This window comes from Anabaena sp. UHCC 0204 (assembly GCF_009711975.1).
Lineage (GTDB): Bacteria > Cyanobacteriota > Cyanobacteriia > Cyanobacteriales > Nostocaceae > Dolichospermum.
Genome location: NZ_VIKW01000021.1, coordinates 1 through 101,181, shown reverse-complemented (window position 1 = coordinate 101,181; position 101,181 = coordinate 1). Strand labels below are relative to the sequence as shown.

Here is a 101,181-nt window from a genome sequence, read left to right as displayed (position 1 = left end):
ATTAATCAACATCACCCTCTCATTTCATCATGAGGGGGTTTTGTTTTGGGTTTGTTATGTGAAAGTGGGCAACTTTAGCTTAAAATTGATCTCTTAAATAGTCAAATAGCATTTCAATTATTGCTTCACTGATTCTTTCCCAAAGCCATTCCATAGCAGTTTTAATCCATGATTCAAATGAGTTTTCACTCGCAAGAACAGCTTTTTTTTGTGCATGAGAAAGTTGACGATAACGGCTAATAATTTCTTGTTCTTCATCTGATAATTCCATCTTTTACTCCTGTTTAAAGTGTTTTCTTAAAGTTCTTAGAATAAACCTTTCAGCAAACTCCATAAATCGTTAGCATAGCCTTTAATTTTATCCCATACCCATGAAACCGAAGTTTTAATCCAATCAATAAAAGACTGCTTACTAGCGGTTACTGCTTTCTTTTGAGATTGAGAAAGTTGTCGAAAGCTTTTAATGATTTCTCTTTCTTCTGGATCTAAATCATCATAATCCATTGGTTAGCGTCTCCTAACGTAGTGAAAAAAATTAAACTGTTATTTTTAGTGTTTATATTCTCTAAGGGTTTTGATGAGTTTTTCTTCATCATCAGTTAAACTAGAACTGGTTAGTGTGAGAAGATAAGTTTCACTGTTGCCAACATCAATTTTCCTAACTCTTTAATTTCAAATGCGGCAGTTTTTACATAAAATGGTACACTTCCACTCCATTTCCCTGAATAGCCACTATTCCTGGCGTAGTAAGCATAATAGTAATAATATCTATTCAGAAGTTGTTTTGCGTATGGGGTAATAGTACAACCGGGTTGAATCGTCCACCATCCTTCAGATATCCAATCATCTTCGATTCTGTCCCAATAACCAAATGCTAGATAAATCTTCCCATTCGTCTCATTTGTGAACTGAAACACAAAAAGTATCTCTCCTAATCTTCTAATTGCTTTCTCAATAAATTCTGGACAGATGGATCTGCTAGTTCAATAGGATCAGCAGGATTAATACTAAATTTCCAGCCGACATTACCCGATGCTTTGATAATTGTTGCTAGAAGATGATAAAGTCTGTATCTTTTCTCCGCTGAGTAATATTCGACTTGTTCAACTTTAATTGAAAGGGCAGAACTTAACTTCTTCTGAATATCTTGACAACGACGATTGATATTGTCTTCCTGTTCAGGAGATGGATAATTAAACTTGGTATTCCATGTACCAGGACCTATTTTATCAACTTGATTTAATCCCACTACTAAACGACCTTTTAAGTTACCCATGACGTTTTCTACAATGTCTCTGAGTATTTTTTGATCTTCTGTTAATGCCTTTAAATTTCCCTGAATAACATAGAGAACAACATCCGCTTTTGGTAAAGTTCGCTCGTAAATTTTAGCGTATTCTTCATCTAGTTCGATGTCTTCTCCTAAACCAGGCATATCAATAACTTCTAATTTTCCTCCTTGGGGTAATTCAATTATTTGTGGCTCTTGCTTCTGTTGTTCCATGACCCGTGTGACTAACTTTTTCTTCTAAACCAAATAAGGAGTTAATGGTGGTACTTTTCCCAACGCCAGATTTACCAATAATAGCTACTTTGGGAGGATGTGCTAGTTCTTCTTGAACTAATCTTTCAAAAAGTTTAAAGTCTTTATCACCTAAAACTTTGCGTAAGTTATCTACAACTTTTTGTTGTTCTGGTGATACTTTCTTCTGAAAAAGTCCCATTTTTGTAACTCCTCTAATTCAAGTTATTAATTGGATTTGCAAGATAATTAAAGTTGTTAATTGTATTGACAAGATTGTCTAGCCCATAATTATTAACAACAGAACAAGGAATAATATGTTGTTTTTCAATGGGTATGTAGGGAGAGAAGCGTTGATAGACAATTTCTAATTTCTCTGGGATTAGAGATAATTGTTCTGGTGATGGTTGATTTTTCAAAGTATCCCAATTTTCAGGATGTACTCTATCAATTTGATTAAGAACAATTAGATAATGAGCATCAGGTACTTTTTGTTTGTTGTTGGTTAATTTCAAGATTGCTTTTTGATCTTCTGCAAATGCACGGGTATCAGCCTGAAGAACCAACAAAATTACATTTGCTTTGTGAAAAGTTTCATAAATATGTTCAAAATGCTGATCATCCGCATATTCACTCTCTCCAACACCAGGAGTATCACAAAGTCGCCAAGTAAAATCTTTACCCTGATGAATTTCAGGTAACATTTTACCTTCGTATTCGGTGACGGTTTGAGTACAAGCAACAGCATAATCTGTACGCCAATTTACCCCAAATAAAGCATTGGAAAGACTTGTTTTCCCTGTACCTGTTTGACCAAATTTAGCTATGGTTGGAGGACTAACCTCTATATTAACAGGGGGTTGCTGGGTTTTTCGTTCACTACTTAAGTAAGACATTGTGATTAATTTTTGAGTGACTCTATTTTTTGATCACGAATAAAATCAGATTCTCTGAAAAATATCAAACATTGCTTTGAGTAAGTTGTTTTTTTTACTTAATTATCATTGTTTCAAAAATCTGAGTCATCTGTCCATTGGAAAACATCGGATTTTATCGGGAGATTTATTACAAATTTTTACGTATAAAATCGGAAAATATGCGTAAAAATAGGATTATCTTTTGCTATAATTACCGAAACCCTTAACCTATATAGTTTTTATGACTGTAGATGAAGTTGTAAAATTTGTTGATCAAATGGTATTTGAAAAAACGGGAAAACATCTAGATGATATCCAAACTGCTGTAGTTGAAGGTACATGGAAAAGAGAAACTTATGATCAGATTGCTAGGGAATATAATCTTTCTAGTAGTCATGTAGGAGATGTAGGATCTGAGTTATGGCAACTTTTATCTAAAATATTACATGAAGATATAAAAAAAACTAATTTTTGTTCTACTTTGGAAAGAGTATATTATATTATATTAACTCATCTCAAAATTCCAATATTTATTGTAGTGGGAAGAATCCTTATTTTGATTTTAGTTCGCCAATATTAAATCAACCTAATAAAGAAGAGGAAAAAAGTAATATAAATACGGAATCTAAATTATCTAGTTATGATTTAACCTTAGCTCCTGAAATTATAAAATTTTATCAACGTGGAACACAGTTAGAACAACTCTCTGATTGGATCTTTAAGCAAAATACTTGTTTGATTTCAGTATCAGGATTATATGGAACTGGTAAAACTACTTTAGTTAAAAGATTTGTTGATTTAAACTTACATAAATTTGCAGTCGTTATTTGGAGAAGGTTAAAATATCCTCAATCTTTAAATTTACTTGTTAGCGATTTATTGAATGTTTGTCAACAAGAACCTCAATCAACTTTAGATAAGCAATTAAGGCAATTATTTGATATTCTTGCAAATCAGAAATGCTTAATTATCCTTGATGATTTACAAAATATATTTATCCCTGGTAAATTTGCTGGACAATACAAAGTTGAATATCAAGATTATCAAAACTTTTTTACTATGATTAGAGAGGTTAAACATCAAAGTCATGTAATTGTGATTAGTCAACAACAATCTCCAGAAATGGAATGTTTAGATGATGAATTATATCCGATTAAGTCTTTAGAACTATCAGGATTATATGATGTTGATATTCTCCAAAATAGAGGATTGAAAAATGAAGATTATTGGTTACAATTAATTGATTTATATGCAGGTAGTTTTATTGATTTAAAAAGTGTGAGTATCTTAATTAACAAGAATTATGATGGTCAAGTTGCTGATTTTTTAGCCGAGAATACTTTGCATATTACTAATCAAATGCAATCTCGACTTCAGGAAATATTTAACCATTTATCAACCCAAGAAAAAGAAATAGTATTGCATTTAAGCAAGTTTGAAATACCTGTTACTAGAGATTATTTAAAAGAGAGTTTAAGTTTATCTGTTATTGATTTTAATAATGGTTTACAATCTCTACAACAAAGGTATTTGGTAACGAAAATAAAAAATAATAAAATCTTGTTTCTATTGTCTTCAGTTTTTAGGGAATATGTGAGAAATTATTGTCAAAATTGATGATGATTTCATAAAAAATATAGGTCATATTTCTTTATATATGTTTAATCAATTACATAAGTCCTAATTTTACAGATAAAATTGTACTATATTTTTAACAAAACAAAAAAATGCAAATTATCCAAAGTCTTCATACTGCTATTCTAGTGACTGATTTAGAACGTGCTGAATATTTTTATGGTCAGGTATTAGGATTAAATAAAGTAGAACGTCCTTTAAAATATCCCGGTGTCTGGTATCAAATCGGTAATTATCAACTTCATCTGATAGCTGCGGCTACTGTACCAACCGATAAGCAACAGGAAAAATGGGGACAAAATCCTCATATTGCTTTTGCTGTGGTTGATTTGCAGGTTGTGAAAGAGGAGTTAATCGCTAAAAACTATCCTTTTCAGGCTAGTGCTTCTGGTCGGGCGGCGATTTTTATTAAAGATCCAGATCGCAATATTATTGAACTTAGTCAACAATGAGATTATTCTCCATGACAAAAGCTAAAATGGATGGATTGTGAAAAGATAAATAGCAAATGTTTTGGGCTGATAAAATCGCTGCTGATGCAGTAGGCTACCAGGTAGTTAATGATTCTAAGACTCCATCAGGAAGAGTACACGTTGGGTCATTGCGGGGTGTGGTTATCCATGATGTTATTTACCGTGCTTTGAAACACGCAGGTAAACCTGTCAAGTTCTTGTATGGTGTGGATGACTATGACGCATTGGATACGGTTCCAAAATACTTAGATCAGGAAAAGTTTTCTCCTTATTTGGGTTTTCCGCTGTGTAATGTGCCTTCTCCTGATGATGATGCTAGTGATTATGCTAAATATTTCATTGGTGAATTTTTTGAAGTTTTCGAGTATTTAGGAATTAAACCAGAAACTTATTTTCTCCGTGATTTATATCGTTCTGGAAAGCTTAATTCCTATATTGATACTTTCTTAAAAAATGCTCATTTGGTGAGAGAAGCATATAAAGAAGTAAGTAAGGCTGATCGTCCTAATAACTGGTATCCTTTTCAAGTTGTTTGTGAAAATTGCGGTAAGATTGCCACAACTGTCACTACAGATTATAACGGTTCAGAAGTATTTTACACCTGTAAACCAGATGCAACTGACTATGTAAAAGGTTGCGGACATTCTGGTTGGGTTTCTCCTTTTAATGGTAATGGTAAGTTACCCTGGAAAGTTGAATGGGTGGCTAAATGGGATGTGTTGGGTGTAACTATCGAAATGGCTGGGAAGGATCACTCGCAAAAAGGTGGTTCTAGAGATGTTGCTAATGCTATTAGTCGCAAGGTTTTACAAAAGCAACCTCCTTTCCATTCTCCCTATGAATTCATTCTTGTGAATGGGACAAAGATGAGTTCTTCTAAGGGAGTTGGTTCGAGTGCAGAAGAAATTGCGGCTTTACTTCCACCGGAATTGCTGCGCTTTTTAATGTTGCGGACTCAGCCAAGAACTGTAATTAATTTTGCGCCAAATTATGAAACTACTACTCGTTTATTTAGAGATTACGATACTTTAATTAATAAGTATTCTAAGTCTCCTGAATTAACTGAGGAATTAATGTCGTTATTTTACGCGCAGGTAGGGGATGAGATTAAAACTTTCCAACCTTTTGATTTTAGTACCTTGATTTCTCTGTTGCAAGTTCCGCGTTTAAATATTCAGGAAGAGGTTGTACAACGTAGTTCACAGTCTTTAACTGAGTATGATCAGCAAATTATTAATCAAAGAATTGCTGCTGCTCAAAAGTGGTTACAAGATTATGCAGATGAGGAAGAAAAGTTAGTTCTCTATTTGGAACAAGTTCCAGAAAAGGCTAATAATTTAAACTCCGAACAAGTTGCTTATTTGCAAAAGTTGATGGAGAATTTGCAGAATATTTCTAATTGGGAATCGGAAGAATTACAAACTTTGATTTTCTCGACTACTAAGGAGTTAGGGATTCAACAAGCCAATGCTTTTAAGGCTTTGTATCTATCTTTTTTAAATAAAGAAAAGGGTCCGAAAGCTGGCGGGTTGTTGTCTTATCTAGAAAAGTCTTTTGTAATTTCCCGGTTACAAGATGTTGTGGCTTTGAATGCAGATAAGGAAAAAGCGGAAGTTTCTTAATTACTTTTTTGATGGTGCGTTATGCTGTGGCTAACGCACCCTACAAGTTTCTTATCACGATATTTGGGATTTCGTATCTAGACTATTAACGTAAATTATCAAATTTCATAATTTAGCTAGTATTTCCTCATAATCTGTAACGACATTCTCCGATTCTGCATCTAGACTTTTATCACGCTGCTTAAACTCATCTAATAATCTAAAAAAACAGTTAAAAGCATCTTTTTCATCACGGGTAAATAGCAAGATAATATTAGACCAAGAATTGGAAGTTCTCACATTAAAATGTCTTTGTATCCAAGGCTGGAAATTATCATAAAAATCAGTATCTTCTTGTGTTAATTCTAACCCCATCTCACTCCGCGCAAATTGATATCCCACTAAAAAATGACGTAAAATAGTGATGGAAGATTTACCAATATACATTCCTGGTCTGTTTTTTATTTTTTGCAAAACTTCATAGATTCCTTCCATTTTAAACTCCTAGCTGTGGTGCTGCTTCTTTTACTATAGCGAATCTATCTCAGTGACGGTAAATTGATGACTAAGACAATCAAAATCATTCAGCCAATCTTCTCGCGTCATTCCCTCGACTGAGAGATTATCGAAAACTTTACCAAAAACTTCGACTCCATAATGAGTACCGTTATCTGTAATCGAATCAGTAATATCTTGTTTTTCTAAGCGCCAACTCAAAATATATTCATCGTTCCGAGTTGTTGTTTTTAATTTGATAATTTTTCCTTCAATATTATTTTGTTGTAACCATTGGTAGATAGCTCTGGCACAATCATCACATTGATAAAGGTCAAACTTTTGAATTATTTTACCAATTTCTCTAAAAATCTCATGATGAGATAATTGAATCACCAAGTCCTCCAGTTTTCATTATAAGGTTAAAGTTGTTAAGGTGCGTCAGATATCAAAAATCTATTTAGGGCTTGCTGAGTTATCGAGTCTGACGCACCCTAAGATATATTGGTTTTGATAATTTCACCGTTTGGCTAATTCTGGAGTTTTTCCCTTTAAGCCAATCATCAATTTCAGGGCGAATATTTTTACAATGGGAACTCGCTGCATTATCCATAAACCCAAACGACGAATTATTACCACTGGTAAAAAGTTGTTAGAAAAAACTCGATCTAATAAATCGGTGAAACCTAAAATTGCGAGGTTTTCTTTTTTTCTCCAGCGTTCATATTGCTTGAGTATGGAAATATTACCAATATCTTGGCGATTTTGATGGGCAGTTTGGATGATTTCAGCTAATGCGGCTGCGTCACGAATCCCTAAATTTAAACCTTGTCCACCGACGGGATGACAATTATGTGCAGCATCACCTATTAATGCTAATCTAGGGAGAACATAGCGATCGCTCTGCATTAACTGTACCTGAAAAATAAATCTGTCTCCTAATAATTCTAATTTACCCATTTGATCACCATAACGCTTTGTCAGTTCTGCTAAAAATTCCTGATCATTTAAAGCACATAAAGCTTTTGCTTCCTCATGGGGTGCAGTCCAAACAATGCGACAACGGTTTCCAGGTAAAGGTAAAATTGCAAATGGACCACTAGACCAAAACTTTTCGTAAGCGGTGTTATTGTGGGGATTTTCTGGTTTGACAAAAGCCACAATACATGATTGCCAATATTTCCAACCTTTTGTTTTAATACCTGCGGCTTGACGAATTGGAGATTTAGAACCATCGGCAGCTACTAACAATTTACTGCGAATTGTTTGGGTTGTTTCATTAATTTTGATGTTAATTTTAACTATATCTAACTGATTTTCCGTACTAATAACTGCCGCTGGACACAAAATAGTTACATTGGCACAACTTTGCACAAATTCCTGTAAAGGTTCTAACAGTGCAGAATGTTCCGCTACATAACCTAATTCTGATGTCCCTAAATCAGTAGTTTGGAATTTCACCACATCAGGATAATCAGCATCAGAGAGACGAACTTGGTTATATTTAGCGACATGGGGGAGAATTTTGTCCCATAAACCAATTCCTTGGAAAATTTTTGCTGACAACATATGTACAGCATAAGCTTGTCCTTTAGCGACTGCGGCGGATGCTACTCTAGCTTCAATGAGGAGAATACTTAAACCAGAATCTTTTAAAGCTGCGGCTAGGGTTAAGCCGACAATTCCACCACCAACTATGACTAAATCATAATCATATCCCCAGTAGTTGTCTGTGGGGATGTGGGGAGAGGAAAGGGTGGGAGTAAGTTGGGAGAGGGACATTGTAAAGATAAATGAAGGCGTTTTAATTATTATTTTGACGCGATCGCGGCTGATAAGCAAGCTAACGACAAAAAATACTAAGCCATACTTAAAACCATCAAATTATCAGCCATTTCAAAATTCGCTGTCACGTTTTGAACATCATCTAACCCTTCAAGGGTATCAATTAATTTCAAAAGAGATTTCGCCTGATCTGCATCAGTAACTTCTACTTGATTACCAGGAATCCAACGCAGTTCTGCTTCAATAACTTTAAAACCTTGGGCTTTCAATGTTTGGCTGAGTTTCTCTAAATTTGTCACTTCCGTAAATACCTCAGCGGTTTCATCTGCAATCATTTCATAAGACTCAGCATTTCCTTCTAAGGAAGCTTCTAAAAGCTGTTCTTCATCAACAACACCTTCAATCACACAAATACCTTTTTGGGAAAACATCCAACTTACACAACCGATTTCTCCCAAATTTCCGCCATTTTTACTAAAAGATACCCGCAAATCCGCAGCAGTGCGATTACGATTATCTGTAAGGGCTTGAATTAAAATTGCTACACCTCCAGGACCATAACCTTCATAGCGAATTTCTTCTAAACTGGAGTTATCACCACCAAGAGTACCTGCACCTTTAGCAATCGCCCTATCAATATTATCATTGGGAATGCCCGCTGCTTTGGCTTTATCAATCGCTGTCCGTAATTGGAAATTACCTGCTGGATCTGGTACACCATTTCTCGCAGCCACAATTATTGCCCGCGATAGTTGGGTAAAGATATTTCCCCTTTTGGCATCTACTACAGCTTTCTGGCGCTTAATATTCGCCCATTTACTATGTCCTGACATAATCAACAAAAATATTCATCATCTTTCAAATATAGAATACACCCAGCTTTTACTCAAATGTAAATGTTGGCTTGATGCACTATCTATATTTGTCGGTAAAATCCATCTTAAAATAATTGAACAAAGTTAAATCTGCAAAATCAAAAATGTTTTTAATTCCTCGTAATTACTGGAGACTAGCTAAAAAATACCTGAAACCCTTACTGCTAGTCCTATTTTTGGGTATAGTATCTTTACATGGATGTCAGGCTATTCGGTCTCATCAGGTTATTCATATTACCTTATGGCATGGGGTAAATCCACCACAAAATCGGGATGTTTTGCAAAAGCTGGTAGACAAATTTAACCAAAATCACCCCAATATTCAAGTTGAATCTCTTTATGTTGGGCAACAAGATCAGCAAATGCCTAAAATTTTAACGGCTGTAGTTGGAGATGCCCCGCCTGATTTATTATGGTTTAATCCCACAATTGCCGGTCAATTAGTGGAATTGGGGGCGCTTTTACCTTTGGATGAAAAGTTAGCGAAAACGACTGTTAAGGATGAAATTGATCCGGCTTTACTGACATCCATGAAATATAAAAATCAGATTTGGTCTGTACCATTTGCTACAAATAATGTTGGTGTTTATTACCGTCCTAGTTTATTTAAAGAAGCAGGAATCACGGAGTTACCACAGACTTGGGAAGAATTACGACAAGCCGCTAAACAATTAACTCGTGACACTAATAATGACGGCAGAATTAATCAATATGGAATCATGTTACCTGCGGGGAAGGGAGAATTTACAGTATTTACTTGGTTACCGTTTATGTGGAGTGCTAGTGGTAAATTGGTAGGTGATAATTCTCAGAGTGCAGCCGATGTAGTTTTAGAAAATAATCAAGGGGCGATCGCTGCTTTGGAATTATGGCAAAATTTAATTAAAGATGGTTCTGCTGTTTTATCGGGAATAGAACGGGGTTATGAAATAGAAAATATCGTCAATGGTAGAGTAGCAATGCAAGTAACAGGACCTTGGAGTTTAGGAGAATTTAAACAGAGTGGTGTTGATTTTGCGGTTTTTCCCATACCTATGAATAAAAAACCTGCAACTGTCATTGGTGGTGAAAATCTGTTTCTATTCAAAACTACACCGAAACGAGAACAAGCTGCTTTCAAATTTATTGAATATACGTTAAGTGCCGATTTTCAGACAGAATTAGCTTTAGGAACTGGCTATTTACCTATAAACATTAAATCTCGGCAAAGTCCAATTTATCAAGAGTTTCTCAAAAAACAACCACAAATTCAAGTATTTTTAGATCAAGCTAAAAATGGATTTTCTCGGCCAATTTTTCCCGGTTATACTCGCATTTCTGACAGTTTAGGAAGGGCAATTGAATCTGTAATTTTGGGTAAAAGTTCTCCAGCAGAAGCCTTGAAAGTAGCCCAGCAACGTTTAGATTTAATTTTTAAGTAATTAGTCGAGGAGTCAGGAAGAAGGAATCAGGAGTCAAGAGTTATGTGTCAATTGTTAACTATCAATACTACGCTATCAGCAAACGCTAATTATTGCTGAAATTGGCTTAACAACCAACTACAAACTTGGCTATGATCCATTTGTCGAGTTTTTCTTAATGCTTCATTCAGTAGGGAAATTTGTAATCCTGGTAATACTTGAGATTCAGTAATTCTTCTACTACCGCCATTTTCAATAACAAAGGGGATAACCTGGACATTCTGAACATCAAGTACCCAATATTCAGCTACACCTAAATCTTCATACATGAGGCGTTTTTCCCCTTTATCATCTGCGAGGGAACTATTAGCAACTTCAATTACTAAATCTGGTACTGGATAAACATCTAAATTAACAATAGAAGTTCCATAGGGAATAACATTTGCTTTTTCACCAATGTAATAAGAAACATCGGGTTGGACTTCTTGAAATCCAATTTTTCTATATGTACAATTATCTTTGCTATTAAAATTAATTCCCTGAATTGTTGCAAATAAGCTAACAGCAAATATAATAATACTATGGTCGCTGGCGTGATCATTCCCAATTGGTGACATTTCTACCCTCATTTTTCCATTGTGATAATAGCCTTTGGATTTTATATATTTAGGATTTTCAATTAATTGAATATATTCATCCCAAGTTGCTGTTACCCAAGTTTCAGTTAGTAATTGCATTTTGGTAATTGGTGATTTGTCAGTTGTCAGTTGTCAGTTGTTAAGAAGTTTTCCCTACTCCTCTGCTCCCCTACTCCCCTGCTCCTCTGCTTCCTTGCTCCCCTACTCCCCTGCTCCTCTGCTTCCTTGCTCCCCTACTCCCCTGCTCCTCTGCTTCCTTGCTCCCCTGCTCCCCTGCTCCTCTGCTTCCTTGCTCCCCTGCTCCCCTACTCCCCTACTCCCCTGCTCCCCTGCTCCCCTGCTCCCTTGCTCCCCTGCTTCCTTGCCATTAAGGCTTAACAACTAAGTGAAAAGAATTTAAATAGCCTGTAGTAGTTTTATTTAAAGTTTCATGCTGTTTTTCAGAAGTAATTGCCATAACCTTATATAATCTATTATGAGCAACAAACATCCTCGTTTTTGTAACTTTTCCGATTGCATTTACATATTCAATTTCTCTGCCAGGATGAAAGTTAGAACTACGAATATTGCGCTGATTTATTAATCTACTTTTGGTAGTTTTTAGTTCCATATACTGGGCTTCATCCATGAGTTTTTGAGGGCTATTCATCTGCACATAGCTATCAGGAAATTCATTGTATGTAACTATATATGCAGCTTCTTGTTCTGGTGGTTGGATTAAAAATATTTCTAATTTTATTTCCCCCATGTAAGTTTTTTGAACTTGGGTTTTTCGTGCGGGCATTCCTGGCATTAATACTGTAAAATGTCCGTCTGGGGCGGTAAATGTCCTCCATTTAGGCTGTACTATTTGAGGAACAATAGATTTCTGTTGGGAGATTGTTGGTTTGGATGAATGCACACTAGCGACAGCATAACCGCTAGATAAAAAAGTGGCAGCAATCAAAGATAGTAAAATTTTGCTATTCATAAGTTATAAAATTTGTAGATGCAGATTTCACTGTTGTTGCTAGTTATAACCTAGAGGCACACAAAGCTGCACCAATTAATCCGACTTGTTGGTTAAGAATTATGTGAATGGGTATTTCTTCGAGTAGAGAACGCATTCTCCCTTTTTGGGTAAAATTCAAGATAAAACTACCATTTTGCATTAAAGGTAGGATTTTGGGACCGATGCCACCAGCAATATATAATCCTCCATAGGGCAGGAGTTTTAGCGCCAGATTACCAGCTTCTGCACCGTAAGCTGCAATAAATAATTGCATGGTTTGTTCCGAAAGGCGATCGCTTTTTTCCAAAGCTGCACTACCAATAAATGCACCAGGATCAACTGTTTTTTCAGCTTGTCCGGCTTCTTGTTCCCATGTTCTTACAGCTTGGGCAATTTCTGGAGATTCAGTGGCTATTTTTTTATCGCGTAAAAATTGGTAAATAGAAGTAATTCCCAACCCGGAAACAACTCTTTCTACAGAAACTCGTTGAATATCATGTTTATCTAATAGATATTTCAACAATTGAAATTCTAACTCATTGCGCGGGGCAAAATCTGCGTGTCCACCTTCTGAAGGAAAGACTTGATATTGATTCTCCTGTTTAATCAAAAATCCCTGTCCTAAACCCGTTCCTGCACCGATTACAGCCATTGGTAATGCTGGTTGGTGTTTACCAACTTGCAAAGTTAGCAAATCCTGTTTTGTTAACCCGAAAATACCATAACCAACAGCCGCAAAGTCATTAATCAGAGAAATTGCTGGAATACCCAGTTGTTCAGATAAACGATCTGTATCGAGAAACCATGCTAAATTGGTCAACTGAGCGGTATTTTTGACTACAGGACCTGCGATCGCAAAACAAGCTTTGTCGGGTGTGCTAGAGTTAGCTGTAATCAAAAACTTTTGGACTATGGGGACTAAATCGGGAAAATCTCCACTGCGAAAACTCTCTTCATACAGAGTTTTTAAACCTAGTGTTTCTGAGAATTCCACCAAACGTAAAATAGTTTTTGTTCCACCTATGTCTCCTGCTAGTAGCAATGTCATAAAATTTATTAGCTAGTAAGTTATTTTTGCTTAGTTACTGTCAGTTGCGATTTATGGAAAACCACAATTCAAAGATTTACACAAATCGGACAATTTCCTCAATCTTCGTCAAATGAGAAGTATCTCCTTTTAGTTCTAGCAACCATTCTGAATCTTGACGCACAACTTTTACTAAAGAACATAAAGAAGCTTTAACTTCACTTTTGGCTATATCTCCTACTAATCCCATTGCTGCCCCCAATACAGAAGCGCCATGTGCCACCAATAGGATATCATGGGGGAAAAATTCAGTAGATAGACACCTAGCAGTTTGGGCTGAACGTTCCCGCACCTTTTCATGCGTTTCCGGGTATTTTGCAGCTATGCGCGATGTATAACTAGTATCAATTCTGGGAAATAATTTTACTAAAGCTGAAGTTGAGAGTTTTTCAGGTTCTTCAGTCATCCATGCTGGATTAAGCCATTCACTCAAACCTATTTCTAGTTTAATCGCTAAATCCAAAACTTCAGCGATCGCATTAGCAGTTTGGATGGTTCGCAAAAAGGGAGAAGCGAAAATATGGGCAATTTTTTTCCCTTTGAGTCGTTTTGCTAATTGCTGCGCCTGGATCATACCGTCATCAGATAACGGTGGATCATACCGTCTTTCGGCAGTCAGAAACCAATCGGGATATACGAAATCGAGGCGGTTAGCGTGTCTTGCTATCCAAACAATTTGACTCATGGATGAAATGATCTTAACGTGTATTAATTTTGGATCTGCGATTATGATACAATATATTACAGATATTTGAAATACAAAATCTAGGTATACTCTATGACAGAGTTGAAAGTCTATTTGTGTCTAATTAAAATTAGATAATTTCCAGACCTTTAACTAAATCTTTACCTGCTTGGGCTATATCTTGTTGTAATGCACCACAAGCAACACACAAATAGCAACCATCTTTTACCAAAGGTTGTTCCTGGAATTACATTTATTTTATATTCTGTGAATCAGTTTTTTCACTAATTCCCAATCATCTCTAGACATAAAACAGAAGGTTAAAATACGATTATTTATTTGTATCATTATTGATATATAAAAGAGAAATTTTCCAATGACTATTTACTTTTACAAAGTTTGGCAGCCCTATGGTTGTTTTTCTAACTTTTCTCCCCACGGTATTGAGATCGCTGGGACTTACTGGCCAACTGTTGAACATTATTATCAAGGGCAAAAGTTTGTCGGTAGTCCAGATGCCTCAATTATACCTTTAATCCATGGGGCTGCTACTCCGGAAATTGCCGCTGCTTTAGGGCGTTGTCACACTCGCCGTCTCCGTCTAGATTGGGAATTAGTCAAAACTCAAGTTATGCGGGTAGCTGTACTAAAAAAGTTTATCACTCATCCAGAAATTAAAGAAGTATTATTAATGACAGGTGATGAAATCTTGATGGAAGATTCACCTACAGACTATTTCTGGGGAGGTGGTGCAGATCATACAGGGGAAAATCACTTAGGTAAAATCCTCATGAGTGTGCGAACAGAGATCCGGACTTTATCAAACAAAAATTCCGTAGTCCAGAATTATAGAAATTCAGAATGAACTATAAAAAATGCAGTTGATAGGGGATAGATTACGTTTAGATATATCTCTATTCTAAGATTTTAACGTCAGGTAAGTTATACTTTTTTTATGGCAGGCTGACTGGGTGAATTCTGCTGTAGAGTTTAAATTTTGAATTAGTTTGTTCTCACTTCTGTCCCAGAATGATACAAAAATTAATCAAAAGAGCCGTATATGAAAATTTACTTTAGTATTATTACTGAGATTGGATAAAAGATGTAATCATATAATAAATATATTCACCCTAGTATAAAATTAAGTGCAGTTTTTATTGAAAATTAAAGATTGTAAATTTACAATTCTATAAGCTATAAACTTTTATTAGGGCATATTTTACAAAAATTTATATTTGCGATTAGGTGAAGATAAGCAATGACATTTACCGATAAACCAAACGGTTCGCAGCAAAATTTAGACCAACAAAGTTTACTGCACCGGATGATCAAACAAATTAGGCGATCGCTCGATCTTCAAGAAATATTAACAACGACTGTTAATGAAGTCCGTGCATTCTTGAATACAGATCGGGTGAAAGTATATAAGTTTGATCCTGATGGTAGTGGTGAAGTCATCGCTGAATCCATCCATGAACAACGGCTACCATCCTTATTAGGCTTACACTTTCCCGAAAGTGATATTCCCTTAGAAGCCAGGGAAATGTTCTTATCAGCACAACAGCGTTCAATTGTCGATGTAGCTGGCGGCACAATTGGATTATCACCACTTATATCTCAGGAGACTGGGAAAAGCTTACTATCCCAGAATATTTACTACCGCCAGGTTGATTCATGTCACATCCAATACCTACAGGCAATGGGTGTACAGTCGTCTTTAGTAGTGCCAATTTTAAACTATGACCTGACAGAAGAAACATCACAACCAAAATTATGGGGATTATTAGTATCACACCATAGTCAACCCAGAACAATTTTCCAGCGGGAACTTAAATTAGTCCAGCAAATTGCCGACCAAGTAGCGATCGCCATCTCTCAAAGTAACCTCCTCAGCGAAAGCCTTACCCAGCAAAAGCGAGAAGCCATCATTAACCGGATTAGCACTCTCCTGCATCAACTCCCCACCATGCAAATGCAAACAGCAGTAGAAGAAACCATAACTGCTTTTAACGGCATCGGTGGCAGACTTTATATCGAATCTACCCAAGAACTATACATATCAGGTCAACAACCCCAACTACCCTACAAATCAGAAAACACCATCATTGAACAGCATCCTGTTTGGAAACAGTGGATAGGAGAATCCAACCCAGGACAAATTTATGCAATTTCCGACCTTTATCAAGAACCATCATTGCGAGTATTAGCCCTAGCCTTTAAACCCACATCAATCCGGGGCATGATGGTAATACCCCTCCATTATCGGGAAAACTTTCTTGGTGTATTCAGCATTTTTCGTCCAGAATTTGACACCAAAATTCTTTGGGCTGGACAGCGTGAACAAAATCATTACCAAACATTCCCAAATCGTTCCTTTGAATTATGGCAAGAAACAAAAAAAGGACAAGCACCAGAATGGAAACGAGAAGATATATCACTAGCTACAGGTTTATGTCATAACTTCTCAATGGCCATTCAACAACAACAAACATACAAAGAATTATATATTCTCAATAACCAACTAGAACAAAGAGTTAAAGAAAAAACCGCTGAATTAGAAAAATCATTATCTCTGACCAAAGCACTTAAAGAAGTCACAGATCAGATGCGTGGCACATTAGACCTGAATATCACCCTACAAACTATCGTCAGGGAAGTACGTTCTCTTCTTAATACTGACCGAGTGCTGATTTATAAATTTCTGAATCAATTTGAAGGTAATGTAATTGTTGAAGATATCAACAGTAATTGGCCATCAATCCTGGGAACTCAGCAACCATCAGGATGCTTTCCCGAAGCATCTGCGAATCTTTACTTGCGGGGTAGAACCAGAACCATTAATAATGTATCCACAGAAATATTAACTCCTTGTCATCGAGAATTTTTACAAAGTTTACAAATCCAGGCTGATCTCATCGTCCCTATTACAATTGATACTCAACTTTGGGGATTACTCATAGCCCACCAGTGTGCAGCCCCTAGAACCTGGCAAGAAACAGAAATTGACTTATTACAACAGTTAGCAGACCAAGCCGCAGTTGCTATCCAACAAGCCCAACTCTATGAACAAAGCTGTGTTGCCGAAGCAAAAGCTACTGCCAAAGCCGCACAATTAGAACAAACTCTCCACCAACTCCAAGAAACCCAGACAAAATTAATTCATAGTGAAAAAATGTCTGGTTTAGGACAGTTAGTAGCAGGTATAGCCCATGAAATCAACAATCCCGTTAATTTTATCTACGGTAACTTAAGTCATGCCAATGACCACACCGAACAACTTCTAGAAATTCTCCAACTCTATCAGTCCCAATACCCTAAACCAGAAGGTAAAATCAAAGCTGCTTTAGAATCCATAGATTTTGATTTTGTGGTACAAGATTTACCTAAAATCATGTCATCTATGCAAGTAGGAACAAATCGAATTCGCTCAATAGTTTTATCATTACGCAACTTTTCGCGTTTAGATGAAGCAGAAAACAAAAGCGTTGATTTGCATGAAGGCATTGATAATACCTTACTAATTCTGCAACATCGTTTAAAGTCTCATGGTAGTTTTTCTGGTATTGAAATCATTAAAGATTATGGCAAATTACCAGAAATAGAATGCTATGCCGGACAAATGAATCAAGTATTCATGAATGTTATCAGTAATGCTATTGATGTCCTCACCTGTGAGTCAGAAACAAAAATTAAATTTTCACCAACTATCCGCATTTCTACTAGAGTCTCCACAAGCAATACTCATGTCCTAGTTAGTATTGCTGATAATGGCGCAGGAATGAGTCAACAAGTGAAACAACGAATCTTTGACCCATTTTTTACAACCAAACCAGTTGGTAAAGGTACAGGATTAGGACTAGCAATTAGCTATCAAATTGTGGTGGAAAAGCATGGTGGATTGATGGAGTGTATCTCAGAACCGGGTCAGGGAACAGAATTCTGGATTGAAATTCCCCTGAAATTCAGGACAGTTGAAGGGTAAGTTAAGTGACAAGGGCGAAGCATTCGGTGTAAGGGCGTATCCCTGACGGGACTGGAAGCATCAGCATTCGGTGTAAGGGCGAAGCATTCGGGCGACAAATTCTCGGTTTTTCCCCAAGTTTATTTTCCGAATGCTTCGCCCCTACTGGGAAAAATCTAAAGTTTTTGGGTTTTCCATAAATAACTAGATAGACAATTTGTGACAATGTGAGCAACTATTGGCAATAACAAGTTGCCGCTTAATAGGGCGCTATAACCTAAAATGATACCAATGATAGTTGCCCAAACTACATAAGGCCATTGTTCGGGTCCACTGAGGTGTAAGACTCCAAAACAAAGACTGGATACGATCACAGCCGTATGATCTGCGCCTAAAGCGGGTAGCATTACACCTCGAAATAATAATTCTTCGCTTAAACCTGGTAGTAATCCTAACCAGATTAAATCTGGTAAAGCTAGAGGTTTAAGAACTAGTTCTAGATAATAATCTGCACTTTTGCGATAAGGAGGAGAAAGACGATAAGCCAAACCACTTAAAAAAGTAATGATTAGTCCTAAGCCAATTCCTAATAATAAATCTTGTTCGTGCCAATGCCATCGGAAAAGGATGATATTGCCCCAACGTAACCATAATTTGGCAACTATCCAGAGAATAATTGCTGTCACACCCATTGCTACTAAGACTTGGGTGCGTGTTAGGTAAGGAATTTCTGGTTCTTGTTTTTGTTGTTCAACCACAGGATTTTAGATAAATAATTGCTAATTGGATAATGGGTAATTGTTAATTATCAATTGTTAATGATAAAGGATTAATACCTGCTTTATGAGCGACTAATACGCCTATTGCTTCCAAGTATGAGTTTACCTGTAAGGTTTGAATTCTTAACATGGGGGCAGAAACTTGGATCAAAGTTTTATTTTCTGATATTGTAATTATCTGACATTGTTTTTGGCTTAAATTCAATACAGCACTGCTTCCACAGGCGGTGGTAGGAATAACTAAAGCATCAACTTGATCTGCCCAAATATCAGTGGATAGAGAATTGTGGACTTCTGTGTTGATGATAAATTGCGGGGCGTTACTCAAGCCAACTAAAACACAAGGTAAGAATGTGTAGCCTAGTTCTTCAGCCGCTGTACGGGGTGATAAATTGGGGGCTGGAGGACTGGGAGAAAGGGCTGGAGCATGGGCGCAGGGGATTTTAAAGGTGCGGACTAATAAATGGCTAATGACGGCTTCTGCACCCGCTAGAGGGTCTACTCCTTGACCTTGGCGATAGTTTTGGACGGCTGTTTCGTCCATATCGTCGGGAAAACGGCTAACAACAGCGATCGCTTCGGCTTTTTCTTCTATAATTAATTTCTCAGCAGCCCGTAATAAACTATCAGGATTCCCGATTGTTCCCCAACTTGTACCTGATGGAGATATCCGTAATTCTACGTTTAATGCGGCATCTGTAATTACATGATTTGTGATATTTAATCCTAGTGTTGCTCTGGCTGCATCGGCTACTTGCAGGTGTCGCAGCATTAATTCTGGTTCGATTCCCTGGTCTAAAAGTAAACCGACTCTATTACTACGGACGGGACGTAAACCCCATTCTCCAGCCGCAAATTTATCTAAACCATAACCTTCGACATAGAAAGCGTTGGGAATATTCCAGTATAAACTCGCTGCATTCATGACGTTGGGGTGAGTAATCAAGCGATCGCACACCTGTGATATAATTTTAGCTACTGGTAAGGCATCACCAGCATAACCGCCAATCGCTGCTCCTATGCCTGTGGGGATAATTAAAAGTACGGTATATGGTTGGTGCATAGTTAAGACTAATTACTAATTTGCAGCAAAATTCAGGAGTTAGAGTATTCCAAGTAAAAAAATGCCCAATTGTCATTGCGAATGGAGCGGAGCGGAATGAAGCAATCTCTGGTTTTGGATCATTTATTGTTTGGAACACACTTATCAAGGTAGGTTTTGTATATAAAATGCTGCAATAATTACGTTAAATATCAAGATATTGAATATTTCAGGAAGATTACAAAAGCGAATTTCTACACAAAATATTGCCTGTGAAAATCTAGGTTGGGGGGGGGAAATGAAATTACAGTTAATAGATTTTAGTTAAAAAAATGTGCGATCGCTTGGTATGATTATAGGCGATCGCTGCCCATTAATTATTAACCAACACTTGCAGTCGTCACAACAGCTTCTACTGTAGCAGTTTGGGATTCTTCATCAACAGCAGTAATAGCCCAACGCAGGGGTTCACCTTGTTTTTGTAATTCGGCTGTAATAGCTTTCTCTAATTCAGTTGGAGTTTCTTGTAATTCGATTTCGGCTGTAATAAAGTGAGTTGTCATAAGTCTCAATCCTTTGTATTGTTGATTTTGAGAATACAGAAACTTAGTGGTAATTAGTAATTGTCAATTGTCAATTGTCAATTGTCAATTGTCCATTATTACCTAAGCTTTCCCAAATTGCGCTTGATAAACGATATCTTCTTTTTCTGTTTCAATTTTTAAATCAGAAAGGGGTTTAGCAACACAAAGTAGCGCATAGCCTTGTTTTTGCAATTCTGGACTTACACCCATACCATCTGCTTGATCTACAGTTCCTTCCGTAATCAAAGCAGCACAAGTTGTGCAAACACCAGCACCGCAAGAAGTCGGTAAGTCTAAACCAGTAGCTGAAGCGGCTGAGAGGATAGTTTCAGTTTCAGGAACTTGCAGAGTATATATTTTACCTTGGTGATTAATTTCTACGGTGTAAACGTTGGACATATATAACAGCAGTTTTTGACAATAGACAAATATTTTATTCTACTTGATAATATATAGCAATCTTGTCAGATTTGCGAAAGTTTATCTTTTTTAACATTGCTAAATTCTGATCGGATACTGCGGCATTAACCAATTTATTTATATCTATACAATCAATACGTATAATATCTTATACTAAATTAGTAATTCTTATATCAAAATAGGTTAATTGACCGATGACTGATAAACGAGAACTTTCAGAACAGGATATTTGTACAAAATATATTTTACCTGCCTTGGTGCGTTCAGGATGGGATATCACCAAGCAAATTCGAGAACAGGTCTATTTTACTGATGGTCGAATTTATGTAAAAGGGAATCAAACACGCCGGGGAAAGGCAAAAAAAGCCGATTATATTCTTTATTATAAACCGAATATTCCGATTGCTGTTATTGAAGCTAAAAAAAATATTTATCCTGTTGGTGCTGGTATGCAACAGGCTTTAAATTATGCAGAAATTTTAGATTTACCTGTGGCTTTTAGTTCTAATGGAGATGGTTTTTTAGAACATGATAAATCAGGTTTTTCTCATTTAATTGAACGAGAATTAAATCTTGATGATTTCCCCACTCCTGATCAACTTTGGCAGAAATATCAGAAATTTAAAGGAATAGAAACACCAGAAGCGGAAGCAATAGCGAGTTTTGATTACTTTTTTGATTCTCAAGGTCGTCAACCTCGCTATTATCAACAAATTGCGATTAATCGCACGGTGGAAGCGATCGCTAAAGGTCAAAATCGCTTACTTTTAGTTATGGCTACAGGTTCAGGGAAAACTTACACTGCCTTTCAAATTATTTATCGGTTGTGGAAAAATGGTATTAAGAAAAAGGTATTATTTTTAGCTGATAGAACTGCTTTAATTAGTCAAACAAAACGTGGTGATTTTAGGCATTTTAAAGACAAAATGACAGTGATTAAAAATAAAGTTATTGATACCGCTTTTGAAATATATTTAGCCTTATATCAAGGTTTAGTAAATTATGATGATGATTTGCTAGATGCCTATAAAGAATTTAACCCTGATTATTTTGATTTAATTATAGTTGATGAATGTCATCGCGGTAGTGCGGCTGATGATAGTAAATGGCGAGAAATTTTAGAATATTTTAGTTGTGCTACCCAAATCGGTTTAACTGCTACTCCCAAGGAAACCAAAGAAATTTCTAATACTGAATATTTCGGTGAACCAGTTTACACCTATTCTTTAAAACAAGGGATTGATGATGGGTTTCTTGCACCTTATAAAGTGATTCGGGTGGGTTTAAATGTAGATTTAGAAGGTTATCGTCCTGAAATGGGAAAACGAGATAAATCAGGTTATTTTGTGGACGATAGAATCTATAATCTCAAAGATTTTGATAGACATTTAGTAATTGATGAAAGAACCAAAACCGTCGCTAAAAGGGTAATGGAATATTTAAAAAAGACAGATGTTTATGCAAAGACAATTATTTTCTGTACAGATACAGAACACGCGGAAAGAATGCGTCAAGCAATTATCAATGAAGCGGGGAATTTAGCTTTAAAAAATCATAAATATGTGATGCGTATTACTGGAGAAGATAAGGAAGGAAAACGCGAACTTGATAATTTTATTAATCCTGAAGAACGTTATCCGGTAATTGCGACAACTTCTAAATTAATGACGACGGGGGTTGATGCACAAACTTGTAAATTAATTGTACTTGATTCTAATATTGAATCACCTACGGAGTTTAAACAAATTATTGGTAGAGGTACAAGAATTAATGAACAATTTGATAAGCAGTTTTTCACAATCATGGATTTTAGAAATGTTACCGATAAGTTTGCTGATCCTAATTTTAATCATCATCCCATTATGATTAAAGAACTCGCTCAAAATCAACCATTAACCATAGAAGATATTAATGGGAATTTAACGGAATCTATTATTGATCAAGATACTGGGGAAGTGATTAATTTTAACGAAAGGGCTGAGGATTTTACCTATAGTAAACCGAAAATTATTCAAGGCGGAAATATTGTTTCTGAAAAACGGGATAAGATTTATATTACAGGGGTTTCTATTGCGATTCTTAATGAAAGAGTGCAATATTTGAATGAAGCAGGAGATTTAGTTACTGCAAGTTTAAAGGATTATACTAAACAAAATTTATTGCAGGAATTTAGCAGTTTAGATGAGTTTCTAATACGCTGGAAGGAAGCAGATAAAAAAACGGCTTTAATTGCAGAATTACGAAACCATGATATTATTGTTGAGGAGTTAGAACAGGAAATTAAAAAAGATTTAGATTTGTTTGATTTAATTTGTTATGTTGCTTGGAATCGTCCACCTTTAACTCGTAAAGAAAGAGCAGAAAATGTCCGAAAACGAGATTATTTTACTAAATATGGTGAAAAAGCAAGGGCGGTTTTAAATGCACTTTTAGAAAAATATGCTAATGAGGGAATTGAAAATATTGAAGATTTGTCTGTACTGAAATTAGAACCGCTAAAACAATTTGGTTCTCCTCCAGAAATTGTGAAAATATTTGGTGGTAAATCTCAATATATTTCCGCTTTACGAGAATTAACCTGTGAGTTGTATAAAATAGCAGAATAATTAGTTATGAATAAAATTGGAACGCAGATAATACTAGGTGATTAATGAATACTAACAAATATGCTATAATGCCATCAACATAGTAGGTAAATAAATATTAATCCTATGACCATAACTGTCACAAAAACAAAACAATATATTGAACAAAGAAATGAGGGTTATTGGATTCAAGGAACAAGAGTTTCGCTAGATTCAATAGTATATAGTTTTCTCAATGGAGATGCTCCTGAAATTATAGCCCAAAACTTTCCTTTATTGTCATTAGAACAAGTTTATGGAGCGATCGCCTTTTATCTTGCTAACCGTGAAGCAATTGATACTTATTTAAAGCAAGGTGAAACGGAGTTTGAGAAATTACAACAATCAACTAGAGAAAAAAATCCTTTGCTATACCAGAAATTAAAAACCAGTCAAATCCAAAAATCAGAAAAAATATGATATTTAGCTATTTATGACAGTTATTAAATTTCAAGCAGATGCGGACCTAAAACAAGCGATTGTTACCGGGACTATTAGAAGACAACCCAATATTGATTTTCAATCAGCATATACAGCAAACCTAGAAGGTAAAAAAGATCCAGAGGTTTTAGAAATAGCAGCACAGCAAGATAGAATCTTAGTTACTCATGACAGAAAAACCATGCCTTTGGAATTTGGTGAATTTATTATATCAAAAACCAGTGCTGGAGTTTTAATTGTTTCCCAAAATTTATCAATTAGTGAAGCGATTGAAGCAATTATTCTTGTTTGGGAAGTTTCTCAATCAGAAGAGTGGATTAATCAAATTATGTCAATTCCATTTTAATTTTTCATCTATTCTCAAATCCTAAAAATCCTTAAATCCTCGATATTATCTCGACTTCGCGGTAGTTGAGCGGAGTCGAAACTCGATAACCACCTGATTCTGACAATCTGACAAAATGTAACTATTTTATGTTATTCTCTTACATTATACATTTTTATTTACCTTTTCCATAATTCACAATGAAAAATCTCGGCGGTAGTATTAAAAGTTTACGTAATTTCATGCGAAAAGATCCAGGAGTTTCTGGAGATGGACAAAGAATTGAACAGTTAGGTTGGTTATTATTTCTGAAAATTTTAGATGCAAGTGATCATGAATTAGAATTAATTAAAGATGATTTTATTTCCCCTATTCCTGAACATTTACGCTGGTGTAATTGGGCGGTTTCTGTACAGGGAATGACTAATGGTAAAAAGTCTTTAACAAGTGATGAGTTACGAGATTTTATTGATAAGGATTTGTTCCCTAAATTGAGGAATTTAGACACTAGCACGGGTAATAAACGGGCATTAATTATTAAAGAGATTTTTCAGGGTACTAATAATTATATGAAAAATGGGACTATTATCCGTCAGGTGTTAAATAGTCTCAATGAAATTGATTTTGAAAGTTCGGAAGATCGACATTTATTCGGCGATATTTACGAAACTATTTTGCGAGAACTTCAGACAGCGGGCGCTTATGGGGAATTTTACACACCCCGCGCTTTAACTGAGTTTATGACGGAAATGGTTAACCCCATGTTAGGAGAAACTGTACTTGATCCTGCTTGTGGTACGGGTGGTTTTTTAACCTGTGCGATTAATCATTTACGTCAGCAAGGTGTTGATAATGTCCGGGATTTACAAACTTTAGAAAAGACGATTAAGGGGATGGAATTTAAGCCTTTACCCTTTATGTTAGCGGTGACAAATTTATTTCTCCATGAAATCGAAGTTCCAAATATTGAATATACAGATAGTTTAAATCGTGAATATACTTCTATTGGTAATAAAGATCGGGTAGATATAATATTAGCAAATCCGCCTTTTGGGGCTTCGGTGACTGATGGTGTGGAAGAGAATTTTCCTATGAGTTATCGCACGACAGAAAGCGCAGATTTGTTTCTATTATTGATGGTGCGGTATTTACATGATGGCGGCCGGGCTGCTATTGTTTTACCTGATGGTTCATTAACAGGAGATGGGGTAAAGGCGCGAATTCGTCAGCATTTATTAGAGTCTTGTAATCTGCATACTATTGTCCGTTTACCTAATTCGGTGTTTCAACCTTATGCGTCTGTGGCGACTAATTTGTTATTTTTTACCAAGGGTGAACGGACAAAGGAAATCTGGTTTTGGGAACATCAATTACCGTCAGGTGTGAAGGCTTATTCTAAGACAAAACCGATAAATAAAAATGAGTTTCAGTCTTTAAAATAATGGTGGAATAAACGTGAGGAAGGTGAACAAGCATGGCGGATAAGTTTTGATGATTTAGAGAAAAATGGTTTTAATATAGATGTGAAAAATCCCCATGTTGCGGAAGTTGAAAGGGGTTATAGTTCGGTTGAGTTGTTGGATATGTTGCATGATTCTTTTAGAAAGAGTGATGAAATATTAGAGATTTTAAAAAAGGACATTTAAAATGAATGATTTGGATAATATTTTTAATGTTAATATCAGAACCTATGTTCAAATTATCTCTGATTGGCTTATTTCAGATATGAAATGGGAAGAAATAGATGTAGAAGAGTCATTAATAAAAAAGAATTTTATCATAAAAGAATCTGTATTACAGAAAGATTATAAAAAAGTAGGACTTTATCCTATTGTTTCCCAAAGCAAAGATTTAATTTCAGGATATAGTGATGAAAAAGAATTATTGATTGATCAAAACATTCCTACTATAATATTTGGTGATCACACACAAGTTGTTAAATATATTGATTTTCCATTTATTATTGGTGCTGATGGGGTAAAAATATTAAAACCAATAGATGAATATATCCCAAAGTTTTTTTACTATTTAATAAAGTCTATTGATCTAAATTCTTCTAAATACGCACGCCATTATAAAAATCTAAGATTACAAAAAATCCCTTATAAAGATAAATCTTTTATAATTCAAGAAAAAATAGTCTCTTTCTTAGATGATTTACAAAATAATTCTTTAAGAGAAGTAATATATTTTGATAATAAAATTGAATCTAAAATTCTACAATTACATCAATTTATTTTAAATAATAATTATGTAATTCATGAAAATGAAAAGCAATCAAATATAATTTCTCAACTCAAACAAGCGATTTTACAAGAAGCTATTTCTGGTCAATTAACAGCAGAATGGCGTAAACAAAACCCAATCCAAAAAGGTGATCCAGACACCGACGCAGCCGCACTCCTCGCCAAAATCAAAGCGGAAAAACAACAATTAATTGCTGACGGAAAACTCAAAAAAGAAAAACCTCTCTCTGAAATTTCACCCGATGAAATCCCCTTTTCTTTACCTGATAGTTGGGTTTGGTGTCGTTTGGTAGAAATTGCAGATGGATTTGAATATGGATCAAGTTCTAAATCACTTAAAGCTGGAAAAATCCCTGTTTTAAGAATGGGAAATATACAAAATGGATTAACTGATTTAACAAATTTAGTATATACAAATGAAGAAAAAGAAATAGATCAATATGCTTTATTTTATGGTGATTTACTATTTAATAGAACTAATAGCCGTGAATTAGTGGGAAAAACATCTTTATTTCTTTCTGATAAAAAAATGATTTATGCAGGTTATTTAGTCCGTTATAGAATGCTTGGAGAAATCAGTTTTTTCTATACTAATTATGTCATGAACTCTAAACTTCATAGAGAGTGGTGTAATACAGTTAAAAGTGATGCAATAGGACAATCTAATATTAATGCAACTAAATTACGAAGTTTTTGTTTTCCCCTTCCCCCCCATGCAGAACAAAAAGCAATAGTTGAAAAAGTAGATTATTTAATGAAAATAATAGACCAATTAGAAGCACAAATCAAACACCGAAAACAACTAGCAGAAGACCTGATGCAAACGGTTTTAAGAGAGGCTTTCGTCTAAATCAGGATATCCAGGATTAAAGGATTTACAGGATAGAATGTAGAATGATTTTGATAATCTCAATTCAGAAAATGATTAATATAATAGTATTATTCAACAATAGATAATTAGTAAATAACATCCTGTACATCCTCAAATTCTGGATATCCTGATTCAGACAAATAAATATCATTCAACAATGGACAATTGGTAAATAACATCCTGTACATCCTCAAATCCTGAAAATCCTGATTCTGACAAATAAAATTAATTAAACCTAGTTAAAAATTCATTAGCAGTAATAATTTCAATATTTCTAAAAGGATTTAATAGCAATAAATACGGTTATTCATCATCATCTAAAATCGCCTGTAATATCTCTGGTGTTAAACCTCTCTTTTCAGCTTTATCAGCAATTTCTTCCATCACTTGACTAAGACTTTTATTAGCTAAATCAGGTTGAAAAAACAACTTAATTATGACACTTAGTTTTTGTTGTTTGTTAACTTCTGCTTCTCGGTAAGCTTTCGCTACTTCATTATCAACATTAATAGTAATTGTTTCCATCTCAAACTCCTAGATTTGATCCAAAAGACAATTGCCTTTATATGCCTATTTTACCATTATCTTTCCAACACCGCGCAAACTGAATGAAAACCTCATATAGCTTGCTTTCTAAAAGATATTGCCCCTACAGCAGCATTAAAAATCAATATCCTGTACTATGGCTAACGCCACGCTCCGCGAACGACTTCGCGGTAGTTGAGCGGAGTCGAAACTCGATAACCAGATATCCTGATTCAGACAAATAATTAACTAACAGCTTTTTGTTGCTGATATAATTGCTTAAATAAAGCTTGCTGTTTTTGATGATCAACAATTGGAGTAGGATATCCGACTCCATGACATTCTAACGGGGGAATTTTCCCAGTTACTAAATATTCTGTATCTACAGAACGCAATTCTGGTATCCATTGACGAATATATTCAGCTTCTGCATCAAATTTTTGAGTTTGACTAGCTGGATTAAAAATGCGTAATGGTTTAGGGTCCATACCACTAGAAGCACTCCATTGCCAACCTCCATTATTAGCAGATAAATCACCATCAATGAGTTTCTGCATAAAATATTTTTCTCCCCATTGGGGATTAATCATCAAATCTTTAGTTAAAAAACTGGCAACTATCATTCTACATCTGTTGTGCATCCAGCCAGTTTCATTTAATTGACGCATAGCTGCATCAACTATAGGATAACCTGTTTTGCCCTCGCACCAAGCTTGAAAATATGTTTCATTATTTCGCCAAGGAAATGTTTTAAAAGTATCTCTATATGCACCATTAGCTAATTCTGGGAAATGATACATAGCGTGTTGATAAAATTCCCGCCATGCTAATTCTTTTTGCCATGTTTGGATACTGGCATTTACTTCTTCACTATTACTATTTGCTAATGCTTCTATTGTAATTTGCCAAACTGTTCTAATACCAATTACACCAAACTTCAAAGCCGCACTTAATTGAGATGTACCATCAACTGCGGGAAAATTCCGCTGTTCTTGATATTCATTAATAGCAGATTGGGCAAAATTATCTAATCTTTCTTGTGCTGCTAATTCACCAGGAGAAATTAGTAATTCTCCATCCCAAATAAAGCCTAAATCTTCAGCCAAGGGTAAATTAATTGTCCCTGCTTGTTGAGCAATTTCCTGTTCTTTAGCTGTTAAATTTTCTAGATTTTCTAGAATTTTTACTGGTTTAGCTTTAGATTTAGTAATCCAATTTTTCCAGAAAGGAGTATAAACTGTATAAGGAGTTTTCGCGCCACTAAAAATTTCTGTTGGTGAGTGAAGTAACTGATCCCAGTTATAGTTAAGAAATTCAATTCTTTCCGTTTTCAAAGCATCAATTACTGCTAAATCTCGTATTTGTGCATAAGGTTCAACATCCCAATTCCAAAATACTGCTTTTGCTTTTAATGCTGCTGCTAATTTGGGAATAGCAACAACAGGATCATTTTGTAAAATTAATAATTGACTACCTGCTTGCTGATATCTTTCCTGGAGTGCTTGCAAACAGCCAATCATATATTTTACCCTAGCGGGGGCAATATCATCACGTTGAAGAATATGGGGATCTAAACAAAATACACCCACAATTTTTGCACTTTTTTCTCTGGCCGCAGCTAGTCCTGTATGATCAGAAATGCGTAAGTCTCGACGATGCCAAAACAGAATGAGATCAGACATTGAATATTAACATAGTTCTTATGTACTAAATTAGATTTTAGCAATTAATTGTACCAAGTTTGCACAACACGACCTGTAATTTCTTGACCAAACCAAGGTGTATTATAAGAAAGAGTCTGGAGATTTGCTTTGTTTAGATTCCAGGTTTGCTGAGGATCAAATAACGTTAATTCAGCTTTTTCACCGGGTTGAATTGCTTTAATTTCCTGCTGCAAACAAGCTGCTGGTTGATGACTCAAAACGCGCCACAATTCTAAAGCTGTAAATTCCCCAGTGGTGACAAGATTTTGCCAAAGTAGGGGTAATGCTAATTCTAAACCAATTGCTCCCGGTGGAGATTCTGCAAAGGCTTGAACTTTCTCCTCATAAGTGTAGGGTGCGTGATCAATAGCGATCGCATCTATAACCCCAGTTCGCAAACCGTCCCGCAAAGATAGCATATCTTGATTATTTCCCAAAGGCGGATCTAAATGCAAGGATGTGTGATAACTCTTAATAGATGTTGTATCGAGTAAAAGGTGCATCCAAGTTGTACTAGCGGTAATGGGGACACCTTGAGCTTTAGCTTGGGCAATTAATTCTACACTGCGGGCAGTAGAAACACGCATAATATGGACTGGTGTGCCGATATCCGCGACTAATTCTAATAACGATGCAATAGCAGTTGTTTCCGCACTCACTGGAATGGGAGGTAAACCTATCCGCAAAGCTTCCGCACCTTCACGCATTGTACCATTAGCTGCTAAGTGGCGATCGCATGGCCAAAAAGCCACAGGTTTTCCGAAGGGTTGAAGATACTCCAAAACCCGTCTGACTACCCCCAGATTTTCCCAGGATTTCCCATCCGTAAAACCCACAACCCCCGCTGCGGCTAAATCTGCTACTTCTGTTAACTGTTTACCTGCTAAATCCAAGGTAATTGCTCCCCAGATGTGCAGATGAGGACAAGGTTTTTGTTGATCTCTGTGTTGTTGTAATTGTGTTACTAGGGCAGGTTTATCAATAACTGGCGATGTATCTGGTAAAACACTAACTCTAGTAAAACCACCAGCAGTAGCAGCTTGTAAAAAAGAACTTAGGGTTTCTCGTTCTTCAAATCCAGGTTCACCGGAATGACTATATAAATCAACTAATCCAGCACCGAGAATTAAACCTTGACAATCACGAATAGCGGTATCGGGACTAAAATCTGTAATTTGCGGAGCGATCGCTTGAATATAACCATCAACAATTAATACATCTGCTACTTCGTCAATTTCTCGGAGAGGATCAATTACTCTTACTTGTTTTAATAGTTCTTTTGTCATGAGAAATATTACTTATCAGTGCTTTAGCCGTTCTCTATTTTACAGGTTGACTATGCAAATTGGTGATTTTGGGTATAACTTTAGGATCAAAAAAATTAGAATAGGCATCTTCTAACACCTTGCTATGATGTAAATATCGTTTGCAAATATCAGCCATGACTACTTATAACATCGAATTTAAAGAGGGAATTTTACGGATTAAGTTTGGTGAACCTGCTCAAAATGACCAAATTGTTAGAGACGCAGCCGCACGGTTAGAGGAAATGGCGGAATCTGGAGAATTACCTGGAGGACAACTATTGAAAATAAATGGTCCGGTTTCCATTCCTGTAGCATTTGTATTAGCGCATAAATTGGCACATATTTACGGTGCAGTGAGTTTTTATGATCCAAAGCTCGGCAAATATGTGATTTGTATAACGCATAATCCTGCTTATAAACTGGGAGATTTGGTTGATTAATGTCAGAATCAAGTGAAGTACAACAAAAAATAATTAACCGCAGATGGAAGAAGATGGACGCAGATAAACGCAGATAAATTTGTACTTCATTAGACTAGGAAAGGTTATAATTTAGGTAAAACCGCTGGTAATAATTGTCCAGGCAGTTTAGACAAAGCTAAATTCTGTCCTTGAATACCTAACTCATTGTGGAAAGTCCGAATTGTGTTGATAATATGGCTGATTGTTGTTTGATAATTTTCTGTTTGCTGACTAAATCCACTTAATGCTTGTAAATGATTTTCTAAAGCAGATTCTAAATGTTGAGACAGCGTTTTTTTGTCCCCATGAAAAGAGACATCTGTAACTAAATGATAATGAGCTAATCCTAAATTATTGTGTGTCACCCATAAATCAAAACTTAAAGGTAAACCATTGAATGAGTGAGCAGTTTGCACCGCTTCTTGATAAGCATGAATACATAAATTAACAAGTTTTTGTTGTTCTGCTTTGGTTATTTGCGATTGATTTGCTAAATGCCAGTAAGCAATACCAAGATTATTTTGAGTAGCTGCATAGGCATGAGGAACATTTGTTGATGTTCGATATTTTAGTGCTTCACTATAGACATGAATTGCTAACTGGAGATTTTCTATGGGTTCTTCATATTGGGAAAGATTCCAATAAGCCGTACCAATGTTATTTTGAATCATCCCATATTTGAGAGGTTCATCGGCTGGTTGATAGTGAACAAGTGCTAATTTATAAGCAGCGATCGCTTTTTTGAGATGTTCTAGAGGTTGATTATACTGCCCTAAATGCCAGTAAGCTGTACCTAAGTTATTTTGACAAGCAGCATATTTTAACGGTTCTATTTCCTCTTGTCGGTAATGGAGTGCTTCATGGTAAGCAACAACTGCGGCTTTCCAGTTTTCTACTGGTTCAGAAAACCTCGACAAATCACCATAAGCTGTCCCCAGGTTATTTTGAATCCGTGCGTAAGTTTCTGGCTGAAGATCACCTGTAATTAGCTTTAGTGCTAACTTATAAAAATCTATGCCTTGCTGAATATAAATTTTTGCTTCTTCGACATTATCAGGAATGCGGTGCAACATCCAATAAAGAGTACCCAAATCATTCAAAATATCTGGAAGTTGTGGAGAACTCTCATCATGATTAACAGCTTCTTGGTAAGCCAGAATTGCTACCATTAAGTTCTCTATAGTTGACTGTCCTTGTTCAATTCGCAACCGATATAAATTACCAAGATTTTGATAAGCTAACGCTAATTCTTCACCCGCAGCTTGCTGAATATGTAATTGCTCAATTTCCCCTAATATTTCTGGGGTTTGTCCATGATCTTCCGTCTCTGATACCTTCAGTGCAGCTTTAATTAGCTCCTGTAACTCTTGGTTAATATGAGAAAAGGAAGAGATATTCTGGTTATTACTTGTTTGAGAAAATGGTATTTGTGTTAGTACATCTTCATTTTTATTTCCTGGAAAATCAGGTTTAGCTGTTTCTATAACTTCTGGAGGAATTTCCTCTTGCTCAAAAATCAACTGCTCAAAATTTTCCAGATCCAAACTGCGACGATTATCTACAGTTGGTGTTGGTTCTCCTGCAAATATAAAGACACCCGTTCGACAATGCCAAAATTTTGGTGCTGATTGCACAATAGCAGATAACCAAGGACGAGAAACCCAAAATAGTAAACAAGATTCTAAAAAGCAACTAGATTCCTGACTCGATAGATGTTGTTCACCTAAACGAAGATAATTTAAAAATAAACGTTGTACTGCTACAGGTTCTTTCGTGAGCATTTCCACACCCACAATCTGAAATCCTGGAATTGGTAACGGACGACCAGGAGTATCTTTTGATCCCCCTATAATGGGAGGTGGATAATTAACTAGCCATTGATTTATTTGCGATATAGGATTAGGGTCACTTACATTTAGTCGTAAAGTGACTAATCGTGGATAAGCAGGAGTGCTAAATTCTTCTACATTAGCTCTCTGGTATAATACCTTTCCTACCGGATAAGCTAAAGTAGAATGCAACCGCGCTGCTATTTGGTTTCTTAAATGTAAATCATCACATACAGCAAATAAGATTTGTCTACGGAGACCCAGACTAAGAGCAAGTTTTAGGCGATGATATACTTGCCGATTTAAACTAACGTTTTCTGTGTGTACAGTTTCATTCACGCTTGTATTTAGTTGAGCTTCAGCCCTTTTTTCTGTATACATCCTGACTGAATATATTCAAAATTAATATTACATCTCATGATTTTGATTTTCACAGAGATGTTCTCTTTTTCAGGATGAATCAAGTTTTCCCCGTTGGATTGTCAGAAAAAAGACTATAATTATACTGCTATTTTAGTATTTTAACAAAAAATCAGGCTCTTTATTATGAACCTGATTAAAATTTTATAGTTCAGTTTTGTAATTAACCGACATTAGAAACAGAGAAGGCTACAAAAATAACTCCTCCAACTAAAAGCGCCGCTGCAAGTCCTAAAATAATATAAGTCCGCCTTTGAGTGGTTGTTGGTGGTTCTGCTTGATAAACTTTGGGTTCTTTCGCAAAATTATTGAGAAGACCACCTTCTTCGTTTGTATAGGGCATGAAGTGATTCCTTATTATTTTCTTTTACTTAATGTTACATAAATTTTACATCACTCTCATAAAAATAAATAAATAGTTACATTACTCAAAGCTTCTGATATTTTGAATTATATCTTGACAAAATAAACAATTTGTGTTTACCTCTGTCATTATTCCTTCGCTATTCTGTTTTACCTTACTGCTAATTCAGGAAGAGAATTCTTACCTAATTGAGCGCGAATTTTAGTTACATGATTATTTGTAATAAAATTTTTGTTACACTGTTAATAGTGATTTATATTTTTGAATCTAAATCGAAACATCATCATTATGCAAAGAATTTCTATAGAAAATTTTGGCCCTGTGAAAAAATTTGAGGCTGATGTAACAGATGTAATGCTGTTAATTGGTCCCCAAGCAAGCGGTAAAAGTACAATTAGTAAATCAATTTTTATATTTAAATCTCTTAAAGATGAAATACTTAACCATATCTATGCCTATAATCTAGAAAATCTTCCAGATCATCATCATGTATTTTTATTATTAAACTTTATCAAATTTAATTTTTTACAATATTTTGGATTAAAACTAGATTGTAAATCATTTTGGTTAGAATATCACTATTCAAACGAAAAGCATATAACAATTCATAAATATATATCCGAAGCTTCTCTAGATATAGAATTAAGCTTTTCCTTAGAAAATGAATTAAATTTACTAATTACAGAAATTTTAAATTATAAAATAATCTCTAAAGAGCAACAAAATAATTTTAAGTCATTAGAAGAACTACGAGAACTAGAATTAAATAGAAGATTACAGTTTAATTATTTTAAATCACGCATTGATAATATTTTTGAGGAAACACACTCTCATGTATTTATTCCTGCAGGTAGAAGTTTGATGTCTACATTAACCGAACAACTACAAGATATCAAAAATCCAGATACATTAGACTACTTTACACAATCTTTTGTAGAGAGAATTAATTTATTAAAAACTTACTTTACAGATGATTTAAACACGCTCATTCAAAATAAAGATGTTGCTTTAAATTTAGGTGATAATTTATCAAGATTATTAAAAAAAATCCTCAAAGGTGAATATAGATTTAATGCTGATATTGATAAAGAAAGAATTTATTTCAATAATAACCAATATGTTAAATTACAGTATGCGTCGTCAGGACAACAAGAATCTGTGTGGATTCTGTTGCTGATATTTAGATATATTTTAGATAAAACGAGTGTATTTATGGTGTTTGAAGAACCGGAAGCACACCTTTATCCAGAAACCCAAAGTGATATTGTAGAACTGATTGGTTTATTAGCAAATGTTTATAACAATCAAATAATTATAACTACTCATAGTCCTTATATTTTATCTGCTTTCAATAATCTTTTATATGCTTATCAAGTAGGTAAAAATAAAGTTGGTGATGAAAGAGACGCAGTAGAAAGTATTGTTAATAGTAAAAGTTGGATTGATCCAAATCGTATTTCAGCTTACTTTATATCAGAAAATGGCTATGAATCAATTATTGATCAAGAACTAAAATTAATTCAAGCGGAAAAAATAGATAGCGCATCCAGTATAATTAATGACAAGTTTAATGACTTGTTCAATCTGGATGACTAACTATGTGTAACGATTTTTTCAGAGAAAGTGAATGTAAGGAATTTTGTGATCATAGAAAAACCATAGTTGTTAAAGATTCTGGTAATAAACAAGAGTATAGAGTTACCAATAAAAATGGTAAAGAGATTTGTAAACTTATGGTAGATGGTTGTTTAATTAAAGATGGGGAAAGATGTGATTACCTAATTTTATCTTGTGAAGATAAATCAGCCTTTTTTGTGGAGTTAAAAGGACATGATTTAAAAAAAGCAATTGGACAAATAGATTCATCTATCACTAAATTGAAGAATGAAATCAAAGAACTCAAAATTTATGCCCGTATTGTATTAAATAGAAATCCCACACCTGATATTAATAGTTCTATGGAAATTAAACTCAAGAAACGTCTTAAGCAACAAAATGGTAAAGATTTTGGTGATTTGATCAAGTATAAAAGTCAAGTTTTAGAAGAAAGTATTTGAAGATAATACAAACTTTTACTCCCAAAAATATAAATAATTGAATGAGATCAAAAATCCTATTTTACCTTGCTGCTAATTCAGGAAGAGAATTCATTTGTAATTGAGCGCGAATTTCACTAATTGGAACATTCCAAAACTGATCCCATTTTTGAGAGATCAATTTAACAGGAGTATGCGAACCTAAAGAGTAACCACGGGATATTTCCATCATTAAAGGTTTGAATTTATGAGGTTGATAAAGACTAATCAAAACCATGCCAAAACTTACTAACATGATGCTAATAGGCATAGGGGTTTGTGCTAAGACAAAAGCTTGTAAACCCAATTCACCCATAACATCAGTATCAAACCCAGTGACTACATGATAAATATCATGAGTAGTTCTCCAAAGCATCTTCAAATAAGAAATATCATCAACAACAGGAACTTTTTTATAGAAGTTAGGATCAAAGCCTTTAGCTTTCATTTCCTTAGCATAAGTATGACCTAACGTTCCTTCGGGAAGTTTGCTTAATTCATCTAAATTTATCGGTGCAGGTAGCCAACGTTCTGTAAATAAGGAGTTAATTTCAGGATTTTTTTTAAGTTCATCTACGGTTAAATGTGCTATTTCTGTTTGATCAAGTGCATCTTCAAAATCAAATATTGGATCAGTTCCATCATATTGGGTTTTTAATGCTCTTGATGCCAGAAATTGAATATAAGCTAGGAGTCCTTTATCGTTGTTATAGGTAATAAGATAATCCATCATAATTCTTCATTTATAAATAATGAAAATATACTCTTATTATTGGAGAGATGAGAAGTATTTTTCCTGTATCAAAAGAGAGATATATTTATATAATTAATTTTGCTTTTGGTAGACATAAAAAAAAGAAAAGCGGGCAAAATACCCGCTCCAAAAAATGATTTAAAACTAACCTGTAATTGTTCCCGTCAAAGGAGAACTAGCACTAGCGTAGTTTTTCATTGGCATTCTTCCTGATAAATAAGCCATCCGACCGGCTACCGTTGCTAGATTCATCGCATAAGCCATTGCTGGGGCATTCTGAGCCAGAGCGATCGCACTATTAATTAATAAGGCATCCGCACCCAATTCCATCGCCTCAGCAGCCTCAGAAGGCGCACCAATACCAGCATCTACCACCACAGGGATATTGGCATTTTCAATAATAATCTGAATATTGGCAGTAGTTTGCAGCCCTTGTCCAGAACCAATCGGTGCAGCTAAAGGCATAACTGTGGCACAACCCACTTCTTCTAACCGCTTGGCTAACATGGGATCAGCATTAATATAAGGCAATACAGCAAAACCTTCTTTAACTAACTGCTCCGCAGCTTGTAAAGTACCAATGGGATCAGGTAATAAATATTTAGCATCCGGTATCACTTCCAACTTGACAAAATTATTATCTTCCTGTCCTAATAACTTGGCCATTTCCCTTCCTAACCGGGCTACTCGAATAGCTTCTTCAGCGGTTTGACAGCCAGCCGTATTCGGTAACATCCAGATTTTACTCCAATCTAGAGCTTCTGCTAAACCTTCATGTCCTGGGGCGTTGGTTTGTACCCGTCGTACAGCTACCGTCACAATTTGACAACCACTAGCAGCGACACTTTGCTGCATTTCCTGGATATTGCGATATTTACCAGTTCCTGTCATTAACCGAGATTTAAAGCTTTTGCCGGCAATAATTAGGGGTGAATCTTGAACAGTTAGATCTAATAATTCTGGGTGACGGTGGCCGTTTGTAGCCGGAGTAGAATGAATCAACATCGGTGTAGTAGTAGATGACACAGCAGAAAAGCGGGAATAATGGAAATTAGCCAAAAGAGGATCTGCTTTTTGTTCGCAAATCAAATCAGCAATTAATGTAGCTGTGACTGGTGCAAGTAAAATACCATTGCGGTGATGACCAGTAGCCAAGGTTAAATTATCGCAATGACTATGACCTAAAATAGGTAATTCATCGGGAGTAGCAGGACGAAATCCCCACCAAAGTTCCTGAATCGGATAATTCTCTAATTGGGGATATAGCCGCATGGCTGATTGCAGTAAACTTTGAATCCCCCCCGGAGTATTATCGCCAGTAAATCCCACATCTTCGCTAGTTGCACCAATAATTATAGAACGCTCGCGTCGGGGGACAATATAAATACCTTCTCCAAATAAAACCCGCGTCAAAGGTAATTCAGTCAGAAAATTGGGAACTTGTAAACGCAGCATTTGTCCTTTCCGGGGACGCACTGGTACAGGTAATAATTGATTTGTCCAAGCACCAGTGGCTAAAAGATAATGGTCAGCGCGAAATAAACCTGTATTAGTTTGTACACCAATAACTTTTCCCTGTTGTTGAGAAATAGCTTCTACTGTAATTCCATCTTTGAAGACAACACCCAAAGACTCAGCCGCAGTCAGCAGCACTTTAACTAAAGCCTGATTATCAACTTGCCCATCTTCAGGATACCACCAGCCGCCAATTACATCTGTGCCTAAACCTGGTTGGTATTGGTTAATAGTATCTTTATCTAACCAGTTAGCTGGGGACTGGGAAGAAAAACATTCTCCTCTGCTCCTCTGCTCCCCTGCTCCCCTGCTCCCCTGCTCCTCTGCTCCTCTGCTCCTCTGCTCCTCTGCTCCCCTGCTCCCCTGCCCCCCTGCTTGTTGATAAACTGGTGCAAGAATACCACAAGGCCAATAACCAGTATTTAAACTAGTTAATTCTGTTAATTTTTGTGTCCAGTCTAAATATAAATTAAGCGATCGCCTACACAAAGACAACATCGCCTCATTCGTAATATTTTCCGCATCAGGAGCTAACATCCCCGCTGCGGCATGACTGGCTGCGGCAGTAAAATCACGTGACAGTACAGTTACATTTGCACCCCGCAATTTCAGTTCTACACCGCAAGCCAACCCGATAATACCACCACCGATAATTAAAACGTCATTAGTCATTACTCAGTAGGGGCGCAAGGCCTGCGCCCAGTCATTAGTCCTCAGTAAATAACTAATAACCTATCAGGGCTGTTATTTGGTAATTGGTAATTGGTAAAAAGAAATTAATTACCCATTACCCACTACCCAATCCCTTACCACAAAGCCCGAATTGGTTGTTTACCTTGATTAAGATTACTACTAGAATTTGAGCCACTCTGTGTAGTTCCAGTTTCATTAGAAAAACTAGAACTGTTATTACTACCACTTGTTGTTTCTTGTGTAGTATTAGAAAAATTGCCTGTATTCTCAGTAGAAGCATTACTTTGAGCTACACTGGTGCGGCGATTTTCACTAGAAGAATCGTTTCTGTTAATAGTTTCTGACTCGGTACTAAGATTACTTTCAGAATCATTCTTACTTGCAGAGCTATTAACATTAATATTAGCTGGGAGAACGCTGGATGCCCTGCGTCCAGGTGGTACATTAGCGCCTTGTTGTCCGCCCATAGGAAAATTAATTCCTAGTAACGTACCTAGCAAAATTGCCACGCCTCCAGCCATTAAAATTAAGGGTGTCCATCTACCCATCTTGTGTCTCTCCTTGTTAACCTTCTGGTGTCCAAACTATTTGAGAACCTTGACCCCAAAACCCATTAAATTTTGTTACTTTTACATTACCTAAAACCTGAGTTTGACAAGCTAAACGCAGGTCATTTGTAGGAGAATGAGGAGGAAGGGAACGCCGTGTTTGATCACGCCAATTCACTGCGGACACTTCGCCCTCTACCTTAACCGCACAAGTGCCACAAGTGCCAATTCCCCGACAATTGATGATTCCAGAACCGCCATTGTAGAGGTCAACACCATTTGCTAACAGAACTTTACGTAAATTGGCTTGGCTTTCACACTCAATTAATTTACCTTGAGCTATTACCTGGGGCATATTGAAATTACCAACATAGCTTTTTGTTGTATAGCGATCGCCAGCAAGGTGAGGATCTCAAGTGATAATGAAACTCGGATCACAACAGGGTTTTACTCCTGAATTCTGACTCCTGCTATATATTGGCACATCGCCACAAAGTTGTCTCTTAGGTGTCAGTTTTATGACCATAACTCCCTCAAATCAACTTTGGCTCTATGACACTACACTCCGAGACGGGACTCAACGGGAAGGACTATCAGTGTCTATAGAAGATAAGTTACGCATTGCCCACAAACTCGATGACTTAGGAATCCCCTTTATTGAAGGTGGTTGGCCAGGTGCAAATCCTAAAGATGTCCAATTTTTCTGGGAACTCCAAGAAAATCCCCTCAAACAAGCCGAAGTTGTCCCCTTTTGCTCCACCCGTCGCCCCCATACCAAGGCCGCAGATGAACCCATGCTGCAAGCGATTTTAGCAGCAGGTACGCGCTGGGTGACAATTTTCGGTAAATCCTGGGATTTGCACGTTACAGCCGGACTCAAGACCAGTCTGGAAGAAAATTTAGCCATGATTGGGGACACAATTGAATATCTCCGTTCTCAGGGAAGGCGGGTAATCTACGATGCTGAACATTGGTTTGATGGTTATAAGCAAAATCCTGATTATGCTTTACAGACATTAAAAGCAGCAATGACAGCCGGTGCAGAATGGTTAGTTTTATGTGATACCAATGGCGGGACTTTACCTCATGAAGTTTCGCAAATTGTGAAAGATGTCAGTTGTCAGTTGTCAGTTGTCAGTTGTCAAGAAAAAACTCTTTCCCAATCACCAACCCTTCGGCTACGCTCAGGGCAAGTCACCAATCACCAATTACCCATTCCCCAAATTGGCATACATACTCATAATGATTCAGAAATGGCAGTTGCTAATGCCTTAGCAGCAGTTATGGCAGGGGCAAAGATGGTACAAGGAACAATCAACGGTTATGGGGAACGCTGCGGTAATGCTAATCTGTGTTCTCTGATTCCTAATTTACAACTAAAGCTGGGTTATAGTTGTATCGGTGAACACCAGCTAAATCAACTTACAGAAGCTAGTCGTTTTGTCAGCGAAGTTGTCAATCTCGCACCTGATGAACACGCCCCTTTTGTCGGACGTTCGGCTTTTGCTCACAAAGGTGGTATTCATGTCTCTGCGGTTGAACGCAACCCTTTAACCTATGAACATATTCAACCAGAACTAGTCGGAAATCAACGCCGCATTGTCATTTCTGAACAGTCTGGTTTAAGTAATGTCTTAGCCAAAGCCCGAACTTTAGGAATTGAATTAGATAAGGATCATCCCCAAGCTAGACAAATTCTCCAACGCATGAAGGACTTGGAAAGTCAAGGTTATCAATTTGAAGCCGCAGAAGCTAGTTTTGCACTGTTAATGTATGAGGTTTTAGGACTTCGACAACAGTTTTTTGAAGTTCAAGGTTTTCAAGTCCACTGTGATTTGGTGGAAGTGAAAGAAACTACTAATTCTTTAGCAACGGTGAAGGTAGCTGTTAATGGTAAAAATATTCTCGAAGCAGCGGAAGGTAGTGGACCTGTCGCAGCTTTAGATGCTGCCTTGCGTAAGGCTTTAGTTAATTTTTATCCCCAAATTGCCGACTTTGAATTGACTGATTATAAAGTCAGAATTCTCAACGGAAATACAGGTACATCTGCAAAAACCCGTGCTTTAGTAGAATCTGGCAATGGTCAACAAAGGTGGACGACTATAGGAGTTTCTAGCAATATTTTGGAAGCTTCCTATCAAGCGGTAGTTGCAGGTTTGGAATATGGGTTATTGTTGCATTTCCAAGCAGAAAAGGCGTTAAAAGTGGAGACGTAAATAGATTTTTCTCCCTTTTACTTTCTGTCTGATAGCGTAGCGTGGCGAAAGCCATATCAAGATTGCTAAGTAGGTGGGCGTTAAAAATTGTCGTTGGGGCAAGGGAACAGAGAGCAGCGCGGTCTTGGGGTCTCCCCAAGTGGAGCGACTGCGGAGGAACAGGAAGAGAGTTTTGGCGATTTTACTTTTCTCCACATACCTTTAATTTTTTCTGTTCACCTACTTAGGATTTGAGGATGTACGGGATGAAGAGAAACATACATCACTGTTAATCCTTTCATTTTAAGGCGTTGGTGAATGAAGGTATGAATTGGTCTCACGCAAAGGCGCAAAGACGCAAAGATTAAGAGTTTCAGAAATGGAATTTTTGATTTTCATACCTCAATATGGCTATCAGCAATACCCGTTTTAAGCATCCTGATTCAGACAACTCAATTTTGTGGCTGTGTAATCATTAGCGTCCGGAATGTGAGTTTGATTTTGCAATAATGGACGGACAATTAAATACCCAGCCCCAAAACCAGTTATCATAATTAAGACAATAGTAATTACTAACCACCAACCATTTAATCCCTTTGTTTCTGTCTGCGGATAAGGAGAATAACGGACTTCTTGTTCTTCTATAAATACTGTTTCTGACACTGGAAAATTCATATCCATGATATGTACAGCCGACTCCTGACGAAGTTTTTGAGGAGGTGCAGCTTTTTTTACTTTTTCTTGAGGGGGACGATTAGCCTCTCGACGTGGAGAAGTGCCATTAACTAGAGGCTTGTTCGCATATTTTACATCCTTGTCACGAGGTATAGGTTGAGGCTGGGTTGGAGATGAAACCTCATTATTATTACGGTGAGGTGAATTTGTGCTAGGTGCTGAACTATCAACTAACTTTTGGAGTTCTAAACAAGACTGAATTACCTTAGTAATTTCTTGACGCAGTTGCTGATTTTCTTGGGATAATTTCTGATTATGATTTGTGACTACATCCAACTTAGCTTGGACCGCTTGTAAATCCGCTGTCAACTCCCGGTAAACACAAAGGGGAACTGAGGGAGATTGGCTGGTAGGTGGTTGACTATAGTTAGATCCTGTAGTTGTTTTCATGGATATTAGAGTATCAAAATACGGTAATTAGAGTAAAGGTAACAAGGAGCAGAATATATTTTTTTCTTCGATTATGCCCAAGAATAATGGAAAAAGGCATAAAAGGCAAAGATTTGGAATAGTAGAAATGTCCGAGCAATTTATGAACTGCCCTACTCATCAGTATGGTAGCTAATTATATGTTATTAATGCAACTTACTAAAAATTTTATTTTGTCAATAATGGGAAAAAATGGCCTACAGGTCCTTGTCCTTTACCAATATCTAGGGAGTAGGTAAGAGCATTTGTAACATATTCCTTGGCTATTTGCACTGCTGTCCATAAGTCTTTACCTAAAGCTAGATTAGCAGCGATCGCCGCTGATAAAGTACAACCTGTACCATGAGTGTTTTTTGTCTCTATTTGTTTCGTTGTCAAAATCTCCAACTGTTCCCCGTCAAACCAAACATCAACACCCCGCAAACTCCCAGACATTCCCCCACCTTTGACTAAAACAGCCTTTACTGCTAATTCCTTGTGCATAATTTCCGCTGCTGCTTGCATATCTGCTAAAGAAGCAATTTCTAACCCGCTTAAAATCTGCGCTTCATAGCGATTTGGTGTAATAATAGCTGCTTGAGGAATCAGCTTATTCCGTAGGGTTTGCACAGCATCATCATCAATTAATTGCGCTCCTGTGCGTGATACCATTACAGGATCAACTACTAAATTCTCAATATTGTAAGCTGTTATTTGCTGGGATACAGCCGTGATAATTTCTTGATTAAGCAACATTCCCGTTTTAGCAGCGTGGACACCAATATCCTCTACAACTGCCTGAATTTGAGCTACAACAGTATCTGAAGACATAGCATCAACACGGGTAACTCCTAAAGTATTTTGGGCGGTAATGCAAGTAATAGCACTTGTTCCGTGAACGCAATGAAAAGCAAATGTGCGTAAATCGGTTTGAATTCCTGCACCTCCACCACTATCCGAACCAGCAATGGTTAAAGCAACAGGAATAAAAGTTGTGTTTGTTATCATTATGAGAGAGTCTGATTATTTAAAATACATATATATTACTGTTTTATGTCCAGTCAATCTCCAGATGACGAAATTACCTTTTTACGTCAACGTGTTGCTGAACTTGAAAAAGTATTAGAACATCATCATCAATTGCAACAAGAAGTTGAAGAATGCAAACAAGCAAAGGCAGGATTAGAACAAGATTTACAAAAAACAGAAGAACAATCTTCTCTATTTAAAATGATCATTGAGAAAAGTCTTGATTGGATATTTGTCAAAGATCAAAACTATCGTTATCTTCTAGTTAATCATACCGTAGCTAATTCACTCGGTAAAACTATTGAAGAAATTATTGGTAAAGATGATTTGGAACTAGGTACTGCTGAAGAAATAGTATTTGGTAATCCCGACAAAAAAATTCGTGGCTTTCGCACAGATGATAAACTGGTTTTATCAGGTGAAACCATTCATAATCCTTATGATCCTGCACCCGACGGTGATGGTAATTTATATATTTTAGATACCCACAAAATCCCTTTACGTAATAGTAAAGGAGAAATTTTTGCTATATTGGGTGTCAGTCGTGATATTACAGATCGTCATCGAACTGAGGAAGAATTACGAAAATCAGAAAATCAATTGAGACAGCGCACATTAGAATTAGAAGAAACTTTAAAAAAGCTACAATGCACCCAATCGCAACTAATTCAAAGTGAAAAAATGTCTTCTCTAGGTCAATTAGTAGCAGGAGTTGCCCATGAAATTAATAATCCTTTAAACTTTATTCTTGGCAATCTTATTCACGCTGATAAACATAGCCAAGATTTACTAAATTTATTAAAACTTTATCAAATAAATTATCCACATCCCGTTAAAAAAATTCATGAACAAGCGGAAGTAATTGAAGTAGACTTTTTACAGCAAGACTTACCCAAACTTATATCTTCTATTAAAATTGGTACAGAACGTATTCAGCAAATAGTTGATTCTTTGCGGATATTTTCCCATCTTGATCAATCTGAGTTAAAACAAACTAATATTCATCATGGTATTAATAGCGCATTGAGGCTTTTGGAACATCGGCTGTATACTCAACTCCATATTCCCAAAATTACAGTTATTAAAGAATATGGGAATTTGCCATTAATTGAGTGTTTTCCAGGACAACTAAATCAAGTATTTATGAATATTTTAATTAATGCTATAGATGCTTTGGAAGGAATCGGAAGTCACCATACTAGATTACCAATTTCTGAACCCAAAATTTACATTTCTACTCAAGTATCTAATTCTGAGTATATCACTATCCGCATCGCTGATAATGGTTTGGGAATGTCCACAGAAATCCAACAAAGAGTATTTGATCCTTTCTACACTACAAAACCTGTAGGTAAAGGTACAGGATTAGGTTTATATATCAGCTATCAAATTATTAATGAACAACACAACGGTTCGTTAGAATGTATTTCTTCTCCTGGAAAAGGAACAGAATTTGTAATTAAAATTCCCATTCGTCAAACAAATTCTAAGAGGGAGTGGGGGTCATAAAATTGCATTATGAGTAATGGATATTAAAAGAGTTATACGTCATTATGCAAAACCTTAAATGGTTGATTTTTGGTTTCCCAGAGACGAATTTCCAAATATAGCTGAGTTTTACAAAAATAAACTACTTCATAAGCAAGTCGTAAATTACGTTCAAGACTATTTGCTTCAACATCAGCCGTTTTATTAGTTCCAATAGCTTTGCGTAAACCAAGTGATAGAATTTCTACTAAATCATGACCACAACAGACTTGCCAAGGATCTTGATTATTACTTTTTTCAGTAATTAGCCGGTTTTCTAAATCTTCATCTTTCAAGTAAAAAGCTTGAGATTTATTCTTGACTTCTTGAATTAGTTTCACTTCATTAAATTGCCAAGTTTTTTCATCAATAAATTTGCTAAAAGTTATACCTTCAAAAGTGAGATTCAATCCATCAGATTGAGAAATATAACGTAAATAACCAATTGCAACACCAACTGAAGTTAATACTTCTCTAATGTTTCGATTCAACTGGGTAATTTTTTCTTCAGAACCAAATTCACTAACTACTTTTTCTAAAGCAGGTGACTGAATTAACATAGTTTCCAGATCATGAGTATCGGTGAAAAGTAAATTAGGACTTGTGACTGGTGTATTTTGCAGACGATCAAAATCTGCGTCAACAATTGCTAAAACTCCCTGAAAATTTGATTTTTCCAAAATTTCTAAAATGTTAATAGCACGCTGTTTACTAGAAGGTTTTCCAGCAGTAATGACTAATTCACAACCTAATTTATCAACAAATCGCTCATAGAAAGTTTTATCAGAACTTCCTTCAACGAATAAGAAAGTTCCTGCATAAGTGCTACGTCGTAATCTTATTTGGTTAGCAACACGGTCAACGGTTAAAAATTCTCTCATTTTACCGGACCTTTCAATTCAACTGTTAAATCCCAGCGATCTTGTATTATATCTGGTGAATGAGTAGCGATGAGAATATCTAAATCAGTCAGCTTTGTAATCTCTTGCAAGTCCTTTAAAAACTGCACTTGCCAACCTACATGAAGAGATAATTCAGGTTCATCAATCAAAACTAAGGAATTAGGTTCAACTTTAAATAGTAGTTCATATAAAAGCACTAATTCATGTTGTTCACCTGATGACAAATCAGTTGGTGAAAGTATTTTTGAATCAGATAATGAAGAATCATAAAGTGTTGTAAAAGTGAATCCCTTTTCTTTGCTAAAGTTGATCTCTTTATAGGAAAATTTATTATTAATAATCTTCTTCAATAAATTAATTTTAGTCGCTATTTCGGTAAAAACATTTAGCTTTTTTTCTACGTCTTCAATATATACTGATAAAGCATTTTTTGTACTTTCATCTATGTCTTGTGGCTGAATTTGAAACTCTGAATTTTCATCTTGATCTAAAAGACCTACTTCTATCAGACGAGAGCGAGTTTCTTCAAGTTCATTGAGTTGATTACGCAGTTTTTCATCTGTTATATCTGATGATAACTGTTGTTTTACTACCCTCATGGGAAAACTTCTATCCAGAGATTGAGATATTGTTCCATATTCCTTAAACTTGTCTTGCATCAACTTGGCAAGTTCATCAGAATATGCAGATACAGTTGATAACATTGAAGGTCTTATATCATCCAACTTATCTTCTATACCGCTCATCTCTCTTGTCAGTTCATCACTATATAGAAGTCCAGTTGATAACATTGAAAGTCTTCTATCATCGCTTAATTTAGAATGACGATTAGGAAATACATTTAATAACCGTTGCGATTCTATAAAACGAATATGAATATTATTCTTTAACTTTTTTAACCATTCAACCTCTTCTTTTGATTTTACTATAGATGATATATAATCATATAATGAGACAGATTTATCTTCTGCACTTGGGAATTTTGGTCTAAAAGAAGTATTTTCTGGAGTAAAAGTATAAACCCATTTTTTAGCCGACGTATTCGGTTGATAAAAATTAAAAATAATATTATTCTCTATCTTTTCTCCATCATTATAATTTTTGATAATCTCAATATTACTACCATCATTAAATTCAACGCAAAATTTACTAAAGGGAATAGTTTCTAACTCCGAGTATTGGGAGTTAAAAAATCCATTTAAAATTCTCAACATGGCTGTTTTACCAAAACCATTAGGACCATGAATGACGGTGATTCTATCATCCATATTCAACGGAATTACATGATCAAAAATTCCGAATAAGCCATTAACGGAAATTTGCTTAATTCGCATAATAATTAACTCCCATATTCCTAAACTTTATCAAGCTTTATAGCTTCCTGATTTTTCACTATGTTTCAATTTGTAAATTCTTTAATGTCTCCTGTAAAAACTTACCCCATTTTGCTGCTAAGGGAACTTCTGTAAAGGGAACACAAATTGATTTAGTATTATTCAATAAAAACTCTAATTCAATTTTGCGACCTTTTGGGGGTGGATTTTCTATATCTACAGAATTACCATTTACCAAAAAGCGAATTTCTTGAACATCTAATAAAGAAAAAGTTTCTAAATTAATTGGTCCTTTAGTTGTGGGTTTTCCCCAAGTAATATCATTACCCTTTTGAGCTAATACTGCATAGATATCATATTTAGCCCGTTCAAATTCTTCTGCCCAAATTTGATATGTTTGGAGTTTTTTAAATTCCTGTGAACCTTGCCACGCTAACCAAAAAAATGCCACTAATAAAGGCAACCATAAAAGACCACGTTCCATATTAATTCGTAATACCTCTTTTAGAGGAGCTTTGCTAATGTATATTCCTTAAAATTATAACCGTTCTGGATTCAATCAGAATACCAAAGTCTTGAGTGGGAAATAATTTCAAGAATTGTTGCGGATTTCACTCAACTGCATACCCTTGTATGCAATATTAGTACAAATACAAAATATCGCTTATTTAGATACTAGTAAATTCAGTAATTACAAGTAACTCAAAATTTAAACCTTGACCAATATCATTGGTGTGGAGAAGTCTGTAATTAAAACTTACTAGACATTTAAGGTATTACGCAGAATAATCAGGAGACATGATGAGTTTATACCGTCTAATTTACAGTAGTTATGCAAAATCAGATATGGGGTATCATGATCTCAAAGATATCATGGAAAAATCTGAGAACAACAACCGTTCTGAAGGGGTTACAGGACTACTCTGTTATGGTGATTCGATATTTTTGCAGATATTAGAAGGCGATTCCTGCGGAGCGCTTCGCTATCGCACAGTAATTAGTAAAACTTATCATCGCATTGCCCTAGACACGCGCCATCATACACCGGAATTGATTGAATTTATTCCCATCGAAAGCCGTCTTTTTGGGGTTTGGTCTATGAAAGCAGTAAATATTAGTGATTTGAATTCTCAGCAAGTGAGAAATTTGATTTTAAAGTATTCAGCATCTACTACCTTGCAACCACATACTATGACATCACAGCAGTGTCTTAACCTAATGCAAGCACTGGCTATATTATTTGAGAAAGCCATCTAATTTTGATAGAAGCGATGATACCTAATACTCCCTATTATGAGTTATCGTAGTGAGCAAACTGACAAGAAGCGGTGATGAAAAAACTTATATTATTGTGCTTGTTTATCATCGGACTGACTGCTGCTGTGTTTGGGTTTCTGAATTTTCAGGGACTAGCAGCTAAAGGTGACTTTGAGACAATTCTGCTCGATTTTCGGGAAGATATTGGAGAAATTGCCATTCAAAAGGATTTAGAAGCGATCGCACAACAATACAATGTTACACCCCAACTGGATAATAAATATTCAGCAGCGGATAATGTGTATATTATCAGAGGCGATCGCCAACGACTGAAAGAGTTAAGAAAATCTCCTTTTGCCAAAGTTACAGAATTTATTGAACCAAATTACATTTATAGAACTGTACCCGAAGGTAAAGCTACTTGGTTGGGTGAACTTTTAGGACCCCAAAATGATGAAGAACCAACGTCTTCCTTAATCGGTCCCAATGACCAGTATTACAGCAAACAGTGGAATTTGCACAAAATCGGCATAGAAGCCGCATGGACTCGCAGTAAAGGCAGTGGTATCACCGTTGCCGTCATTGATACCGGGATTACCCAAGTCCGCGATTTACATGAAACCAAATTTGTCAAAGGCTACGATTTTGTCAACGACACAGAAGCAGCCAAAGACGACAACGGACATGGAACTCATGTAGCGGGTACAGTTGCCCAAGCTACTAATAACGCCTATGGTGTCGCTGGAGTTGCCTATGAAGCCAACCTGATGCCCTTAAAGGTCTTAAATGCTGATGGTGCAGGAACGGTGGCTGATATTGCCGAAGCCATCAAATTTGCGGCTGATAACGGTGCAGATGTGATTAACATGAGCTTAGGTGGTGGTGGAGAAAGCCAACTCATGGAAGATGCAATTAAATACGCCTACAACAAAGGTGTAACTATCATTGCTGCCGCCGGAAATGAAGACACCAACGGCGTTAGTTATCCCGCCCGTTATGATCATGTTATCGGTGTTGCCGCTTTTGGACCAGACGGCGAAAGAGCATCCTATTCTAACTATGGTGCTGGTGTGGATATTTCCGCTCCTGGTGGCAGTGAAACCGGGACAATTCTCCAAGAAACCATCAACGAAGACGGTGAAGGTGTATTTCTGGGACTCCAAGGCACAAGTATGGCTTCTCCCCACGTTGCGGGTGTAGCGGCTTTAGTGAAAGCCTTGGGAATCAAAGAACCCGATGAAATTTTACAGGTTCTGCAACAGTCAGCCAGAGTCATTCAAGACGACGGTTTAAACTATTATGGGGCTGGACAACTCAACGCCGAAGCCGCAGTTAAATTAGCCAGCGACGGCATAATTAGTTTTCCCGACTTTTTCCGCTGGTTGCGAGAAAACGGCTATTTGAATCCCCGCTTTTGGATAGATGGCGGTGCGATCGCTTTAATGCCTAAAATCTTAATGGTAGTAGGTTCTTATCTCCTGGCTTGGTTCTTACGGGTTTACTTCCCCTTTGCTTGGAGTTGGTCTTTATCCAGTGGGTTAATTTTTGGCAGTTCTGGCTTATTTTTCCTCAAGGGATTTTATATCTTTGATCTTCCCCAATGGCCTTTCCGGGTTTTAGGTAGTTCTATTCCTGAACTAGGCAATACTTTACAGGGAACGGACGCATTAAATCCTCTTTTTGCCAGTGTTTTAATTCCCCTGGTTTTAATATCCTTATTTTTAGGACATCCCAGTTGGAAATGGTTTGCTATTGGTTCAACTTTAGGAATAACGGCTTTCTTAACAGTTAGTGCTGTTTATGATCCTGCTGTCTGGGGTTTAGGAAGTAGTAACCTAGCGAGAATTTTCCTTATCGTCAATGCTTTACTTTGTTACGGACTAGCTCGTTTAGCATTGAAAAAAGACGAACAAACTGCTTAATTAGGTAATTAGTAATGGGTAATATTTTTTCTATTACCCATTACCAACTAATAATTGACAATTGACAATTGACAATTGACAACTAACAACTGAAAATTGACAATTGACAATTGACAATTGACAATTGACAACTAACAACTGACAACTAACAAATGACTATTACAGCTACTGGTACTATTGAACGGCGAAATATTGGTCTTGGTGCTTGGGCTTTTGTGACAGAAGATGGTGTTACTTATGAAATACCCAAAAGTTCTGATAAAAGCTTACTCAAAGCAGGACAAAAAGCCAAAGTTACAGGAAAAGTCAGAGAAGATGTGATGACAACAGCAATGATAGGTTCTGTTCTAGAGGTTCATGATTTTGAGGTGTTGTCATAATTTAGATAATTGACAATTGACAATTGTCCATTGTCAATTATTGAATGTGATTTAGATATATTTTCTTAATTTTCCGCATATTATTACTTTTTTATACGTAAATAGGACTTACACAATAACTCTCTGAAACTCTTATTTCTCCGTGTCCTCTGCGTCCTCTGCGGTATGGCTAACGCCACGCTTCGCGTTAGCGATACGTTTTTTCATGATTTTGCGTAAGTTCTGGTAAATTTTTGAGAAGCCCTGCGTTACTAAAAGTCTGTCAAATACATTTTGACGAATAAAGAAGAAACGAACCACGAAGGACGCAAAGAGCGCGAAGGAAGAAGGAAGAAAGAAAGAAAGAAAGAAAGAAGAATAAAGATTATTTACCCGTCAATTACTTTTTGACAGACTACTAGAAGTCGCGAATACATAGACAAAATCCACACTATGGCTAACGCCACGCTACGCTATCGACAAGCTCAGTGACCGCCTCCGTGGGTTTCAAACTCTTGATTTTTCATTAGCTTACTGAGTTTGTGATGCCCTGAGCGAAGCCGAAGGGTCGAAGTAAGTAGGCTCTATTATAGTCACGCAAAATTTTTCCTTGTTTCAAATATTCCCCTTGAAAAGTTCATTAAATAATTGTAAAATGTCACCAGTATACTGAAAATAATGAGTATGCAAAAACACTAAAAATCAGATCAAAACTTTAAAGTAAGAAAACTGATGATTCACTACCTAAAATATATATGGTCATATATCTATGCCCTGTTGAACTATGCTTTGTTTACTTTTGGAGAAGTCAACTTTTCCGTTAGTAGTCTGAGTTTTTTATTGTTTAACTTGACTATTGTTTGGGGAATAATTAAAGGAGTTCAATTTTTTCTCAAACAGTTTCTATTGATTCGCTTAGGAATTGATTTAGGGACTCGTGAAGCCATTACTACCTTAATTACATACTTTATTGGCTTAGTTGGTAGCTTAATTGCTTTAGAGTCTATTGGCTTTAGTTTATCGTCTCTTGTAGTTGTTGCTGGAGGTTTAGGAGTCGGAATTGGGTTAGGTTTACAAGATATGGCTCGTGATTTAAGCAGCGGAATTATTATTCTTTTGCGACGCACAATTAAAGTCAATGATTTTTTACAATTTGGTAGTAATCAAGAATTTGAAGATCTCCAAGGTACAGTTAAAAATATTTCTCTGCTTTCTACCTTGATTAATACTGAAGATGGTGCAACTTTAATTATGCCGAATAGTTCTTTAGTAACTTCACCTATTTTAAATTGGAGTTATGGTGGAAACTGTAATCGTGTAAAAATTCCGATTCGGATTCATCCTGATAGTGATATTGTTCTATTCACAGAAACTGTTTTAACAACTGTTAATCAAGAGCCAATAGTTGTTAATGATCCTGCTCCCGAATTAATTTTTAATGAATTAGGTTTGAAATATTTTGAGTTTGAGTTACAAGCTTGGATAAATAGTGCTAGAGATGACGAAGATGCGAAAACAAAGCTTAATTATGCCATTGAATATAATTTGAGACAACGTGGTATTAGTGTTAGTTTTCCTGACTATAGTATTTATTTACATAAATCTCCACCACCTTTAGAAACTGCTCCTAAGCCTCCATTATCTCCTGATATCTCGATTAGAGATCTACTCCGGAAAGTTCCTTACTTTGCCAATTTTACGGAATTAGAACTCCGTAAATTAATTGAAATTGGTTCTCGGAAACGTCTGAATGCGGGAGAAGTTCTCTTTCAAGAAGGTGAAGCTGGAGATGCTTTCTATATTATTTTAGAAGGTTCTGTAGATATTTTTGTGGCTAAGATAAATAAACACTTAACTACTTTAAATAGGGGGGCTTTTTTTGGAGAATTATCTTTAATTTTAGGAATTCCTCGGACGGCTTCTGTAAAAGCGATAGAAGCAACAATTGTCTTTGGTATTTATCGTCAGGCGTTTGAAAAACTACTACAAGATCAACCTGATTTTGCGGAATTAATTATTCAAGAGTTATCCACACATCAAGAAGAATTAACCGAACGTAAAAAACAATTACAACAAATGGGAATAGTTGATGATGAAGAAGATGATGGTAATTTAGGAATTTGGGTGCGTAAACGCTTACAACAAATTTTTTCCTTATCTTTTTAATGATCTCCTTGGTGGGCATTGCCCACCATAATCATGACTAATTTGCTACCTCAGCCATTTCAATTACGCGCCCGTCGTAATCTTTGATCAAAAAATTCAAGGGCTTTTGGTTACGAATCTTGAACTTTAAACCCCGTATTTCCACTCGCATTAAAATTAATTCTAGACAGTCATGGTCAAAGCAAACATGGCGTTGCTGATCTTTTTTGCCTAAACTTGCACCTGTAATGATATGTAATTGAGTATTTTTCTTGAGTTGATACCAAAGCCCGTCATTACCATTATTCATGGTGCTGTTAGACCAACTGGGACTTGTGGACATATACAGCGGGTCAATACCTGTTGCACCAATAGTTTGCTCGTAGTTGTAATAATAGTGCAAAGGAACTTCAGCTACTGGCAAATCTAGCAATCCTTCATATAACTGTCGGGCAATTTCTAAATCTGACACCATGACAGTATAAACTTTGGGGGCGCTAGTCAGGAACATCCACATAGCGCCGGCGTAAGCTGCCAGGAGCATGATCATAATCCCTTGGGTGGAAAATAGGCTATCCAAGGGTAGGGAAGGTAAAAACGACCCTAAAGTAAGTGGACTAAGCAGGGACAAAATGGAACTAGCTGCTATAACCATGAACAAACCGTATCAAAATATTGGTATAAAGGAGGCGCTTTGAGTATTGTCAATTAAGACTAACATTAAGTCCTTGTTTCTAGTTTATCAAGAGTCTAGTAGTCTGAGCTTAGTCTACCAACTAACAGACATCAAGATATTATTAACGATGCTTCCGCTAGGCGTTGCGATCGCATAACCATTCCTTAGTATATTCTAACAACTATCTAGTCAAGAGAATTGTGCAAATTCCTCATTTTCCCGAAGCTAATCACCCATTGGTGAAGTCGCTATTTCATCATAGTGATCAAGAACTACTGAGTCTGTTTCAACGATATCCAGATTATGGCAAGTATTTTACGGTGATTTTTTGCCGTTATAGCCCTATAGTTTACACTTTAATTCGGCATTCAGCGCGATCGCCTGTACAAGCTGATTATTTGTTTGCTCTAATCTGGCGACATATATATTATGAATTAGGTGGACTGGATTTAAACCAACCAGGCACAGGACAAGATTCTATCACCCTGCAAAACTGGTTAATTAACATTACTGCCTTCTGTATTAACGATATTAAACTACCACCGACGGAAGCGATCCATTATTCTCTCAAGGATACTTCACCGCCCCTCTGGTGTTATGTAGAACAGGCATTAGATCAACTCCCGGCAATATCACGTTTAATAGTCTTAATGGCGCAAACTTTCCACTGGAGCGAAACTAGAATTGCTGCTTATTTGCAAGCTGAAGGAGAACAAATTTCCCCGGCTGAAGTTGCAAATTCTCTCCAAGCAGGTTATCAGATGCTCGAAGATAAATTACCTGCTGATATTCGGGCTATTTACTTAGGCGAAGATTCGATTTAGTCATAACTTAGCTATAATAATCACAATAGCTCATCTACTGCACTCAAACCAAGTGTGAAAGCTATTACACCATTTATTTACAGCCGGAATTTCACGGTTAAATATTATGAAACAGCGGCATTTTTTACCAGGGAAGACAATTAATATAGCCAATTTGCAGCTTTGCACCTTTTACATTTTACTATTCACCTGTTTGTTTAATACTGCAAGTGTAAAAGCCAATGATATTACACAACAAATTCACCGTCCCTTAAATAACACCGCTAACAAACCGTCACGAGATGGAGCAGATAGATTATTAAAATTGGGTAGACAGCAATTATCATTAGGATTTCCAGATAAAGCCCTGAAATCAAGTTTACAAGCCTTAGAAATTTATCAATCATTGGGTGACTTAAAAGCCCAAGGTTTAACCTATGATTTATTAGCCAATACTTATCTACAATTAGATGATATCAAAAATGCCGAAGATGCTATTCGGAGACAATTAGCGATCGCTCGTGATAATCGAGACTTCCAAAATCAGATATTTGCTCTCAATAATCTGAGTAGTTTATTTCTAGAAAAGGGCGAAAATGTCGCCGCAGAACAAACACTTCAAGAAGCTTTAGTCATTGCCAGAAATGTAACTAACATTGAAGGACAAGGACTATCTTTAAGTAATTTAAGCTTAGTTGCCCTCAGAAGAGGTGATTATAATAAAGCCATCAAAATTGGTGAATATGCCTTAACATTCCGCCGCCAACTTGGTGATGCTATCGGTGAAGCCAACACATTGAATAACCTTGGAGATGCTTATTTAGCGATCGGCGATTATCAAAATACCATTGGTAGTTATGGTTCAGCAATGCGGTTAGCTAAAAAGAGTTTTGAGCGCCCTAACCAATTACGAGCCATTGATGGTTTAGTCACAGCCCATGCTGCTGTAGGGCGTTATAGTCGAGCATTAGAACTGTTAGAAAATCGTGTCGCCATCACCGATTCAATTAGAAACCCAGCCGAAGATTTAAAATATTTAGCAATTTCTGGAGAAATATATGAAAGAATGGGTAACTTTGCCAAAGCCAAAGATTTATATCAGCAAGCTATTTCCATAGCTCAAAGATTAGAAGATAGTAAACAACAAAGTTTCTTAGTTAATAGACTTAACGACTTAAAAGGACGTTAATTTTTGCAGAAAAATTCCGAATTTTAGGGACTTCCAAATAAAAAAACACTCAACCACCTAACGTAAAAAACCTCACTTCGACCCTTCGGCTTCGCTCAGGGCATTGCAAGCTCAGTGACCACTCAAACCCTTATTCCTCTGCGCCTCTGCGGTATGCGCTGCACGCACGCTACGCTAACGTTACTCTAGATAATTTATTTCTTGGAAGTCCCTTAACGACTGGAAATCACAAATAAACAGACAAAACCCTTAATTTTCATGAGTCCACGGAGGTGGACTTTGTTTGTGTAGTAGCGATTTATAATCGCCCAATATTAAAATCCGTTGAGCAAAAGTTATAGAGAATAGTATATAGTGTCATACGAGATGACATTTTCAATGGCTTCTTAATTTATTGTCTCTGTAAGTTAGCAAAACATGAATGAATCAATCATTACTCAGTTTTTCTCACCTCAATTACAGAAAATTTATGAACAAATTATTACACCTTACCAAAAATGGCTAATATTTACTTGTTTATTGAGCATTAGTGATATTTTCTTATTAATCGTTCTACAAAAAAGTTGGCTTAAATATATAGAAATTCCCCTGGGTTTATCAATAGCCATTGTCGTAGGTGTCTTAACCTCTCGACTATTTGATAAATTCTTCAATTATTACTTGCTAGAGTCAGCTATTAAGCAAAAAATGAATGGTGAAATATTAATAGTATCTAATATTATCGCCAAAGGTCTCATTTCTATAATCATCTTCTGCATTTTTGCCCAGACTCATCAAATCAATCTTTTAGGTTTAGTAACGAGTTTAGGAATCGGTGGAGTTGCATTAGCATTTGCAGCTAAACAAACCTTGCAACAGTTATTAGGTGGAATTGTAATTTATATTGATAGACCTTTTGTGGTTGATGATTATATTGGTTTACCTGATGGGACATTTGGTAGAGTAGAATCAATAGGTTTACGTTCTACAAAAATTAGAAATTCCGGTAAAGGAACTTTAACTATAGTTCCCAATGATTCCCTCATACAATTAAGTATCGAAAATTTTACCGGCGGCAAAAAAGTTGTTTCCTTAATTTATTTGAAATTCTATCAAGAAATTAATGACAACGAAAAAGCTTTAATTCGTCAAGTGATCTTAGAAAGTAGCAAAGATTTATTTGGCATAGATTCCCGGAATACAGAAGTGAATTTTAAAGATATATACCACAAAGAAAAAAATAATACTACTCAGGCACAAATTAGCTTTTTTATTCTCGGTGCTGGTGAAATAGGTATGGATATACGTCATCAATTACTAGACATAGCTAAACAAAATATTACTATGCAGCTTCAAGGATTTGGTATTGATTTTGATGTTGCAGATGAACCAGTTAATATTGATGCACCCATCACAATTTAAACAAGTAAGTACATAAAATGCAGATTTTAGTTGATATTCAAACTTGGTTGTCAATAGATGAAGAAACACGCAAATTTCTGATTTTATTAGGAATAAATTTAGGAATTTTCTGTTTCTTTTTTCTCATCTCTTTGTTAGTTGGTAAATATACTCCTGGGTTGTTAAAAATAGTTGTTCATAAATTTACACCCCAGACAATAGTCAAGATTTATGAAAGCTTAATTGATCCTCTAGAAAACCTCCTGAAAATTACAGGTACTTTCGTTCTTATTTCTGTATCTACAAATTTACTGCAACAATATTCAGGCTTTTATCTATTCCTGAAATTTTTTCTAAATTTAGCAGTAATTAGCAGTTTTGCAGCTTTAGTATCTCGCTTGTTTCGTCAAGTTCTGCGCGTCTATGGCATTGAGTTAATTCGCAAAGTAGGGTTAGAAATTGACGAATTACTACTGGTTTCGGAAACTGTTTTTAATATCATGATTGGGTTTATAGCCGCTTTAGCATTTGCCCAGAGTCAAAATATCAACTTAATAGGTTTAATTGCCGGTTTGGGTATTGGGGGTATAGCTGTTGCTTTTGCTGCTCAAAGCACTTTAGAACAAATATTTGGCACAATTGTTTTATATCTAGATCGTCCTTTTGTTCCTGGAGAATACATTCGTGTCAATTTAAGTTCTCAAGGGATATTATTTGCTCGCATAGAATCTATTGGTTTACGTTCTACAAAACTAAGAACTGCTGCAAAAAGTACCTTGGTAATTGTTCCTAATTCAGTTATGGCCAAAGTTGATATTGAAAATATCACCAGAGGTAAAAAGTTAATGGTTTTACTTTATCTTGATTTTGCTCGCTTCCTAGAAAAAGCTGAAGAAGCATTACTAGAAAAAGTGATCAAGGAAAGTACCAATACTTTATTTGGAATTGATCCTAACAGTACCAAAATTAACTTATTTCCCCAAGAAGATAAATCAGGAGTTCGCGCTAGGGTGAGTTTCTTTATTTTGGGTTCTCATGAAAATTCAATTGATTTTCGTAAGCGGTTATTGGAATTAGCCAATGAACATATTTCTAAAAAGTTGCTTAGTTACGGCATAGAATTTACCATGAAAGAACCAACTCTTTATGTTGAGTCACCGATGACAATTTAATTGCATAAATGAGAGAGTTAGCACAGCCAAATCCGCTTTGACTAATTTGCAAAAATCTGTAAAATTCCTGGTTCTTGTTCTTGACAAGACAATTAACAACTGTTAAATTAATAAGTGACTACACACTTATTTATGGCACGCACAACAAAAATCACTAATGAGCAAATTTTAGATGCAGCCCGGGAAATATTTCTGCAACAAGGATTTGGGGCTTCAACCTTAGAAATTGCCCAAAAAGCTGGAATTTCGGAAGCATCTATTTTTAAACGCTTTTCAACCAAAGAAAAACTATTTTTTGCGTCAATGGGAATTGCGGAAAGACCCCCTTGGGTGGAAGAACTGGATTCTTTATCTGGAAAAGGGAATCTCAGAGAAAACCTCATTAATTTGTGTCTACAAACCTTAGAGTTTCATCGTCAAGTGATGCCACGATTGATGATGTTAAAAGCGTGCGGTAATCTACTTCCAGAAACGGCAAGTATAATCAAATCAAAACCTATCCGCGAGGTCAAAGTATTTACTAACTTCCTAGCAAAAGAAATAGAACAAGGACGTTTGCGCCCTAGCGACCCTCAGACTATTGCTATGATATTGTTAGGATCATTAATGAACTATGTTTTTTTAGAGCAAATGCACCCCGGAGAATTTATCAAAACCGAAGAAACAATCTTTGTCCAGAATCTCGTAGATATTGTTTGGCAAGGAATTGCACCCATTCAAGATTAATTGTACAACTTCACCTTAACCTTTTTTTTCAAGGATTAATAAGTGATTACTTACATTTTATTGGTGGTGCTATTTGATTGGTAATTATTACATATTCATCTGCGTTTATCTGCGTTTATCCTCTTACATCTGCGGTTAATTTTTTACTTCTTGTACCTCACTAAAATGAGAATTGCTATATATTCACCCAATCAGGTGATGGCTCATCCTAGATTTAATTGTTAGTATCAATGAAAGTTAATACTCAAGAATGTATTAATTTTATGACTTTTACAAATAGTATTTTTGCATCTTCAATTCCAAAACAATTAACAACCTTCAATTTTAGTAATTGCTGCCAAATAATATGACGTTCTACATAGAAATTCCCTTAATTCGCAAAAAAGTTAAATATCCATTGCGTTGGTTAATGGGTTTAATCGCTAGTGGTGTCTTAATCGTGGGAACAACAACCACTATCAAAACCATACAAGAAAGAAATAAACCGCCAGATATTAGTAAATTGACTGTTCCTGTGGCAGCACAAAGCGTCACCGTGAGAATTACTGCTAGTGGAAAAGTACAACCGGTTGAAAGTGTGAATATTAGTCCTAAAAGTCCAGGACTTTTAGCAGATTTAAAAGTTGAACAAGGAGAAACTGTAGAAAAAGGACAAATTATTGCGCGTATGGATAATTCGGAAATTAGAATGCGAATTCTCCAATACAAAGCTAACTTAGAACAGACAAAGGCACAGTTAGCGGAAAGTCAAGCTGGAACTCGTCCCGAAGATATTGCCCAAGCTAAAGCCCGTGTAGCCCAAGCACAGGCACAATTAGCGATCGCCCGTGATGGAAATCGTTTACAGGAAATTCAACAAGCACAGGCTCAAGTAGACTCAGCAAAAGCTTCTGTAGAACTAACTCAATCGAGGTTAAAACGTAATCAAGATTTGGCCAAAGAAGGCGCTATTTCCCAAGATACTTTAGAACAATATATCAGTGAAGATAGAAAAGCAAAAGCTAATTTGCAAGAAGCTCAAAAACGATTATCTTTATTGCAAATTGGCAACCGCACCGAAGATATTCAAAGGCAACAAGCAATAGTTAATCAAGAACGGGAAGGATTACGAAAATTAGAAAATGGTAATCGTCCCGAAGAAATTGCCAGATTCAAAGCAGCGGTAGTTGCAGCAGCGGCTCAATTACAACAACAACAAGTACAATTAGAAGATACAATTATTCGCGCTCCTTTTTCGGGAATTATTACCCAGAGATATGCCACATTAGGAGGATATGTAAGTCCAGCAATTTCCGCTTCTAGTAATGCTTCTGCTACCTCAACTTCGATAGTCGCTTTAGCTAAAGGTTTAGAAGTTTTAGCTAATGTTCCTGAAGTAGATATATCCCAAATTAAACAAGGACAAAAAGTAGAAATTATTGTTGATGCTTATCCAGATGAAGTGTTTCAAGGTACTGTGCGTTTGATTGCTCCTGAAGCTGTAGTAGATCAAAATGTGACATCTTTTCAAGTACGAGTGAATTTGAATACAGGCAAAGATAAATTACGTTCAGGAATGAATGTTAGTGAAGTCACTTTTATTGGTGATACTGTTGATAATGCTTTGTTAATTCCCCAAGAGGTGATTGTTACCCAATCAGGAAAAACAGGTGTTTGGGTGGCAGATACTCAGAATAAACCAGAATTTCGTCCGGTGAAAATTGGGGCAAATATTGATAGTCAAATTCAGGTTTTAGATGGTTTAAAAGCTGGAGAAAGGGTATTTATTGAACTACCTAAAGAGAAGGGGCGTAAACCATCGCAATAGTAATTTATGAAGATTGCATGAAAATGTTAAACTTTTATTTCTGTCTTGAGAATGGACTCAGACATTGGCTGAATTAAAAGAGGAATTAGGAATTGAATTGTAAATTTCACATTTAACAAAATTATGGATATTTTAGAAAGTGTAAAAATGGCAACTACTACTTTATTAGCTAATAAGCTGAGAAGTAGTTTAACAATGTTAGGAATTATCATCGGTAATGCTTCAGTTATTGCCATGATTGGGATTGGAGAAGGAGCGCAAAAATTAGCTACTGAACAATTTGAATCTTTGGGACCTAATTTACTATTTATCATTCCTGGTAGTCCAGAAAGTCGTAACCGAGTCATAGAGATACCCAAAACTTTAGTTTTAGAAGATGCTAAAGCTATAGCTAAACAAGTTCGTGCTATTAAAGATGTTGCTCCAGAAATTAATACCAGAACTACTATTACCTACCGCAACAAAAACTCTAGTAGTTCCATTATTGGGACTACTCCTAATTATCTCGCTGTGCGGAGTGTTGAAATAGAAAAAGGAAGATTTTTCAATGAATTAGATATTAAACGTAGTTTACCAGTGGTGGTATTAGGTCCAGAATTAGCAAGAAAACTGTTTGGTAATCAAAGTCCCATTGGTCAAAATATCCGCATTAAAAATGTTAGTTTTGAAGTGATTGGTTTAACCGTAGCTAAAGGGACATTTTTAGGAAATAACAATGATGATATTGCCTTTATTCCCATTACTACTATGTCCGGTCGTATTGTGGGGAGAACATCTCCCTATGGGATTGATTTATCTTTGATTTCTGTATCTGCTAAAGATGAAAATAGCATTAGAGCGGCAGAATTTCAACTTACCAATTTATTGCGATTACGTCACAAGATTACCCAGGAAGATGATTTTACAATTCGGACTCAGAAAAACATTTTAGATATTATTAGCACGATTACAAATGGCTTAACTTTAATGTTAGCTGCCATTGCCGGTATTTCCCTATTAGTTGGTGGAATTGGAATCATGAATATTATGCTCGTTTCTGTTACTGAACGTACCCAAGAAATTGGACTCAGAAAAGCCATTGGTGCAACTCAACAAGACATCTTAATTCAATTCATGATTGAAGCAGTGATTCTCTCAATTGCTGGTGGTATATTGGGAATTGCTTTAGGTGGTGGAAGTGTGATTTTAATTAGTATGGTTACACCTTTACAAGCTGGTATATCTCCTTCTGCGGTCATATTAGCTGCTAGTGTTTCTGGGAGTATTGGTTTATTTTTTGGTGTTGTTCCGGCTCGTCGTGCGGCTCAACTTGATCCCATGGTAGCACTGAGAACAGCGTAATTTTTAATTTAAAAAAGGCAATCAATATTTATGGCTAATACTCTGACTTTTAATGATGCAAATATTCCCCTTTCTACACCAGAATCAGGAATTATTCGTTTAGAAGATATTTTCAAAGTTTATGGGATTGGGGAAACAGAAGTAAAGGCACTCAATCAAGTCAATTTAGTGATAGAACAAGGTGAATATTGTTCAATTATGGGTCCTTCTGGTTCAGGTAAATCAACAGCCATGAATATTATTGGTTGTTTAGATCGTCCTACTAATGGAAATTATTATTTAGATAATTTGAATGTCGCTCAAATGAGTGATACAGAATTGGCGCATATTCGGAATAAAAAACTAGGATTTGTTTTTCAACAATTCCATTTATTAAACCAATTGACAGCTTTAGAAAATGTGATGTTACCAATGGTATATGCTGGTGTGAAAATTAGTGAAAGAAAAGAACGAGCCACATCTGCATTAATCAAAGTTGGTTTAGAAAATCGTCTCCATAACAAACCTACTCAATTATCAGGTGGACAACAACAAAGAGTAGCGATCGCTCGCGCTATTGTCAACCAGCCTGTTGTTCTCCTCGCAGATGAACCCACCGGCGCACTCGATTCTCACACTACTCAAGAAGTATTAGACTTATTTAGTGAACTAAATAGCAGCGGTATCACCGTTGTGATCGTCACCCATGAATCAGAAGTTGCGCGTCAAACTAAACGGATTGTTTGGTTTCGTGATGGTGAAGTTGTTCATTCTCATCTTACTCCCAATGAATTACACCAATTAGTATGATCGCAGGAGTCGTAGGGGCGAAGCATTCGGAAAATGGCCTTAGACAAAAAATGGATAATTTATCACCCGAATGCTTCGCCCTTATAGGAGTATGGCTTACGCCACGCTGCGCTATCAGAAAGAAGAATGAATAGGACTTACGCAAAATCTCTCTGAAACCCTCTTTTCTTCGTGTTCTTCGTTCCTTCGTGGTTCGTTCTTTCCTAACTTGTACGTAAGTCATGATGAAGAAAGAAGGACATTTTTTTCTTCTCCTCCCAATTACCAATCACCTAAAATGAATACAATACCTGAACCTATCCCCAACTGGGAAGAAGAACTAGACAACGCCATTTTTACCTTTGACGATATTCAAGCCGAACTTAACTATAAACAAGCCAAAACTGCACTGAAAAACTTAGTTAATAATCTGGATCTTTCCCCTGCGGAAAAATCAGGTTTAGAAACGGAAATTAACGACTTAGAAACCATGCTAGATAAACTAGAAAGTATGGTAGTTCAAATTGCAGCTTTTGGAATGGTAGGACGTGGTAAATCTTCCCTTCTCAATGCTTTAGTCGGTCAAGAAGTCTTTATTACAGGTCCCCTACATGGTGTTACTCGTGATGCTCAAACAGTTAATTGGAGTATTAGCAAAGAAGCTTTAGGAACTTTAAAAGCCACATTACCAAGCAATGGCCAATCCCAAGTAGAATTAATTGATACTCCTGGATTAGACGAAGTAGACGGTGAAACCCGCGCAGCTTTAGCTGAACAAATTGCTAAACAAGCCGATCTAATTCTCTTTGTGATTTCTGGAGATATGACTAAAATTGAACAAATGGCTTTATCTCAGTTGCGAGAAGTAGGTAAACCGATAATTTTAGTATTTAATAAAGTTGACCAATATCCCGAAACAGACAGACAAGTAATTTACAAAAAAATTCGAGATGATCGGGTAAGAGAATTACTTTCACCATCAGAAATTGTCATGGCCGCAGCTTCTCCACTGGTCAAAATTGCGGTACAAAATCCAGATGGAACAAGAGGTATAAAATTGCAAAAAGGCAAATCGCAAGTTGAAGAATTAAAGCTGAAAATTTTGGAAATTCTGCAACGTGAAGGTAAAGCATTAGTGGCTTTAAATACTATGCTTTATGCTGATAACGTGAATGAACAATTGGTACAACGAAAACTGATAATTAGGGAAGAAAACGCCAATCAGTTAATTTGGAAAGCAGTAATAACTAAAGCATTAGCGATCGCTCTCAATCCTGTGACTGTAGTTGATATATTAAGCGCCGTAATTATTGATATTGCTTTAATTTTAGGCTTATCTAAACTTTACGGTATCCCCATGACAGAAGCCGGTGCTGTTCAATTACTCCAAAAAATCGCCTTGAGTATGGGTGGTATTGGTGCTAGTGAATTATTAGCAAACTTGGGTTTAAGTGGTTTAAAAACCTTACTGGGTATCTCTGCAACAGCAACCGCAGGCATGACAATTGGACCCTATTTATCCATAGCTATTACTCAAGCGGGAGTAGCTGGTGTATCATCTTATGGTATTGGACAAGTCACCAAAACTTATTTAGCAAATGGGGCAAATTGGGGACCAGATGGACCAAAAGCAGTAGTTAGTCGAATTTTATCAACATTAGATGAAACTTCAATTTTAAACCGGATTAAAGATGAATTAATGACTAAAGTTAAATTGAGAAAACAATTATGAAATCCGCCCAAATCTTAGAACAAACAATTAGTATTAATGCCCCAGCAACAGTAGTAGAAAGCTGTTTTACCGACTTAACCCTCATGCACCGTTGGCTTAACCCTGTGCTGCGTTGTGAACCTGTAGGGGAAACATGGAGTACAGATATCGGTAGTCAAAGCCGATTTATTATCCAAATTCCCGGACTAAAACCGACCTTAAACACAGTAGTTGTAGAAAGACAACCAGGTTTGGTAGTATGGGGATTCCAGGGATTTTTCCAAGGAAGCGATCGCTGGGAATGTCAACCAATTGCCAATGGAACATTATTACTCAACCGTTTCGAGTTCCAAATTCCTAACCCTTTAGTTAGTTGGGGTTTTAACACCTTTGCAGCAACTTGGACAAAAGCTGATATGGAAGCCCAACTCAGTCGTCTCAAAAGAATAGCAGAAACATCATAGTTATTACCCAAAAATCACTAATTCAACTTAGCCAGTAATTGACGAATTACATCTGCATCTTTAGCATTAGGAACTTTGACTAAATAAATTTGTAGATCCTCCACCGCTTGGGAAAATTGCCCAAGTTGGTAATATAGCAAACCTCTATCTCTCAATTCTAAACTGGCTTCGGGAAACAACATCAAAATCCGTTCTACTGTTCCCAGACTCCTCTCCAAATCTTGCTGCTGAAGATAAATATACTTCAAATTCGTCAACATTCGTGCCAAAAATTGCCGATTACTCACAACCGCTAAAAACTCAGGTTTTAGAGTTACAGAGTGTTGATAAATTTGTGAAAGTCTTTCTTGACAGTCTTGGGTAAACATCACCTCACCACCATTAAAAGCATCCACAAAAATTCCTATATCTTCAACATCTGGACGAATTAGGAAATGTCCCGGCATTCCCACCCCCACCATCGGAAAATCAATCCGTTTAGCCACCTCCATATAAACTAAAGCCAAACTAATGGGAATCCCCATTTTCCGTTCAATTACATCATTTAAAAAACTATTCCGGGGATCATAATAATCAATTTTATTACCATGAAAACCCAATTCCTCGTATAAATATTGATTAATACTTTGAATAACCCGCAGCGGATACCGTGAAGATGGCAACCGTTCATCTAACTCCAGTGCCATTGTATCAATAGCATTAAGATACTCTTCCGTATCAATATCAGGATACTCTTCCTGGGCAATATACAAAGCTGCTCTGGCTAGGTTAATATACTCGTCAGGTTGTTGAATCTCCTGGTAAAAATACTGTCGTGCTGACGAGATGTTCATAAGCAATAAGGATGAAGCGACTGGAGAACAGTACAGAGTTTCTTGTACTTACTCTTATTTTAAAGCATTCAGAGGACTTGGAAATGTTTTATTTCCTTCCATATCATAGACACAGCACCTCTGTATATGCTTTCCCACTCAGAACTAGAGAAGTTACTGATACTCCACATCATAAAAAATGGTATTTTTATTAGCCTCACAAAAACTTTATATATCGACATCAGTTAAATTTACTACTTAATATGTTTGAAAGCCTTGCTGCATAAGTATTTAACGCTACCCCCCCCCCCCCGAAAATAGTAGCTTTTTCTCTCAGTGAATTTTCTGTGAAGTTACTGAAAAAGGCTTTACAGGGATTAAAAACCAGTCTTAATATGAGAAGCATTGAAGGCAACAAAAACTCGCTTACCAGGGAATAATATTATGACTATCGTAAATGTATTGACAAAGTTATCAATGGCTACCGCAGGATCAGCAGTTATCGCTCTAGGTGCAGTAGGAACAATGGAGGCAGCTAAAGCCACAACGTTATTTAATAATCGGACTGCGTTTGAAAATGACTTAAGTACATTCATTGTTGATGATTATGAAAATCCTGCCTACCAATTTATTAATAGCGATGCTTCTATGAGCAATGTATTAGGTCAAACCAAATACCAATCCACTGGATTTAATAACCTGAACATTGTATGGGAGCAATCAGCTAATAATCACGGTTACTGTGCTGGATGTAACGGTTCTTTTTTACTAGACTTCACCCAAACAACAATAGGTAATGCACTAGGGGTTTTTGGTGCAGGCTTTGATATTACACGTAGCACAGATTACTTTGCTCATGTCACCTTTGGAGATAATAGCACTCAAGACTTCTCCCTTGCAAACCAAAATTTTTGGGGTCTTACCTCTGAAAAAAGCATTAAAACACTTTATGTTGGTCTTCAAAATGGACTCTCAACTACATCTGGGTATATTACAATTGACAATTTAACCATCGGAGCTAAATCTGTTCCCGAACCCGCTTCTCTTATCGGTATCTTAGGCTTAGGTGCTTTCGGTATTACCTCACTTCGCAAACGCAAACAAGTATCCGCAGTTAAAGCTTAAATTAATTAACAATTAAATATAATTCAACCTTTGCCATGTCAACACCAGACATGGCATTTTTGTCAGAATCAGGATATTCAGGATTGAAGGATGAACAGGATAAAAACAGCGATTTTCTCACCAATTACCCATTACCAGCTTCAAGTAGATCAGGGAAAATCCTTTTTCATTCTCAGTCTGGAGACTAGGAATACTGTCCTAGAGGTTCTACCTCCCATATCTGTTCCCACCCAGAACATAGGAACAAGAGAAAATAAAATCACTATAATATAGGATGATAAATACATATCTATAATTTTGACATTTTTATTTAAATCCTGAAAGTATGAAACTACCCAACTTAGATTCCGAAACCATAGATCGCATTATAGAAATGGCCTGGGAAGATAGAACACCATTTGATGTGATAGAAAAACAATTTGGACTCTTAGAAAAACAAGTAATTGCCCTCATGAGAAGGGAAATGAAATCATCCAGCTTCCAAATGTGGAGAGAAAGAGTTACTAAACGCAAAACCAAACATTTAGAAAAAAGAGAATTTATTGCAGGTAGATTTAAATCCCAAAATCAGAAAACATAAATTCACCCAAAATATAAAATTATCTATGATTGGAATTTGGATATTAGGCGATCAACTCTCGCTACAACAAGCAGCCTTAAAAAGCTATCATCATCAGGCAAATACACCTGTAATTTTCATCGAATCATTGCATCATATCCAAATTAGACCATATCATCGGCAAAAATTAGTGTTAATTTGGTCAGCAATGCGTCATTTTGCGGCAGAATTAGCACAACTCAAATATTCAGTCACATACAAAATAGCTACAGAGTTTCAAACATCACTACAAGAATGGGTGCAAATTAATAAAATTACCGAATTACGGGTAATGATACCCAATGATAGGCCATTCACCCAGATAATTCAAAATTTACAACTACCTTGTCAAATCACCTTAATTCCTAACAATCAGTTTCTTTGGAATACAGAAGAATTTACAGATTGGGCAAAAGGTCGTAAACGCCTATTAATGGAAGATTTTTATCGAGAAGGAAGACGACGTTTCCAAATTTTAATGGCAGACAAAAAACCAATTGGGGGACAGTGGAATTTAGATAAAGAAAATCGCCAACCACCCAAAGGAAAATTACATACACCCCCAGCAAAGTGGTTTGTACCAGATGCAATTACACTTGATGTAATAGATAAAGTTAACTCTCTTTTCTGTTTAACTTATGGAGAAATAGAACCTTTTTATTGGGGAGTAAATCGTCAAGAAGCACTTCAAGTATTAGACTGGTTTATTCAACATCGTTTACCACATTTTGGTACTTACCAAGATGCAATGATAACTGGAGAAGAAACAATGTGGCACGCATTAATTTCTCCTTACTTGAATATTGGATTACTCCAACCTCTAGAAGTAATTCAAGCAGCCGAAACCGCATATAAACAACATCAACTACCCTTAAATAGTGTAGAAGGGTTTATTCGTCAAGTATTAGGTTGGCGAGAATATATGTATGGTATCTATCATTTGGTTGATGCAGAGTATGCAGATAAAAATTGGTTTAACCACACACAACCATTACCGGAATTTTTCTGGACAGGTGAAACCAAAATGAATTGTTTACACCAAATTATCACCCAGATAAAAAACACAGGTTACGCCCATCATATCCAACGCCTCATGGTATTAAGTAACTTTGCTTTGATTGCGGGAATTTCACCACAAGCTGTAGAAAATTGGTTTCATGCAGTATTTATTGATGCTTATGATTGGGTAATGCAGACAAACGTAATTGGTATGGGTTTATTTGCAGATGGAGGAGTATTAGCCTCTAAACCCTATGCCGCTTCTGCTAACTATATAAATAAGATGAGTGACTATTGTAAAAGCTGTGTTTATAACCATAAAGAACGCACAGGGGAAAATGCTTGTCCATTCAATTTCTTCTACTGGGATTTCCTGAACAGACATCGAGAAAAACTCCAAATGCAAGGACGAATTAGCTTTATTTTAAAACATCTAGATAAAATGTCTTCAGAAGAATTACAATCTATTCATCAACAAACTCAAAACTGGTGGAATATTCATAATTCTCATACCAAATAAGCGTTTCTTGTTCCCAGTCTGGAGACTAATCCTCTTCCTACTCTTTGCGCCTCTGCGTCTGGGCGTGAAAAAAAACAACTTCCATAACCACTAATAAAAAAACCGATGCTTACCCAAGATAAAAAAGATCAAAAACAAATCAACTGGAAACCCATTATCAAAAAATTTGTTGCTGTCCTCGGAGAAAAAGGAGTAGTTCAACGCAAAGAAGAACTCCTAACTTATGAATGTGACGGCTTAACCAGCTATCGTCAACGTCCCCCAGTCGCAGTATTACCCCGAACAACAGAACAAGTAGCAGAAGTTGTCAAAATTTGTAATCAATACTCCGTTCCCTTCATTGCTAGAGGTTCTGGCACAGGTTTATCAGGTGGTGCTTTACCATCAGAAAATTCCGTTTTAATTGTTACTTCCTTAATGCGACAAATCCTTAGCATTGATTTAGAAAATCAGCGGGCTGTTGTTCAACCTGGAGTCATTAATAGTTGGGTAACTCAAGCCGTTAGCGGTGCTGGTTTTTACTTTGCACCTGATCCTTCTAGTCAAATTATCTGTTCAATTGGTGGTAATATTGCCGAAAATTCAGGAGGAGTACATTGTTTAAAATATGGTGTCACCACTAACCATGTTTTAGGTTTAAAACTTGTGCTTCCTGATGGTTCAATTGTTAATGTCGGGGGACAAATTCCCGAAACACCAGGATATGATTTAACAGGTGTATTTGTCGGTTCAGAAGGAACATTAGGAATTGCTACAGAAATCACTTTAAAAATTCTCAAAAGTGCTGAATCAATTTGTGTATTATTAGCAGATTTTACCAGTGTAGAAGCTGCGGCAGCTACTGTTTCTGATATTATCAGTGCGGGGATTATTCCCGGTGGCATGGAAATGATGGATAATATTAGTATTAATGCTGTAGAAGATGTAGTTGCTACTAATTGTTATCCCCGTGATGCTACGGCAATTTTGTTAGTAGAAATTGATGGTTTAGATATAGAAGTTTCTGCCAATAAACAGCGGGTAACAGAAATTTGTAAACAAAATGGGGCGCGAAATGTAACTACTGCTAGTGACCCAGAAACTAGATTAAAATTATGGAAAGGTAGAAAAGCAGCTTTTGCAGCAGCGGGGCATATCAGTCCAGATTATTATGTACAAGATGGGGTAATTCCTCGCACTCAGTTAACTTATGTACTTAAGGAAATTGAGAGGTTAAGTCAAAAATATGGTTATTCAATTGCTAATGTTTTTCATGCTGGTGATGGTAATCTACATCCACTAATTTTATTTGATAATTCTATACATGGAGAATTGGAAAAAGTAGAAGAATTGGGTGGAGAGATCCTGAAACTATGTGTAAAAGTTGGTGGTAGCATTTCCGGTGAACATGGTATTGGTGCTGATAAAAAATGCTATATGCCGGATATGTTTAGTGAAGCTGATTTGGAAACTATGCAATGGGTAAGACAGGTTTTTAATCCCCAAGGTTTAGCAAATCCTGGCAAGATTTTTCCCACACCACGGACTTGTGGAGAAGCTGCTAAGGCATCTATTCAGAGTTTCCCTGGTGTGGAAAGATTTTAAGTTAATTGTCGTTGGGGCAAGGGAACAGGGAACAGGGAATAGGGAATAGGGAATAGGGAACAGGAAGAAAGTTTTGGGCAATTCTTTAAATTTTTCTGTTCACCTACTTACAAAATTTGGTGTTGCTGATTAAGAGTATGATTTTGTTTCACGCAGAGGCGCAGAGTCTACAGAGAGTAAGAGTTTGAAATCATTGATTTTTGAATTTCATACCCTAATTCAGCAACGCCATTTTTGTGCCATTTTCAGTGTTTTATCAAAAAATATTTATATCTTTATGTAATCCCTACAAGAAATTGGGATTTTGTAGTTATATGGATATTAGCAACTTAGTTTATTGAAGAAATGAATTGTGTATTACGGCGATTTTTTGGGTATTTTCTAGGTTTAGGATTTGTAATCAGTTTAACAATATTTCCATTTTCTGCAAGTCCTAATTATACTCAAAATTCTCAACCTGTAACTACGGAAATTCGTGGTGTGTGGCTGACTAATGTTGCTAGTGGTGTGTTTTATGTGCCTTGGGGAATTGAACGGGCAATAAATCAATTAAAAGCACTCAATTTTAATACTATTTATCCAGTAGTTTGGAATAGGGGTTACACTTTTTATAAAAGTCCTTTAGCGAAAAGTGTTACAGGTTCAGATAGTCAACCTTTGCTCAATTTTGTGCATAGAAAAAATGATTTTTTAACAAAGTTAGTCACATTAGCTAGAAGTAAAGATTTGACGATCATTCCTTGGTTTGAATATGGGTTAATGACTCCCCGTAACTCTGCTTTAGCTAAAGCACATCCAGAATGGTTGACTATTGGCCAAAAGGGTATAGAGTCTATCTCGGAAAATTTGATAGAAGATATTAATAATGGGACTTCTCAACAATCTTGGTTAAATCCTTTGCATCCTCAAGTCCAGAATTTTATTCAAGGTTTAATTTTAGAAGTTGTTAAAAATTATAATGTAGATGGAATTCAAATTGATGATCATTTTGGAATGCCTGTACAGTTTGGTTATGATACTTTTACTGTGCAACTTTATCAAAAAGAACATCAAGGAAAAAAACCGCCTACTAATCCTTTTGATGAAAAATGGATGCGCTGGAGGGCAGATAAAATTACTGCGTTTATGACAAGTATATCTAAGTCTGTGAAGAAAATTAAGCCCTATGCCAAAATATCTCTTTCTCCTAATTCACAATATTTTGCTTATAAATATTATTTACAAGATTGGGAAAATTGGATCAAACAAGATTTGCTAGATGAGTTAATTTTACAAGTATATCGGACTGATAAAAAATCTTTTATTACAGAAATATCAAAACCTGCTATTCAATTGGCTATGAATAAAATTCCTGTAAGTATTGGGATATCAACGGGGACTTTATCAAAACCTGTGGATATTACTAAAGTTCAGGAACAGATAGAAATAGTCCGCAATCGAGATTTTGCGGGTTTCACTTTTTTCTATTGGGAAAGTTTATGGGGTTATATTACGCCTGAATCACCTTATCAGCGTCGTCAAGCTTTTTTAAAGATGTTTAATACTAAAGCTCTCAGACCATTAAATTTAAAGAAGTTATAATGCAATTATCATCTGTGAAAGTTAAATACAGAACTATAGATTTTACCTGTCAATGGATTTTTGCAACTTTATTGGGGTTTGTATGTAGTTTATTGATGGTTGAAATTAGTGAACAACCAGATATGGGGATTCTAGAAGCTGCTATGGGTAGTTTAGCGATCGCTCTCCCCCAAAGTTATCTCCTCAGAAAAACCATTACACCTGTAAAATGGATATTATCTACTATTCTTGCTTGGGTGATTATTGCGGGAATTGATATTGGTGTTTTGGGTTGGACTGTTGCTAGTGCTAATTTTTTCCCTATGCGGATTTTAGGCGGAATTATTACTGGTGGAATTGGTGGTTTATTAATTGGTATATCACAATGGTGGTTAGCTATACCGCCCTCATTTCCTAGCGGTTGGAAATGGGTATTTGTAAATATTGTGAGTTGGATGGTAGCTATACCTATGGGTTCATCTATAGGCTTATTTTTACGCCACATTACTAATTTATTTTTCGGGGAAATTGTGGGATTAGCTATTACTTGGTTATTGGTGGCATTATTAACAGGAGTTGCTGCTAAAAGAATTATTAAAGATTTATAATAAACTTGGTGATTGGGAGGAGAAGAGGAAAATATGCTTCTTTCTGATAGCGCAGCGTGGTGTAAACCATACTCCTGAATGGGCGCAGGCCCTGCGCCCCTACTTCCTGACTCCTGCTGTATTCAATTACATAGTGCTATATAATTATCTTTGGTTTTTGATTTTAAATTGTGATGACTATACCTAATTGGATTACTTTCTCTCGACTTTTAGGAATACCTTTTCTACTTTATGGGTTATATAATCCTACAAATGAAGCTAGATGGATTTGTTTGACTATATTTTTAATTGCAGCATTAACTGATTGGTTAGATGGATATTTAGCCAGAAAGCTGAACCAAATTAGTGAATTAGGTAAATTTCTCGATCCTTTGGTTGATAAATTATTGGTACTTGCACCATTATTAGTATTAGTAGAATTAGGAAAAATTCCCGCTTGGGCAGTGTTTGTAATTTTAGCACGGGAATTAGCGATCGCTGGTTGGCGAGTTAATCAAACTACTATCACTGGCGCAAATATTTGGGGTAAACTGAAAACCATCAGTCAAATCGTGGCTATATCTCTACTTATTGCCCCTTTATCACCAATTTGGCAAACTCCTATTTTAATTGCCTTTTGGGTATCTGTAGCATTAACAATTATTTCCGGAATAATTTATTTAATTCCTCAAAAAGTCAGTGAGTAAATTATCTAGATCCCCGAAGTCGGGGATCTATTCAATGGAGATTAAAACCGATAATTGGCGCTGAAATATAAACCATCATCTTGAGCATTTGTTCCCCTATCTTTGAGGTTAATCAGGGGAATACCATAATCTATTCTCAAATTCAGGTTCGGAATGGGTTGAAATAATATTCCTAGTCCTGTACCTGCTAAAAACTTTTGAGACTGTAATAGATTGGGATTGTTATCTACATTCCAAATGTATCCTAAATCAACAAAAGGCATGACTTGTAACATAGGATTACCAGATGCGTCTTTTTGGACTGTGATTCTGTCCTCTAAAGAAAATTTGATACCGTTGTCACCAGCGCGAGCATTTTGCCGATAACCGCGCACAGATTGACCGCCACCGATGATATATTGCTGGGATGGTAATAAAGCATTGGGAGTCAGTTGGATTTCGGCTTGAGCAATTAAGAGATTATCCGCGCTAAGGCGTTGGACTCGCTGGACTTGTGCTAACCAACTAAAAAAGCGACCATCAGGAACGGGATTAGGGTTGCTTGTGGCATCAAATAGACCTGTACCTAAACTAAAGAGCGATCGCATAGCCCAAGCACCTTTAGTATCTCTTCGCACATAATCTTGACCGAATTTCAAGACACGAGTCCGACTATTACCTTGAGTATCTGGACCAAAACCAAAAGGTGTGGGACCGGCAAAAGTAAAGGTTTGACCATCTTGATAACTAAAACCGGCAAATAGGGCAAATTCTTCTCGGAGCGATCGCACTAATGGCTGTCTATAACTAATTTCATATAGTTCAGATTCTCCGCGAATATTTAAAGCTTTAAATCTCGGTTCAATGACTTGATTATTATTAATAGAAGTCCGCAATTGCAAAGTCCCATTCATCGCATTCAGCGGGACTTTATAGGTAAAATCATAAATATTGGCAGCTCCTTTAGTAGTGAAATAATAGGCAATCCCTAATTCATCACCCATCCCCGTCAAATTACGATGGGTAGCACTCAAACCCAATCTTTCTGAACCTACACTAGGAGGAGAATAATTATCAATGCTGACATTGGCATCAAAAGGGTTAGCTTCTGTGACGCGCACCATTAAAATACTTTGACCGACACCAGTTCCCGGCTGCAAACTGGCTTCTACATTAGAGAGGAGAGGATCTGTGCGTAATATCTTTAATTGCTCTTCTAATTTAGCTGTAGAGAGAGGTTTACCAGTTCCCAAAGCTATGCGCGATCGCACATAATTAGGATTTAAACGCTTAGTTCCTTGAATTTCAATTTTTTCTAAACTACCTTCAATTACCTGAATTTTCACAATTCCATCGGTAACTTTTTGATCTACCAATACCGCCCTAGATGTAATGTAACCCTGATTTAAATACAATTGGGTAATAGCATCAACAACTTTTTGTAGTTCCGCAAAAGTCACAGCCCGTCCTTCTACGGGTTGAATAATCGGGTTTAATGCTGCTGATTGAAAGAGGGTATTACCGACAACTTCAATTTTCTGAACTTGAATAGTTTGATCATTAGTAGGTTCTGAAGATTCTGGAGTCGGACTAGGTTGAAGAGGGGGTTGTTGTTCTGGTTCTAGAGGTGCTGGTATCGGTAGAGACTGAGGAAATCTATCTTGGTTGGAATCTCCGCCAGGATTTGGCGCTTGAGCAAGACTAGAATATACAAAAGTAACCAAAACTATACCCAAAGCCGAAAACCCGCAAAAACTGATTTTACAAGCTATTTGCAGGAAAGTAGGAAGTTTCATAATTAGATTACTATACAGCTATGAATTATCAATTGATACATTTAGCAGTCCTCAATACTCTATCAAGGACTGCCAATTTTGAATAGCTATTGTCAATTTTTACAACTATCATCTACACAGTATACTGATTCATAGGTTAGCGATCGCTTACCAAACAACCTATAGCGGTTATCCCGAATTTGTTCATAAAATCTATCTCCTGCCCATTTCATCCCCGGTAACGCCCGATAAGCCTCTACAAATACACTTCCCAGCGGTAATAATCGCCCAATTTCCTCAGCCGCATTACTACCTTGCCAGCGTCTTTCCATGTCATTACCATCAATTAACATCATTCCCTGTTGACAATCTGTAGAAGTAATTTCCCATTGGGATAATGTCTGCTCATCTTGCATGGGAACGTAGCGAAAAAGTTTTCCTTGATCTAAAGTTTCCAACAACTGCACTAAAGTCACACAAAGATTGCAGTTGCCATCATAGATTACATAGTAATTCATAAAATTAGCCCCTATAGTATCCTTTTGGTAAGTATCTTACTTTTCAGTGCGTACTTGTTAATTTATCTGTACATACTTTACTATATAAAAAGTTAAAAAACTACTTCCAGTTTCGCAATTCCTCAATCCCACGTATTTTTAATAAAAAGGTAAAATCATGTCTCAAACTACAATTAATTATGTGATTCACCATGGAGATTCCCGATTTCATAGTCAAATTGACTGGTTAAATAGTTATCATACATTTTCCTTTAGTCATTTCTATGATCCAAAACGGATGGGATTTCGTTCTTTACGAGTTATTAATGATGATCGCATTGCTGCTGGTGCAGGATTTCCTACCCATGGACATAAAGATATGGAAATTCTCACTTACGTTTTATCAGGTGCAGTCGAACATAAAGATAGTTTAGGTACAGGTTCGGTAATTCTTCCTGGTGAAGCACAAGTTATGAGTGCAGGTTCTGGCATTATGCACAGTGAATTTAACCCCTCACAAACTGAAGAATTACACTTATTACAAATCTGGATTTTACCAAATCAGCAAGGCATAAAACCTAGATATGAACAAAAAGCTTTTCCACTGACAGAAAAGCAGGGAAAACTACGTTTAATTGCAGCGGAAGATGGACGTGATGGGGCTGTAACTATTCACCAAGATGTATCTTTATATGTGGCCAATTTAGTAGAAGGAGATGTTATTAATTATCATCTTCCCAATAATCGTTATGCTTGGTTACAAATAGCCAAAGGAGAAGTAAATTTCAATCACCATGAATTGCAAGCAGGAGATGGAGTAGAAATTACTGGAGAAGAAAAATTAATAATTAGCAGTAATTCAACAGCAGAAATATTACTGTTTGATTTAGGTTAGTATTCTGACTATCAATTTAATTTTTGCATCTAAAATTGGAGATTTAAGTAATGAATAATATCAATCTTTTCACACCTGTTAAATTGGGAAATTATCCTCTGCCTAATCGAATTGTTATGGCACCAATGACTCGGTTACGAGCTATTAACAATATCCCAAATTCTTTAATGGCAACTTATTACGCTCAACGTGCCACTGCTGGTTTAATAGTCACAGAATGCACAATGGTTTCACCTTTGAGCGTAGGATACCTCAACTGTCCGGGAATTTACACAGAAGAACAAATGGACGGATGGCGGTTAGTAACAGATGCTGTCCATGCCGAAGGAGGCAGAATTTTTCTGCAATTATGGCATTCTGGCAGGGTTTCTCATCCATCCTTGCTAGGTGGAGAATTGCCTGTTGCTCCGAGTGCGATCGCTGGTATTGGTTCTCTACATTCATCTATTGGCAAAGTATCTCTAGAAACACCCAGAGCTTTAGCAACAGAGGAAATTACTGCAATCGTTGAGGAATTTCGCCAAGCTGCCAAAAATGCCTTAGAAGTTGGTTTTGATGGTGTTGAACTGCATGGTGCTTTCGGTTATTTAATTGATCAATTTTTACAAGATGGTTCTAATCAACGTAGTGATAAATATGGTGGTTCAATTGAAAATCGCAGTCGCTTTCTTTTAGAAGTAGTAGATGCTGTGGCTAGTATTTGGGGTGAAAACCGTGTGGGTATTAAGCTTTCACCAAGTAATACATTTTACGGAATGCAAGACTCAAATCCCCAAGCAACATTTAGCTATATTATCAATGCCCTTAATTCCTTTGATTTAGCTTATCTTCACCTCATGGAAGCAAACGAAGTTGATTTAGCAAACCGTGATGTTATGAAAAACCTCACACCTTATTTCCGGCAAATATTTCAAGGTACTTTGATTACTAATGGTGGTTATGATCGCAGCACAGGTGATCAAATTCTTAGTAGTAATAATGCTGATTTAGTATCTTTTGGTAAACTATTTATAGCTAATCCAGATTTACCAAAACGCTTAGAAATTAACGCCCCATTAAATCAAATAGATCCCAAAACCATGTATGCAACTGATTCCCAAGGGTATACTGATTACCCCAGCTTATAATTTCATCAAAACTGCATAAAATCTGGTTGATAATTATCCTGAAATAATTAAAAAATCTGGATAATTTAAAATGTGCTAATCACTATATGACTAATATTTGATTTTTGAAAAAAACCGTAGGATGGGCAATGCCCACCAAAACCTTACCACGATTGGTATTACCTATACTACTTAACAATTTTCAACTGTCATTTATGATTTATAGCATTGTATCAGAATTTATCCAATACTCGAATTTTTGGCTTATTTAACCAAACCTTAAAGTCTGTGTTTTAATATTAGGCAATAACCTCTCATCGGCAGTCACAAATTATGGATTTATCAAATTTTACTACACTACAAAATTTAGAATCTGCCTTTGGTGGCGAATCCATGGCAAATCGTAAATACTTGTTTTTTGCAGCAGTAGCACGTAAACTAGGTTTTTCTGATTTAGCGAAGCTTTTTAAAGAAACAGCAGATCAAGAAACTGAACACGCTTTTGCACATTTTGAGTTATTACATCCAGAACTTGTAGTTAAAGATGCCGCAGTTTTAACTGAAGAACAAAAACGGGAAATAATCTCTCGCTGTTTATCTTTAGCGATAGAAGGGGAAACCTATGAATACACTACAATGTATCCTGAATTTGCTGCTGCTGCCGAAAGCGATCGAGATCATCCCGCAGCGGAAGAATTTCTCAAACAAGCTCAAGAATCTAGTGATCACGCTAACACATTTCGCTCTGCCGCCCACCGTTTTGGGTTACTCAAATTCATTGAAAATTATCACGCAGATCGCTACACTGAAGCCTTAGAAGTATTAAATGGTGGAGAAGCAGTAACTAGAGTTGCAGGTGAAAATCCTCAAACTCAAAAATGGATTTGTAGACAATGCAGCATGATTTATGATCCTGTTACTGGTGATCCAGATTCAGGGATTGCACCTGGTACAGCGTTTGCAGATATTCCTGATGATTGGAGTTGTCCTATTTGCGGTGCTACTAAAAAGACTTTTAAACCCCTAGAAGAAAAAGTTGTTGCTCAAAACAAGTAAAACTCTTATAGGGTGGGCATTTTAACCATCCTGATCATCCAAATTAAAAGTTAATCCCTCTTCCCCTATAATGTATAAAATATGGAAGGGGGATTTCTGGAGTTAATATGCCAAAAATAAAAAAAATATACAGACTAGAAGAGTATTCTCTACAAAATATACTATATCATTCTATTGCTCCTCTCATGGCTATACTCTTCATTCTTTCTGGTGATTGGGTATCGGCTTGTTTTTGTTTATTAACAGGTCTATTAATTAGTCTTTTATGGTTAGATATTGATAATTGTCATGAAGTGCTAACCTGTAATTTTAATTCCTCATTGCGTTGTATTACTTTAAAACAACGAAATTCATTTTCTCATGGAGTGCTGGAATTCCCTCTAGATGAAATTGAAACGGTATTGATTAAATCTCGTAATTCTACTTTTAACGTTAAAACCCGATTCGGTAAAAATGTCCAAATAGATAATCAGTTTTACTGGATTGTGATAGTTCTAAATTCCGGTAAATCCCAGCGGTTAACTTATTATGAAACCACACTATTTAGTTGTAAACAGCAAATGGTTGATCATATTACATTTCTAAAAGACAATTCATGAAATTAATAATTATGATGATGATTTGAGTGACTTGTATCACACAACTAGAGTGTTTAATAATTGTATTTTAATGCAAACTACAATTGTTAAGTAATGAAGTTAAACTTAAAACTTATATTATTTCGTTCGGCATTAATAACAGTATTAGCTTTAGTTTACTACGGAACTGCACAATTTTCTCGAATTCTCGCGTCTACTCCCCAAAATGTTGCCCCAGTTTGGCCACCTGATGGTTTTGCTGCTGCTGCTATGTTAATTTTCGGGTATTGGATTTGGCCAGGAGTGTTAATTGGTTCGTTTCTAGCGAATATTTGGGCATTTATCAATACACATAATCTAGTTACGCTGATTTCTTCAATTTTACAGGTATTAGGAATCGCTATCGGTACAACTTCTGGCACAGTCTTAGGTAGTTTTCTACTTCGTAAATTAGTCGGTACACAATCTCCCTTAGAACGACTAAGTGATGTGATCAAATTTTTAATATTAACAGGGATGATTGGACCAATTATCAATGCAACTGCGGGAGTTACAGCATTAACATTAGGGGGAAAAGTAGCTGTTACTAGCTATACCGAAGTATGGACAACTTGGTGGATATCTAACGTAGCTGGAATCTTTATTTTTACTCCTGTATTGCTCAGTTGGGGAGAGTTATTTCAAGAATATTCATCAACTAATAAACACAAATTTCAATTTGAATTAAAAACACCAATTTTTTGGAAAATTGCTGAAGCTTTTCTATTACTAAAAATTGTACTTGTTATCAGTGATCATGCCTTCTTTAGTACCTATGTGATCGAGTATATGCTCATTCCCTGTTTGGTTTGGGCAGTTTTTCGCTTTGGGAAAATAGGTGCTACTAACTTAATTTTAATTGTAGCTGTAATTGCTGTTTTAGGAACAGTGAGAGGATTAGGAGCATTTAATCGGGTTAACTTAAATGAATCCCTCTCATTACTACAATGTTTTATTGGAGTAATAGTTTTGACAACACTTGTATTAAATGCTGTGATTTCTGAAAAGAAAGAAGCTATATTAATACTCAAAAATTCGCAGATCCAATTATTAGATAAATCTTCAGAACTTCAGCAAACAGCCGCAATTTTAGAGCGCCAAAAGGAACAACTTATTCAGCAAAATTTAGAATTACAAGTAGCTAAACAAGCGGCTATAGATGCTAATCGTTCTAAAAGTAAATTTCTCACAAATATGAGTCATGAACTACGGACACCATTAAATGGTATTTTAGGGATTGCTCAGATTTTTCAAGATTTACCAAAATTAACAAATGAAGAAAAAGAAGATATTCAGATTGTTTATCAATCAGGGTTACATTTATTGACTTTGATTGATGATATTTTAGATATTTCTAAAATAGAAGCTGGCAAAATGGAACTAGAAGCTCGAAATTTTAACTTTCCTAATTTTCTGAAAGGGATAGTAGAAATTTGTCGTTATTCTTCATTGGAAAAAAATATTATTTTTAACTGTCAATTTGATTCAGAAATACCTGTGATTATTCATGCTGATGAAAAACGATTCAGACAGATTTTGTTAAATTTAATTGGCAATGCTATTAAATTTACAGATACAGGAGAAGTAAAGTTTATTGTAAATTTTATTAGCCAAACACCAAATAACGAATCATTTGACTTGACTAGAATTAAGTTACAAATCATAGATACAGGTGTCGGTATTAGCCCTGACAAATTAACAAAAATATTTTTGCCTTTTGAACAAGTAGGAGAAAATAAATTCAAATCTCAAGGGACAGGATTAGGTTTAGCAATTAGTCAAAAACTAGTAAAAATGATGGGAGGTGAGATTAAAGTTAGTAGTAAATTATCTCAAGGAAGTATATTTAGTTTAGAACTAGATTTCTTAACCCCATTAAATCAAGGATTTCCAAACATAGAAGAACCAAAAAATAAATTTGATGCTAATTTCTCCCAAAAATTTCCTTTAAGAATCCTAATTGCTGAAGATAATATTATTAATCAGAAAATCGCCACAAAATTATTTCAAAAACTAGGATATCAAGTAGATATTGCCAATAATGGGGTTGAGGCATTGAAGTCATTAAAACAAGAAATGTATGATGTTATTTTTATGGATATCCAAATGCCAGAATTAGATGGTATCGAAACAACAAAAGCAATTTATCAAGAATGGGGTGAAACTAACCGCCCTTATATTATTGCTATGACTGCTAACGCAATGCTATCAGATAGGGAACACTGTTTATCTGTTGGTATGGATGATTTTATTTCTAAACCTGTAAAAGTAGAAGTAATTATAGAATCAATTCAAATCCTGCAACGAAGACGTTTTTATTGCCGAAGTCAGAAGTCACAGGTTTAGCAAAAAGTACCCAAAAAAAGAGAGTGGGAGGAGGCATTACCAAGCGCCTTTCTCTCCCACTCTACCATTTGCTGCTGAAGCGTTTAGGAATTTATTCATACAGACGATAACCGTTAAATTAGGGGGGTAATTTGCAGGTTAACGATAACGCCTATATTTAGCAGGTATTCCTATGCAGCAAATACTAATTCTATTTATTTTTAGGACAATCTCTACAAGATGATGATGTTAATTGATTCAGCTTCTTAACAACTCCCTTGTTTTCGCTTGTCTAATATAATTTAGCCTGCTTCCTGATGTGATGGTTGCCAATTTGGCATTTATTTTTATTTTTTTTGATTGTTCAGTCCTAACATTTTTTTACCTACATTTTTGTGAGATAATTAACAGGGGGTCACACCCAGCACCCCTAGTATGACTTGATTTTACGGACTTTTAAGGCATTAGATCTATAACGATAAAACCGATTTTAAAATATTCTTATAATCTAAAATCAAGATTTTCAGGATGAGGGGTGAAACCCTTCATTAGTCTATTAACAGTATTCTCAATCTAGCATTGAGGCTATATCAATTTAAATTGTTAACTCTATGCCTCCAGCGGCAAAATCAGCATTGGTGTGATGAGAAAATTCATGGGTAGCTATAGTTGTCAACATTGCCAAAGCTAAGGTGAGATGCGGCTGTTGTCTGTGATGACTTGATACTAGCTGCTAATTAGTTTTTAATTTTTAATTCCCCATGAGGTGAATATCGTGTGTTCAGTTACAGTTATCAGTCAGCAAATTAAGTCACAATAGCGGTTAATAAGAGAAAATACAGAAGTGAGAATTAATCAAATGTAATTTGACCTGATTTGATTGTTAACTGCTTATATAAGTAGGTGAACAGAAAAATTTAAAGGTATGTGAAGAAAAGTCAAATCGCCCAAAACTCTCTTCCTGTTCCCTGTTCCCTGCGATGCACTGAGCTTGTCGTGGCGTAAGCCATAGTGTTCCCTTGCCCCAACGACAATTTTTAACGCCCACCTACTTAGATATAGAGTTTCATTTCTATACCATTTCCGGGAAGTGCTGTATCTACAATTCAATAGTTCGTTCTCAATTGTTGATTGATAACTGATATGTAGTCCCTGATATAAATATTATGTTGTTGTTGCATGAAACCTCGAATTATTGTTTGTGGCTTAGGGCGTACTGGATATAAAATATTTCGATTACTCAGACAACAAGGTGCTTTAGTTGTGGGTATTCATCACAAACCTATTTCTGGAGAAACTGCTGCTAATGTGATTGTCGGTGAGTTATATGAAGCTTCTATATTACAAGCAGCGGGAATTGAAGAAGCACATACTTTAGTAATAGCAACTTCAGATGATGAGCTAAATTTGTCAATTATGATGCAAGCACGGGTACTTAATCCCCAGATTCGGATTATTAACCGTTTTTATAATACAAATTTAGGTGAACGTCTGGATCAAACTTTGGCAAATCATTTAAGTATGAGTGTTGTTGGTTTGGCTGCTCCAGTATTTACCTTTGCGGCTTTGGGAAATAAGGCGATTGGACAAATTAAATTACTTCAACAAACTTGGCCAATTCAGGAAGAATATATTCACGAAAATCATCCTTGGAAAGGAAAGAAATTGAGTGATTTATGGGAAGATCCCTCGCGGATGCTAATTTATTATGTCCCAATAGAAGGAAAACTCAATTTAGTATCTGCGGTTTTATCAGAACAACAGTTAAGGGTAGGCGATCGCTTAATTATTGGCGCTCAACCCCGCATCCGTCAACCGCGTAAATCGTTGATGAATAGGCTGCTCAAAGTTATTTCTAATATCCGCCAGTTTCAAAAACACGCCCAATCAGTTGTTGTGATGGCAATTGTCTTATTAGTAATTATTTTAATAGCTACATTTACATATTATCTTAGCACTAAATTAAATACTTCTTTTATAGATTCTTTGTATTTTGCTGTAGGCATGATTACGGGGGCTGGAGGTAATGATAAAGTTGTAGAACACGCTCCCGACAGTATTAAATTCTTTACTGTCATCATGATGTTAGTAGGAGCAGCGGTGTTCGGGATTTGGTATGCTATGCTCACCGATTTTGTTTTAGGTACACGTCTCAAGCAATTTTGGGATGCTGCCAGAATTCCCCAACGTCATCATTATATTGTTTGTGGCTTGAGTGGGATTGGTATCCGCATAGTTCAACAACTTCATCACAGTGGCCATGAAGTAGTCGTAATTGAAACAGATGTAAATAACAGATTTGTGAATACTGCTAGAGGGATGAGTATTCCTATCATTCTGGCTGATGCCAGTTTTCGCGCCACTTTACAAGCCAGTAATATTCATACCGCTACCGCAGTTTTAGCTGTGACTAGTAATGATGCGACAAATTTGGAAATTGCTCTGAAAGCTAAGGCTTTAGCACCTCAAATTCCTGTGATTGTCAATTATGCTGATCCTGATTTTGCGGGTATGGCACAACAGGTATTTGATTTTGAAGCCGTACTCAGTCCGGCTGAACTAGCCGCTCCGGCTTTTGCTGCCGCTGCTTTGGGTGGTAGAATTATTGGTAATGGCATTATTGCTGATAGTTTATGGGTGGCTTTCGCCACGGTAATTACACCCATACACCCTTTTTGTGATGAATGGGTGAAAGATGTGGCCAAGTTTGCGGATTTTGTGCCTTTGTATGTGGAAATCAACAACGAAACTGTTCAAGGCTGGGATTTATTAGAAACTATTCTTAGCCCTGGAGATGTTCTTTATCTAACCATGCCTGCTACCAGATTAAATCAGTTATGGCGAGAAGAAGGACGGGGTATGGGAGTTTAATTTGCTGTTGAAATCTCTAATTTTTCTGATAATTTTTATGGGTTTCAAACATTGGGAAATTCAGTTGTAGGCGATCGCATAAAGCTGAGTTTCGCTATAACTACTATATAATTATGAATATGTTCATCAGTACCACTGCTCAGTTAAAAACTTTATTTATATTCTGTACAACGGAGATCCAGATATGGTACAGCAACTTACACCACCAGAAATCAAACCAGAAATCATCTACCCTGACAGTGACGGCAACCCCATGTCTGATAATACTAAACAATATCAATGGATTGTTAAAATTAAAGAAAATTTAGAAATATTATTCGCCCCAAATAATGATGTATTTATAGCTGGTGATTTACTTTGGTATCCCGTAGAAGGAAATGTAAAAATCCGCCAAGCACCTGATGTAATGGTGGTTTTTGGTAGACCAAAAGGTGATAGAGGTTCTTATAAACAATGGCAAGAAAATAATATTCCTCCTCAAGTGGTATTTGAAATTCTTTCACCAGGAAATAGTACCAAAGAAATGGCGAAAAAAATCCTATTTTATCAACGTTATCGGGTAGAAGAATATTATATATATAATCCAGATACAATCGAATTAACAGGATTTCTCCTTGAAAAAGAATGTTTTGAGGCAATTGAAGAAATCAATGGTTGGGTAAGTCCGCGTTTAGGAATTCGTTTTGAATTAACACCAGACAATTTAGAAATTTCTTATCCTGATGGTAGTAAGTTTCTCACATCTGTAGAATTACATCAACGAGCCGAACAAGAATATCAACGAGCGGAACAGGAAAAGCAAAGAGCAGAACAGGAATACCAACGGGCAGAACAAGAACGGCAAAATTATCAAGACCTATTAGCAAAATTAGCAGCCAAAGGTATTGATATCAATAACCTGTAAAAAATTGAATGTAGGTTGGGTTGACGCAAGGAAACCCAACATTATGAAATCAAAAATAGTTAAGTAGTGGTGCAAAATAAATTATATACCTCATCACTCTATAGGAAACCCAGGAATAATTATGTCAATTTCCTGCATTAGTTGTAAAGTTTCTGTTAAAGCAATAACGATTTTTTGATAATGGGTAATTTCCTCGTTAGATAATTCTCGCTTGGCGTTTTTTCTGTCTCTTAGCCATTTATCTAATACCTGATATCCACCAATTTTAAATTCCCAGATATGTGAGGGAATATCTGTAAAATAACTCTGTTTATTGATATAAACTCTGTGCAATTCTGCATTATAGGTAACTTCACTAACTTGATTATCTCCTATTCTTTGATATGTTGTAATTAAATTCTTGAATATATCCGATTTCATTAAATGTAAATTAACTAATTTTTCTCCTTTGATAGCTAATTCGTTAAATAGGTTTTCGTTACTAGTTAAGGGAAGATGTGGAAAATCTATTTTCAGAAATTCAGCATAGCGAGTGCGATAAGTGGGACTATGAAATATTGCATAAGCATAGTAAAATATTTGTTCTGGAGTTGGTATTTTACCCAGTTTAGTTTTAATAGCTTCTAAGAATTTTGTGGATAAATTAGGAGTTTTTTCTAGGAAAAGGTTAGTTTGTTGATTTTCTGTATTTGGATAAGTGTACAGTGGAAAAATACTTGGTCTTCCTCTATTACTAAAAAAACTACGATTATCAGCAATTGTATTAGAAACCATAAAATGCGTATATTGATTATCTCCTGAAGCTACTTGTCTCATTAATAATAAACCTAAATTATCTTGAATTAAATTATTTAAAACTTTTTCTTGCATCCTTCTTAAAATACTGTGATAATAGGTAAATCTTATATCAAATGGTCGGTAGTAAATAGGTTTAATTAATTCTTGGTTTAAACCGTCTCTTACAAGTAGTAAACGAGATTTAAAAAAGTTCCAGTTAGGAGAATCGGCAATTTTATAAATTTCAGCTATATCTTGATCCAAAACACTATCATTGCATAATTTTTGCAGAAATTGTAATAATGTATCTCGTTCAAAAGCAATTAAAACATCATCTTTACCTGTTTCTATAACATTAGAGTAAACTGAAAATATATCTTGAACACTCCATAAACTTTGATATTCTTGTTCTATGTCTAGGGAGAAAATTCTAGGTTTAAAAAAGTAATTAGGTGCAGTAGGTTGTACCTCTATCCAATCAACATTATCTAAACTTGCAGATTCTAAAAAATTATATTTATCCTCACGATTTCCCCATAAATCATAATATAATACCTTAGCCTTTTCCTTAATACCATCTCTGGATTTATAAGCAGTAGAACCATAATCAGGTTTACTTTTTTCGCGCACAGCAATTAAAATAGCCACACCTTGTTGAATATCAAAAACATTTTGATCAATATTTCCCTCTGGTGTAGTTTCCTTTAATAAAGAATTACCATGTAAATCCATAATATATAAAGTATCAAAATATTTTAATAATTCCTCCCTCATTCCTCGATGAATTAAACCATTAAGATAGGAATGATTAGTAATAAAACCAATAATACCCGCATTATGACTATTATTTTCTATTTGATATTGGGCAAATCTAAGAAATTTGATATAATCATCATCCAAAGGTTGAATATTTTTCTCACCTTCTAATCTTACCCTACCTTTATATAATTCTAAAAGTTCCCCAATGTGGGTTAATTCCGTAATAGTTTTACCTACTTTACCGGTTTTATAAATCCTACTCCACACTGAACCAGTGTATTCCACATCTGCTAAATATTTTTCATCTTGATTTAAGATTCTCTTGCGTTTACTAGCATTTTGAGAACTGACAGAATAGGGAGGATTTCCTAATACTACAGTAATGGGAATTTCTGTTTTTACCTTTGCTGCTTGACTTGATTCTTCCGCGATAATTTGGGTAATTCCTGGGATTAAATCACCTTGTTTTATTCCTTCTTGCAACGCATTAGTTAAATATATTTTTAATCTTTCATTTGGTGCAAATTTATAGTTTAAATATCCCAGTAATACACCTATTTTTAAATGTGCTATGGTATAAGGAGTCATTAATAACTCAAAACCAAAAAGACGATTTAAAAGTTCTGTATCTCTTAATAAATTATGCAAACCACGAACATCATATTTAGCAAAATTATGACAAATTTGTTGAATAACTGCATATAAAAATGTTCCTGTTCCTGTTGCGGGATCAAGAATTGTTACTCTTCTGTTTCCTAAACCATATTCTAAATCAAAAATTTTTCTATCTACTAAAATATCATTCACAGCACGCACAATAAATTTAACAACAGGTTCAGGAGTATAATAAACTCCGCGACTTTTTCTTAATGATGCTTGATAAGCAGCTAAAAACGTTTCATAAAAGTGAATTACTGGATCTTGTGTGCGGGTTTCTCGACCAAAATTTTCTAAAATATTGGTCATATCTATCCTGTTAAATAATTCAATTAAATTCTCAATAGATTTGTGAATTTTACTAACACTACCAGTTCCTAAAACTAAATCAAATAAACCTTTTAAAAAAGGAATTCTATCACTAATATAAATACTGGCTGTAGTGCGATTAAATATTAATTCTAGAGCGTTTTCTGTATGACCAATTTTTGCAGTAAATAACCCATAAGCAATAGTTTGGGCGTACATATCCGCAAATTTATCATTATCTATATCTAACAAGAGTAATTTTTTAAATGTTTCTTTTAGGCGATTTAATTCCTCTGTAGGATCTTCTATTAATAAAGATAATTCAATGGCATTTCTAATAGTTTTAGTATAAGCAGCCATTTCTTTAGCCAAATCATAATAATTATTAATATCTTTGGCTTTTTGGTTAAGAAATGATTGTAATAATTCTGTGATAGGTTGTAAATTATCAACTAGAGTAATTTCTCCTTGTTCCAAAGTAGCTAATTCAGCGATTTTTTCACATTCTCCATCTACATACCAACGGAATTGTAGATAATTAGTTAAAATGAAGTTATAACCTATATTTGATTCTAAATAACGTTTAATTTGCTGTTCATTTTGTTTGTCTAATTTAGTGATATTGATATTAATATCTTTAGCTTCTATATATCCCACAACGCGCTCATTTTTTCTGATAGTTAAATCGGGTATTCCTGCTTGATTACCTTTTTCTTCTACTATGGTATTAATGCCAACTTCTAAACCTTCTATTAAACTTTGTAAACTGGAGTAGTGGCTACGTTCTCCACCATGTTTAATATTTTTCTGTAGGTTTTGGATATAATGATTAAAATTAGACATAATTTTAAGTGATTTTCATGAATATTAACTTAGGACTTACGCAAAAACCCTCAAACTCTGATTTATCCGTATTCTCTGCGTCCTCTGCGTCCTCTGCGGTTCATTATTCCCTAACTTTTGCGTAAGTCCTATTAATATCAAAAATATCCCAACCTGAATGAATTTTAAAGTTTAATTTATATTTAACTGTCACATTTATCACTCAAAAAAAATTCCTAGTGAAAACCCCATTGACACCATCAAAAAAAACTGTTATTATGATTTTGATCAGGAAGAACTATCTTTATCGTATAAACACGACAAGTTATAACGAATATTGTCTAAATTAGAGTTGTATAAATCATCCTTCCTCTGTGTCTTTGTTACCAACTAAAACACCTTCAAAATTACGGTTTACCAGATCAATCAGTTGCTAGAGTCAGATAAGCTGGTATTGAAGATCATGAAAAACTTACCAAATATTCTCAACAGACTAACTACGTTGTAACTGAATTATGTTTGATGCACTATCTGACCGTTTAGAGTCCGCCTGGAAAAAACTGCGAGGACAGGATAAAATCTCCCAATCCAACATACAAGACGCTTTGCGGGAAGTGCGTCGGGCTTTGTTGGAAGCAGATGTTAATCTCCAGGTGGTCAAAGATTTTATTAGCGAAGTCGAAACCAAAGCCCAGGGCGCTGAAGTTATCGCTGGTGTTCGTCCTGATCAACAATTCATCAAAATTGTTTATGATGAATTAGTGCAGGTGATGGGGGAAGAAAATGTTCCCCTGGCTGAAGTTGCAGGTAAGACCACCGTTGTCTTAATGGCTGGTTTACAAGGGACAGGTAAAACCACAGCCACAGCTAAATTAGCTTTACATTTACGCAAACAAGAACGTAGTTGTCTGCTAGTGGCTACAGATATCTATCGTCCCGCAGCTATTGACCAGTTAATTACCCTGGGTAAACAAATTGATGTCCCAGTATTTGAACTGGGAATTGAAGCAGACCCCGTAGAAATTGCCCGTCAAGGTGTGGAACGCGCCAGAGCAGAAGGGATAAATACAGTAATTATTGATACTGCCGGACGCTTACAAATTGACGAAGATATGATGGCGGAATTAGCCCGTATCAAAGAAATAGTCCAACCAGATGAAACCCTCTTGGTTGTTGACGCAATGACCGGGCAAGAGGCAGCAAACCTCACTCGCACCTTCCATGATCAAATTGGCATTACTGGGGCAATCCTGACCAAAATGGACGGTGATAGCCGTGGTGGTGCAGCGTTGTCAGTGCGGCAAATTTCCGGTGCGCCAATTAAATTTGTGGGTGTAGGGGAAAAAGTCGAGGCGCTACAACCGTTTTATCCCGATCGCATGGCTTCGCGGATTTTGGGTATGGGGGATGTTCTCACCTTAGTAGAAAAAGCCCAAGAAGAGATAGATTTGGCAGATGCCGAGCAAATGCAGGAGAAAATTCTGTCAGCGAAATTTGATTTTACTGACTTTCTCAAGCAAATGCGGTTATTGAAAAACATGGGTTCTTTGGGGGGCATCATGAAAATGATTCCCGGAATGAATAAGCTTTCTGATGATCAGTTGAAGCAGGGGGAAACTCAGCTAAAACGTTGCGAAGCTATGATTAATTCCATGACGGGCAAAGAACGCCGTGATCCAGATTTATTATCGAGTTCTCCCAGTCGCCGCCGCCGCATAGCTTCTGGTTCTGGGTATAGAGAAGCAGATGTAAGCAAACTGGTGGCAGATTTCCAAAAAATGCGATCGCTCATGCAGCAAATGGGACAAGGTGGTATCCCCGGTATGGGAGGAATGTTTGGCGGCGGTGGTAATCCTCTAGCCGCAGGAGGAAATCGTCCTTCAGCCGGTTGGCGTGGCTACCCCGGCGGCGCACCACCAACCAAGAAAAAGAAAGAGAAAAAGAAAAAAGGCTTTGGTACTCTTTAGAAATAATTGATAATTGACAATTGACAATTGACAACTAACTAATAGCCATTCATGGCTAGGAAGTGCTAAAATTAGCATTTCAGTGTGGGAAGTTTTGAATGTGGGTATTATCGCCTAGTCACTTCCTCATTCATTCAATTACAAATTCACTCTCTAGGAACAGGAGAAACATTTCTCAACATGATCAAACTGCGTTTAAAAAGATTTGGGAAAAAGCGGGAAGCAAGTTACCGGATTGTTGCCATGAACAACCTTGCTCGTCGTGACGGTCGCCCCCTAGAAGAACTAGGATTCTATAACCCCAGAACTGATGAAGTAAAACTAGACATTCCTGGTATCGTTAAGCGACTACAACAAGGCGCTCAACCTACCGATACAGTTCGTCGTATCCTTGTAAAAGCTAACGTTTTTGAACAGGTCCGTGCAACAGCCGCATCATAGTCTTGAAATTAAATCCCCAGCAACCGGTCCCAATTATGTTGGGCTGGTGAAGTTTCTTGTGCAGCCGTTTTTAGAATCTCCAGAATCTTTAAGCGTAGATTGTGAAATATCTCAAATCCTCAAGCGGGTTTGGGTTCGCATTGCTTTTGACAGCACAGATAAAGGTAAAGTGTTTGGTCGGGGGGGACGAAATATCCAGGCAATTCGTACTGTTATTGCCGCCGCAGCAGAACTAGCTGGGCAATCAGTATACTTGGATATATACGGTAGTAGTTCCCAAAGTCGAGATAGTATGTCTTTTGATGAAGAACAAGAAGATCGCATACTACCACCCAAATCGAGAGAAAGAGAGAGTAATATTCCCAGACCTGTTGTTAAACCACGTTTACGCTAGTACAGCTTGATCGGAATTAAAAATTAAAAATTAAAAATTAAAAAAGCAAATTCAAAAAGCTTTTTAAGGGTTTTTAATTGTTAGTTATTTTGACCGCATTGCCCTAGTTAGTTTAAATAGTGGAGAACAGATTAAATTCTGGGACAGACGGAGACAGGGGACAACAAAATTGTAAAATCTTGGCTGATAATTCCGTGTTTATTACGGATTTACAAGCCAAGAAATAGCAAATGTTGTCAGCCCATTTCCAAATAATAAAAATTCTAATTAATAGAAAATTATAGGATTTTCATCCTACATTTAATCAATAGGAAAATATTAATTTTGTTAAAAACAACTTTTCACCCCATTCAGGAATAATATGGCAGATGATGTCACCATTCAACTGCCTAATATGTCCAGTGCGATCGCTCTAGCCGGATATAGTGAGGCAAATATCAAGTTTCTATCACAACAAACAGGAGCTAACATAGTCCTGCGTGGACAAGAACTGTTAATTTCGGGAACACCCAAGCAAATTGAATTAGCAAATCGGTTAGTGCGATCGCTGGAAAATTTGTGGAGTAAAGGTAATAATATCTCCAGTGCTGATATTCTCACAGCCCGTCAAGCCCTAGACACCAATAGAGAAGACCAACTCCAAGACTTACAGCGCGATATCCTCGCCAAAACCCGTCGGGGATTTGAAATTCGCGCCAAAACCTTCCACCAACGCCAATATATAGACGCACTCCGCAGACGTGATTTAACCTTTTGTATTGGTCCTGCGGGAACAGGAAAAACCTATCTGGCTGTAGTTGTCGCTGTCCAAGCCCTACTCAGTAATCAATTTGAACGGCTGATTTTAACCCGTCCCGCAGTGGAAGCAGGGGAAAAACTCGGCTTTTTACCAGGAGACTTACAGCAAAAAGTCAATCCCTATCTACGTCCCCTTTATGATGCCATTAATGAATTTATAGACCCCGAAAAAGTCCCCAACTTAATCGAACGGGAAATCATCGAAGTCGCACCATTGGCTTATATGCGGGGACGAACATTAAATAACGCCTTTATCATCGTTGATGAAGCCCAGAATACCACACCGGCACAAATGAAAATGGTTTTAACCCGATTGGGTTTTAACTCCCGCATGGTAATTACAGGTGACATCACCCAAACCGATTTACCACCTCATCAAAAATCTGGTTTAGACGTAGCCTTACAAATTTTAAGAAACGTGGAAGGAATTGCAATTTGCGAATTTTCTCAAAAAGATGTGGTTCGTCATCCTTTAGTACAACGCATTGTTTCTGCCTATGAGAAATACGAAACGTAGGGGCGCAGGGTCTGCGCCCTCTTGCTTTCTGGATTGTATTACATCCAAAAAAACGCTATAAATCAAAAATTGAACAATAAGCAACTGAAAAACAAAAAACTATGACAACAACATTGAAAGAATTTTTAGAAGCTTGTGAAACCTTGGGAACTTTGCGCTTAATTGTCACCAGTAGCGCGGCTGTTTTAGAAGCTAGAGGAAAAATTGAAAAGCTATTTTACGCCGAATTACCAAAAGGTAAATATGCGAATATGCACACCGAAGGCTTTGAATTTCACTTAAATATGGATATGATTCAAAAAGTTAAATTTGAAACAGGGGAAGCCAAAAGAGGGAACTTTACCACCTATGCAATTCGGTTTTTAGATGGAGAAGAAAAACCTGCATTAAGCATATTTTTACAATGGGGTAAACCCGGCGAATACGAACCAGGACAAGTAGAAGCTTGGCAAGTTTTAAAAGAAAAGTATGGAGAAATTTGGCAACCTTTAGCCCTAGAAACCTTGTAGTTTGAAACAGTTCCCCGAATTCTTAAAGAAATAGGGGAATTTAATTTTTAATTCTCGATTTTTAATATGTTAATTAAACTAATTGTTAGTTTTTGCTTAATGCTTTTCTTGGTTTTAGGAAATAACGAAGCCCAAGCCGGAGAATTAGCCGAACATTTAGCCAAGTTTCCTCAATGGGAAAAATTAACATCAGTCAAACCAGCTAAGGGAGACTTAGTTTATCCTGAATGGATGACTGGTAAGTGGAAAGTTACCAGCACATTAGTAGATTTAGCAGCACCTTTAGCACCGGATATAGTTACACCAGGTTTTGAAGGTAATCGCAGTCAATTAAATCAACCAATTAGTTTTTTAGTTAAATTTGTGAAAGTTAAACCAAATAATTCGGGTTCACAAATTTTTCCCAACCTCAAAAATCAAGCATCAATATTAGTAGCTGATAGAGAATTTAATAGTTTAAATTTAACCAGGGCTTATTTAGGAGATGAAGCTGTATTATCATCCAAAGTAGATCCTGAATCTCCCAATCGTCAAATTACATTTTTCCGTGGTGAACGCCAATTAATTTCCATTGTAAGCGATCGCGTCACAGAAACAACACCAGATGATCAATTCATCACTACAGAAGTTTTTCAACAGTTATTTAAAGGTGGTTCTCGCCCCTATTTTAATTCTGTAGAATCAACCACCGCTTATCAAAAACTTTCCACCACCTCTCCAGCCATTACAGCAGATCAAGTAACCGCAGTCTATCTTTCCCCCCAAGATCCTGATTATTTTACCGCAGGTTCTCGACCAGTAGCATTATATCGTTATCGGCTGGAATTTTCTCGATCATTATAGGTAAGTGGGAAAACTTATAACTATGTCATTGCGAGTGAAACGCAGCAATCCCAAAACTTTTGGGTAATTTACAGTTCATTACATATTTGGGTTTATTAGCATCTACCTACTTAGCCAATTACATTTCAATTAAAAATCAGATGCTTCTTTTTTATTTTTAAATCCCCAAAGGGGGTGAACTTTTTGTAATCTATATTTAGTAGATATGTAGTATCAGTATTCCCGGCTAATTTTCGGGCTTTGGAATGTTATACATTATGGTTCAATTTAGAAATATTCTCAACTATTTTCGTCCTGACTGGAAACTGAGTATTTTCAGTATTACTGTATCTGGTATTTACGAAATTATTGATTTAGTTGTACCTTATGCAATTGGACAAATTTTAAATGTTTTGTCTAATCAACCTTTGGATAAAGCAATACAAGGAGTAATAATCAGTTCATCAAATATTACCAATTACCCAGTTAATCAAACTTTGTCTTTGGCTGTATTGCTTGGTTTAATCTTCCTCATTACAGTTGTGAGAGCGCCTACACAGCCTTGGTTAACAGCATGGTTTCACTGGGATATAGCCTTAAAAGCGCGACGAAATCAAAGTGAAATAGCCATATCTAAAATTCTCACTTTACCACTAGAATTTTATGATGAAAATAACCCTGGCAGGATTGGGGGAAGAGTAAGTAGAGGTATTGCTAACCACACCTGGAGTTATCCGGAAATTGCTGGACAATTTATTCCTAAACTCTTGTGTGTGGTGGGAATATTTTTCTTCATTGCTTTTATTGATTGGAAAATTGCGGTTTTATTGCTGATTTCCTGTATATTTATACTCAGCTTGAGTTGGAAACAATTGCAGCGGTTAAGTTTGTGTGAAACTCGCCTAGATAAATATATGGAGAACACAGACAGCCGCACTTCCGAGATAATTACTAATATCAAAACTGTTAAAGCTTATGCAACAGAACAGCAGGAACTAGAACGACAAAAACAACGTTTACATCGAGAATTAACCGTATTTGATTATCGTCTTCATAAAGGTTATGTGGAACTGGCTACTTTGCAAAAAACTGTAATTCAGTTTTGCGTCTTTATGATTTTATGTTTAACTCTAGCTGCCACTGTAAATGGGGAAATTTCTCTTGGTCATTTTGTGATGATATTGACTCTTTCTAGTATGGCTTATGGGGAGTTAGAACCTATCAGTAAATTAGCAGAATCTTTTATTCGTAGATATTCCGCAATGATCCGATTTCATGAATTTATACAAACACCATCAGGAAGAGATGCAAATGAACTTTTAACAGAATTAAATCAGCCAGAATCACCATATCAATTTTCTGGAAAAATTGAATTTTCTGGAATTAGTTTTGGATATGATAGCAATCGGCAAGTTTTGCAAGATATTAACTTGTTAATTGAGCCTTATCAAACAGTTGCTTTAGTAGGAAAATCTGGTTCTGGTAAGTCTACTTTAATCAAGTTGATATTGCGTTACTTTGAACCGCAAACAGGGCAAATTTTAATTGATAGTCAAGATATTTGCACCTTAGATGTGGGTAAGTATAGGCGCAGATTAGCAATTGTTCACCAAGAAGTAGACATTTTCAACGGAACTATTTTGGATAATCTCAAATATGGTAGACCAAATGCAACCTTGGAACAGGTACAGGAAGCCTGTATAATCGCCAGACTTGATGAAGTAGTTGAACACCTACCTCACGGTTATTACACCGTTGTGGGGGAGCGGGGGGTGAGGTTATCGGGGGGACAAAGACAGCGGCTAGGAATTGCGAGGGCGTTGTTGGTAGAACCAGACGTACTGATTTTTGACGAAGCGACCTCTAGCCTAGATTACGAATCTGAGCGTTCTATTCAATTAGCCATGCGTTCAATTCAGGGGACTCGCACCACAATTATTATTGCCCATCGCCTCAGCACTGTGAGGGAAGCTGATAAAATCGTGGTTCTCGATCAAGGGAAAATTGTCGAAGTTGGTAGTCATGCTGAACTTTTAAGCGTAAATGGCATTTACCACCGCTTACACGCTCTCCAAGAAACTGGAGAACTGATAGAATGAACTTCTGAAACTGTCTTGCTGTAAGGAATCTAGATTTTTTACAATTTCTTTTCTTTAACCCCTTGTCAAATCCAGGAACTGCTGCTATTATAGTTAACTGTGGGACAAAACGGGTCGATGTCCGAGTGGTTAATGGAGACGGACTGTAAATCCGTTGGTTTACGCCTACGCTGGTTCAAATCCAGCTCGGCCCATCTCCTACAGATATTAAGATTTATATATGCTGTGTAACTAAATAATTCACAGCATGATAAATCCTAATTATTGAATTTCAATTTTGCCCGTGTGGCTCAGTGGTAGAGCACACCCTTGGTAAGGGTGAGGTCACGAGTTCAATCCTCGTCACGGGCTTTCTAGATAATACTGACGATAGTTGAGTTTTGGGTTTTTGATTTCAGTAACAAAAAATCTGGGACTTTGACTCAATTTATCATTTATTTATAACATAAAAAAAGAAGTCAGAGATATGGGATTGGTGATGTTTACCCTTCTATGATTTTAATCTCTTCTGGTGTTAATTCGTAAAGTTGATAAACTAGCTGATCTATTTCTGTTTCTAATGTGGTTGTATCTGCTTTTAAACCTAATTTTTTAGCAGTGAGAATTTGATCAACTAATGTTTCTAATAACAATTCTTCAGCTTCTGTCGGTTCTTTAATAGGAAGTATTTCAATTTTATACTTTTTCCATCTATTTGTACCCATTCCTGTAGTAGTTGAAATTTGATTAAAATACCATTGTGATAGTCTAGAATTTAATATTGCTAACAAATACTTAAGTTTTTCACCAGTCATTAAGAAGGTAGTAGCTTCAGCATAATAGTTAGAATCATCAAAAGCAAATTTAGGTTGATCAGAAATTTCACCCCAAACAATTTTAGGTTTTTCAAAATCCTTCCAGTAAGCAATAGAATCTTGGGTTTCAAACCATTGATTATTTGTCTTCTTTCTACTACCTTGAATACCAGATTGTGCTAATCTTTTTTGTCCAATTTTTTCCAAATAGGTCATAATAGCTTGATATTTTGTAATATCTAAAGCTAAACTAGGGAAGGTACATATTAACCATTGATTTGAGAATTCATAACTATATTTTTTTAAATCTCTACCTCTTAAAATTGGCTGAATTATTTCAGCAGAATTAGAACTTTCAACGATTAATTGATTTTTAGTTTCCTCATTGATAATAAAAGCTTCATTGTATCCTGTCTTAATCCCAAAATTTATTGTTATTCTAAAATCCTTTAACTGTTTACCTATTTGTTCTATTTTCTGTTTCAAACTTCCACTTTCTTCATTACCTATAATCCATTCTGATGTGTTAGGTATTGTAAATTGAAAACAGTTATTATAGAAATATTTCTCTAATGAAGAACCGATAAGATAATTATTTTTTAGACTAGCAACATCAAAAAATCCATTAGCGTGATCTTTTTTCAAAATTATGATATTTGATTCAACAGTTGCTTCTTCAAAAATTTGAATATCTTCAATATTTAATAAAGTCTGGGGTTGCAGATTTTCAATTAAATATTTCTTCAGTGAATCACCATAAATAGTTTTTAACCAAGAATTAGAAGTAATGTAAGTTAAAAAACCTGCTTTTCTTAAAATGCAACTTCCTTTTTCATAAAACAAGCAATAAATATCTGAACCCTTTGTATAAGTTTGATAGTTATTTTCAAAATAAGCAGTTTGATATTTTTCTTTAATTTTAGATAGAGAGAAATAAGGAGGATTTCCAATAACGACATCAAAACCAACAAAAACACCATCATTATTCAAAACTTCAGGAAACTCAAAACGCCATTCGAGAGCATTTTCATATATTTTACCACTTTCTATTTCTTCAACTTTAATTTTTAATTTATCAATCTCATTCTTTAACTTAGCGATTTTTTTCTCCCGCGTTTTTTTCTCAGCTTTTGTTTCCTCAAACAATAAAATTTGATTTTCTAAATTATAAACTTCACCTTCTAACTTCCTTAACTTAGTTTTATTTAGATCACTTCCTTGTAAAGTTGTTTTAAAATTACCTTTAATATCATTAATCAATTTTTCCATTTCCCGTTTTTGCTCTTTATTTTCAGCATTACGGTAAGTTTGGATAGCATTTCTATAAGCTTCTACACTGCATTTATTTTTACTTAAAGCTGTTCGCAAATCAGTATCTAAAGAAAAACGACTAATTAAAGAATTACCACATTTAATATTAATATCAATATTGGGTAAAGTCTCCAATTCTGTATAATCACTTTCGGTTTGATAATAAGCATTTTTTAAAAGTTCAATCCATAACCGCAACCGACATATTTTGACAGAATTTAGATTTATATCTACACCAAATAAACAGTTTTCAATAATCATTTGTTTTTCATGAAATAGCATTTCTTGAACTCGTTGACTTTCCTTGTTTTTAGGATTATATTCAAATAATAATCCATCTTCATCAATAACAATCAACTCATCATTGACAACTTCAATATCATATTCCTTTAATCTTTTACCTTCCCTATCAAGTAAAATCTTTAGTTCGCTTTTAATAGCAATAATTTCATTGAGAGCAGAAACTAAAAAATGTCCTGAACCCACAGCAGGATCACATATTTTTAAACTATTGATAATTGTATTAGCGTCTTTTTTATCTTCTATCTTTTCATATAAATCATTAATACTTGCACAATTCCAACCTTTAATTTCATTAAACTTTTGTACAACCGCTCTTCTAATTGTTTCCCGACACATATACATAGTAATGAAACCGGGAGTAAAGAAAGAACCATCTTTATAACCGTTAATTTTCTCGAAAATCAAACCAAGTACAGACGCATTAATTAACCTTTTATTCTCTTCTTGAATTTCTTCCCCACTTTCACTACTAAAATCATAAGCATTGAGAAATTCAAAGAGATATTCTAAAGCATTAATTTCACCAATTCGTTTTTTTCCATTATTGTCTTTTAAGATAGTAGCAGAGAAAATTTCTAGTTTCTCATTTCTGAGGTTATTTATAAAAATAGTTAGTTGTTCAATATCCGTAGGTTCAAATAAAGAACTATTCAAATAGGGAACATGAGCAAATATCTTTTTTACACTTTCGGTTCTTTCATCTTGTTTGCGAGCTAATACGCTGAAAAAAAGACTGTTAAGATCATCATAATTTTGGACTTTCTGTAAATTCAAGAATTCCAACGACTGATCATTTTTATGATATTTGATTAATTGCGCTTCTAATAACTTCAAAAATAGAATTCTATTTACCCAAGTAATTGCTAATTCTAACCCAACGTTAAAAAGTTGTTCTTGATAAGTTTCTCCAAATTGTTCTGGTTTTTCTATTCGAGAAATTTTATCTAAACTATCAAGTTGGATAATTGCATTTTCAATTAGTGAACCCGGATTTCTCTCATTTTCTTTTTTGCGTTGAATGAGTTTTTTACCACCTTCTTTAGTTTCCGTCAAACCGATAATATGTAATAATTCACTGTAAAATCCTTTATCAAGAGTATTGCTATCATTCGCAAAAGGTAATTTTAATAAATGTGATGGTGAAAACAACTTAAACAGCGCAATCAATTTATGATTATGGGTATTTTCACCAGGTTGTAAATATTCCTGATATTCTCGAATATCAAAATGTGTAAATGGAATTTGGTCTTTAATTTCTGCAATAGCAACTTGAGCAATTTCTTTATAAAAGAAATCTGTTTTTTTACTTGTTAATCTTCCTTCTTCAAAATCTGTAAATTGCTTAACTAGGGCTTTATTTTCAATAAATGCTTTATCAAAACTATTTGCATCAAAAATAAACCATTCGTAGATATTAGTAGCTATTAAATATTTAATTTCTATATTTTTCTCTATCAGATGTTCCCGCAGAAAATATAAAACCAATTCTTGAAAAGCTTTAGTATTCAAATTACCAACTTTGAGCATTTCGCTTTTGTTGGTTGGCTTTTTAGCTTCCAGAATTACACCAACACTGCTTTTAGGATCTTTGCCATTGTGAATAACAAAATCATTTCGTCCTTTAGTATTAATAAAATAATTTTTACTATAATATGTGTTCTTTAAAAAATCGCCAATCAGATTTTTATGAAATTCTTCTGATTCGGTTTCGTTAATTTTTTCAATTAGGCTTTGCAAATTCTTTTTAAAATGTTCAATATCGTTTCTGTTAGGCTTAACTTTTAGAAAGGCTTTATTTAATGATTCTCTGGGCTGCATTTTATGTAAATTCATTTGCTTTAAATCTGAATTAAAGTACATTGTCTGAATCAGGATGTCCAGGATTTAAGGATGAACAGGATAAAAACAGGGATTTTAAATAATTACTTTTCAAACAACAATACC

At 35.9% G+C, this 101,181-nt stretch carries 89 protein-coding genes, 2 tRNA genes and 1 pseudogene; 54 read left to right on the top strand and 38 right to left on the bottom strand.

Annotated elements, in window-relative coordinates; all coding sequences use genetic code 11:
- Positions 1-79: 79 nt before the first annotated feature.
- From FJR04_RS17335 to FJR04_RS17310, 6 genes are all read right to left on the bottom strand, one after another.
- Entirely contained in the window at positions 80-271 is a 192-nt protein-coding gene (locus FJR04_RS17335) for a hypothetical protein (protein WP_168497017.1), read from the bottom strand.
- Positions 272-306: 35 nt separating this feature from the next.
- Positions 307-504: a hypothetical protein gene (locus tag FJR04_RS17330; protein WP_168497015.1), complete on the bottom strand. Its 198-nt coding sequence runs from the start codon at positions 502-504 to the stop codon at positions 307-309.
- 110 nt (positions 505-614) lie between these two features.
- Positions 615-917 (bottom strand): DUF1036 domain-containing protein, encoded by a 303-nt coding sequence (locus FJR04_RS17325; RefSeq protein WP_168497013.1) that lies wholly within the window; start codon positions 915-917, stop codon positions 615-617.
- Positions 918-931: 14 nt separating this feature from the next.
- Positions 932-1,504 (bottom strand): hypothetical protein, encoded by a 573-nt coding sequence (locus FJR04_RS17320; protein WP_168497011.1) that lies wholly within the window; start codon positions 1,502-1,504, stop codon positions 932-934.
- On the bottom strand, positions 1,470-1,724 hold the full coding sequence (locus tag FJR04_RS17315; protein WP_168497009.1) for a GTPase: 255 nt from the start codon (positions 1,722-1,724) through the stop codon (positions 1,470-1,472). The genes FJR04_RS17320 and FJR04_RS17315 overlap by 35 nt, the downstream gene beginning before the upstream one ends.
- A 13-nt stretch (positions 1,725-1,737) precedes the next feature.
- Positions 1,738-2,418: a GTPase family protein gene (locus FJR04_RS17310; RefSeq protein ID WP_168497007.1), complete on the bottom strand. Its 681-nt coding sequence runs from the start codon at positions 2,416-2,418 to the stop codon at positions 1,738-1,740.
- 262 nt (positions 2,419-2,680) lie between these two features.
- On the opposite strand from FJR04_RS17310, the gene FJR04_RS25945 reads away from it, so the two are divergent.
- The 4 genes from FJR04_RS25945 to lysS all read left to right on the top strand — a co-directional run bounded on the left by FJR04_RS25945 (position 2,681) and on the right by lysS (position 6,169).
- On the top strand, positions 2,681-3,019 hold the full coding sequence (locus FJR04_RS25945; RefSeq protein ID WP_217359405.1) for a hypothetical protein: 339 nt from the start codon (positions 2,681-2,683) through the stop codon (positions 3,017-3,019).
- Positions 2,911-4,056 carry an NB-ARC domain-containing protein gene (locus FJR04_RS25940; protein ID WP_371718239.1) on the top strand — a complete coding sequence of 382 codons (1,146 nt, stop codon included), beginning with the start codon at positions 2,911-2,913 and terminating at the stop codon, positions 4,054-4,056. The genes FJR04_RS25945 and FJR04_RS25940 overlap by 109 nt, the downstream gene beginning before the upstream one ends.
- A gap of 110 nt (positions 4,057-4,166) precedes the next feature.
- Positions 4,167-4,526: a VOC family protein gene (locus FJR04_RS17300; protein WP_168497005.1), complete on the top strand. Its 360-nt coding sequence runs from the start codon at positions 4,167-4,169 to the stop codon at positions 4,524-4,526.
- 56 nt (positions 4,527-4,582) lie between these two features.
- On the top strand, positions 4,583-6,169 hold the full coding sequence (gene lysS / locus FJR04_RS17295; RefSeq protein WP_168497003.1) for a lysine--tRNA ligase: 1,587 nt from the start codon (positions 4,583-4,585) through the stop codon (positions 6,167-6,169).
- A gap of 105 nt (positions 6,170-6,274) precedes the next feature.
- Here lysS and FJR04_RS17290 read toward each other — a convergent pair whose 3' ends face one another.
- The 4 genes from FJR04_RS17290 to FJR04_RS17275 all read right to left on the bottom strand — a co-directional run bounded on the left by FJR04_RS17290 (position 6,275) and on the right by FJR04_RS17275 (position 9,261).
- The gene (locus FJR04_RS17290; RefSeq protein WP_168497001.1) at positions 6,275-6,643 is read right to left on the bottom strand and encodes a hypothetical protein; all 369 of its coding nucleotides are present in this window, start codon (positions 6,641-6,643) and stop codon (positions 6,275-6,277) included.
- 33 nt (positions 6,644-6,676) lie between these two features.
- A complete protein-coding gene (locus FJR04_RS17285) occupies positions 6,677-7,039 on the bottom strand; it encodes a papain fold toxin domain-containing protein (protein ID WP_168496999.1) in 363 nt (120 codons plus the stop codon).
- A gap of 123 nt (positions 7,040-7,162) precedes the next feature.
- Complete coding sequence (locus tag FJR04_RS17280) at positions 7,163-8,425, bottom strand: FAD-dependent hydroxylase (protein ID WP_168496997.1); 1,263 nt, start codon at positions 8,423-8,425, stop codon at positions 7,163-7,165.
- A gap of 77 nt (positions 8,426-8,502) precedes the next feature.
- Positions 8,503-9,261, bottom strand: a complete 759-nt coding sequence (locus FJR04_RS17275) for a YebC/PmpR family DNA-binding transcriptional regulator (protein WP_168496995.1) — start codon at positions 9,259-9,261, stop codon at positions 8,503-8,505.
- Positions 9,262-9,407: 146 nt separating this feature from the next.
- Here FJR04_RS17275 and FJR04_RS17270 point away from each other — a divergent pair, with 146 nt between their 5' ends.
- A complete protein-coding gene (locus FJR04_RS17270; RefSeq protein ID WP_168496993.1) occupies positions 9,408-10,724 on the top strand; it encodes an ABC transporter substrate-binding protein in 1,317 nt (438 codons plus the stop codon).
- 89 nt (positions 10,725-10,813) lie between these two features.
- On the opposite strand, the gene FJR04_RS17265 is transcribed toward FJR04_RS17270, so the two are convergent.
- The 4 genes from FJR04_RS17265 to FJR04_RS17250 form a co-directional block, all read right to left on the bottom strand.
- Complete coding sequence (locus FJR04_RS17265) at positions 10,814-11,440, bottom strand: Uma2 family endonuclease (protein ID WP_168496991.1); 627 nt, start codon at positions 11,438-11,440, stop codon at positions 10,814-10,816.
- Between the two features lie 268 nt (positions 11,441-11,708).
- Positions 11,709-12,311, bottom strand: a complete 603-nt coding sequence (locus FJR04_RS17260) for a hypothetical protein (RefSeq protein WP_168496989.1) — start codon at positions 12,309-12,311, stop codon at positions 11,709-11,711.
- A 43-nt stretch (positions 12,312-12,354) separates the two neighbouring features.
- Positions 12,355-13,380, bottom strand: coding sequence for a glucokinase (locus tag FJR04_RS17255; protein ID WP_168496987.1), 1,026 nt, complete (start codon positions 13,378-13,380; stop codon positions 12,355-12,357).
- Positions 13,381-13,456: 76 nt separating this feature from the next.
- Positions 13,457-14,104, bottom strand: coding sequence for a histidine phosphatase family protein (locus FJR04_RS17250; RefSeq protein WP_168496985.1), 648 nt, complete (start codon positions 14,102-14,104; stop codon positions 13,457-13,459).
- 376 nt (positions 14,105-14,480) lie between these two features.
- On the opposite strand from FJR04_RS17250, the gene FJR04_RS17245 reads away from it, so the two are divergent.
- Positions 14,481-14,969 carry an NADAR family protein gene (locus FJR04_RS17245; protein WP_168496983.1) on the top strand — a complete coding sequence of 163 codons (489 nt, stop codon included), beginning with the start codon at positions 14,481-14,483 and terminating at the stop codon, positions 14,967-14,969.
- A 393-nt stretch (positions 14,970-15,362) separates the two neighbouring features.
- A complete protein-coding gene (locus tag FJR04_RS17240) occupies positions 15,363-18,086 on the top strand; it encodes a GAF domain-containing protein (protein WP_168496981.1) in 2,724 nt (907 codons plus the stop codon).
- Positions 18,087-18,241: 155 nt separating this feature from the next.
- Here FJR04_RS17240 and FJR04_RS17235 read toward each other — a convergent pair whose 3' ends face one another.
- The 4 genes from FJR04_RS17235 to FJR04_RS17220 all read right to left on the bottom strand — a co-directional run bounded on the left by FJR04_RS17235 (position 18,242) and on the right by FJR04_RS17220 (position 20,869).
- Positions 18,242-18,823 (bottom strand): CPBP family intramembrane glutamic endopeptidase, encoded by a 582-nt coding sequence (locus FJR04_RS17235; RefSeq protein ID WP_168496979.1) that lies wholly within the window; start codon positions 18,821-18,823, stop codon positions 18,242-18,244.
- Between the two features lie 43 nt (positions 18,824-18,866).
- Complete coding sequence (locus tag FJR04_RS17230; RefSeq protein ID WP_168496977.1) at positions 18,867-19,907, bottom strand: DUF3326 domain-containing protein; 1,041 nt, start codon at positions 19,905-19,907, stop codon at positions 18,867-18,869.
- 359 nt (positions 19,908-20,266) lie between these two features.
- Entirely contained in the window at positions 20,267-20,449 is a 183-nt protein-coding gene (locus tag FJR04_RS17225; protein WP_168496975.1) for a hypothetical protein, read from the bottom strand.
- 102 nt (positions 20,450-20,551) lie between these two features.
- Complete coding sequence (locus FJR04_RS17220) at positions 20,552-20,869, bottom strand: 2Fe-2S iron-sulfur cluster-binding protein (protein ID WP_168496973.1); 318 nt, start codon at positions 20,867-20,869, stop codon at positions 20,552-20,554.
- Positions 20,870-21,084: 215 nt separating this feature from the next.
- Between FJR04_RS17220 and hsdR the strand changes: the two genes are divergently transcribed.
- From hsdR to FJR04_RS17195, 5 genes are all read left to right on the top strand, one after another.
- The gene (hsdR, locus tag FJR04_RS17215) at positions 21,085-23,496 is read left to right on the top strand and encodes an EcoAI/FtnUII family type I restriction enzme subunit R (protein WP_168496971.1); all 2,412 of its coding nucleotides are present in this window, start codon (positions 21,085-21,087) and stop codon (positions 23,494-23,496) included.
- 105 nt (positions 23,497-23,601) lie between these two features.
- Positions 23,602-23,934, top strand: coding sequence for a DUF433 domain-containing protein (locus FJR04_RS17210; protein WP_168496969.1), 333 nt, complete (start codon positions 23,602-23,604; stop codon positions 23,932-23,934).
- A 13-nt stretch (positions 23,935-23,947) separates the two neighbouring features.
- Positions 23,948-24,301 (top strand): DUF5615 family PIN-like protein, encoded by a 354-nt coding sequence (locus tag FJR04_RS17205; RefSeq protein ID WP_168496967.1) that lies wholly within the window; start codon positions 23,948-23,950, stop codon positions 24,299-24,301.
- A 179-nt stretch (positions 24,302-24,480) separates the two neighbouring features.
- Positions 24,481-25,722 carry a class I SAM-dependent DNA methyltransferase gene (locus FJR04_RS17200; RefSeq protein WP_217359402.1) on the top strand — a complete coding sequence of 414 codons (1,242 nt, stop codon included), beginning with the start codon at positions 24,481-24,483 and terminating at the stop codon, positions 25,720-25,722.
- A 205-nt stretch (positions 25,723-25,927) separates the two neighbouring features.
- Complete coding sequence (locus FJR04_RS17195; protein ID WP_168496965.1) at positions 25,928-27,376, top strand: restriction endonuclease subunit S; 1,449 nt, start codon at positions 25,928-25,930, stop codon at positions 27,374-27,376.
- A 324-nt stretch (positions 27,377-27,700) separates the two neighbouring features.
- Here the strand turns inward: FJR04_RS17195 and FJR04_RS17190 are convergent, their stop codons facing one another.
- The 3 genes from FJR04_RS17190 to FJR04_RS17180 all read right to left on the bottom strand — a co-directional run bounded on the left by FJR04_RS17190 (position 27,701) and on the right by FJR04_RS17180 (position 30,911).
- Positions 27,701-27,922 (bottom strand): hypothetical protein, encoded by a 222-nt coding sequence (locus tag FJR04_RS17190; RefSeq protein WP_168496963.1) that lies wholly within the window; start codon positions 27,920-27,922, stop codon positions 27,701-27,703.
- Positions 27,923-28,167: 245 nt separating this feature from the next.
- Positions 28,168-29,604: an FAD-binding domain-containing protein gene (locus FJR04_RS17185; RefSeq protein WP_168496961.1), complete on the bottom strand. Its 1,437-nt coding sequence runs from the start codon at positions 29,602-29,604 to the stop codon at positions 28,168-28,170.
- Between the two features lie 44 nt (positions 29,605-29,648).
- Entirely contained in the window at positions 29,649-30,911 is a 1,263-nt protein-coding gene (locus FJR04_RS17180) for a dihydroorotase (protein ID WP_168496959.1), read from the bottom strand.
- Positions 30,912-31,066: 155 nt separating this feature from the next.
- Here FJR04_RS17180 and FJR04_RS17175 point away from each other — a divergent pair, with 155 nt between their 5' ends.
- On the top strand, positions 31,067-31,372 hold the full coding sequence (locus FJR04_RS17175) for a CRISPR-associated protein Csx3 (RefSeq protein WP_168496957.1): 306 nt from the start codon (positions 31,067-31,069) through the stop codon (positions 31,370-31,372).
- A gap of 104 nt (positions 31,373-31,476) precedes the next feature.
- On the opposite strand, the gene FJR04_RS17170 is transcribed toward FJR04_RS17175, so the two are convergent.
- The gene (locus FJR04_RS17170; RefSeq protein WP_168496955.1) at positions 31,477-33,603 is read right to left on the bottom strand and encodes a tetratricopeptide repeat protein; all 2,127 of its coding nucleotides are present in this window, start codon (positions 33,601-33,603) and stop codon (positions 31,477-31,479) included.
- A gap of 202 nt (positions 33,604-33,805) precedes the next feature.
- Positions 33,806-33,985, bottom strand: a complete 180-nt coding sequence (gene psb34 / locus FJR04_RS17165; RefSeq protein ID WP_168496953.1) for a photosystem II assembly protein Psb34 — start codon at positions 33,983-33,985, stop codon at positions 33,806-33,808.
- Positions 33,986-34,294: 309 nt separating this feature from the next.
- Between psb34 and FJR04_RS17160 the strand changes: the two genes are divergently transcribed.
- Positions 34,295-35,602 (top strand): AAA family ATPase, encoded by a 1,308-nt coding sequence (locus FJR04_RS17160; protein ID WP_168496951.1) that lies wholly within the window; start codon positions 34,295-34,297, stop codon positions 35,600-35,602.
- A 2-nt stretch (positions 35,603-35,604) separates the two neighbouring features.
- Entirely contained in the window at positions 35,605-36,063 is a 459-nt protein-coding gene (locus FJR04_RS17155; protein WP_168496949.1) for a hypothetical protein, read from the top strand.
- A 61-nt stretch (positions 36,064-36,124) separates the two neighbouring features.
- Here FJR04_RS17155 and FJR04_RS17150 read toward each other — a convergent pair whose 3' ends face one another.
- The 4 genes from FJR04_RS17150 to FJR04_RS17135 all read right to left on the bottom strand — a co-directional run bounded on the left by FJR04_RS17150 (position 36,125) and on the right by FJR04_RS17135 (position 39,946).
- Positions 36,125-36,811, bottom strand: a complete 687-nt coding sequence (locus FJR04_RS17150; protein ID WP_168497025.1) for a Coq4 family protein — start codon at positions 36,809-36,811, stop codon at positions 36,125-36,127.
- A gap of 168 nt (positions 36,812-36,979) precedes the next feature.
- Positions 36,980-39,022, bottom strand: coding sequence for a glycine oxidase ThiO (gene thiO / locus FJR04_RS17145; protein WP_168496947.1), 2,043 nt, complete (start codon positions 39,020-39,022; stop codon positions 36,980-36,982).
- Positions 39,023-39,156: 134 nt separating this feature from the next.
- Positions 39,157-39,591 carry a hypothetical protein gene (locus tag FJR04_RS17140; RefSeq protein ID WP_168496945.1) on the bottom strand — a complete coding sequence of 145 codons (435 nt, stop codon included), beginning with the start codon at positions 39,589-39,591 and terminating at the stop codon, positions 39,157-39,159.
- Between the two features lie 16 nt (positions 39,592-39,607).
- A complete protein-coding gene (locus FJR04_RS17135; RefSeq protein ID WP_168496943.1) occupies positions 39,608-39,946 on the bottom strand; it encodes a 2Fe-2S iron-sulfur cluster-binding protein in 339 nt (112 codons plus the stop codon).
- 163 nt (positions 39,947-40,109) lie between these two features.
- Here FJR04_RS17135 and cimA point away from each other — a divergent pair, with 163 nt between their 5' ends.
- A complete protein-coding gene (cimA, locus tag FJR04_RS17130) occupies positions 40,110-41,807 on the top strand; it encodes a citramalate synthase (protein ID WP_168496941.1) in 1,698 nt (565 codons plus the stop codon).
- A 408-nt stretch (positions 41,808-42,215) separates the two neighbouring features.
- Here the strand turns inward: cimA and FJR04_RS17125 are convergent, their stop codons facing one another.
- Positions 42,216-42,911, bottom strand: coding sequence for a hypothetical protein (locus FJR04_RS17125; protein ID WP_168496939.1), 696 nt, complete (start codon positions 42,909-42,911; stop codon positions 42,216-42,218).
- A 207-nt stretch (positions 42,912-43,118) separates the two neighbouring features.
- Positions 43,119-43,937: a bifunctional hydroxymethylpyrimidine kinase/phosphomethylpyrimidine kinase gene (thiD, locus tag FJR04_RS17120; protein WP_168496937.1), complete on the bottom strand. Its 819-nt coding sequence runs from the start codon at positions 43,935-43,937 to the stop codon at positions 43,119-43,121.
- A gap of 45 nt (positions 43,938-43,982) precedes the next feature.
- Between thiD and FJR04_RS17115 the strand changes: the two genes are divergently transcribed.
- A complete protein-coding gene (locus FJR04_RS17115) occupies positions 43,983-45,467 on the top strand; it encodes an ATP-binding protein (RefSeq protein WP_168496935.1) in 1,485 nt (494 codons plus the stop codon).
- Between the two features lie 32 nt (positions 45,468-45,499).
- Here FJR04_RS17115 and FJR04_RS17110 read toward each other — a convergent pair whose 3' ends face one another.
- Genes FJR04_RS17110 through FJR04_RS17100 form a run of 3 tightly spaced genes read right to left on the bottom strand, consistent with a single transcriptional unit; the run spans position 45,500 to position 48,205 of the window.
- The gene (locus FJR04_RS17110; protein WP_168496933.1) at positions 45,500-46,366 is read right to left on the bottom strand and encodes a DUF4435 domain-containing protein; all 867 of its coding nucleotides are present in this window, start codon (positions 46,364-46,366) and stop codon (positions 45,500-45,502) included.
- On the bottom strand, positions 46,363-47,721 hold the full coding sequence (locus tag FJR04_RS17105; protein ID WP_168496931.1) for an AAA family ATPase: 1,359 nt from the start codon (positions 47,719-47,721) through the stop codon (positions 46,363-46,365). The genes FJR04_RS17110 and FJR04_RS17105 overlap by 4 nt, the downstream gene beginning before the upstream one ends.
- 58 nt (positions 47,722-47,779) lie before the next feature.
- Positions 47,780-48,205, bottom strand: a complete 426-nt coding sequence (locus FJR04_RS17100; protein WP_168496928.1) for a hypothetical protein — start codon at positions 48,203-48,205, stop codon at positions 47,780-47,782.
- 314 nt (positions 48,206-48,519) lie between these two features.
- Between FJR04_RS17100 and FJR04_RS17095 the strand changes: the two genes are divergently transcribed.
- The 4 genes from FJR04_RS17095 to FJR04_RS17080 all read left to right on the top strand — a co-directional run bounded on the left by FJR04_RS17095 (position 48,520) and on the right by FJR04_RS17080 (position 53,425).
- Positions 48,520-48,978 carry a BLUF domain-containing protein gene (locus FJR04_RS17095; protein ID WP_217359400.1) on the top strand — a complete coding sequence of 153 codons (459 nt, stop codon included), beginning with the start codon at positions 48,520-48,522 and terminating at the stop codon, positions 48,976-48,978.
- A gap of 74 nt (positions 48,979-49,052) precedes the next feature.
- Positions 49,053-50,900 (top strand): S8 family peptidase, encoded by a 1,848-nt coding sequence (locus tag FJR04_RS17090; protein WP_168496926.1) that lies wholly within the window; start codon positions 49,053-49,055, stop codon positions 50,898-50,900.
- Between the two features lie 152 nt (positions 50,901-51,052).
- Entirely contained in the window at positions 51,053-51,280 is a 228-nt protein-coding gene (locus FJR04_RS17085; RefSeq protein WP_168496924.1) for a hypothetical protein, read from the top strand.
- Between the two features lie 711 nt (positions 51,281-51,991).
- The gene (locus FJR04_RS17080; RefSeq protein ID WP_168496922.1) at positions 51,992-53,425 is read left to right on the top strand and encodes a cyclic nucleotide-binding domain-containing protein; all 1,434 of its coding nucleotides are present in this window, start codon (positions 51,992-51,994) and stop codon (positions 53,423-53,425) included.
- 37 nt (positions 53,426-53,462) lie between these two features.
- Here the strand turns inward: FJR04_RS17080 and FJR04_RS17075 are convergent, their stop codons facing one another.
- Complete coding sequence (locus tag FJR04_RS17075) at positions 53,463-54,059, bottom strand: glyoxalase-like domain protein (RefSeq protein WP_168496920.1); 597 nt, start codon at positions 54,057-54,059, stop codon at positions 53,463-53,465.
- A 221-nt stretch (positions 54,060-54,280) separates the two neighbouring features.
- Between FJR04_RS17075 and FJR04_RS17070 the strand changes: the two genes are divergently transcribed.
- From FJR04_RS17070 to FJR04_RS17025, 10 genes are all read left to right on the top strand, one after another.
- Entirely contained in the window at positions 54,281-54,904 is a 624-nt protein-coding gene (locus FJR04_RS17070) for a sigma-70 family RNA polymerase sigma factor (protein ID WP_168496917.1), read from the top strand.
- A gap of 106 nt (positions 54,905-55,010) precedes the next feature.
- Positions 55,011-56,072 (top strand): lipopolysaccharide assembly protein LapB, encoded by a 1,062-nt coding sequence (locus FJR04_RS17065; RefSeq protein ID WP_168496915.1) that lies wholly within the window; start codon positions 55,011-55,013, stop codon positions 56,070-56,072.
- A gap of 417 nt (positions 56,073-56,489) precedes the next feature.
- Complete coding sequence (locus tag FJR04_RS17060; protein WP_168496913.1) at positions 56,490-57,473, top strand: mechanosensitive ion channel family protein; 984 nt, start codon at positions 56,490-56,492, stop codon at positions 57,471-57,473.
- Positions 57,474-57,490: 17 nt separating this feature from the next.
- Complete coding sequence (locus FJR04_RS17055) at positions 57,491-58,624, top strand: mechanosensitive ion channel family protein (RefSeq protein ID WP_168496911.1); 1,134 nt, start codon at positions 57,491-57,493, stop codon at positions 58,622-58,624.
- A 132-nt stretch (positions 58,625-58,756) separates the two neighbouring features.
- A complete protein-coding gene (locus FJR04_RS17050; protein ID WP_168496909.1) occupies positions 58,757-59,350 on the top strand; it encodes a TetR/AcrR family transcriptional regulator in 594 nt (197 codons plus the stop codon).
- A gap of 346 nt (positions 59,351-59,696) precedes the next feature.
- Entirely contained in the window at positions 59,697-61,157 is a 1,461-nt protein-coding gene (locus tag FJR04_RS17045) for an efflux RND transporter periplasmic adaptor subunit (RefSeq protein ID WP_168496907.1), read from the top strand.
- Positions 61,158-61,280: 123 nt separating this feature from the next.
- Positions 61,281-62,498 (top strand): ABC transporter permease, encoded by a 1,218-nt coding sequence (locus tag FJR04_RS17040; protein WP_168496905.1) that lies wholly within the window; start codon positions 61,281-61,283, stop codon positions 62,496-62,498.
- A 30-nt stretch (positions 62,499-62,528) separates the two neighbouring features.
- The gene (locus FJR04_RS17035) at positions 62,529-63,287 is read left to right on the top strand and encodes an ABC transporter ATP-binding protein (RefSeq protein WP_168496903.1); all 759 of its coding nucleotides are present in this window, start codon (positions 62,529-62,531) and stop codon (positions 63,285-63,287) included.
- 277 nt (positions 63,288-63,564) lie between these two features.
- Positions 63,565-64,998 (top strand): GTP-binding protein, encoded by a 1,434-nt coding sequence (locus tag FJR04_RS17030; protein WP_168496901.1) that lies wholly within the window; start codon positions 63,565-63,567, stop codon positions 64,996-64,998.
- On the top strand, positions 64,995-65,441 hold the full coding sequence (locus tag FJR04_RS17025; RefSeq protein ID WP_168496899.1) for an SRPBCC family protein: 447 nt from the start codon (positions 64,995-64,997) through the stop codon (positions 65,439-65,441). The genes FJR04_RS17030 and FJR04_RS17025 overlap by 4 nt, the downstream gene beginning before the upstream one ends.
- A 17-nt stretch (positions 65,442-65,458) precedes the next feature.
- Here the strand turns inward: FJR04_RS17025 and FJR04_RS17020 are convergent, their stop codons facing one another.
- Entirely contained in the window at positions 65,459-66,274 is an 816-nt protein-coding gene (locus FJR04_RS17020; protein WP_168496897.1) for a SirB1 family protein, read from the bottom strand.
- 999 nt (positions 66,275-67,273) lie between these two features.
- Between FJR04_RS17020 and FJR04_RS26665 the strand changes: the two are divergent.
- The 7 genes and pseudogenes from FJR04_RS26665 to pgsA all read left to right on the top strand — a co-directional run.
- Positions 67,274-67,378, top strand: a pseudogene (locus FJR04_RS26665) (PEP-CTERM sorting domain-containing protein); the annotation flags it as partial.
- A 325-nt stretch (positions 67,379-67,703) separates the two neighbouring features.
- Positions 67,704-67,958: a TIGR03643 family protein gene (locus tag FJR04_RS17010; RefSeq protein WP_168496893.1), complete on the top strand. Its 255-nt coding sequence runs from the start codon at positions 67,704-67,706 to the stop codon at positions 67,956-67,958.
- A 25-nt stretch (positions 67,959-67,983) separates the two neighbouring features.
- The gene (locus FJR04_RS17005) at positions 67,984-69,495 is read left to right on the top strand and encodes a cryptochrome/photolyase family protein (RefSeq protein WP_168496891.1); all 1,512 of its coding nucleotides are present in this window, start codon (positions 67,984-67,986) and stop codon (positions 69,493-69,495) included.
- 105 nt (positions 69,496-69,600) lie between these two features.
- The gene (glcD, locus tag FJR04_RS17000) at positions 69,601-71,079 is read left to right on the top strand and encodes a glycolate oxidase subunit GlcD (protein WP_168496889.1); all 1,479 of its coding nucleotides are present in this window, start codon (positions 69,601-69,603) and stop codon (positions 71,077-71,079) included.
- A 345-nt stretch (positions 71,080-71,424) separates the two neighbouring features.
- On the top strand, positions 71,425-72,660 hold the full coding sequence (locus tag FJR04_RS16995) for a glycoside hydrolase family 10 protein (RefSeq protein ID WP_168496887.1): 1,236 nt from the start codon (positions 71,425-71,427) through the stop codon (positions 72,658-72,660).
- Positions 72,660-73,247: a hypothetical protein gene (locus FJR04_RS16990; RefSeq protein ID WP_168496885.1), complete on the top strand. Its 588-nt coding sequence runs from the start codon at positions 72,660-72,662 to the stop codon at positions 73,245-73,247. The genes FJR04_RS16995 and FJR04_RS16990 overlap by 1 nt, the downstream gene beginning before the upstream one ends.
- A gap of 173 nt (positions 73,248-73,420) precedes the next feature.
- On the top strand, positions 73,421-73,933 hold the full coding sequence (gene pgsA / locus FJR04_RS16985; protein ID WP_168496883.1) for a CDP-diacylglycerol--glycerol-3-phosphate 3-phosphatidyltransferase: 513 nt from the start codon (positions 73,421-73,423) through the stop codon (positions 73,931-73,933).
- Positions 73,934-73,974: 41 nt separating this feature from the next.
- On the opposite strand, the gene FJR04_RS16980 is transcribed toward pgsA, so the two are convergent.
- Positions 73,975-75,708, bottom strand: coding sequence for a ShlB/FhaC/HecB family hemolysin secretion/activation protein (locus FJR04_RS16980; RefSeq protein WP_168496881.1), 1,734 nt, complete (start codon positions 75,706-75,708; stop codon positions 73,975-73,977).
- Between the two features lie 92 nt (positions 75,709-75,800).
- Entirely contained in the window at positions 75,801-76,205 is a 405-nt protein-coding gene (locus FJR04_RS16975) for a thiol-disulfide oxidoreductase DCC family protein (protein WP_168496879.1), read from the bottom strand.
- Positions 76,206-76,362: 157 nt separating this feature from the next.
- Between FJR04_RS16975 and FJR04_RS16970 the strand changes: the two genes are divergently transcribed.
- From FJR04_RS16970 to FJR04_RS16940, 7 genes are all read left to right on the top strand, one after another.
- Positions 76,363-77,079, top strand: coding sequence for a pirin family protein (locus FJR04_RS16970; protein ID WP_168496876.1), 717 nt, complete (start codon positions 76,363-76,365; stop codon positions 77,077-77,079).
- A gap of 50 nt (positions 77,080-77,129) precedes the next feature.
- Positions 77,130-78,206: an alkene reductase gene (locus FJR04_RS16965; RefSeq protein ID WP_168496875.1), complete on the top strand. Its 1,077-nt coding sequence runs from the start codon at positions 77,130-77,132 to the stop codon at positions 78,204-78,206.
- Positions 78,207-78,518: 312 nt separating this feature from the next.
- On the top strand, positions 78,519-79,241 hold the full coding sequence (locus FJR04_RS16960; protein ID WP_168496873.1) for a rubrerythrin family protein: 723 nt from the start codon (positions 78,519-78,521) through the stop codon (positions 79,239-79,241).
- A 107-nt stretch (positions 79,242-79,348) separates the two neighbouring features.
- Entirely contained in the window at positions 79,349-79,840 is a 492-nt protein-coding gene (locus FJR04_RS16955) for a hypothetical protein (RefSeq protein ID WP_168496871.1), read from the top strand.
- A 93-nt stretch (positions 79,841-79,933) separates the two neighbouring features.
- Entirely contained in the window at positions 79,934-82,204 is a 2,271-nt protein-coding gene (locus FJR04_RS16950) for an MASE1 domain-containing protein (protein ID WP_168496869.1), read from the top strand.
- 1,158 nt (positions 82,205-83,362) lie between these two features.
- Positions 83,363-85,054, top strand: coding sequence for a TrkA family potassium uptake protein (locus FJR04_RS16945; RefSeq protein ID WP_168496867.1), 1,692 nt, complete (start codon positions 83,363-83,365; stop codon positions 85,052-85,054).
- A gap of 184 nt (positions 85,055-85,238) precedes the next feature.
- Positions 85,239-85,958: a Uma2 family endonuclease gene (locus FJR04_RS16940; RefSeq protein WP_168496865.1), complete on the top strand. Its 720-nt coding sequence runs from the start codon at positions 85,239-85,241 to the stop codon at positions 85,956-85,958.
- 93 nt (positions 85,959-86,051) lie between these two features.
- Here FJR04_RS16940 and FJR04_RS16935 read toward each other — a convergent pair whose 3' ends face one another.
- Positions 86,052-89,303: a type ISP restriction/modification enzyme gene (locus FJR04_RS16935; RefSeq protein WP_168496863.1), complete on the bottom strand. Its 3,252-nt coding sequence runs from the start codon at positions 89,301-89,303 to the stop codon at positions 86,052-86,054.
- Positions 89,304-89,797: 494 nt separating this feature from the next.
- Between FJR04_RS16935 and ffh the strand changes: the two genes are divergently transcribed.
- The 9 genes from ffh (at position 89,798) to FJR04_RS16890 (ending at position 97,180) form a co-directional block, all read left to right on the top strand.
- Positions 89,798-91,249: a signal recognition particle protein gene (gene ffh / locus FJR04_RS16930; protein WP_168496861.1), complete on the top strand. Its 1,452-nt coding sequence runs from the start codon at positions 89,798-89,800 to the stop codon at positions 91,247-91,249.
- Between the two features lie 180 nt (positions 91,250-91,429).
- A complete protein-coding gene (rpsP, locus tag FJR04_RS16925) occupies positions 91,430-91,690 on the top strand; it encodes a 30S ribosomal protein S16 (protein WP_168497019.1) in 261 nt (86 codons plus the stop codon).
- Positions 91,691-91,697: 7 nt separating this feature from the next.
- A complete protein-coding gene (locus FJR04_RS16920) occupies positions 91,698-92,084 on the top strand; it encodes a KH domain-containing protein (RefSeq protein ID WP_168497021.1) in 387 nt (128 codons plus the stop codon).
- A gap of 361 nt (positions 92,085-92,445) precedes the next feature.
- Complete coding sequence (locus FJR04_RS16915) at positions 92,446-93,399, top strand: PhoH family protein (RefSeq protein ID WP_168496854.1); 954 nt, start codon at positions 92,446-92,448, stop codon at positions 93,397-93,399.
- 101 nt (positions 93,400-93,500) lie between these two features.
- Positions 93,501-93,908: a ChuX/HutX family heme-like substrate-binding protein gene (locus tag FJR04_RS16910; RefSeq protein ID WP_168496852.1), complete on the top strand. Its 408-nt coding sequence runs from the start codon at positions 93,501-93,503 to the stop codon at positions 93,906-93,908.
- Positions 93,909-93,974: 66 nt separating this feature from the next.
- On the top strand, positions 93,975-94,751 hold the full coding sequence (locus tag FJR04_RS16905; RefSeq protein WP_168496850.1) for a DUF6816 family protein: 777 nt from the start codon (positions 93,975-93,977) through the stop codon (positions 94,749-94,751).
- A 257-nt stretch (positions 94,752-95,008) separates the two neighbouring features.
- Positions 95,009-96,829: an ABC transporter ATP-binding protein gene (locus tag FJR04_RS16900; RefSeq protein ID WP_168496848.1), complete on the top strand. Its 1,821-nt coding sequence runs from the start codon at positions 95,009-95,011 to the stop codon at positions 96,827-96,829.
- A 111-nt stretch (positions 96,830-96,940) separates the two neighbouring features.
- Positions 96,941-97,023, top strand: a tRNA-Tyr gene (locus FJR04_RS16895).
- Between the two features lie 85 nt (positions 97,024-97,108).
- Positions 97,109-97,180: transfer RNA gene (locus FJR04_RS16890), tRNA-Thr, on the top strand.
- Between the two features lie 131 nt (positions 97,181-97,311).
- Here FJR04_RS16890 and FJR04_RS16885 read toward each other — a convergent pair.
- Positions 97,312-101,070 (bottom strand): Eco57I restriction-modification methylase domain-containing protein, encoded by a 3,759-nt coding sequence (locus FJR04_RS16885; protein WP_168496846.1) that lies wholly within the window; start codon positions 101,068-101,070, stop codon positions 97,312-97,314.
- Between the last annotated feature and the right edge of the window lie 111 nt (positions 101,071-101,181).

Coding starts and splice junctions, on each gene's coding strand:
- FJR04_RS17335 (WP_168497017.1), bottom strand. CDS start 271: ATGGAATTATCAGATGAAGAACAAGAAATTATTAGCCGTTATCGTCAA.
- FJR04_RS17330 (WP_168497015.1), bottom strand. CDS start 504: ATGGATTATGATGATTTAGATCCAGAAGAAAGAGAAATCATTAAAAGC.
- FJR04_RS17320 (WP_168497011.1), bottom strand. CDS start 1,504: ATGGAACAACAGAAGCAAGAGCCACAAATAATTGAATTACCCCAAGGA.
- FJR04_RS17315 (WP_168497009.1), bottom strand. CDS start 1,724: ATGGGACTTTTTCAGAAGAAAGTATCACCAGAACAACAAAAAGTTGTA.
- FJR04_RS17310 (WP_168497007.1), bottom strand. CDS start 2,418: ATGTCTTACTTAAGTAGTGAACGAAAAACCCAGCAACCCCCTGTTAAT.
- FJR04_RS25945 (WP_217359405.1), top strand. CDS start 2,681: ATGACTGTAGATGAAGTTGTAAAATTTGTTGATCAAATGGTATTTGAA.
- FJR04_RS17300 (WP_168497005.1), top strand. CDS start 4,167: ATGCAAATTATCCAAAGTCTTCATACTGCTATTCTAGTGACTGATTTA.
- lysS (WP_168497003.1), top strand. CDS start 4,583: ATGTTTTGGGCTGATAAAATCGCTGCTGATGCAGTAGGCTACCAGGTA.
- FJR04_RS17290 (WP_168497001.1), bottom strand. CDS start 6,643: ATGGAAGGAATCTATGAAGTTTTGCAAAAAATAAAAAACAGACCAGGA.
- FJR04_RS17280 (WP_168496997.1), bottom strand. CDS start 8,425: ATGTCCCTCTCCCAACTTACTCCCACCCTTTCCTCTCCCCACATCCCC.
- FJR04_RS17275 (WP_168496995.1), bottom strand. CDS start 9,261: ATGTCAGGACATAGTAAATGGGCGAATATTAAGCGCCAGAAAGCTGTA.
- FJR04_RS17270 (WP_168496993.1), top strand. CDS start 9,408: ATGTTTTTAATTCCTCGTAATTACTGGAGACTAGCTAAAAAATACCTG.
- FJR04_RS17265 (WP_168496991.1), bottom strand. CDS start 11,440: ATGCAATTACTAACTGAAACTTGGGTAACAGCAACTTGGGATGAATAT.
- FJR04_RS17260 (WP_168496989.1), bottom strand. CDS start 12,311: ATGAATAGCAAAATTTTACTATCTTTGATTGCTGCCACTTTTTTATCT.
- FJR04_RS17255 (WP_168496987.1), bottom strand. CDS start 13,380: ATGACATTGCTACTAGCAGGAGACATAGGTGGAACAAAAACTATTTTA.
- FJR04_RS17250 (WP_168496985.1), bottom strand. CDS start 14,104: ATGAGTCAAATTGTTTGGATAGCAAGACACGCTAACCGCCTCGATTTC.
- FJR04_RS17245 (WP_168496983.1), top strand. CDS start 14,481: ATGACTATTTACTTTTACAAAGTTTGGCAGCCCTATGGTTGTTTTTCT.
- FJR04_RS17240 (WP_168496981.1), top strand. CDS start 15,363: ATGACATTTACCGATAAACCAAACGGTTCGCAGCAAAATTTAGACCAA.
- FJR04_RS17230 (WP_168496977.1), bottom strand. CDS start 19,907: ATGCACCAACCATATACCGTACTTTTAATTATCCCCACAGGCATAGGA.
- FJR04_RS17225 (WP_168496975.1), bottom strand. CDS start 20,449: ATGACAACTCACTTTATTACAGCCGAAATCGAATTACAAGAAACTCCA.
- FJR04_RS17220 (WP_168496973.1), bottom strand. CDS start 20,869: ATGTCCAACGTTTACACCGTAGAAATTAATCACCAAGGTAAAATATAT.
- hsdR (WP_168496971.1), top strand. CDS start 21,085: ATGACTGATAAACGAGAACTTTCAGAACAGGATATTTGTACAAAATAT.
- FJR04_RS17210 (WP_168496969.1), top strand. CDS start 23,602: ATGACCATAACTGTCACAAAAACAAAACAATATATTGAACAAAGAAAT.
- FJR04_RS17205 (WP_168496967.1), top strand. CDS start 23,948: ATGACAGTTATTAAATTTCAAGCAGATGCGGACCTAAAACAAGCGATT.
- FJR04_RS17200 (WP_217359402.1), top strand. CDS start 24,481: ATGAAAAATCTCGGCGGTAGTATTAAAAGTTTACGTAATTTCATGCGA.
- FJR04_RS17195 (WP_168496965.1), top strand. CDS start 25,928: ATGAATGATTTGGATAATATTTTTAATGTTAATATCAGAACCTATGTT.
- FJR04_RS17190 (WP_168496963.1), bottom strand. CDS start 27,922: ATGGAAACAATTACTATTAATGTTGATAATGAAGTAGCGAAAGCTTAC.
- FJR04_RS17185 (WP_168496961.1), bottom strand. CDS start 29,604: ATGTCTGATCTCATTCTGTTTTGGCATCGTCGAGACTTACGCATTTCT.
- FJR04_RS17180 (WP_168496959.1), bottom strand. CDS start 30,911: ATGACAAAAGAACTATTAAAACAAGTAAGAGTAATTGATCCTCTCCGA.
- FJR04_RS17175 (WP_168496957.1), top strand. CDS start 31,067: ATGACTACTTATAACATCGAATTTAAAGAGGGAATTTTACGGATTAAG.
- FJR04_RS17170 (WP_168496955.1), bottom strand. CDS start 33,603: ATGTATACAGAAAAAAGGGCTGAAGCTCAACTAAATACAAGCGTGAAT.
- psb34 (WP_168496953.1), bottom strand. CDS start 33,985: ATGCCCTATACAAACGAAGAAGGTGGTCTTCTCAATAATTTTGCGAAA.
- FJR04_RS17160 (WP_168496951.1), top strand. CDS start 34,295: ATGCAAAGAATTTCTATAGAAAATTTTGGCCCTGTGAAAAAATTTGAG.
- FJR04_RS17155 (WP_168496949.1), top strand. CDS start 35,605: ATGTGTAACGATTTTTTCAGAGAAAGTGAATGTAAGGAATTTTGTGAT.
- FJR04_RS17150 (WP_168497025.1), bottom strand. CDS start 36,811: ATGGATTATCTTATTACCTATAACAACGATAAAGGACTCCTAGCTTAT.
- thiO (WP_168496947.1), bottom strand. CDS start 39,022: ATGACTAATGACGTTTTAATTATCGGTGGTGGTATTATCGGGTTGGCT.
- FJR04_RS17140 (WP_168496945.1), bottom strand. CDS start 39,591: ATGGGTAGATGGACACCCTTAATTTTAATGGCTGGAGGCGTGGCAATT.
- FJR04_RS17135 (WP_168496943.1), bottom strand. CDS start 39,946: ATGCCCCAGGTAATAGCTCAAGGTAAATTAATTGAGTGTGAAAGCCAA.
- cimA (WP_168496941.1), top strand. CDS start 40,110: ATGACCATAACTCCCTCAAATCAACTTTGGCTCTATGACACTACACTC.
- FJR04_RS17125 (WP_168496939.1), bottom strand. CDS start 42,911: ATGAAAACAACTACAGGATCTAACTATAGTCAACCACCTACCAGCCAA.
- thiD (WP_168496937.1), bottom strand. CDS start 43,937: ATGATAACAAACACAACTTTTATTCCTGTTGCTTTAACCATTGCTGGT.
- FJR04_RS17115 (WP_168496935.1), top strand. CDS start 43,983: ATGTCCAGTCAATCTCCAGATGACGAAATTACCTTTTTACGTCAACGT.
- FJR04_RS17110 (WP_168496933.1), bottom strand. CDS start 46,366: ATGAGAGAATTTTTAACCGTTGACCGTGTTGCTAACCAAATAAGATTA.
- FJR04_RS17105 (WP_168496931.1), bottom strand. CDS start 47,721: ATGCGAATTAAGCAAATTTCCGTTAATGGCTTATTCGGAATTTTTGAT.
- FJR04_RS17100 (WP_168496928.1), bottom strand. CDS start 48,205: ATGGAACGTGGTCTTTTATGGTTGCCTTTATTAGTGGCATTTTTTTGG.
- FJR04_RS17095 (WP_217359400.1), top strand. CDS start 48,520: ATGATGAGTTTATACCGTCTAATTTACAGTAGTTATGCAAAATCAGAT.
- FJR04_RS17090 (WP_168496926.1), top strand. CDS start 49,053: ATGAAAAAACTTATATTATTGTGCTTGTTTATCATCGGACTGACTGCT.
- FJR04_RS17085 (WP_168496924.1), top strand. CDS start 51,053: ATGACTATTACAGCTACTGGTACTATTGAACGGCGAAATATTGGTCTT.
- FJR04_RS17080 (WP_168496922.1), top strand. CDS start 51,992: ATGATTCACTACCTAAAATATATATGGTCATATATCTATGCCCTGTTG.
- FJR04_RS17075 (WP_168496920.1), bottom strand. CDS start 54,059: ATGGTTATAGCAGCTAGTTCCATTTTGTCCCTGCTTAGTCCACTTACT.
- FJR04_RS17065 (WP_168496915.1), top strand. CDS start 55,011: ATGAAACAGCGGCATTTTTTACCAGGGAAGACAATTAATATAGCCAAT.
- FJR04_RS17060 (WP_168496913.1), top strand. CDS start 56,490: ATGAATGAATCAATCATTACTCAGTTTTTCTCACCTCAATTACAGAAA.
- FJR04_RS17055 (WP_168496911.1), top strand. CDS start 57,491: ATGCAGATTTTAGTTGATATTCAAACTTGGTTGTCAATAGATGAAGAA.
- FJR04_RS17050 (WP_168496909.1), top strand. CDS start 58,757: ATGGCACGCACAACAAAAATCACTAATGAGCAAATTTTAGATGCAGCC.
- FJR04_RS17045 (WP_168496907.1), top strand. CDS start 59,697: ATGACGTTCTACATAGAAATTCCCTTAATTCGCAAAAAAGTTAAATAT.
- FJR04_RS17040 (WP_168496905.1), top strand. CDS start 61,281: ATGGATATTTTAGAAAGTGTAAAAATGGCAACTACTACTTTATTAGCT.
- FJR04_RS17035 (WP_168496903.1), top strand. CDS start 62,529: ATGGCTAATACTCTGACTTTTAATGATGCAAATATTCCCCTTTCTACA.
- FJR04_RS17030 (WP_168496901.1), top strand. CDS start 63,565: ATGAATACAATACCTGAACCTATCCCCAACTGGGAAGAAGAACTAGAC.
- FJR04_RS17025 (WP_168496899.1), top strand. CDS start 64,995: ATGAAATCCGCCCAAATCTTAGAACAAACAATTAGTATTAATGCCCCA.
- FJR04_RS17020 (WP_168496897.1), bottom strand. CDS start 66,274: ATGAACATCTCGTCAGCACGACAGTATTTTTACCAGGAGATTCAACAA.
- FJR04_RS17010 (WP_168496893.1), top strand. CDS start 67,704: ATGAAACTACCCAACTTAGATTCCGAAACCATAGATCGCATTATAGAA.
- FJR04_RS17005 (WP_168496891.1), top strand. CDS start 67,984: ATGATTGGAATTTGGATATTAGGCGATCAACTCTCGCTACAACAAGCA.
- glcD (WP_168496889.1), top strand. CDS start 69,601: ATGCTTACCCAAGATAAAAAAGATCAAAAACAAATCAACTGGAAACCC.
- FJR04_RS16995 (WP_168496887.1), top strand. CDS start 71,425: ATGAATTGTGTATTACGGCGATTTTTTGGGTATTTTCTAGGTTTAGGA.
- FJR04_RS16990 (WP_168496885.1), top strand. CDS start 72,660: ATGCAATTATCATCTGTGAAAGTTAAATACAGAACTATAGATTTTACC.
- pgsA (WP_168496883.1), top strand. CDS start 73,421: ATGACTATACCTAATTGGATTACTTTCTCTCGACTTTTAGGAATACCT.
- FJR04_RS16980 (WP_168496881.1), bottom strand. CDS start 75,708: ATGAAACTTCCTACTTTCCTGCAAATAGCTTGTAAAATCAGTTTTTGC.
- FJR04_RS16975 (WP_168496879.1), bottom strand. CDS start 76,205: ATGAATTACTATGTAATCTATGATGGCAACTGCAATCTTTGTGTGACT.
- FJR04_RS16970 (WP_168496876.1), top strand. CDS start 76,363: ATGTCTCAAACTACAATTAATTATGTGATTCACCATGGAGATTCCCGA.
- FJR04_RS16965 (WP_168496875.1), top strand. CDS start 77,130: ATGAATAATATCAATCTTTTCACACCTGTTAAATTGGGAAATTATCCT.
- FJR04_RS16960 (WP_168496873.1), top strand. CDS start 78,519: ATGGATTTATCAAATTTTACTACACTACAAAATTTAGAATCTGCCTTT.
- FJR04_RS16955 (WP_168496871.1), top strand. CDS start 79,349: ATGCCAAAAATAAAAAAAATATACAGACTAGAAGAGTATTCTCTACAA.
- FJR04_RS16950 (WP_168496869.1), top strand. CDS start 79,934: ATGAAGTTAAACTTAAAACTTATATTATTTCGTTCGGCATTAATAACA.
- FJR04_RS16945 (WP_168496867.1), top strand. CDS start 83,363: ATGAAACCTCGAATTATTGTTTGTGGCTTAGGGCGTACTGGATATAAA.
- FJR04_RS16940 (WP_168496865.1), top strand. CDS start 85,239: ATGGTACAGCAACTTACACCACCAGAAATCAAACCAGAAATCATCTAC.
- FJR04_RS16935 (WP_168496863.1), bottom strand. CDS start 89,303: ATGTCTAATTTTAATCATTATATCCAAAACCTACAGAAAAATATTAAA.
- ffh (WP_168496861.1), top strand. CDS start 89,798: ATGTTTGATGCACTATCTGACCGTTTAGAGTCCGCCTGGAAAAAACTG.
- rpsP (WP_168497019.1), top strand. CDS start 91,430: ATGATCAAACTGCGTTTAAAAAGATTTGGGAAAAAGCGGGAAGCAAGT.
- FJR04_RS16915 (WP_168496854.1), top strand. CDS start 92,446: ATGGCAGATGATGTCACCATTCAACTGCCTAATATGTCCAGTGCGATC.
- FJR04_RS16910 (WP_168496852.1), top strand. CDS start 93,501: ATGACAACAACATTGAAAGAATTTTTAGAAGCTTGTGAAACCTTGGGA.
- FJR04_RS16905 (WP_168496850.1), top strand. CDS start 93,975: ATGTTAATTAAACTAATTGTTAGTTTTTGCTTAATGCTTTTCTTGGTT.
- FJR04_RS16900 (WP_168496848.1), top strand. CDS start 95,009: ATGGTTCAATTTAGAAATATTCTCAACTATTTTCGTCCTGACTGGAAA.
- FJR04_RS16885 (WP_168496846.1), bottom strand. CDS start 101,070: ATGAATTTACATAAAATGCAGCCCAGAGAATCATTAAATAAAGCCTTT.